General features: G+C 65.6%; 100 protein-coding genes, 2 tRNA genes, 1 rRNA gene, 1 pseudogene and 1 riboswitch (1 of these 105 running past the window's edge). Of the genes and pseudogenes, 48 read left to right on the top strand and 56 right to left on the bottom strand.

The features are described from left to right. From LRS53_RS18385 to LRS53_RS18360, 6 genes are all read right to left on the bottom strand, one after another. Positions 1 to 525: the 5' portion of a lipocalin family protein gene (locus LRS53_RS18385; RefSeq protein WP_231356884.1), read on the bottom strand. The gene continues 39 nt to the left of window position 1, outside the view; 525 of the gene's 564 nt are visible here — the first part of the coding sequence; its start codon is at positions 523 to 525; the stop codon falls past the left edge of the window. Then, complete coding sequence (locus tag LRS53_RS18380; RefSeq protein ID WP_064309282.1) at positions 522 to 776, bottom strand: hypothetical protein; 255 nt, start codon at positions 774 to 776, stop codon at positions 522 to 524. The genes LRS53_RS18385 and LRS53_RS18380 overlap by 4 nt, the downstream gene beginning before the upstream one ends. A 206-nt stretch (positions 777 to 982) precedes the next feature. After that, positions 983 to 2,896: an arginine decarboxylase gene (gene speA, locus LRS53_RS18375; protein WP_007161593.1), complete on the bottom strand. Its 1,914-nt coding sequence runs from the start codon at positions 2,894 to 2,896 to the stop codon at positions 983 to 985. 86 nt (positions 2,897 to 2,982) lie between these two features. Further along, complete coding sequence (locus tag LRS53_RS18370) at positions 2,983 to 3,327, bottom strand: translation initiation factor Sui1 (RefSeq protein WP_017641051.1); 345 nt, start codon at positions 3,325 to 3,327, stop codon at positions 2,983 to 2,985. 143 nt (positions 3,328 to 3,470) lie between these two features. Next, positions 3,471 to 4,022, bottom strand: coding sequence for an NUDIX hydrolase (locus tag LRS53_RS18365; protein ID WP_231356883.1), 552 nt, complete (start codon positions 4,020 to 4,022; stop codon positions 3,471 to 3,473). Further along, the gene (locus LRS53_RS18360) at positions 4,022 to 5,038 is read right to left on the bottom strand and encodes a DUF2333 family protein (RefSeq protein ID WP_064309283.1); all 1,017 of its coding nucleotides are present in this window, start codon (positions 5,036 to 5,038) and stop codon (positions 4,022 to 4,024) included. Before LRS53_RS18360 ends, LRS53_RS18365 begins: the two co-directional genes overlap by 1 nt. A 268-nt stretch (positions 5,039 to 5,306) precedes the next feature. Here LRS53_RS18360 and LRS53_RS18355 point away from each other — a divergent pair, with 268 nt between their 5' ends. The 12 genes from LRS53_RS18355 (at position 5,307) to LRS53_RS18300 (ending at position 21,170) form a co-directional block, all read left to right on the top strand. Next, positions 5,307 to 6,926, top strand: a complete 1,620-nt coding sequence (locus LRS53_RS18355) for a response regulator (RefSeq protein ID WP_068384974.1) — start codon at positions 5,307 to 5,309, stop codon at positions 6,924 to 6,926. Positions 6,927 to 6,982: 56 nt separating this feature from the next. Then, a complete protein-coding gene (gene dsbD / locus LRS53_RS18350) occupies positions 6,983 to 8,746 on the top strand; it encodes a protein-disulfide reductase DsbD (RefSeq protein WP_231356882.1) in 1,764 nt (587 codons plus the stop codon). A gap of 116 nt (positions 8,747 to 8,862) precedes the next feature. Then, entirely contained in the window at positions 8,863 to 9,309 is a 447-nt protein-coding gene (aroQ, locus tag LRS53_RS18345) for a type II 3-dehydroquinate dehydratase (protein WP_017641056.1), read from the top strand. 53 nt (positions 9,310 to 9,362) lie between these two features. Further along, positions 9,363 to 9,824, top strand: coding sequence for an acetyl-CoA carboxylase biotin carboxyl carrier protein (gene accB, locus LRS53_RS18340; RefSeq protein WP_017641057.1), 462 nt, complete (start codon positions 9,363 to 9,365; stop codon positions 9,822 to 9,824). Positions 9,825 to 9,840: 16 nt separating this feature from the next. Then, positions 9,841 to 11,187, top strand: a complete 1,347-nt coding sequence (accC, locus tag LRS53_RS18335; RefSeq protein ID WP_064309286.1) for an acetyl-CoA carboxylase biotin carboxylase subunit — start codon at positions 9,841 to 9,843, stop codon at positions 11,185 to 11,187. A 208-nt stretch (positions 11,188 to 11,395) separates the two neighbouring features. Continuing rightward, on the top strand, positions 11,396 to 12,271 hold the full coding sequence (gene prmA / locus LRS53_RS18330) for a 50S ribosomal protein L11 methyltransferase (RefSeq protein WP_017641059.1): 876 nt from the start codon (positions 11,396 to 11,398) through the stop codon (positions 12,269 to 12,271). Positions 12,272 to 12,381: 110 nt separating this feature from the next. Continuing rightward, on the top strand, positions 12,382 to 13,806 hold the full coding sequence (locus LRS53_RS18325) for a DUF3426 domain-containing protein (RefSeq protein ID WP_231356881.1): 1,425 nt from the start codon (positions 12,382 to 12,384) through the stop codon (positions 13,804 to 13,806). Positions 13,807 to 13,961: 155 nt separating this feature from the next. Beyond that, on the top strand, positions 13,962 to 14,954 hold the full coding sequence (gene dusB / locus LRS53_RS18320) for a tRNA dihydrouridine synthase DusB (protein ID WP_231356880.1): 993 nt from the start codon (positions 13,962 to 13,964) through the stop codon (positions 14,952 to 14,954). Continuing rightward, positions 14,951 to 15,268, top strand: a complete 318-nt coding sequence (gene fis, locus LRS53_RS18315) for a DNA-binding transcriptional regulator Fis (RefSeq protein WP_026083845.1) — start codon at positions 14,951 to 14,953, stop codon at positions 15,266 to 15,268. Before dusB ends, fis begins: the two co-directional genes overlap by 4 nt. A gap of 66 nt (positions 15,269 to 15,334) precedes the next feature. Then, a complete protein-coding gene (gene purH / locus LRS53_RS18310) occupies positions 15,335 to 16,927 on the top strand; it encodes a bifunctional phosphoribosylaminoimidazolecarboxamide formyltransferase/IMP cyclohydrolase (RefSeq protein ID WP_231356879.1) in 1,593 nt (530 codons plus the stop codon). A 90-nt stretch (positions 16,928 to 17,017) separates the two neighbouring features. Beyond that, positions 17,018 to 18,301, top strand: coding sequence for a phosphoribosylamine--glycine ligase (purD, locus tag LRS53_RS18305; RefSeq protein ID WP_231356878.1), 1,284 nt, complete (start codon positions 17,018 to 17,020; stop codon positions 18,299 to 18,301). Between the two features lie 94 nt (positions 18,302 to 18,395). Further along, on the top strand, positions 18,396 to 21,170 hold the full coding sequence (locus tag LRS53_RS18300; protein WP_231356877.1) for a hybrid sensor histidine kinase/response regulator: 2,775 nt from the start codon (positions 18,396 to 18,398) through the stop codon (positions 21,168 to 21,170). Here the strand turns inward: LRS53_RS18300 and LRS53_RS18295 are convergent. Next, positions 21,154 to 21,549, bottom strand: coding sequence for an acyl-CoA thioesterase (locus tag LRS53_RS18295; RefSeq protein WP_064309293.1), 396 nt, complete (start codon positions 21,547 to 21,549; stop codon positions 21,154 to 21,156). The two genes, LRS53_RS18300 and LRS53_RS18295, sit on opposite strands and share 17 nt — an antisense overlap. A gap of 151 nt (positions 21,550 to 21,700) precedes the next feature. Continuing rightward, a riboswitch (S-adenosyl-L-homocysteine riboswitch) is annotated at positions 21,701 to 21,842 on the top strand. 22 nt (positions 21,843 to 21,864) lie between these two features. On the opposite strand from LRS53_RS18295, the gene ahcY reads away from it, so the two are divergent. The 3 genes from ahcY to LRS53_RS18280 all read left to right on the top strand — a co-directional run bounded on the left by ahcY (position 21,865) and on the right by LRS53_RS18280 (position 26,222). Further along, entirely contained in the window at positions 21,865 to 23,271 is a 1,407-nt protein-coding gene (gene ahcY / locus LRS53_RS18290; RefSeq protein WP_017641066.1) for an adenosylhomocysteinase, read from the top strand. Positions 23,272 to 23,323: 52 nt separating this feature from the next. Next, positions 23,324 to 24,160 carry a methylenetetrahydrofolate reductase [NAD(P)H] gene (metF, locus tag LRS53_RS18285; protein ID WP_231356876.1) on the top strand — a complete coding sequence of 279 codons (837 nt, stop codon included), beginning with the start codon at positions 23,324 to 23,326 and terminating at the stop codon, positions 24,158 to 24,160. A gap of 184 nt (positions 24,161 to 24,344) precedes the next feature. Continuing rightward, the gene (locus tag LRS53_RS18280) at positions 24,345 to 26,222 is read left to right on the top strand and encodes a DEAD/DEAH box helicase (protein WP_017641068.1); all 1,878 of its coding nucleotides are present in this window, start codon (positions 24,345 to 24,347) and stop codon (positions 26,220 to 26,222) included. Positions 26,223 to 26,304: 82 nt separating this feature from the next. Here the strand turns inward: LRS53_RS18280 and LRS53_RS18275 are convergent, their stop codons facing one another. From LRS53_RS18275 to LRS53_RS18265, 3 genes are all read right to left on the bottom strand, one after another. Next, positions 26,305 to 26,592, bottom strand: a complete 288-nt coding sequence (locus LRS53_RS18275; protein WP_017641069.1) for a PA4642 family protein — start codon at positions 26,590 to 26,592, stop codon at positions 26,305 to 26,307. A 116-nt stretch (positions 26,593 to 26,708) separates the two neighbouring features. Then, positions 26,709 to 27,179 (bottom strand): WbuC family cupin fold metalloprotein, encoded by a 471-nt coding sequence (locus LRS53_RS18270; RefSeq protein ID WP_231356875.1) that lies wholly within the window; start codon positions 27,177 to 27,179, stop codon positions 26,709 to 26,711. Further along, positions 27,176 to 27,730 carry a hypoxanthine-guanine phosphoribosyltransferase gene (locus LRS53_RS18265; RefSeq protein WP_231356874.1) on the bottom strand — a complete coding sequence of 185 codons (555 nt, stop codon included), beginning with the start codon at positions 27,728 to 27,730 and terminating at the stop codon, positions 27,176 to 27,178. The genes LRS53_RS18270 and LRS53_RS18265 overlap by 4 nt, the downstream gene beginning before the upstream one ends. A 255-nt stretch (positions 27,731 to 27,985) precedes the next feature. On the opposite strand from LRS53_RS18265, the gene upp reads away from it, so the two are divergent. Beyond that, the gene (upp, locus tag LRS53_RS18260) at positions 27,986 to 28,624 is read left to right on the top strand and encodes a uracil phosphoribosyltransferase (protein WP_231356873.1); all 639 of its coding nucleotides are present in this window, start codon (positions 27,986 to 27,988) and stop codon (positions 28,622 to 28,624) included. A gap of 2 nt (positions 28,625 to 28,626) precedes the next feature. Next, positions 28,627 to 29,892: a uracil-xanthine permease family protein gene (locus LRS53_RS18255; protein WP_017641073.1), complete on the top strand. Its 1,266-nt coding sequence runs from the start codon at positions 28,627 to 28,629 to the stop codon at positions 29,890 to 29,892. Between the two features lie 19 nt (positions 29,893 to 29,911). Here the strand turns inward: LRS53_RS18255 and LRS53_RS18250 are convergent, their stop codons facing one another. After that, positions 29,912 to 30,967 carry a ferrochelatase gene (locus tag LRS53_RS18250; RefSeq protein WP_231356872.1) on the bottom strand — a complete coding sequence of 352 codons (1,056 nt, stop codon included), beginning with the start codon at positions 30,965 to 30,967 and terminating at the stop codon, positions 29,912 to 29,914. Further along, a complete protein-coding gene (locus tag LRS53_RS18245) occupies positions 30,964 to 31,872 on the bottom strand; it encodes a TIGR01777 family oxidoreductase (protein ID WP_064309296.1) in 909 nt (302 codons plus the stop codon). Before LRS53_RS18245 ends, LRS53_RS18250 begins: the two co-directional genes overlap by 4 nt. 65 nt (positions 31,873 to 31,937) lie before the next feature. On the opposite strand from LRS53_RS18245, the gene LRS53_RS18240 reads away from it, so the two are divergent. The 4 genes from LRS53_RS18240 to LRS53_RS18225 all read left to right on the top strand — a co-directional run bounded on the left by LRS53_RS18240 (position 31,938) and on the right by LRS53_RS18225 (position 36,484). Beyond that, positions 31,938 to 33,035 (top strand): NAD(P)/FAD-dependent oxidoreductase, encoded by a 1,098-nt coding sequence (locus tag LRS53_RS18240; protein WP_269216784.1) that lies wholly within the window; start codon positions 31,938 to 31,940, stop codon positions 33,033 to 33,035. 125 nt (positions 33,036 to 33,160) lie between these two features. Then, on the top strand, positions 33,161 to 34,132 hold the full coding sequence (locus tag LRS53_RS18235) for a YbgA family protein (RefSeq protein ID WP_231356870.1): 972 nt from the start codon (positions 33,161 to 33,163) through the stop codon (positions 34,130 to 34,132). Then, positions 34,122 to 35,066, top strand: coding sequence for a MerR family transcriptional regulator (locus LRS53_RS18230; protein WP_231356869.1), 945 nt, complete (start codon positions 34,122 to 34,124; stop codon positions 35,064 to 35,066). The genes LRS53_RS18235 and LRS53_RS18230 overlap by 11 nt, the downstream gene beginning before the upstream one ends. Next, positions 35,063 to 36,484 (top strand): cryptochrome/photolyase family protein, encoded by a 1,422-nt coding sequence (locus LRS53_RS18225; protein WP_231356868.1) that lies wholly within the window; start codon positions 35,063 to 35,065, stop codon positions 36,482 to 36,484. Before LRS53_RS18230 ends, LRS53_RS18225 begins: the two co-directional genes overlap by 4 nt. A 28-nt stretch (positions 36,485 to 36,512) precedes the next feature. On the opposite strand, the gene LRS53_RS18220 is transcribed toward LRS53_RS18225, so the two are convergent. The 6 genes from LRS53_RS18220 to hemA form a co-directional block, all read right to left on the bottom strand. Further along, positions 36,513 to 37,040, bottom strand: a complete 528-nt coding sequence (locus LRS53_RS18220) for an acyloxyacyl hydrolase (RefSeq protein ID WP_017641080.1) — start codon at positions 37,038 to 37,040, stop codon at positions 36,513 to 36,515. Positions 37,041 to 37,192: 152 nt separating this feature from the next. Next, on the bottom strand, positions 37,193 to 37,984 hold the full coding sequence (gene murI, locus LRS53_RS18215; RefSeq protein WP_231356867.1) for a glutamate racemase: 792 nt from the start codon (positions 37,982 to 37,984) through the stop codon (positions 37,193 to 37,195). Next, entirely contained in the window at positions 37,977 to 38,732 is a 756-nt protein-coding gene (locus LRS53_RS18210; protein WP_231356866.1) for a molybdopterin-synthase adenylyltransferase MoeB, read from the bottom strand. The genes murI and LRS53_RS18210 overlap by 8 nt, the downstream gene beginning before the upstream one ends. Beyond that, positions 38,726 to 39,556 carry a peptide chain release factor N(5)-glutamine methyltransferase gene (gene prmC, locus LRS53_RS18205; RefSeq protein ID WP_231356865.1) on the bottom strand — a complete coding sequence of 277 codons (831 nt, stop codon included), beginning with the start codon at positions 39,554 to 39,556 and terminating at the stop codon, positions 38,726 to 38,728. The genes LRS53_RS18210 and prmC overlap by 7 nt, the downstream gene beginning before the upstream one ends. A gap of 3 nt (positions 39,557 to 39,559) precedes the next feature. Beyond that, positions 39,560 to 40,642, bottom strand: a complete 1,083-nt coding sequence (prfA, locus tag LRS53_RS18200; protein WP_231356864.1) for a peptide chain release factor 1 — start codon at positions 40,640 to 40,642, stop codon at positions 39,560 to 39,562. Then, positions 40,639 to 41,907 (bottom strand): glutamyl-tRNA reductase, encoded by a 1,269-nt coding sequence (gene hemA, locus LRS53_RS18195; protein WP_017641085.1) that lies wholly within the window; start codon positions 41,905 to 41,907, stop codon positions 40,639 to 40,641. Before hemA ends, prfA begins: the two co-directional genes overlap by 4 nt. A gap of 244 nt (positions 41,908 to 42,151) precedes the next feature. Here hemA and LRS53_RS18190 point away from each other — a divergent pair, with 244 nt between their 5' ends. From LRS53_RS18190 to LRS53_RS18150, 9 genes are all read left to right on the top strand, one after another. Beyond that, complete coding sequence (locus LRS53_RS18190) at positions 42,152 to 43,876, top strand: tetratricopeptide repeat protein (protein WP_231356863.1); 1,725 nt, start codon at positions 42,152 to 42,154, stop codon at positions 43,874 to 43,876. Then, the gene (gene lolB / locus LRS53_RS18185; protein ID WP_231356862.1) at positions 43,873 to 44,493 is read left to right on the top strand and encodes a lipoprotein insertase outer membrane protein LolB; all 621 of its coding nucleotides are present in this window, start codon (positions 43,873 to 43,875) and stop codon (positions 44,491 to 44,493) included. Before LRS53_RS18190 ends, lolB begins: the two co-directional genes overlap by 4 nt. Then, positions 44,490 to 45,350: a 4-(cytidine 5'-diphospho)-2-C-methyl-D-erythritol kinase gene (gene ispE, locus LRS53_RS18180; protein WP_081594587.1), complete on the top strand. Its 861-nt coding sequence runs from the start codon at positions 44,490 to 44,492 to the stop codon at positions 45,348 to 45,350. Before lolB ends, ispE begins: the two co-directional genes overlap by 4 nt. 25 nt (positions 45,351 to 45,375) lie before the next feature. Next, positions 45,376 to 45,450: transfer RNA gene (locus LRS53_RS18175), tRNA-Gln, on the top strand. A gap of 41 nt (positions 45,451 to 45,491) precedes the next feature. Beyond that, complete coding sequence (locus tag LRS53_RS18170; RefSeq protein ID WP_017641089.1) at positions 45,492 to 46,433, top strand: ribose-phosphate pyrophosphokinase; 942 nt, start codon at positions 45,492 to 45,494, stop codon at positions 46,431 to 46,433. A 122-nt stretch (positions 46,434 to 46,555) separates the two neighbouring features. Then, positions 46,556 to 47,179 carry a 50S ribosomal protein L25/general stress protein Ctc gene (locus LRS53_RS18165; RefSeq protein WP_160924128.1) on the top strand — a complete coding sequence of 208 codons (624 nt, stop codon included), beginning with the start codon at positions 46,556 to 46,558 and terminating at the stop codon, positions 47,177 to 47,179. 34 nt (positions 47,180 to 47,213) lie between these two features. Beyond that, on the top strand, positions 47,214 to 47,798 hold the full coding sequence (gene pth, locus LRS53_RS18160) for an aminoacyl-tRNA hydrolase (protein WP_231356861.1): 585 nt from the start codon (positions 47,214 to 47,216) through the stop codon (positions 47,796 to 47,798). 42 nt (positions 47,799 to 47,840) lie between these two features. Further along, complete coding sequence (ychF, locus tag LRS53_RS18155; RefSeq protein ID WP_017641092.1) at positions 47,841 to 48,941, top strand: redox-regulated ATPase YchF; 1,101 nt, start codon at positions 47,841 to 47,843, stop codon at positions 48,939 to 48,941. A gap of 167 nt (positions 48,942 to 49,108) precedes the next feature. After that, positions 49,109 to 50,020, top strand: a complete 912-nt coding sequence (locus tag LRS53_RS18150; RefSeq protein ID WP_064309314.1) for a LysR family transcriptional regulator — start codon at positions 49,109 to 49,111, stop codon at positions 50,018 to 50,020. Here LRS53_RS18150 and LRS53_RS18145 read toward each other — a convergent pair. Beyond that, positions 49,993 to 50,352, bottom strand: a complete 360-nt coding sequence (locus LRS53_RS18145) for a hypothetical protein (RefSeq protein WP_231356860.1) — start codon at positions 50,350 to 50,352, stop codon at positions 49,993 to 49,995. The genes LRS53_RS18150 and LRS53_RS18145 overlap by 28 nt on opposite strands. 106 nt (positions 50,353 to 50,458) lie before the next feature. Beyond that, positions 50,459 to 51,646 (bottom strand): MFS transporter, encoded by a 1,188-nt coding sequence (locus LRS53_RS18140; RefSeq protein ID WP_173150320.1) that lies wholly within the window; start codon positions 51,644 to 51,646, stop codon positions 50,459 to 50,461. A gap of 102 nt (positions 51,647 to 51,748) precedes the next feature. On the opposite strand from LRS53_RS18140, the gene LRS53_RS18135 reads away from it, so the two are divergent. Then, positions 51,749 to 52,624, top strand: coding sequence for a LysR substrate-binding domain-containing protein (locus LRS53_RS18135; RefSeq protein WP_231356859.1), 876 nt, complete (start codon positions 51,749 to 51,751; stop codon positions 52,622 to 52,624). 497 nt (positions 52,625 to 53,121) lie between these two features. Here LRS53_RS18135 and LRS53_RS23660 read toward each other — a convergent pair whose 3' ends face one another. From LRS53_RS23660 to LRS53_RS18095, 8 genes are all read right to left on the bottom strand, one after another. Then, positions 53,122 to 53,511: a hypothetical protein gene (locus LRS53_RS23660; RefSeq protein WP_269216782.1), complete on the bottom strand. Its 390-nt coding sequence runs from the start codon at positions 53,509 to 53,511 to the stop codon at positions 53,122 to 53,124. Between the two features lie 84 nt (positions 53,512 to 53,595). Then, positions 53,596 to 54,504 carry a LysR family transcriptional regulator gene (locus tag LRS53_RS18125; RefSeq protein ID WP_160924133.1) on the bottom strand — a complete coding sequence of 303 codons (909 nt, stop codon included), beginning with the start codon at positions 54,502 to 54,504 and terminating at the stop codon, positions 53,596 to 53,598. A 68-nt stretch (positions 54,505 to 54,572) separates the two neighbouring features. Then, positions 54,573 to 55,196, bottom strand: a complete 624-nt coding sequence (gene ycaC / locus LRS53_RS18120; protein WP_017641105.1) for an isochorismate family cysteine hydrolase YcaC — start codon at positions 55,194 to 55,196, stop codon at positions 54,573 to 54,575. Between the two features lie 48 nt (positions 55,197 to 55,244). After that, positions 55,245 to 56,840, bottom strand: coding sequence for an MFS transporter (locus LRS53_RS18115; protein WP_231356858.1), 1,596 nt, complete (start codon positions 56,838 to 56,840; stop codon positions 55,245 to 55,247). Between the two features lie 11 nt (positions 56,841 to 56,851). Next, positions 56,852 to 58,693 (bottom strand): amidohydrolase, encoded by a 1,842-nt coding sequence (locus tag LRS53_RS18110; RefSeq protein ID WP_231357084.1) that lies wholly within the window; start codon positions 58,691 to 58,693, stop codon positions 56,852 to 56,854. 165 nt (positions 58,694 to 58,858) lie between these two features. Next, complete coding sequence (locus LRS53_RS18105) at positions 58,859 to 59,677, bottom strand: alpha/beta fold hydrolase (RefSeq protein WP_231356857.1); 819 nt, start codon at positions 59,675 to 59,677, stop codon at positions 58,859 to 58,861. After that, entirely contained in the window at positions 59,674 to 60,303 is a 630-nt protein-coding gene (locus tag LRS53_RS18100; protein ID WP_231356856.1) for an antibiotic biosynthesis monooxygenase, read from the bottom strand. Before LRS53_RS18100 ends, LRS53_RS18105 begins: the two co-directional genes overlap by 4 nt. Continuing rightward, on the bottom strand, positions 60,300 to 60,725 hold the full coding sequence (locus tag LRS53_RS18095) for a DoxX family protein (RefSeq protein WP_231356855.1): 426 nt from the start codon (positions 60,723 to 60,725) through the stop codon (positions 60,300 to 60,302). The genes LRS53_RS18100 and LRS53_RS18095 overlap by 4 nt, the downstream gene beginning before the upstream one ends. Positions 60,726 to 61,024: 299 nt before the next feature. Between LRS53_RS18095 and LRS53_RS18090 the strand changes: the two genes are divergently transcribed. Beyond that, positions 61,025 to 61,435: a DoxX family protein gene (locus LRS53_RS18090; RefSeq protein WP_231356854.1), complete on the top strand. Its 411-nt coding sequence runs from the start codon at positions 61,025 to 61,027 to the stop codon at positions 61,433 to 61,435. A gap of 38 nt (positions 61,436 to 61,473) precedes the next feature. Here LRS53_RS18090 and LRS53_RS18085 read toward each other — a convergent pair whose 3' ends face one another. Next, the gene (locus LRS53_RS18085) at positions 61,474 to 62,394 is read right to left on the bottom strand and encodes a LysR family transcriptional regulator (RefSeq protein WP_231356853.1); all 921 of its coding nucleotides are present in this window, start codon (positions 62,392 to 62,394) and stop codon (positions 61,474 to 61,476) included. A gap of 97 nt (positions 62,395 to 62,491) precedes the next feature. On the opposite strand from LRS53_RS18085, the gene LRS53_RS18080 reads away from it, so the two are divergent. From LRS53_RS18080 to LRS53_RS18065, 4 genes are all read left to right on the top strand, one after another. Then, a complete protein-coding gene (locus LRS53_RS18080; RefSeq protein WP_231356852.1) occupies positions 62,492 to 63,715 on the top strand; it encodes an MFS transporter in 1,224 nt (407 codons plus the stop codon). A 162-nt stretch (positions 63,716 to 63,877) separates the two neighbouring features. Next, positions 63,878 to 64,600: a pirin family protein gene (locus LRS53_RS18075; protein ID WP_017641114.1), complete on the top strand. Its 723-nt coding sequence runs from the start codon at positions 63,878 to 63,880 to the stop codon at positions 64,598 to 64,600. A 74-nt stretch (positions 64,601 to 64,674) separates the two neighbouring features. After that, positions 64,675 to 65,265, top strand: a complete 591-nt coding sequence (locus LRS53_RS18070; protein WP_017641115.1) for a DedA family protein — start codon at positions 64,675 to 64,677, stop codon at positions 65,263 to 65,265. 115 nt (positions 65,266 to 65,380) lie between these two features. Then, entirely contained in the window at positions 65,381 to 65,821 is a 441-nt protein-coding gene (locus tag LRS53_RS18065) for a helix-turn-helix domain-containing protein (RefSeq protein ID WP_026083850.1), read from the top strand. 621 nt (positions 65,822 to 66,442) lie between these two features. On the opposite strand, the pseudogene LRS53_RS23725 reads toward LRS53_RS18065, so the two are convergent. From LRS53_RS23725 to uvsE, 6 genes and pseudogenes are all read right to left on the bottom strand, one after another. Next, positions 66,443 to 67,135 (bottom strand): annotated as a pseudogene (locus LRS53_RS23725) (winged helix-turn-helix domain-containing protein); the annotation flags it as partial. 181 nt (positions 67,136 to 67,316) lie between these two features. Then, positions 67,317 to 68,270 carry a GlxA family transcriptional regulator gene (locus LRS53_RS18055; RefSeq protein ID WP_173150332.1) on the bottom strand — a complete coding sequence of 318 codons (954 nt, stop codon included), beginning with the start codon at positions 68,268 to 68,270 and terminating at the stop codon, positions 67,317 to 67,319. A 218-nt stretch (positions 68,271 to 68,488) separates the two neighbouring features. Next, on the bottom strand, positions 68,489 to 69,607 hold the full coding sequence (locus LRS53_RS18050) for a metallophosphoesterase (protein WP_231356850.1): 1,119 nt from the start codon (positions 69,605 to 69,607) through the stop codon (positions 68,489 to 68,491). A 98-nt stretch (positions 69,608 to 69,705) separates the two neighbouring features. Further along, positions 69,706 to 70,998, bottom strand: coding sequence for an NTP/NDP exchange transporter (locus LRS53_RS18045; RefSeq protein ID WP_231356849.1), 1,293 nt, complete (start codon positions 70,996 to 70,998; stop codon positions 69,706 to 69,708). Continuing rightward, positions 70,999 to 71,916: an aldo/keto reductase gene (locus tag LRS53_RS18040; protein ID WP_231356848.1), complete on the bottom strand. Its 918-nt coding sequence runs from the start codon at positions 71,914 to 71,916 to the stop codon at positions 70,999 to 71,001. 226 nt (positions 71,917 to 72,142) lie between these two features. Further along, a complete protein-coding gene (gene uvsE / locus LRS53_RS18035; protein ID WP_231356847.1) occupies positions 72,143 to 73,219 on the bottom strand; it encodes a UV DNA damage repair endonuclease UvsE in 1,077 nt (358 codons plus the stop codon). A gap of 219 nt (positions 73,220 to 73,438) precedes the next feature. On the opposite strand from uvsE, the gene LRS53_RS18030 reads away from it, so the two are divergent. Genes LRS53_RS18030 through LRS53_RS18015 form a run of 4 tightly spaced genes read left to right on the top strand, consistent with a single transcriptional unit; the run spans position 73,439 to position 80,151 of the window. Then, a complete protein-coding gene (locus LRS53_RS18030; RefSeq protein ID WP_231356846.1) occupies positions 73,439 to 74,938 on the top strand; it encodes a DUF3375 domain-containing protein in 1,500 nt (499 codons plus the stop codon). Positions 74,939 to 74,940: 2 nt separating this feature from the next. After that, the gene (locus tag LRS53_RS18025; protein WP_231356845.1) at positions 74,941 to 75,702 is read left to right on the top strand and encodes a DUF4194 domain-containing protein; all 762 of its coding nucleotides are present in this window, start codon (positions 74,941 to 74,943) and stop codon (positions 75,700 to 75,702) included. Continuing rightward, complete coding sequence (locus LRS53_RS18020) at positions 75,699 to 79,004, top strand: ATP-binding protein (RefSeq protein ID WP_231356844.1); 3,306 nt, start codon at positions 75,699 to 75,701, stop codon at positions 79,002 to 79,004. The genes LRS53_RS18025 and LRS53_RS18020 overlap by 4 nt, the downstream gene beginning before the upstream one ends. Further along, entirely contained in the window at positions 78,955 to 80,151 is a 1,197-nt protein-coding gene (locus LRS53_RS18015; RefSeq protein WP_231356843.1) for a Wadjet anti-phage system protein JetD domain-containing protein, read from the top strand. Before LRS53_RS18020 ends, LRS53_RS18015 begins: the two co-directional genes overlap by 50 nt. 9 nt (positions 80,152 to 80,160) lie before the next feature. Here the strand turns inward: LRS53_RS18015 and LRS53_RS18010 are convergent, their stop codons facing one another. From LRS53_RS18010 to LRS53_RS17935, 16 genes are all read right to left on the bottom strand, one after another. Continuing rightward, positions 80,161 to 81,429 carry a DUF445 domain-containing protein gene (locus LRS53_RS18010; protein ID WP_231356842.1) on the bottom strand — a complete coding sequence of 423 codons (1,269 nt, stop codon included), beginning with the start codon at positions 81,427 to 81,429 and terminating at the stop codon, positions 80,161 to 80,163. A 49-nt stretch (positions 81,430 to 81,478) separates the two neighbouring features. Next, positions 81,479 to 82,588, bottom strand: a complete 1,110-nt coding sequence (locus LRS53_RS18005; protein WP_231356841.1) for a Gfo/Idh/MocA family protein — start codon at positions 82,586 to 82,588, stop codon at positions 81,479 to 81,481. Between the two features lie 249 nt (positions 82,589 to 82,837). Continuing rightward, a complete protein-coding gene (locus LRS53_RS18000; protein WP_231356840.1) occupies positions 82,838 to 83,863 on the bottom strand; it encodes an ABC transporter permease in 1,026 nt (341 codons plus the stop codon). 61 nt (positions 83,864 to 83,924) lie between these two features. Continuing rightward, entirely contained in the window at positions 83,925 to 85,478 is a 1,554-nt protein-coding gene (locus tag LRS53_RS17995; protein ID WP_064309334.1) for a sugar ABC transporter ATP-binding protein, read from the bottom strand. A 47-nt stretch (positions 85,479 to 85,525) separates the two neighbouring features. Next, positions 85,526 to 86,470 (bottom strand): substrate-binding domain-containing protein, encoded by a 945-nt coding sequence (locus tag LRS53_RS17990; protein ID WP_231356839.1) that lies wholly within the window; start codon positions 86,468 to 86,470, stop codon positions 85,526 to 85,528. A gap of 148 nt (positions 86,471 to 86,618) precedes the next feature. Then, positions 86,619 to 87,845, bottom strand: coding sequence for a maltoporin (locus LRS53_RS17985; RefSeq protein WP_082731542.1), 1,227 nt, complete (start codon positions 87,843 to 87,845; stop codon positions 86,619 to 86,621). Between the two features lie 190 nt (positions 87,846 to 88,035). Next, complete coding sequence (locus LRS53_RS17980) at positions 88,036 to 88,971, bottom strand: sugar ABC transporter substrate-binding protein (RefSeq protein ID WP_231356838.1); 936 nt, start codon at positions 88,969 to 88,971, stop codon at positions 88,036 to 88,038. Positions 88,972 to 89,104: 133 nt separating this feature from the next. Next, complete coding sequence (locus LRS53_RS17975; protein WP_231356837.1) at positions 89,105 to 89,275, bottom strand: hypothetical protein; 171 nt, start codon at positions 89,273 to 89,275, stop codon at positions 89,105 to 89,107. Between the two features lie 169 nt (positions 89,276 to 89,444). Further along, a complete protein-coding gene (locus LRS53_RS17970) occupies positions 89,445 to 90,509 on the bottom strand; it encodes a Gfo/Idh/MocA family protein (RefSeq protein WP_231356836.1) in 1,065 nt (354 codons plus the stop codon). A 62-nt stretch (positions 90,510 to 90,571) separates the two neighbouring features. Beyond that, complete coding sequence (locus tag LRS53_RS17965; protein WP_231356835.1) at positions 90,572 to 91,582, bottom strand: Gfo/Idh/MocA family protein; 1,011 nt, start codon at positions 91,580 to 91,582, stop codon at positions 90,572 to 90,574. 57 nt (positions 91,583 to 91,639) lie between these two features. Beyond that, positions 91,640 to 93,577, bottom strand: a complete 1,938-nt coding sequence (gene iolD, locus LRS53_RS17960) for a 3D-(3,5/4)-trihydroxycyclohexane-1,2-dione acylhydrolase (decyclizing) (protein ID WP_184291906.1) — start codon at positions 93,575 to 93,577, stop codon at positions 91,640 to 91,642. A gap of 54 nt (positions 93,578 to 93,631) precedes the next feature. After that, positions 93,632 to 94,471, bottom strand: coding sequence for a TIM barrel protein (locus tag LRS53_RS17955; RefSeq protein WP_231356834.1), 840 nt, complete (start codon positions 94,469 to 94,471; stop codon positions 93,632 to 93,634). A 34-nt stretch (positions 94,472 to 94,505) separates the two neighbouring features. Beyond that, on the bottom strand, positions 94,506 to 96,005 hold the full coding sequence (locus tag LRS53_RS17950; RefSeq protein ID WP_231356833.1) for a CoA-acylating methylmalonate-semialdehyde dehydrogenase: 1,500 nt from the start codon (positions 96,003 to 96,005) through the stop codon (positions 94,506 to 94,508). A 47-nt stretch (positions 96,006 to 96,052) separates the two neighbouring features. Beyond that, entirely contained in the window at positions 96,053 to 96,868 is an 816-nt protein-coding gene (gene iolB / locus LRS53_RS17945) for a 5-deoxy-glucuronate isomerase (RefSeq protein WP_231356832.1), read from the bottom strand. A gap of 11 nt (positions 96,869 to 96,879) precedes the next feature. Next, positions 96,880 to 97,779 (bottom strand): myo-inosose-2 dehydratase, encoded by a 900-nt coding sequence (gene iolE / locus LRS53_RS17940; RefSeq protein WP_231356831.1) that lies wholly within the window; start codon positions 97,777 to 97,779, stop codon positions 96,880 to 96,882. Positions 97,780 to 97,804: 25 nt separating this feature from the next. Beyond that, positions 97,805 to 99,742: a bifunctional 5-dehydro-2-deoxygluconokinase/5-dehydro-2-deoxyphosphogluconate aldolase gene (locus LRS53_RS17935; RefSeq protein WP_231356830.1), complete on the bottom strand. Its 1,938-nt coding sequence runs from the start codon at positions 99,740 to 99,742 to the stop codon at positions 97,805 to 97,807. A gap of 232 nt (positions 99,743 to 99,974) precedes the next feature. On the opposite strand from LRS53_RS17935, the gene LRS53_RS17930 reads away from it, so the two are divergent. The 4 genes from LRS53_RS17930 to LRS53_RS17915 all read left to right on the top strand — a co-directional run bounded on the left by LRS53_RS17930 (position 99,975) and on the right by LRS53_RS17915 (position 103,731). After that, the gene (locus LRS53_RS17930) at positions 99,975 to 100,889 is read left to right on the top strand and encodes a MurR/RpiR family transcriptional regulator (RefSeq protein ID WP_007161507.1); all 915 of its coding nucleotides are present in this window, start codon (positions 99,975 to 99,977) and stop codon (positions 100,887 to 100,889) included. A gap of 302 nt (positions 100,890 to 101,191) precedes the next feature. Next, positions 101,192 to 102,601, top strand: coding sequence for a sugar porter family MFS transporter (locus LRS53_RS17925; protein WP_231356829.1), 1,410 nt, complete (start codon positions 101,192 to 101,194; stop codon positions 102,599 to 102,601). A 51-nt stretch (positions 102,602 to 102,652) separates the two neighbouring features. Then, positions 102,653 to 103,558 (top strand): sugar phosphate isomerase/epimerase family protein, encoded by a 906-nt coding sequence (locus tag LRS53_RS17920; RefSeq protein ID WP_064309345.1) that lies wholly within the window; start codon positions 102,653 to 102,655, stop codon positions 103,556 to 103,558. 96 nt (positions 103,559 to 103,654) lie between these two features. Beyond that, a tRNA-Met gene (locus LRS53_RS17915) sits at positions 103,655 to 103,731 on the top strand. A gap of 340 nt (positions 103,732 to 104,071) precedes the next feature. Here the strand turns inward: LRS53_RS17915 and otsA are convergent. Continuing rightward, positions 104,072 to 105,523: an alpha,alpha-trehalose-phosphate synthase (UDP-forming) gene (gene otsA, locus LRS53_RS17910; RefSeq protein ID WP_017641140.1), complete on the bottom strand. Its 1,452-nt coding sequence runs from the start codon at positions 105,521 to 105,523 to the stop codon at positions 104,072 to 104,074. A gap of 1 nt (position 105,524) precedes the next feature. After that, a complete protein-coding gene (gene otsB, locus LRS53_RS17905; protein ID WP_231356828.1) occupies positions 105,525 to 106,283 on the bottom strand; it encodes a trehalose-phosphatase in 759 nt (252 codons plus the stop codon). Between the two features lie 127 nt (positions 106,284 to 106,410). Here otsB and LRS53_RS17900 point away from each other — a divergent pair, with 127 nt between their 5' ends. Continuing rightward, positions 106,411 to 106,944 carry a hypothetical protein gene (locus LRS53_RS17900; protein WP_160924158.1) on the top strand — a complete coding sequence of 178 codons (534 nt, stop codon included), beginning with the start codon at positions 106,411 to 106,413 and terminating at the stop codon, positions 106,942 to 106,944. A gap of 13 nt (positions 106,945 to 106,957) precedes the next feature. Here LRS53_RS17900 and rimI read toward each other — a convergent pair whose 3' ends face one another. Both rimI and LRS53_RS17890 read right to left on the bottom strand, forming a co-directional pair. Beyond that, on the bottom strand, positions 106,958 to 107,410 hold the full coding sequence (gene rimI, locus LRS53_RS17895; protein WP_017641143.1) for a ribosomal protein S18-alanine N-acetyltransferase: 453 nt from the start codon (positions 107,408 to 107,410) through the stop codon (positions 106,958 to 106,960). Then, on the bottom strand, positions 107,407 to 108,237 hold the full coding sequence (locus LRS53_RS17890; protein WP_231356827.1) for an energy transducer TonB: 831 nt from the start codon (positions 108,235 to 108,237) through the stop codon (positions 107,407 to 107,409). The genes rimI and LRS53_RS17890 overlap by 4 nt, the downstream gene beginning before the upstream one ends. Before the next feature lie 161 nt (positions 108,238 to 108,398). On the opposite strand from LRS53_RS17890, the gene mksB reads away from it, so the two are divergent. The 3 genes from mksB to mksF are packed head-to-tail and all read left to right on the top strand — an operon-like array spanning position 108,399 to position 113,123. Next, positions 108,399 to 109,661, top strand: a complete 1,263-nt coding sequence (mksB, locus tag LRS53_RS17885; RefSeq protein ID WP_231356826.1) for an Mks condensin complex protein MksB — start codon at positions 108,399 to 108,401, stop codon at positions 109,659 to 109,661. Continuing rightward, positions 109,651 to 110,325, top strand: a complete 675-nt coding sequence (mksE, locus tag LRS53_RS17880) for an Mks condensin complex protein MksE (RefSeq protein WP_231356825.1) — start codon at positions 109,651 to 109,653, stop codon at positions 110,323 to 110,325. The genes mksB and mksE overlap by 11 nt, the downstream gene beginning before the upstream one ends. After that, the gene (gene mksF / locus LRS53_RS17875; protein ID WP_231356824.1) at positions 110,322 to 113,123 is read left to right on the top strand and encodes an Mks condensin complex protein MksF; all 2,802 of its coding nucleotides are present in this window, start codon (positions 110,322 to 110,324) and stop codon (positions 113,121 to 113,123) included. The genes mksE and mksF overlap by 4 nt, the downstream gene beginning before the upstream one ends. Before the next feature lie 487 nt (positions 113,124 to 113,610). Here the strand turns inward: mksF and rrf are convergent. Further along, positions 113,611 to 113,702 (bottom strand): 5S ribosomal RNA (gene rrf, locus LRS53_RS17870); the annotation flags it as partial.

The raw sequence follows: 113,702 nt of genomic DNA, 5'->3' as shown, positions 1-113,702 counted from the left end.
ATTGAGGTTGTAGCCCTTCTCACGGGCGATGCGCAGCAGCTTCTCGCTCTGCGCTGCGGAAATGTCGGGCTTGCGGGCCAGCAACCAGAGGTACTTGCGATCCGGACTGCCGACCAGGGCGGTCTTGTAGTCGTCGTCGACATAGAGGATCCAATAGGGTCCCTTGGCCACGTTGGGCAGGACGCCGCTGAACCAGGTGTCGAAGCGCACTTCGAGACGATCGGTCACGCCCGGCTTGATCGGGGTGGCAGTGCCCGTGGCTTCCTGCACCTTGCCGTCCAGGGTGCGGCAGCGGTTGAACACGGCGACCGAGCCATCGGCCATGACGTGATAGTTGGCTTCGGACTGGGCGCACTTGCGTTGGAAGAACATCGGCAGCCGCGCCACTTCGTACCAGTGCCCTTGGTAGCGCTGCAGATCGACATTGCCCGCGGTGAGCGGCGGGACCTCGCGCGGGCCACTGGCACAGGCCGCGAGCAGCCCGGCAGCACCCGCCAGCAGTAGAATCTTGGTAGAGGTTTTCATCGCAGACCCTGCCCGGCGAACATCGCCACCTTGTCGTTGAGATACTGCACGCTGATGAAGGAGCCGCGGTCGCCCCAGGTACAGGTGGTGACGCCCAGGGCGCCTGCGCATTCCGTGGGTGCGCCCAGGATCTGCTCCACCTCGGCCTTGGTCTGGCCAGCCTTGAGCCGGGAATAGTTTTCCTGATTGACCTTGCCGCAGCCGGCCAATACCAGGCTGCCCACCAGCAACAGCGCCAAGCGCCACTTCATACCTGCCTCCTCCATCCTGACGGCAAGGCTATAGAGCCCGCCTGGCCGCCAGGGTTCGCTTCGTCAGAAGCCGTTCACGATCTCGCGAGCTAGAGCCAAGCAAGACGACAATGCCTGAGAAAGCGGAATTTACAGATAGTAAATGAGCATTTCGAAGGCATTTTCAACGCCGCTTGGCCGACGCGCAGCAGATCGTGAGCGGCTTCTTAGCCGGCGAGGTAGGAGGAACGGGTAAGGCCCAGGCGCATGGCGTCGAGGAACTGGGTGCGCTCGCGCGCGGTGAGACGGGCGCTGGCGACCTTGTCGCGGTAGTAGGTCATCAGCTCCTCGGGCGAGAGGTGCACGTACCTGAGCATGTCCTCAATGGTGTCGTGGGTCTCGATGCCGCCATGGCGCACGCTGCCGTCGGCATCCTGGTAGACGTTCACCGAATCGGTGTCGCCGAACAGGTTGTGCATGTCGCCAAGGATCTCCTGGTAGGCGCCCACCAGGAACACCGCCAGCAGATAGTCCTCGCCCTCGCGCACCTCGTGCACCGGCAGGCTGGTCTCGATGCTCTGCTCGTCGACGTACTGCTTGATCTTGCCATCGGAATCACAGGTCAGGTCCTGCAGCACGGCGCGACGCACCGGCTCCTCGTCCAAGCGGGTCAGGGGCACGATCGGCAGGATCTGGTCGATGGCCCAGGTATCGGGCAGGCTCTGGAACACCGAGAAGTTGCAGATGTACTTGTCGGCCAGCTTGTCGTTGAGCTCGTCGAGCACCTGGCGGTGGGAGCGCTGGCGCGCCTTGAGCTGGTTGTACAGGCGGCGGCAGATGGCAAAGTAGCACTGCTCGGCCAGGGCCTTGTCGCTCAGGCTCAGGGTGCCGGCGGCATACTGGGCAGCGGCCTCGCTGACGTACTGGGTGGCGCGCCAATAGGTCTCGGTGACCATCTCCGGATCGGTGTCGCCGAGCAGCTCGGCCAGCCACTGCACCACCTCGGCCTTGCCTTCGAAGCGCTCGCTGGCCGGCACGCTGTCGTTGTGGCGCTCGACGTCGGTGACCTGCATCACCAGCATGGCGTGGTGGGCGGTCATGGCGCGGCCGCTTTCCGAGAAGATGTTGGGATGTGGCAATTCCTGCTGGTCGCAGAATTCCTTGAGCATGCCGACCACGGTACCGGCGTAGTCGTCCATGTCGTAGTTGATCGAGCTGGCGTTGCGCGAGTGGGTACCGTCGTAGTCCACGCCCAGGCCGCCGCCCACGTCGATGTGATCCAGCGGCAGGCCCAGGGCGCGCAACTCGGCGTAGTAGCGGATGGCTTCGCGGAAGCCCTGGCGATAGTCGGCCAGGTTGGCGATCTGCGAGCCCATGTGGAAGTGCAGCAGGCGCACGCCCTGCTCCAGGCCGGCGGCGCGGAAGCGTTCGATCACCGACAGCAGCTGGGCGGCGGAGAGGCCGAACTTGGACTTCTCGCCACCGGTATCGGCCCATTTGCTCGACGCCAGGGACGACAGCCGCACCCGCAGGCCGACCTGGGGCGTGACCTTGAGCTCGGCCGCCTCCTCGATCACCAGCGGGACCTCGGATTCCTTCTCGATGACGATGAAGACGCTGTGACCGAGCTTCTGGCCCATCAGCGCCAGGCGGATGAATTCGCGGTCCTTGTAGCCATTGCAGACGATGGTACCGCCCTTGGGCGCCAGCGCCAGCACCGCCATCAGCTCCGGCTTGGAGCCGGCCTCCAGGCCGATGGAGACGTCGCGGGTGGCGATGATGTTTTCCACCACCGCTTCCTGCTGGTTGACCTTGATCGGATAGAGGGCGGTGTAGCGACCCTGGTAGTCGAGGCGTTCGATGTTGCGATCGAAGGCGCCGGTCAGGTGCCGCACCTGGCCCTGGAGAATGTCGGGGAACCGCACCAGCAGTGGCAGCGACAGCCCCGCTTCGCGCAGCTGGCCGACCAGCACATGGAGGTCGATCGGCTGGCCGTCCGGGCCGTGGGGGCGGACTTCGACGTTGCCGGCATCGCTGATGGCGAAGTAGCCGGCACCCCAGTGGCGAATACCATAGACGCTGCGGCTGTCCGCCACGGTCCACTGGCTGCCGTCATCTTTGCGCGTGCGTCGTGGGGACATTCGCGGGAATCTCCTGTAGGGAATCTTGCTTTGGATGGACCGCCACCAGGGGCGGTAAGTTGTACGCGGGGGCTGGAAGGCCTGGCCTAGCCGCCCGACCGCTTGGTCTTGAAGCCGCGCTTTTCGAGTTCGCCGAGCAGCAAGTCGACATGATCGCCCTGGATCTCGATGACGCCATCCTTGAGCGCCCCGCCGGTCCCGCAGCGACGCTTGAGCGCGCTGGCCAGGTCCTTGAGCTCTTCCTCGCCCAGGGGGACGCCGCTGACCGTGGTCACCGTCTTGCCGCCGCGGCCCTTGGTCTCGCGCCGCACGCGGGCGATGCCGTCACCGGCCGGGGTCGGTGCCTGGGGTTCTTCCGGACGAATGCGGCCGACGTCGGTGGAATACACCAGCCGGCTGAGATCCGACAGCGAGGAGGTTTTCTTGCTCAAGGGACGGTTCTCCCAGTTCGATTCAGACGCCGGGCGCCTGGAGGAAACCTTGGATGCAGCGCCGGCCGGCACGGGCCGCGCTAGTCCGGGGCCGCGCAATGTAGCAGCATCGCCCACGGATGCTAAGGCGCGAATGCGAGAAATTAAGGCAGGGATGCGACATCCGACCGACTGACGGCCAGGCGCAGGGCCTCCAGCGAATCCGGGCAATAGGGCCGCTGGCGAGCCTCATCGAGAATGGCGGCCGGCGCCAGAAAGCGTGCCTCCAGTACCTCTTCCGGCTGCAGCCGCAGCGGGCCGTTCCAGCGCGTGCTGAACACGCCGCCCCAGAGGCGATTGCCGGGCTCTTCGAAATAGAAGGTGCCATGCTCGCGCAAGGCCACGCCGCTGACGCCCAGCTCCTCGGCCAGCTCGCGGGACGCCGATTGCGCATAGCTCTCGCCGGGCGCCACCATGCCGCCGGCAGCGACGTCCCAGTAGCCGGGATAAAGCGCCTTGCTCAGGGTGCGCCGGTGTACGCAGAGTTCGCCGGCGTCATTGAACAGCAGAATGAAGGTGCAGCGGCCGATCAGGCCACGGGCACGCAGTTCTGCCCGCGGCAATTCGCCCTGGATGCAGTCCTGGTGATCGACCCAGACCACTAGCTCCCGGTCGGAGGCGGCGCGATGCGCCGCCTCGCGTGCGTCCGGCGTCATCAGCCCTGTTCCAGCAACTGGCGCAGGTCGATGATGGCGGCGTTGGCGCGGGAGATGTAGTTGGCGATCACCAGCGAATGGTTGGCCAGGATGCCGAAGCCGCTGCCGTTGAGGATCATCGGACTCCAGACCGGCTGCTGCGCCGCTTCCAGTTCGCGGATGATCTCGCGCACGTTGACCGTAGCGTTCTTCTTGGCCAGGGTGTCGGCGAAGTCCACCTCGATGGCGCGCAGGATGTGCGACAGCGCCCAGGCCTGACCGCGGGCCTCGTAGAAGACGTTGTCGATCTGCAGCCAGGGCGTCTCGACGCGCTGTTCATGCACCTCCGGCACCTGGCCGGCAGGGATGTCCTGGTTCGGCCGCACCTCGGCATCGAGGCGTACGCGACCGACGCTGGCGGAGAGTCGCTGGGACAGCGAGCCCAGCCGGGTCTCGACATCGCCCAGCCAGTTGCGCAGGTTGTCCGAGCGCGAATAGAAGTAGGCGGCGGGCTGACCCTGGGCGTTCTGGCCACCCAGGCGCGCCAGGTAGCGATCCAGGGAGGCGATGCCGGCGCGGTACTCGGATTCCGACGAGGGCATGGCCCAGCTGTGGTTGTCGAAGTTGAAGCGCGGCTCGGCCTGGGCCAAATCGACGTCTTCGGTGGACTGCGACTGGGAACGGGCGAAGTCCTTGCGCAGGGCGCGCGCCAGGTCACGGGTCTGCACCAGCACGCCATATTCCCAGGACGGCATGTCGTCGAGCCAGAGGCCCGGCGGGAAGATGTCGTTGGAGAGATAGCCGCCCGGCTTGTCCAGCAGGGTGCCGGCCACCTGCTTGAGGGTCTCGACCGTGGTGTAGCCGAGCACCAGCTTGCGACCACTGGCCGTGGCCGCCTCCTGGGCATGCTGCTGCACCGGGAAGAAATCCGGCTCACGACTCCAGTACCAGCCTATCGCCAGGCTGACCAGCAGGTAGAGCGCGACGAGCGCTGCTACCAGCCGGAGCCATCCCGATCTCAAGTTCCACTCCCGCATGGGCAATTCCTTGCAATGATTTCAAAGGTGTCGGCGCTTGGACCCCTGCCCGCGGCGCCGGTTGCGCAGCCCTCGCAGGCCGCTCGGGCGCAATGCACCTGGGCAGCCGCCTCCGAGCCTAGGGTAACAGGCGACAAACGCTACTCCAGAAGCGACCGACAGTGTCCATGCGAGCGGCATCGCCGCCGCTAACCAGGGTACCGCCTCTCCCCTGCCAGCCAGCAATTGGTAGCATAGGGCCACCACCTCAAGAATGACGGAACAATTCGTGAGCGAACCAGATGATCCGAGCCGGGACCGCCTCAAGCTGCACTTCGCGCAACGGGTCATCCACCAGTCGCGTCAGGTGCTGGAGATCTGGCAGCGGCTGCAACGAGACGAATGGACGGCCGGCAGCCTGGCTGAACTGACCGACGCCAATGCGCGCCTGCTGCAATACGCGAAGCGCTTCGAGCAGCAGGGCCATGCCGAGCTCGCCGAGACCATCGGCGCTTCCCTGGCCCAGGTCGCCGCCAATCGCGGCCGCCTCAACAGCCAGGCCATCACCGAACTCAGCCAGGCCATGCAGAGCCTGTCGCGCACCGGGCTGCGCCAGGGCGACCAGCTGGAAACCACCAGCCTGCCGCCGCTGCGCAAGCCGATCTACATCGCCCTGCTCGACAGCGAGCGCGCCGAGCGCCTGGCGCAGCAGATGGAGTACTTCGGCGTCACCATCCAGATCGTCCACCATGCCGACGACTTCCGCGCGATGATGGACAGTCGCCATCCGGCGGTCATCGTCATGGACGTGGACTTCGGCGGTGCAGGCGCCGGCATACAGCTGGCGCTGGAGGCCCAGACCGGTCTCGAACGTAAGTTGCCGGTGCTGTTCTACAGCCACCAGGAGGCCGATACGCCCTTTCGCCTGGCGGCGGTGCGCGCCGGTGGCCAGGAGTTCTACACCGGCACCCTGGATTCGGCGCGGCTGCTGGAAAAGATCGAGACCCTCACCCGCACCGTCTACTACGATCCGATCCGCGCCCTGGTGGTGGACGATTCCCGCGCCCAGGCCATGGCCACGGAAATGGCGCTCAACAGCGCCGGCATCGTCACCCGCACCCTGATGCAACCCGGGGCGGTGATGGCGCACCTGGCGGAATTCGCCCCCGATCTGATCATCCTCGACATGTACATGCCCGAGTGCATCGGCACCGAGCTGGCCAAGGTCATCCGCCAGCACGAGCGCTATGTCAGCGTGCCCATCATCTATCTGTCGGCCGAGGACGATCTCGACAAGCAGCTGGATGCCATGAGCGAAGGCGGTGACGACTTCCTCACCAAGCCGATCAAGCCGCGCCACCTGATCGCCACGGTGCGCACCCGCGCCGCCCGGGCGCGCAGCCTGCAGGCACGCATCGTCCAGGACAGCCTCACCGGGCTGTACAACCACACCCATACCCTGCAATTGCTGGAAGACGCCTGCTTCCGCGCGCGGCGCAGCCAGCGACCGATCACCTTCGCCATGCTGGACATCGACCATTTCAAACAGGTCAACGACCACTACGGCCACCCCATGGGCGATCGGGTGATCAAGAGCCTGGCGCTGTTTCTCAAGCAGCGCCTGCGCAAGTCCGACCATATCGGCCGTTATGGCGGCGAGGAATTCGCCGTCGTGCTGCCCGACACCGACCTGGCCACCGCCACCCGCCTGATCGACGAGATCCGCCAGCGCTTCGCCGAGATCCACTATCCGGCACCGCCCAAGGAACTCAGCTGCACCTTCAGCGCCGGCGTAGCGCAGCTGCAGCCCGGCCAGGAGATGCCCGCGCTGGCCAAGCAGGCGGACGAAGCCCTCTATGCCGCCAAGCATGCGGGACGCAATTGCGTGCGTCAGTACGGCCAGGACTAGTCTGGCGGGCCGGGTGCCTCTGCTATGATCGGCCGCTGCCGATCGTCGAGAAGCCCATGCGTGTCCTGCTGTTCCTGCTCACCCTGCTGCTGACCCTGCCCGCCGCCGCCGGCCTGTTCGATGCACCGCGCCCGACCGCCACGCTGGGCCTGGACGGTCAGCGCGGGGGCCAGCAATTCCTGCCGGTGGATCAGGCCTTTCGCCTGGAGCAGCGCCGTGATGCCGAGGGCCGCCCCCTGGTGCGCTTCACCATCGCCGAGGGCTACTACCTCTATCGGCAGCGCTTCGCCTTCGACGCCGATCCCGGCCTGCTGAGCGCACCGGTGGTCCTGCCGCCCGGCGAGCCCAAGCACGATGAATGGTTCGGCGATGTCCAGGTCTATCACGCCGGCGTCGACATCCCCCTGCCCCTCGCGCCCGGCCGCGGCGGTCGGATCACGGTCACCTACCAGGGTTGCGCCGACCGAGGTCTCTGCTATCCACCGGAAACCCGCATCCTGGATATCGCCAGCTCCGCGGCCTTGCCCACGGTGAGCCCGGCGGCCAGCGCCCCTGCCCCCGATCAGGTCGGCTGGAACAGACTCCTGCTGGCCTTCCTCGCCGGGCTGGGGCTGACCTTCACCCCCTGCGTCCTGCCGATGCTGCCCATCGTCTCGGCGGTGGTGCTGGCCGGCAAGGCGCGTCCGGGTCGTGGCCTGCTGCTGGCGTTGGCCTACGTGGTGCCCATGGCCCTGAGCTTCGCGGCCCTGGGCGCGCTCATGGGCGTCTTTGGCGCCAGTCTCAATCTGCAGGCGCAACTGCAGTCGGCCTGGGTGCTGATTCCCTTCGCCGCGCTGTTCCTGCTGTTCGCCCTGGCCATGTTCGGCCTTTTCGAACTGCGCCTGCCGGCGGCCCTGCGCGAGCGCCTGGAACAGCTGGCCAGTGGCACCCGCGGCGGCTCCCTCGGCGGCGCGGCCGCCCTGGGCGTGCTCTCCAGCCTGATCGTCTCGCCCTGCGTCTCGGCGCCCCTGGCGGGCCTGTTGCTCTACATCAGCAGCACCGCCGATTGGCTTGGCGGCGGATTCGCCCTGTTCGCCCTGGGTCTGGGCATGGGTACCCCGCTGATCCTCATCGCCGCCGGTGGCGGTGCCCTGCTGCCACGCAGCGGCGCCTGGCTGGTGGGCATGCGCAACGCCTTTGGCGTGCTGCTGCTGGCGGTGGCCCTGTGGCTGCTCGAACGGCTGTTGCCGGGACCACTGGCCTTGGCCGCCTGGGGCCTGCTGGCCGCCGGCGTCGGGTTGTTTCTCGGGGCTCTGGAATTGGTGCCCAAGCCGCCCCGCCAGCGCCTGCTGCAACTGGTCGGACTGGCCCTGGTGGTCTATGGCGTGGCGGCGGGTATCGGCGCCCTGCGCGGCGCCAGCGATCCGCTACGACCGCTGGGCGACGCCGCGGCACCCGCCGTGGCTGCCCGCGCGGAGGTCATGCGCAGCCTGAGCGATCCCACCGCCCTGGCGAGCAGCCTCGGCAGCGGGCGACCCCTGCTGGTGGACGTCTATGCCGACTGGTGCATCAGCTGCAAGCTGATCGAGCGCGAGGTCTTCGGCAATCCCGAGATCCAGGCGCAATTGCGCGACTTCACGCTGATCCGTTTCGATATGACGCAAAGCACCCGGGAACAGCGCCAGTGGCTGGAGCAGCACGGCCTGTTCGGCCCGCCGGCGATCCTGTTCTATGATGCCAGCGGCCGGGAGCAGGCCAAGGCGCGCATCGTCGGCGAAATCGATGCCGCGGGCTTTCTCGCCCGACTCGACGAAGCAAAAAGGCTTATCACTAGCGATTAAAAGAATTTCGCCCAACGTGCGGGCATTTCCGGCAAACGTCTAGCGACTGGACAGTCACCTCCGGTTGCGGCATAGTCCGCGGCCAATCTGGTTGCGAAATCGCGAGGCAAGTGGCTATGGCGCATCTGCTGGTACTGCACGGGCCCAACCTGAATCTGCTGGGCACCCGCGAGCCGGGCGTCTACGGTGCTACCACCCTGGCCCAGATCAATGCCGATCTCGAAGCCCGTGCCACCGCGGCGGGGCATCGCCTGCAGTCTCTGCAAAGCAATGCCGAACACCTGCTGATCGAACGCATCCACGCCGCGCGCGACGAAGGGGTGGACTTCATCCTGATCAATCCGGCCGCCTTCACCCATACCAGCGTCGCGCTACGTGACGCCTTGCTCGCGGTGAGCATCCCATTCATCGAAGTGCACCTGTCGAATGTGCACAAGCGCGAAGCCTTCCGCCACCACTCCTATTTTTCCGACGTGGCGGTCGGTGTCATCTGCGGGCTCGGTGCCAGTGGCTATCGCCTGGCCCTGGAAGCCGCCTGCGAACAGCTCGCCGCCCGCGGCTGAGCGCGACTCAATATCCAGAACATCACCTGAACCCGAGGGGAGAGCCAACGCCAATGGACATCCGTAAAGTCAAGAAACTGATCGAGTTGCTGGAAGAGTCCGGTATCGACGAGCTGGAAATCCGCGAAGGCGAAGAGTCCGTCCGCATCAGCCGCAACACCGGCCGCAACCAAGGCATGCAGACCGTCTACGCCGCTGCCCCCGCGCCGGTCGCCGCTCCAGCTCCGGCCGCTGCGCCGGCCGCCGCCGCTCCTGCCGAAGCCGCCGCTCCGCAACTGACCGGTAACGTGGCTCGCTCGCCCATGGTCGGCACCTTCTACCGCGCGTCCTCGCCCACCACCCCGGCCTTCGTCGAAGTCGGCCAGCAGGTGAAGAAAGGCGACATCCTGTGCATCGTCGAAGCCATGAAGATGATGAACCACATCGAAGCCGAAGCCAGCGGTACCATCGGCCAGGTGCTGGTCGAGAACGGTCAGCCCGTCGAATTCGACCAGCCGCTGTTCACCATTGTCTAAGCCCGTGGAGCCCACGATGCTGGAAAAAGTCCTGATCGCCAACCGCGGGGAAATCGCCCTGCGCGTGGTGCGTGCCTGCAAGGAGCTGGGCATCAAGACGGTGGCGGTTCATTCCACCGCCGACCGCGAACTGATGCATCTGTCCCTCGCCGACGAATCGGTGTGCATCGGCCCGGCCCCCTCGCCCCTGTCCTACCTGAACATCCCGGCCATCATCAGCGCCGCGGAAGTCACCGGTGCCACCGCCATCCACCCCGGCTATGGCTTTCTCGCCGAGAACGCCGACTTCGCCGAGCAGGTCGAGCAGTCCGGTTTCGCCTTCGTCGGCCCCACCGCCAGCGTGATTCGCCTGATGGGCGACAAGGTCTCCGCCAAGAACGCCATGAAGCAGGCCGGCGTACCCACTGTACCGGGCTCCGATGGCGCCCTGCCGGATGACGAGGCCGAGTGCCTGCGCATCGGCCGCGAAGTCGGCTATCCGGTGATCATCAAGGCCGCCGGTGGCGGTGGTGGTCGCGGCATGCGCGTGGTGGAGGACGAGGCCGAGCTGATCAAATCGATCAAGCTGACCCAGACCGAAGCCGGCGCCGCCTTTGGCAACTCCATGGTCTACATGGAGAAGTTCCTCGGCAATCCGCGTCACGTGGAAGTCCAGGTGCTTTCCGATGGCCAGGGCAATGCCGTGCACCTCTACGATCGCGACTGCTCGCTGCAGCGCCGCCACCAGAAGGTCATCGAAGAGGCGCCTGCGCCCCAGATCGACGAAAAGGCCCGTGAAGAAGTCCTGGCGCGCTGCGTCAAGGCCTGCATCGACATCGGCTACCGGGGCGCCGGCACCTTCGAATTCCTTTACGAAGACGGCCGCTTCTACTTCATCGAGATGAACACCCGCGTGCAGGTAGAGCATCCGGTGACCGAGATGATCACTGGTGTCGACATCGTCAAGGAGATGCTCAGCATCGCCGCTGGCAACAAACTGTCGATCAAGCAGGAAGACATCAAGATCACCGGTCACGCCATCGAGTGCCGGATCAACGCCGAAGACCCCAAGACCTTCATGCCCTCCCCGGGCCTGGTCAAGCATTTCCATGCCCCGGGCGGCAACGGCGTGCGGGTCGATTCGCACCTGTACAGCGGCTACAAGGTTCCGCCGAACTACGATTCGCTGATCGCCAAGCTGATCACCTGGGGCAAGACCCGCGACGAGGCCATGGCCCGGATGCGCAACGCCCTGGACGAGCTGATCGTCGACGGCATCAAGACCAACGCCGATCTGCACCGGATGCTGACCCGCGACCAGGCCTTCGGGCAGGGCGCGGTGAACATCCACTACCTGGAGAAGAAGCTCGGCATGCGCCACTGAGGACGTGACGGCTGTGCGTCGGCCAGGCTGCGTTGGAAATCGCCTCGGAATGCTCATTTACGCTGTGTAAACTGCGCTTCCTCGGCGATTTCCGCCTTGCCTGACCTAGCTCGCTCGTCCCGCCGGCTTCTATCCAATAGACGGGCTGCCCTCGGGCAGCCCGTTTTCATTTACCCTCCCCGCTTTGACCCGATTCAGGTAGCCCACCATGTCCTGGCTGCAAGTCCGCCTCGCCCTCACCCCCGCCCAGGCGGAAACCTACGAAGACCTCATGCTCGAATTGGGCGCCGTCTCGGTGACCTTCATGGACGCCGAGGACCAGCCGATCTTCGAGCCGGATCTGGGCACCACCCCGCTGTGGTCCCAGACCCACCTGCTGGCGCTGTTCGAAGGCGACACCGACGCCGCGGCCCTGGAACAGCGCGTGCAGCTGCTGGCCAACGGCCTGACCTACGAGGTGGAGCGCCTGGAAGACCAGGAGTGGGAGCGCAGCTGGATGGACAACTTCCAGCCCATGCGCTTCGGCCAGCGGCTGTGGATCGTCCCCAGCTGGCACGAGGCCCCGGAACCCGAGGCGGTCAATCTGCTGCTGGATCCGGGCCTGGCCTTCGGTACCGGCACCCATCCCACCACCTCGCTGTGCCTGCAATGGCTGGACGGCGAACCGGTCGCAGGTCGGCAGGTGCTGGATTTCGGCTGCGGCTCAGGCATCCTCGCCATCGCCGCCCTGCTGCTGGGCGCCGAGCGCGCCGTGGGCACCGACATCGACGTCCAGGCCCTGGAAGCCTCGCGGGAGAACGCCAATCGCAACGGCATCGACCCGGCACGCTTTCCGCTCTATCTGCCCGCCGATCTGCCAGACGAGCCGGCCGACGTGGTGGTGGCCAACATCCTTGCCGGTCCGCTGGTCGGCCTGGCCGAGCAAATCACCCGTCTGACCCGCATCGGCGGGCGCCTGGCGCTTTCCGGCATCCTCGCCGAGCAGGCCGAGGACGTGCGCGCCGCCTACGCCGGCTGCTTCGACCTGGAGCCCACCGCCACCCTGGACGGCTGGGTGCGCATCAGCGGGACCCGCCGCCGCTGATCGGCCAAGGCTCCACCAGGCCGCTTACCCGGCGGCCCGGTGGAGCCCCTTCTTTCGCCTGGGCCTTCGGGTACACTAGCGCGCTTAAATTCCCTGGCTGTCGCCTCGCCATGACCGAATCCCTCGTCGCCCAGTGTCCGCATTGCCATACCCGCTTCCGCGTCACCCAGGAACACCTGGCCGCCGCGGATGGCGACGTACGCTGTGGCGTCTGCCTGGAAGTGTTCAACGCCAGCAATCAGGCCGCGCCTTTGACGGCACCGGAACCCGTGCCCGCGCCGCCCATGCCGGCGCCGACGCCCAGTGAAGCGGCCTGGCCCCATGACGAACTGGACCTGAGCCATCTGGAATTGGACGCCGAGGTTGCTCGCCTGGGCGCCCTGGAAGAACAGCGCCGCGCGCCGACTGCGCCTCCCGCCATCGCCGCGCCGCCTGCCGTCACCACGCCGCGGGAAGAACCGGCACCGGCCCAAGGCCTGGCTGCCCGCCGCCGCCAGGAAGACGAGGAGGCCTTCGCGCTGCCTTCGCTTGGCGCCCTATCCGCCGCACGCGAACCCGAGCCGGAATCCCTGCGCCTGCCGACCGAGCCCGAAGTGGCATTCGAGCCCGAACCGCTGTCTGCGCCCCTCACCGCCGCCGAACCGGAACCAGCGCTTGCGCCGGAACCCGCATTCGCATCGGAACCCGAGCCCGAGCCAGCCATCAGCCCCTTGCCTGCCGTCGCGCCGGCGGCCCCGCTCACGGCCCTGCGCGCCCCGCTGAAACCGGCCCCGGCCACGCCGCCCGCGCCCCTCACCGCCGCCCCGGCCGAGCGCCAGGAGCCGGCACTCGGCCGGGTCGAGGCCGACGAAGACGAACGCGCCGAACCCGGCCTGGGCCGCCTCGACGACTGGCAGGAGCCCGCAGCCGAACCTCTCAGCGCCGACCGCAACGACGAGGCGCCGCCGGCCAAGTCCGCAGGCGTCCTGCGCAGCGAGCCGGAATGGCAGGACGATCCGCTGCTGGACCTGCACGACGAACCGCTGCAACTGGACAGTCATCAGCTGCGCCCGCACTGGGGGCGCCGCCTGCTGTGGCTCCTGCTCTGCCTGCTGGCACTGCTCGGCCTGGCCGGCCAGTACGTCTATTACCACTTCGACGAACTGGCACGGCAGGACAGCTATCGCCCGCTGTTCGTCCAGGCCTGTGCCAGCCTGGGCTGCAAGGTGCCGTCCAAGGTCGATGTCCAGCAGATCCGCAGCAGCAACCTGGTGGTGCGCAGCCATCCGCAATTCTCCGGCGCCCTGCGTGTCGATGCCATCCTCTACAACCGGGCGCCCTTCTCGCAGCCCTTTCCGATGCTGGAATTGCGCTTCGCCGACCTCAACGGCCAGCTGCTCGCCAGCCGCCGTTTCAAGCCGGGCGAATACCTGAATGGCGAACTGAAAGGCCAGGACGAGATGCCGCCGCAGACGCCGATCCACATCGCGCTGGACATTCTCGACCCCGGCCCGCGGGCGGTGAACTACAGTCTGAGCTTCTTCTCGCCGGAGTAGCCCCAGGGTGAATTGCTCATAAACTAGCCAACTCGCGCTTTATCCCGAGGCGGCGAGCGGGTATCATTCCCAACCCTTTTCAAGCACAGCAGCCCCTGTCCGCGGCCGGTTTCCGGCGCAGGCGGAACAGGCGCCTATTCGCCAGGGAAAAAGATATGTCGATGGTACGCATCGGCCCTTATACCTTGCCCAATCCGCTGATTCTCGCGCCCATGGCCGGGGTCACCGACCTGCCCTTCCGGCGCCTGTGCCTGGCACTCGGCGCCGGCATGGCCGTGTCGGAAATGGTGACCAGTGACGTGCGGCTCTATGACAGCCGCAAGTCGCGGCTGCGCCTGATCCACGCCAGCGAGCAGGAACCGCGTTCGGTGCAGATCGCCGGCGGCGATCCGGCGATGCTGGCCGAAGCGGCCCAGCGCAATGTCGAACTGGGTGCCCAGATCATCGACATCAACATGGGCTGTCCGGCGAAAAAGGTCTGCAACAAGGCCGCCGGCTCCGCGCTGATGAAGGACGAGGCCCTGGTGGCCGAGATCCTCGCCGCCGTGGTGGCGGCAGTGGACGTGCCCGTGACCCTGAAGATCCGCACCGGCTGGAATCCCGACAATCGCAACGGCCTGCGCATCGCGCAGCTGGCCGAGGCGGCTGGCATCCAGGCCCTGGCCGTGCATGGCCGTACCCGCGACGACCGGTTCCTCGGCGCCGCCGAATACGACACCATCGCCGCCATCAAGCAGGCGGTCGACATCCCGGTGTTCGCCAACGGCGACATCGACAGCCCGGAAAAGGCCCGCAAGGTGTTCGAACACACCGGCTGCGACGGCCTGTTGATCGGCCGCGCCGCCCAGGGTCGGCCCTGGATCTTCCGCGAGATCGCCCACTACCTGGCGACCGGCGAACACCTGGCGGCGCCCAGCGCTGCCGAGGTGGAGGCCATCCTGCTGGAACACCTCGACGCCCTGCACGCCTTCTACGGCCCGGAAATGGGCGTGCGCATCGCCCGCAAGCACGTCGGCTGGTACCTGGCCGACCGGCCGGGCGCCGCGGAATCGCGCGCCCAGTTCAACCGACTGCAAGACACCCAAGCCCAGCACGCCAGCATTCGCGCGTTCTTCGCGCAGCCCCCGACCGGGAAGCAGGTGGCATGAATTCGATGACCGAGACTTTGACTGGAACAGCGCCCGTGAGTGACAACGGCGACCTCAAGCAGCACCTGACCGCTCCCCTGCAGGAAGGCCAGACGCTGCGCGACAGCGTGGAAAAGGCGCTGCGCAATTACTTCGCCCACCTCGATGGGCAGCCGGTGACCGACGTCTACAACATGGTGCTCTGCGAAGTGGAAGCACCCCTGCTCGAAAGCGTGATGAATTACGTCAAGGGCAACCAGACCAAGGCGTCGGAGATGCTCGGGCTCAATCGCGGCACCCTGCGCAAGAAGCTCAAGCAGTACGACCTGCTCTGATCCGCCTCCTCGCCGGCGGCCCAGGGGGCTTGACCGGCGGTCTTCTTCCTCCTGATGGACATGACCATGACCGACCAGACCTCTCGCCTCCCCGTCCGCCGTGCGCTGATCAGCGTGTCCGACAAGACGGGCGTCGTCGACTTCGCCCGTGAACTCGCGGCCATCGGCGTGGAAATCCTGTCCACCGGCGGCACCTACAAGCTCTTGCGCGACGAAGGCATCCCGGCGGTGGAAGTCGCCGACTACACCGGCTTCCCGGAGATGATGGACGGTCGCGTCAAGACCCTGCATCCCAAGATCCACGGCGGCATCCTCGGTCGTCGTGGCGTCGACCATGAGGTGATGAGCGAACACGGCATCCGTCCGATCGACCTGGTCGCAGTCAATCTCTACCCCTTCGCCGCCACCGTGGCCAAGCCCGGCTGCAGCCTGGCCGACGCCATCGAGAACATCGACATCGGCGGCCCGACCATGGTCCGCAGTGCCGCGAAGAACCACAAGGACGTCGCCATCGTGGTCAACGCCAGCGACTACGCGGCCATCCTCGACGATCTCAAGGCCGGCGGCCTGACCTATGCCCAGCGCTTCGACCTGGCGCTCAAGGCCTTCGAGCACACCGCCGCCTACGACGGCATGATCGCCAACTACCTGGGCAGCATCGACCAGCAGGCCGAGACCCTGTCCACCGCAGGCCGTGCCGCCTTCCCGCGCACCTTCAGCGCCCAGTTCATCAAGGCGCAGGACATGAGATACGGCGAGAACCCGCACCAACAGGCCGCCTTCTATGTCGAGCACGCCAGCGAAGCCTGCGTGGCCACCGCCACCCAGCTGCAGGGCAAGGAACTGTCCTTCAACAACGTCGCCGACACCGACGCCGCCCTGGAAACCGTGAAGAGCTACGACGCGCCGGCCTGCGTCATCGTCAAGCACGCCAACCCCTGCGGCGTGGCCGTGGCCGGCGACATCCGCCAGGCCTATGAACTGGCCTATGCCACCGACAGCGAGTCGGCCTTTGGCGGCATCATCGCCTTCAACCGCGAATTGGACGCCGAGACCGCCCGCGCCATCGTCGAACGTCAGTTCGTCGAGGTGATCATCGCCCCGCGCGTCAGCGCCGAGGCCCGCGAGGTGGTGGCGGCCAAGGCCAACGTCCGCCTGCTGGAATGCGGCGAATGGCCCGCCGAGCGCAAGCCCGGCCTGGACCTCAAGCGCGTCAACGGCGGTCTGCTGGTGCAGAGCCGCGACATCGCCATGATCACCGCCGACGACCTCAAGGTGGTGACCCAGCGCGCGCCCAGCGAGCAGGAGCTGCAAGACCTGATCTTCGCCTGGAAGGTGGCCAAATTCGTCAAATCCAATGCCATCGTCTACGCCAAGGGTCAGCAGACCGTGGGTATCGGTGCCGGCCAGATGAGCCGCGTCAACTCGGCACGCATCGCCGCCATCAAGGCCGAACACGCCGGTCTGGCCGTGGCCGGGGCGGTCATGGCCTCGGACGCCTTCTTCCCCTTCCGTGACGGCATCGACAACGCCGCGGCCAATGGCATCACCGCGGTGATCCAGCCGGGCGGCTCCATGCGCGACGCCGAGGTCATCGCCGCCGCCGACGAAGCCGGCATCGCCATGGTCTTCACCGGCATGCGCCACTTCCGTCACTAAGGCCCGCCCTGCCGAAGGCATCGGGCCTTCGGCGTCGACTCCATCGTCAACGGCGGATGGCCACGTGCGGTCCGCCCAGAGGAAAGCTTCATGAACGTACTCATCATCGGCAGCGGCGGTCGCGAACACGCCCTGGCCTGGAAGGTCGCCCAGGACACCCGGGTCACCAAGGTCTACGTCGCCCCCGGCAACGCCGGCACCGCCACCGAGGCCAAGTGCGAGAACGTCGCCCTCGACGTCCTGGCCCTGGACCAGTTGGCCGACTTCGCCGCCGCCAACGTCGAGCTGACCATCGTCGGTCCCGAGGCGCCGCTGGTGGCCGGGGTGGTCGATCTGTTCCGCCGCCGCGGCCTGCCCTGCTTCGGCCCCACCGCCGGCGCGGCCCAGCTGGAAGGCTCCAAGGCCTTCACCAAGGACTTCCTGGCCCGGCACCAGATCCCCACCGCCGCCTATGCCAACTTCACCGAGGTGGAGCCGGCCCTGGCCTATCTGCGCGAACAGGGTGCGCCCATCGTGATCAAGGCCGATGGCCTGGCCGCCGGCAAGGGCGTGATCGTCGCCATGACCCTGGCCGAAGCCGAGGACGCCGTGCGTGACATGCTTTCCGGCAACGCCTTCGGCGATGCCGGGGCGCGGGTGGTGATCGAGGAATTCCTCGACGGCGAGGAAGCCAGCTTCATCGTCATGGTCGACGGCAAGAACGTGCTGCCCATGGCCACCAGCCAGGACCACAAGCGCGTCGGCGACGGCGACAGCGGCCCCAACACCGGCGGCATGGGCGCCTACTCCCCGGCGCCGGTGGTGACCCCCGAGGTCCACGCCCGGGTCATGCGCGAAATCATCGAACCCACCGTGGCCGGCATGGCCCGCGAAGGCAATGTCTACACCGGCTTTCTCTACGCCGGTCTGATGATCGACCAGAGCGGTGCGCCCAAGGTCATCGAATTCAACTGCCGTTTCGGCGATCCCGAGACCCAACCGGTGATGCTGCGCCTGCAGTCCAGCCTGGTGCTGCTGGTGGAAGCCGCCCTGGCCGAGGCCCTCGACAAGATCGAAGCCTGCTGGGATCCGCGCTCGAGCCTGGGCATCGTCCTGGCCGCTGGCGGCTATCCAGGCGACTACGCCAAGGGTGATGCCATCGCCGGTCTCGAAGCTGCCGCGGCCCTGCCGGGCAAGGTGTTCCACGCCGGCACCAGCCTGCGCGACGGTCAGGTCGTGACGGCCGGCGGTCGGGTGCTGTGCGCCACGGCCCTGGGCGAAACGGTCTCCGCCGCCCAGCAGAACGCCTCAGTGCTAGCCCGGGAAATCTCCTGGAAGGGCTGCTTCTACCGCAGCGACATCGGCTACCGCGCCATCGCCCGCGAGCGACAGTGAAGCTCACCTAAGGGATCAGCCTGTTACACTGTTACGTCAACAGACGTGACGGGCTGATCTATACTCGACGTCCGCATTTGCGAAGGGAACTCTCGTGCACCGGCTCTGGATCGCCATAGGCTTCGTGATCAGCTGGCTGCTGTTGCTGCTGGTGGCCAATTCCGTGCAGGCCGAGAATTCGCCGGATGCGGGCTGGGCGCAATACGAGGACGTCACCGGCGAATTCTCGCTCGACGACGTCCGCGATCGCCTATCCGCCTTCAAGCCGCTGACCGCCGCCAAGACCCACCGCCCCGCCGGCCCTGGGGCGCTCTGGCTGCACACTCGCATCCAGCCCGATACCCAGCAGCGCCTGCTGCGCATCATCGCACCCAACGTCGGCTATCTGGACTTCTTCGCCTATCGTGACGAGCAGTTGCTTAGCGAGATCCGCGATGGTCTGGCGCGGCCGTTGCTCAATCCGCAGCAGCTCAGTCGCGACTTCGTCTTCCCGATTCCGCACAGCGACGAACCGCTCGACCTCTTCCTGAGATTCGAATCGCCCCAGCCGATGCGGATCGCCCTGACCTTGAGCGGCAGTGCCGAAGTCGAGGTGACCCACCGCCTGGTGATGTTCGGCGTACTGCTGGGTTGCCTGGCCATGTTGGCGTTGTACAACGGTGTCCAGCTGCTCTATCACCGCAGTCGTGCCACCAGCGCCCTGACGCTGCTGCTGGTGATGCTGGTGGGCGTGGCGCTGAACCTGTTCGGCTTGAGCAAGTTTCTGCTCGGCAGCTTCAAGGGCCAGGCGCCCTTGCTGACCGATCTGTCGGTGCTGGCCTGCAGCGCCGCCGGGCTGAATCTGATCGGCGCCTTCTTTGGCTGGCGGCGCCTGCCACCCTGGATGCGTCAGCTGGTCACAGTCCTGCTGGCCGTGGTCGGCCTGGCCGCGGTGGGTCGCATCGCCGCTGGCGATATCTACGTCGGCGACTGGTTGATGGCCGTCAACGGCCTGGCCCTGCTCGCCTGCCTGGGCATCGCCGTGGAGCGCTGGCATCAGGGCGCCCGCTATGCCCGCCTGCTGGTGGTGAGCTGCGCCCTGCTGGCCCTGGCCGGGCTGATCGCGCTGCCGATCCTGGCCGGCTATGCCAACCCCCCGGTGTGGATGGGCCGCGGCCTGATCGCCAGCTGCATGTTCAGCGGCATCCTGCTCACCCTGGCCCTGGAGGAGCGCCGCCGCTACCTGCGCGAAGAGCACTTCACCCGTACCCGCGATCGCGCGGCCAACCATGCGGAGCTCAAGGGCAAAGCCGAATTCCTCTCGCGCATCAGCCACGAGATCCGCACTCCCATGAACGGCGTGCTGGGCATGACCGAATTGCTGCAGGGCACCGCCCTGTCGGCCAAGCAGCGCGACTATGTGCAGACCATTCACAGCGCTGGCGCCGAGCTGCTCAATCTGATCAACGAGATCATCGACATCACCCGCCTGGAAAGCGGCCAGATCGAACTGGAAGAGGTCACCTTCGACCTCAATGCCCTGCTCGACGACTGCCTGGACATCTTCCGGCCCCGCGCCGAGGAACACCGCGTCGAATTGCTCAGCTTCATCCAGCCCCAGGTACCCCGGCGCTTCATCGGCGATCCCACCCGCCTGCGCCAGATCCTGCTCAACCTGCTGGAAAACGCCTTCCAGCGCACCGAAGAAGGCGAGATCCTGCTGGTGATCTCTCTGGAAGAGGCCACCGGCCAGGCGCCGCGCCTGCGCATCTCGGTGCAGGACAGCGGCACCCCGCTGGACGCGGCGCTGAGTCGCCAGCTGCTGTCCACCCACCTCAACAGCCGCGACTTCCTCACCAGCGATACCGACAGCCTGGATTTCGGCCTGATCATCGCTCGCCAGCTGGTGCTGTTGATGCAGGGCGACTTCGGCATCCAGAACAACGCCGAGGGGGGGTCGAGCTTCTGGATCAGCCTGCCCATCCCGGCCCAGGCCCTGGTGCTGTCGCGCGGCGACAGCGACTATCCGCTGCAGGACGTGCGGGTGCTGGTGGTCGACGACAACGAACTGTGCCGCAAGGTCCTGCAGCAGCAGTGCAGCGCCTGGGGCATGCAGGCGGTCACCGCCGCCTCCGGGCGCGAGGCCCTGGCCCTGCTGCGCACCCAGTCGCACCTGCGGGAATACTTCGACGTGGTGCTGCTCGATCAGCAGATGCCGGGCATGACCGGCATGCAGCTCGCCGCGCGCATCAACGAAGACGAGAATCTCAACCACGACCTACTGCTGATCATGCTCACCGGCCTGAGCAATGCGCCGAGCAAGGTCATCGCCCGCAACGCCGGCATCAAGCGGGTGCTGGCCAAGCCGGTGGCCGGCTATACCCTCAGGGCCACCCTGGCCGACGAGCTGTCGCGCCGCGGCCAGCGCGTCAGCGAACCCGAGCCCCAGGAACAGCCCAGCGGCATTCCCAGCGACTTCCGCGTGCTGGTGGCCGAGGACAACAGCATCTCGGTCAAGGTGATCCGCGGCATGCTCAAGAAACTCGGGGTCGAACCTGACACCGTGAGCAACGGCCTGGAGGCCTTCGAAAAGCTCCAGCAGAACACCTACGACCTCATCCTGATGGACTGCGAGATGCCCTTGCTGGACGGCTTCGGTGCCACCCGCCGGCTACGCGCCTGGGAACAGCAGAATCACCGCTCGCGCACCCCGGTGGTGGCCCTGACCGCCCATATCCTCGCCGAGCACAAGGATCGCGCCCAGGAGGCCGGCATGGACGGCCACATGGGCAAGCCGATCGAACTCTCCCAGCTGCGCGAACTGCTGCTCTACTGGGCCGAGCGGCGGCGCCTGGACGTGACCCGCGCCGGACTTAAGGCGACTCCTTGAACCTGTCCTCGACGTAGGTGATCCGGGTCTTGCCGTGGGGCACCGGATTGCCTTCCTCGTCCAGGTTGACGAAGACGATCTTGTCGATGGTGAGGATGCTCTTGCGGGTGATCTTGTTGCGCACCTCGCATCTCAGGGTGATGGAGGTACGACCGAACTCGGTGGCGGTGATGCCCAGTTCGATGATGTCGCCCTGACGCGAGGCGCTGATGAAATTGATTTCCGAGATGTACTTGGTCACCACCTTGGGATTTTCCAGCTGCACGATGGCGTAGATCGCCGCCTCCTCGTCGATCCACTTGAGCAGGCTGCCGCCGAACAGGGTGCCATTGGCGTTGAGGTCTTCGGGTTTCACCCACTTGCGGGTATGGAAGTTCATCAGGGCTCCTTGAATTTCCGGGGGATTTGAGCATCAGATCGGGGTGCGCGCGGTAGATTCCGCCGGACCTGAGGCAGAGCGCCACCCTTTGGGTTTATCGCGATCCTCGTTATACTGCCCGCGCATCGCGGCCACCAGGCCGCTCCGCCTTCCGTTCGAGGGGCGCTGCAGCACGCTGCGTTATCCCATCCTAGCCGAACCGCCGCTGGCGCGGACCCTCGGCGGGCATGACGCCAGACGTTGTCAGGCTCGAGCGGAGCGTTATCAGAACGCATCAACGGCGCCCATTCGCACCTAACGAATGGAGACTCTTCAATGAGCGCTGTCCTCACGCCTGCCGCTTTCAACGATTTCAAGGTCGCCGACATCTCCCTGGCCGACTGGGGTCGTCGCGAAGTCATCATCGCCGAATCGGAAATGCCCGCCCTGATGGGTCTGCGGCGCAAGTACGCCGGTGAACAACCCCTGGCCGGCGCCAAGATCCTCGGCTGCATCCACATGACCATCCAGACCGCCGTGCTCATCGAGACCCTGGTGGCCCTGGGCGCCGAAGTGCGCTGGTCCAGCTGCAACATCTTCTCCACCCAGGACCAGGCCGCCGCCGCCATCGCCGCCGCCGGCATCCCGGTGTTCGCCTGGAAGGGCGAGACCGAAGCCGAATACGAGTGGTGCATCGAGCAGACCATCCTCAAGGATGGCCAGCCCTGGGACGCCAACATGGTGCTGGACGACGGCGGTGACCTGACCCAGATCCTGCACGACAAGTACCCCCAGGTGCTGGAACGCGTGCACGGCATCACCGAAGAGACCACCACGGGCGTGCACCGCCTGCTGGACATGCTCAAGGACGGCTCCCTCAAGGTCCCGGCGATCAACGTCAACGACTCGGTCACCAAGAGCAAGAACGATAACAAGTACGGCTGCCGCCACAGCCTCAACGACGCCATCAAGCGTGCCACCGACCACCTGCTGTCCGGCAAGCAGGCGCTGGTGATCGGCTACGGCGACGTGGGCAAGGGTTCGGCTGCCTCGCTGCGCCAGGAAGGCATGATCGTCAAGGTCTCGGAAGTCGACCCGATCTGCGCCATGCAGGCCTGCATGGACGGCTACGAGCTGGTCTCGCCCTATGTCGACGGCCTGAACGACGGCACCGAAGCCTCCGTGGATCGCGCCCTGCTGGGCAAGATCGACCTGATCGTCACTACCACCGGCAACGTCAACGTCTGTGACGCCAACATGCTCAAGGCACTGAAGAAGCGTGCCCTGGTGTGCAACATCGGTCACTTCGACAACGAGATCGACACCGCCTTCATGCGCCAGCACTGGGGCTGGGAAGAGGTGAAGCCGCAGGTGCACAAGATCCACCGCACCGGCCTGACCGTCGATCCAACCAACGACGACTACCTGATCCTGCTGGCCGAAGGCCGTCTGGTGAACCTGGGCAATGCCACCGGCCATCCCAGCCGCATCATGGACGGTTCCTTCGCCAACCAGGTGCTGGCGCAGATCCACCTGTACCAGGAGAAGTTCGCCGACCTGCCGGTCGCCGAGAAGACCGCCAACGTCACCGTCATGGTCCTGCCCAAGAAGCTCGACGAAGAGGTGGCGCTGGAAATGGTCAAGGGCTTCGGTGGCGTGGTGACCCGCCTGACCGAGGCTCAGGCCAAGTACATCGGCGTGACCCAGGAAGGCCCCTTCAAGCCCGACAGCTACCGTTACTGATGGCCAAGCCTCCCGCTCCCCGGAGCGGGAGGCTGCTCACGAGAGAGACGCCGTGAAACCCAGTCTGAGTTTCGAATTCTTTCCCTGCAAGACCGAAGCGGGCCACGAGAAGCTGATCACCACGGCGCGGCAGCTGGCGGGCCACGGGCCGGAGTTCTTTTCCTGCACCTACGGCGCCGGCGGTTCCACCCGCGACGGCACCTATCGCACCGTGCGCCAGCTCAACGACGAGGTCGGGGTACCGACCGCGCCGCACCTGTCCTGCGTCGGCGACAGCAAGGCCAAGCTGCGCGAGTTGCTGCAGCAGTACCAGGAAGCCGGCATCAACCGCATCGTCGCCCTGCGCGGCGACCTGCCGTCCGGCATGGGCCTGTCCGGCGGTGGCGAATTGCGCTATGCCAGCGATCTGGTCGCCTTCATCCGCGAGGAGACCGGCGATCACTTCCATATCGAAGTCGCCGCCTATCCGGAAACCCATCCGCAGGCGCGCAGCTTTACGGACGACGTGCGCAATTTCGTGTACAAGATGGAGGCCGGTGCTGACCGCGCGGTCACCCAGTACTTCTTCAACGCCGACTGCTACTTCCATTTTGTGGAACGTGTCCGCAAACTGGGAGTCGAAGCACCGGTGATCCCTGGCATCATGCCGATCACCAACTACAGCAAGTTGGCACGCTTCTCCGATGCCTGTGGCGCTGAACTGCCACGCTGGCTGCGGAAGCAACTGGAAGCCTACGGTGACGATACCCAGAGCATCCAGGCCTTTGGCGAAGAAGTCATGACCGCCCTCTGCGAGCGACTGCTCGAAGGCGGGGCACCCGGTGTGCACTTCTACACCCTGAACCAAGCGGAGCCGTGTATCGCCATCTGGCGAAACCTCGGTTTTTGAAGTCGGCCAGGCGAACTGGCGGCGACTTCGCCCAATCGTGATTACCGCTACCGGTCATCGCCCGACTCTTCATCCAGCGCAGGATGATGAGGGTGGGCGAGACGTCCGAAACCTTTCGGACGTCAACCGGCAGCGCAACCGCGCCCCCACGTCGGCGGGACGCCGACAGAGACAGGAACCCCGCATGTCCTTCATTTCCCTCGGTCTCTCCGAGGCCCTTGCCCGCGCCGTGGAAGACGCTGGCTACACGAATCCCACGCCTGTTCAGCAACGCGCCATTCCGGCCGTCCTGCAGGGTCGCGATCTGATGGTGGCTGCCCAGACTGGCACCGGCAAGACCGGTGGCTTCGCGCTGCCGGTGCTCGAGCGCCTGTTTCCCAACGGTCATCCCGATGGTCACCACTATGTGGCCAAGCAGCCCCGCGTGCTGGTGCTTACCCCGACCCGCGAACTGGCGGCTCAGGTTCACGACAGCTTCAAGGTCTATGCCCGCGACCTGCCCATGCGCAGCGCCTGCGTCTTCGGTGGCGTCGGCCTCAAGCCGCAGGTCACCGCCCTGGCCAAGGGTGTCGATGTCCTCGTCGCCTGCCCGGGTCGGCTGCTGGACCTCGCCGGTCAGCAGAGCGTCGATCTGTCCGCCGTCGAGGTGTTGGTGCTGGACGAAGCTGACCGCATGCTCGACATGGGCTTCATCCATGACGTGAAGAAGGTCCTGGCCCGCCTGCCGGCGCAGCGCCAGAATCTGCTGTTCTCGGCCACCTTCTCCAAGGACATCACCGACCTCGCCGGCAAGTTGCTGCAGGATCCCGAGCGGATCGAGGTCACCCCGCCGAACACCACCGTCGAGCGCATCGAACAGCGGCTGTTCCGCATTCCGGCCAACCAGAAGCGCGCCCTGCTCGCCCACCTGATCACCCTGGGTGCCTGGGAACAGGTGCTGGTGTTCACCCGCACCAAGCACGGCGCCAACCGCCTCGCCGAGTACCTGAACAAGCATGGCCTGCCGGCCGCGCCGATCCACGGCAACAAGAGCCAGAATGCCCGCACCAAGGCCCTGGCCGACTTCAAGAGCAACGAGGTTCGCGTCCTCGTCGCCACCGACATCGCCGCCCGCGGCCTGGACATCGACCAGTTGCCCCACGTGGTCAACTTCGAGCTGCCCAATGTCGAGGAAGACTATGTGCACCGCATCGGCCGTACCGGCCGGGCCGGTCGCAGTGGCGAAGCCATCTCGCTGGTGGCGCCGGACGAAGAGAAGCTGCTCAAGGCCATCGAGCGCCTGACCAAGCAGAGCATTCCGGATGGCGACATGCAGGGCTTCGATCCGCAGTCCGTGCCGCCCGAGCAGCCGGAAGTGCGCGCCCCGCGCGAACCCCGTGGCAAGCCGCAGCAGAATCGCCAGAAGAAGGCCGACAAGCCGGCGCGCAGCGAAGGCAAAGGCCAGAATCAGGGCCAGAACCAGGGCAAGGCCGCCGGTAGCGAGCAGTCCGGCGCCCAGCCCCAGGGCGAGCGCAAGGGTCGTTCCCGCAATCGTCGCGACCGCCGCGATCGCGATGACGCCGGTCAGGCCAATGCGCAACCCGGCCAGGCCGTTGTGCAGCAGCCGCGCAATCGTGATCCGGAAGAATTTCTGGATGACGCCTACGACAACTTCGGCAACAGCGTCGACTACGTGAGCCCCTACCAGGGCAAGGGCCGCAAGGGTCCGCGCAGTGGCAACGGCGGCAACGCGCCGCGCGCCGCCACGACCGGCGGCCAGGGTCAGCCCCGTCAGGGTCAGGGCCAGGGCGCTGCCCGGGGTCCGCGCAGCCAGCAACAGCAGCAGCCCGGCAAGCGTCGCGGTCAGAACGGCCAGCCCCGTGCCGCCCGGCCCTATGAAGCCGCGCCCAGCGAGCCACGCGCCTATGCCACGGAAGAGCGGGCGTCGAACAAGCCGCAGCCGAAGATCGTGCACAAGCCGTCGCGTGCCGATCGCCTGCCGACCCTGGAGCAGCTGGAAGAGATGCCAAGCCGGCCGCGCAGCGAGAAGCCCGCGCTGCTGACCCGCAACCGCGACGCCTGATGGCCGACGGGCCGCTCAGGCGGCCCGTTCACCAGGCAAAAAGAAACCCCGCCATGGCGGGGTTTCTTTTTTATGCGGCCATTTAGGCGTGGGCGGCGCGCAGGGCGTCAATGTAGGGCTCGGCCTGACGATGGCTGCGGATCAGTTCGATGAAGTCCTCGCCCTGGTCGTTGCGGGCATCCAGGTCGTAGCCGGCCTCGACGAAGAAGCCGACGAAGCGCTCGAAATCGTCCGGACGCAGGCCGCGATAGGCCTTGACCAGCTTGTGCAGAGACGCGGGGGTATCGTCCGCCGGTTCGACATCGAGGAACAGCCTGATCTGCTCGTCGCTGATCGCTTCACCGATGACCTGCTTTTTATCCTTGCGCATCCTTTGGCTACCTGTGCTGGGGGATTCTTTGGAGAAAAGGAGGACCGATTCTAACCCTGCCCCTCGCCTGCCCGCCAGTGACAAATCGTGGTGATACCGCGACCCTGGTCGAAAGTTCAATCGAATTGAGCGCGCATCCAGCTGCGATAGCGCTCGGCGTCGGGTGCGCCCTCCAGCGGGGCCCAGGCCGGTCGTTCACCCTCGCCCAGCGGCACGAAGGGCCCGGCCTTGCATTCGAAGAACAGGCAGTCGCCGTCCAGGGCCACCAGCGCATGGTAGTGCCCGGGAGCGAGATCGACGCCCGGGCAACCGGCGCGCTGGGACAATTCGCGGCGCACCAGCACCTGCCCCTCGTCGCTGAAGGTCAACAGCCCCAGCCGGCCCTGCAGCACCAGCAAACTCTCGGCCTTGCGCGGATCCAGATGGCGGTGGGGCGGTATGTAGCTGTCTTCGCACATCCCCACCACCAGGCGATGGCAGGGCTCATCCATGCTGTGCAGGTTGTGATGGGCGCGCCGTCGCGGGCTGGCCGCCGCCTGCCGGAGCAGGTCGGCGAACAGCGCCTGATCGAACAGCCGCGCGGTCACAGCCCCTTCACGGCATAGATGCCGGGTGCGTTGCGCCAGTAGCCCTTGTAGTCCATGCCGTAGCCGAAGATGTAGCGATCGATGCAGGGCAGGCCGACGTAGGTGGCCTCCAGGCCCTTGACCTTGCGGTCGTGGGTCTTGTCGATCAACACGGCGGTATGGACCTCGCGGGCGCCGGCGTGGCGGCAGAAGTCGATGATGGCCTTGAGGGTGTGGCCCTCGTCGAAGATGTCGTCGACGATCAGCACGTCGCGATCGATGAAGGACACCTCGGGCTTGGCCTTCCAGAACAGCTCGCCGCCGGTGGTCTCGTTGCGATAGCGGGTAGCGTGCAGATAGGACATCTCCAGCGGGAAATTCAGCCGGGTGGCCAGCTTGCCGGTCAGGATCAAGCCGCCGTTCATGACGCAGAAGACTACCGGATTACACTCGGCGAGATCGGCGGTGATGGATGCGGCGAGCCGGTCGATGGCCGCTTCGACCTGGGCTTCGTCATACAGGCAATCGGCTTCCTGCATGACCTGGCGGATGTGGGCGAGATCGGCGGACATGGGGCTTCTCCGGGGGATGGGGCGCCGGCCTGATGGTTGGCGCGGATAAAAGGCGGCAAAGGTACAGACACCGCGGACCGATCTCAAGCGCCGCCAGGCGGCTACTATTGTCGCAGGGTACTGCCCACCTCGGGTCGGATGCTTTAATGTACCGCGGTTTTTTTGTGCGCCTGCCCTTCCTGCGGCAGGCCTTCGGGCCGCCGGTCGTACCGAAACCGTCCTCGATCCGCTGCCCTACCGTCTCTGGAGAATCCCATGCCCGTTCACGAAATCCGCCATCCGCTCATCCGTCACAAGCTCGGCCTGATGCGGCGCGCCGACATCAGCACCAAGAACTTTCGCGAACTGGCCCAGGAAGTCGGCGCCCTGCTCACCTACGAGGCGACCAAGGACCTGCCGGTGGAAGAGGTGGACATCGACGGCTGGTGCGGCACCGTCAAGGTGGAAAAGATCTCCGGCAAGAAGGTCACCGTGGTGCCCATCCTGCGCGCTGGCATCGGCATGCTCGACGGCGTGCTCAGCCTGATCCCCAGCGCCCGGGTCAGCGTGGTCGGCCTCGCCCGCAACGAATCCACCCTGCAGGCCCACACCTACCTGGAAAAGCTGGTGGGTGAACTGGACCAGCGGATGGCCATGATCATCGACCCCATGCTGGCCACCGGCGGCTCCATGATCGCCACCATCGACCTGCTGAAGAAGGCCGGGGCCAAGGAAATACGCGCCCTGGTGCTGGTGGCGGCGCCCGAAGGCATCGCCGCGGTCGAGGAAGCCCATCCGGACGTGCGCCTCTACACCGCCTCCATCGACGAGCGCCTCAACGAGCACGGCTACATCCTGCCGGGGCTGGGCGATGCCGGTGACAAGATCTTCGGCACCAAGCAGAAGGACGCCTGAGCGTGACCGCGCGGGAACCGCTCTGGCGGGAGATCGTGGTGGGCGCCCAGATGCTCTTCGTGGCCTTTGGCGCCCTGGTGCTGATGCCGCTGATCACCGGCATGGACCCCAATGTGGCCCTGTTCACCGCAGGCTTCGGCACCCTGCTGTTCCATCTGGTCACCGGCCGCCAGGTGCCGGTGTTCCTGGCGTCGAGCTTCGCCTTCATCGCCCCGATCATCGCCGCCAAGGCGGAATTCGGCCTGCCGGCGGTACTGGGCGGGGTGGTGGCGGCCGGCTTCGTCTACACCTTCCTCGGCCTGGCGGTGAAGGTGCGCGGCGTGGGCTTCATCGACCGCCTGCTGCCGCCGGTGGTGATCGCCCCGGTGATCATCTCCATCGGCCTGGGTCTGTCGCCGGTGGCGGCCAACATGGCCATGGGCAAGGCTGGTGACGGCAGCGCCCAGCTGGTGCCCTATGCCACGGCGATGCTGATCTCCATGCCGGCGCTGGTCACCACCCTGCTGGTGGCCATCTACGGCAAGGGCATGTTCCGCCTAGTGCCCATTCTGGCGGGCGTCTTCGTCGGCTACGCGCTGGCCTTCGTCTTCGGCATCGTCCATACCGAGGGGATAGCCGCCGCGCCCTGGCTGGCGATCCCGGCCTTCGTCGCGCCGGAATTCCACTGGGGCGCCATCCTGTTCATGGTGCCGGTGGCCCTGGCGCCGGCCATCGAGCACGTCGGCGGGGTGATCGCGGTGGGCGGAGTGACCGGCAAGAACTACCTCAAGCAGCCCGGTCTGCACCGCACCCTGCTGGGCGATGGCCTGGCCACCTCCTCCGCTGGGCTGTTCGGCGGGCCGCCCAATACCACCTACGCCGAGGTGACCGGCGCGGTGATGCTGACCAAGAACCACAATCCACGGGTCATGCTGTGGGCGGCGGGCTTCGCCATGGTGCTGGCCTTCGTCGGCAAGTTCGGCGCGGCGCTGCAGACCATTCCGGTGCCGGTCATGGGCGGCATCCTCTGCTTGCTGTTCGGCTCCATCGCGGTGGTGGGCCTGAACATCCTGATCCGCCACCAGGTGGATCTGTCCGAGGCGCGCAACCTGGTGATCGTGTCCGTGACCCTGGTGTTCGGCATCGGCGGCATCGTCTTCGGCAACGGCGAGATCGGCCTCAAGGGCATCTCCCTCTGCGGTCTGATCGCCATCGGCCTCAACCTGGTCCTACCCGGGCACAACGCCTGGAAGAAGGATGCCGAACCGCCAGAGCGTCCGCTGCTCTGACGGCCAGCCCAGGATGCCGTTACGCCGGCATCCTGGGTTGTTCGATGGGCTGTGGCGGCAGTTCCGCCACCTCTTCGCACAGTTCCACCAGCGCCCGGGCCCAGGCCGGGTCGTCGTTGACGCAGGGAATCAGCATCAGCTCCCGGCCACCGGCTTCGATGAACTGTTCGCGGCCGCGATCGCCGATCTCTTCCAGCGTCTCGATGCAGTCGGCGACGAAGGCCGGGCACATCACCAGCAGGCGCTTGATCCCGGCCTTGGCCAGCTCGTCCAGCCGCGCCTCGGTATAGGGCTCGATCCACTTGTCCTTGCCCAGCCGCGACTGGAAGGACACCGACCACTTGCCAGCGGGAATGCCCAGGCGCTTGGCCACCAGCTCGGCGGTGCGCTGGCATTGGCTGCGGTAGCAGACGGCCAGCGCCTTGGCGGTGACCTTGCTGCTGTCGGGCGCGCGCAGGTCGTGGCTGCGATCCTTGACCAGCTTGCGGATGTGCCGCTCGGGCAGGCCATGGAAGGACAGCAGCAGGTGGTCGTAGGGCTCCTCGAGATAGGGCTCGACGCTGGCCGCCAGCGCCGCCTGGTATTCCGGGCGGTCGTAGAACGGCGGCAGGATCTTCAGCGTCAGCGGCAGCTGATGGGCCTCGATCACCCGCCGCGCCTCGACGATAGCGGTGGTGGTGGTGCTGTCGGCGAATTGCGGATAGAGCGGCGCATAGGTCACCTCGCGGATGCCCTGGCTGGCCAGGCGCTTGAGCACCGACTCCACCGAGGGCTCGCCGTATCTCATGCACAACTCCACCGGACCATGGCGCCAGAGGGGCCGCACGGCCTCCTGCAGCCGGCGGCTGAGCACGATCAGCGGCGAGCCGTCGTCCCACCAGATCGACTCATAGGCCTCGGCCGAGGCGGCGGGCCGCTTGATCAGCACCAGGGACACCAGCAGCCGACGCAGTGGCCAGGGCAGATCGACCACATAGGGGTCCATCAGGAACTGGTTCAGATAGCGCTTCACGTCGGGGACATGGGGCGAATCGGGCGAACCCAAGTTGGCGAGCAGCAGAGCGTTGGTAGTCATCGTGAATCCTTGGCAGCGAGCAGATCGGCCAGGGCCGCATCCAGCTCGGGATAGCGAAAGACATAGCCGGCGGCGAGCAGGCGCTCGGGCCGGGCGCGCTGGCCACCCAGCAAGAGGATGGACAGCTCTCCCATCAGGCGCAGGGCGAAGGCGGGAATCAGCAATCGTGCCGGGCGCCGCAAGGCCCGTCCCAGCGCCTCGGTGAAGTCCCGGTTGCGCACTGGCTCGGGGGCACAGAGATTATAAGGACCCTGGGCGTCGCTTCGGTTGAGAAGAAAATCGATGGCCCCGATTTGATCCTGTAAATGAATCCAGGGCATCCATTGGCGTCCGTTGCCCAGGCGCGCGCCCAGGCCGAAGCGGAACGGCGGCAACAGCCGCAGCAGGAAGCCGTCGTCGGCGGCCAGCACCAGGCCGGTGCGCAGGTTGACCACGCGGATACCCAGTTGCTCGGCCTCGTTGGCGATCTGCTCCCAGGCCAGGCACAGCTCGCCGGCGAAGTCGGCACCGGCCAGGCTGTCCGCTTCGCTCACCGGCTTCTCGCCGCTGTCGCCATAGAAGCCGGTGGCCGAGCCCGACAGCAGCACCGCGGGCTTCTGGCTGCGCCCACGCAGCCATTCGATCAGCCGCTCGGTGGTGCCGATGCGGCTCTGCCAGAGCTCGGCCTTGCGACTGCGGGTCCAGGGCTTGTCGGCGATGGGCGCGCCGGCCAGATTGACCACCGCATCCAGGTGCTCGTCGCCCAGCGCCTCCAATTGAGCGATGCCGCGCACGCCGGGTCCGCACTCACGCGCCACCCGTGCCGGGTCGCGGCTGAGCACGGTGAGCTGGTGCCCGGCGGCCGCCCATTGGCGGCACAGCGCACGGCCGATCAATCCGGTGCCACCTGTCAGCAGGATATGCATGTCGTCACTTCCTTCTCGTATTGCCCTGCCGCCCGGATGCATCTGAACGAAGGGAAGAGGATTGTTTGGTATGGTCGTGGGTCGAAAGATCCAGAACGGTTGCCAGTCGTAGCCGTAGAGCCCTTGCACGCGCAAACGTTCGACAAGGGCGAATCGTCAGACAAGCGAGGTCCATCATGACTGCCCCCATCGCCATCGTTGGCGCAGGAATAGCCGGACTTGCCGCAGCCCAGACGCTGATTCGCGCCGGGCAGCAGGTCCAGATCTTCGACAAGAGCCGCGGCAGCGGCGGCCGCATGGCCAGCAAGAGAAGCGAAGCCGGTGCCCTGGACCTGGGCGCCCAGTATTTCACCGCCCGCGATCGCCGCTTCATCGACGCCCTCAACGAATGGCGGCGGGCCGGTTGCGCGGCCGAATGGAATCCGGTGCTCTACCAGTATCGCGACGGGCGCCTGAGTCCGTCCCAGGACGAGCAGCCACGCTGGGTCGGGGTACCGCGCATGAGCGCCATCACCCGCCATCTGCTGGGCGACCTGCCGGTCACCTTCGACTGCCGTATCACCGAGGTCTTTCGCGGGGCCCAGCACTGGCACCTGCTGGACGCCAGCGGCGAGACCCACGGCCCTTTCGCCCAGGTCGTCATCGCCATGCCGGCGCCTCAGGCCACGGCGCTGCTCTCCAGCGTACCCAAGCTGGCGGCCACCGTGGCCGGCGTCAGCATGGAACCGACCTGGTCGGTGGCCCTGGCCTTCGCCACGCCCCTGCAAACCCCGGTGGAAGGCTGCTTCGTGCAGGGCAGCGAACTGGACTGGCTGGCGCGCAATCGCTGCAAGCCCGAACGCGACACCACCCTGGACACCTGGGTACTGCACGCCACCAGCGCCTGGAGCAAGGCGCATCTCGACGCCTCCAAGGAAGAGGTGATCGAACGCCTGCATGGCGCCTTCGCCGAGTTGATCGGTTGCCCGCTGCCGGCGCCGAGCTTTACCCTGGCCCATCGCTGGCTCTATGCGCGACCCGCGCAACCCCACCAATGGGGCGCCTTGGCCGATCCCGACATGGGCGTTTTCGTCTGTGGCGACTGGTGCTCCAGCGGACGCGTGGAAGGTGCCTGGTTGAGTGGTCATGAGGCCGCGCAGCAGCTCCTGGATAGTCTGGACTAAGCGACGAAGCGCATACCGTCTGTAACCTGAGGCGAATCTTTTGCCGAAGCCCCCTGTCGAAAGTTTCACCAAACTTGTACAAAATAGAAATCCTTGTACAAGAAAACACACGACAGGGGATCTCCATGCTTGCCAACGCCTCTTCCAGCTTGCCCCGTCCACGCCTCGGCATCAGTGCCTGCCTGCTGGGTGACGAAGTCCGCTACAACGGTGGACACAAGGAATCCCGGCTCTGCAGCCAGACCTTCGCCGAGCATTTCGATTTCGTCCGGGTCTGCCCGGAGATGGCCATCGGCCTCGGTACGCCGCGCGAACCCATCCGCCTGGTGGGCGATTCCCAGGCGCCACGCGCCGTCGGCACCTTGAATCCCAGCCTGGACGTGACCGCCGCCCTGACCGCCTACGGGGAAAAGATGGCGGGCGAGCTCGCCGACCTGTCCGGCTTCATCTTCATGCAGAAGTCGCCCTCTTGCGGCATGGAAAGGGTCAAGGTCTATCACGCCAATGGCCAAGGCAGTGAAACCGACGGCCGCGGTCTGTTCGCCGCCGCTATCATGCGTCTACGCCCGGACCTGCCGGTCGAAGAGGCCGGTCGGCTGAACGATGCGGTGCTGCGGGAAAACTTCGTTACGCGGGTCTTTGCCCATGCCCATTGGCAGCAACTGCTGCAACAGGGTCTGACGGCGCGGGCGCTGCTGTCCTATCATTCGCGCTACAAGTACCAGCTCATGGCCCATGATGCCCATCGTGCACGGGCCCTTGGGCAGTTGGTCGGCAGCATCGGTCAGCGCAATCTGGACGAGCTGGGTCAGGAGTATTTCAGCGGCTTGATGATTGCACTGAAAAAGTGCGCTACCCGTGGTACTCACTGCAATGTGCTCTATCATCTCTTCGGTTATCTGCGCCGGGTCCTGAGCGACAGCGAGAAGCAGGAAATGCAGCAGCTGATCGAGCAGTACCACGAGGGCATCGTCCCCTTGGTCGTGCCCCTGACGCTGCTCAAGCACCACTTCCGCCAGCATCCGGATCGTTATGTGAACGAGCAGGCCTATCTCCAACCGCACCCCGAACGTCTGAGTCTGCGAAATGCCATCTAGCGTCATTCCCTTGCCCTCACCGTCGAATGGCGAGGAGCAGGATTATCAGTCCGCCTTGCACGAAGGCTGGCTGCCCATCCGGGAAATCGCCCGGCGTACTGGCGTCAACGCCGTGACCCTGAGGGCCTGGGAGCGGCGTTACGGCCTGCTGGTCCCCAAACGCACCCCAAAGGGACACCGGCTGTACAGCGAGGCCCATGTGGTTCGGGTGCAGCAGATCCTCGCCTGGATCGCCCGCGGTGTGGCGGTCAGCCAGGTCAAGGGCCTGCTCGACGACCAACGACCGGCAGCGGTGCCCAGCGATACGCCCTGGCAGGGCATCCACCAGGAGATGATGGACGCCATTGGCCGGCTCGCCTCGCGTGTTCTGGATGAGGCCTACAACCGCGCCGCCTCCCTTTATCCACCGCGGGTGCTGCTGGATCAGTTGCTGTGGCCGCTGATGCGGGAACTGGAGCGACTCAGCCAGGCCACCGACGACGGTCGCCTGCAACAGGTGTTTTTCCAGTCCTGGCTGCGCAGCAAGCTGGGCGCGCGGATCTACCACAGTCAGCACAGCCTGCGCGGTGCACCGCTGGTACTGCTCAATCTCGACCCTACACCCATGAACGTGTCGCTGTGGCTCTGCGCCTGGTTGATCAGTGCCGCGGACTGCCCCGTCGAAGTGGTGGAGTGGTCGGTTCCCGCAGGGAATCTGGATCGCCTGGTCGAGCAGTTGGAACCTCGGGCGCTGGTTCTCTGCCGCGACAGCCGGCCCGACATCGAGCTGCGTCGCCAGCTGCAGACCTTTGCCAATCGCCATGCCCGTCCCTGCCTGACCCTGGGCGCCCTGGGTGAATCCCTTACCGCCGACGCCGCCCCCGCGCGTAGTCCGGGCGAGGCCTTTGATCGCCTGCAAAGTGCCGGACTCCTGCGTCAGGATCGGCATGCATGAGTCAGCTCGTCTGGTTTCGTACCGACCTGCGCACCCTCGATCACCCCGCTCTCCACGCCGCCGCTGAACAGGGGCCGGTGACGGCCGTGTTCCTGCTGAGTCCTGCCCAGTGGCAGGCGCACGACGAGGCCGCGGTCAAGGTCGACTTCTGGCTGCGCAATCTCGCCGCCCTGGGCAAGACGCTCAAGTCCCTCGGCATTCCCTTGCTGATCCGCAACGCCGAGCGCTGGGCGCAGGCACCCCAGGTGTTGCTCGACCTGGCCAGGGAGTTGGGCATCGAACACCTGCACTTCAACGACGAATACGGCGTCAACGAAGCCGCCCGCGATGACGCCGTGGCAGAGGCCTTCGATGCGGCAGGGCTGGCCGCCCATCGCTATCTGGACCAGACGCTGTTCGCGCCGGGAACGGTACTGACCAAGAGCGGGGGTTATTTCAAGGTCTTCGGCCAATTCAAGAAGACCTGCCTGGCGCGCCTGGAAACCGGTCTGCCAGCGCCCCTGCCTGCTCCCGGCAAGCAGCGGAAGGGCCCGCTCCAGGCCGACGAGTCGCCCAGCTCGGTCGAGGGCTTCGCTACCCCCTCGCCCGAGGTGCAACGGCTGTGGCCGGCCGGCGAAGAGGCGGCGCTGCAGCGCCTGGAAGCCTTCATCCAGGAGGATCTGGGCGACTATCACCAGGCGCGGGACATCCCCTCAGAACCCGGTACCAGCCAGTTGTCGGCCTATCTCAATGCGGGAGTGCTGACGCCACGGCAGTGCCTGCAGGCAGCGGTTCGGGCCAACGACGGCCTGCTCAGCGGCGGTATGCAGGGCGCCGCCACCTGGATCACCGAGTTGCTCTGGCGCGAATTCTATCGCCACGTGCTGGTGGGCTATCCCTGGGTTTCGCGGCACCAGCCGTTCAACCGAGAACTGACCGCCCTGCCCTGGCGCGACGACCCCGAGGGCCTGGCGGCCTGGCAACAGGGGCGCACCGGCATCCCCCTCATCGACGCCGCCATGCGCCAGCTCTTGCAGACTGGCTGGATGCACAACCGCATGCGCATGCTGACCGCCATGTTCCTCTGCAAGAACCTGCTGATCGACTGGCGCGAAGGCGAGCGCTGGTTCATGCAGCATCTCATCGATGGCGACCTGGCTTCCAACAACGGTGGCTGGCAGTGGAGCGCCTCCACCGGTACCGACTCGGTGCCCTATTTTCGGGTGTTCAATCCCCACACCCAGGCGCTCAAGATCGATGCCCGCGGCGACTATGTGCGCACCTGGGTACCGGAACTGGCCGAGCTCAAGGGCAAGGCCGTGCACACCCCGGGGGGCCGTTACCTCACTCCCCTGGTGGACCTTGGCGAAAGTCGCCAGCGGGCGCTGGCCACCTACCGCGGCATGGCGCGCAAGACGGATACGAAAAAGCCGGACTAGGTCCGGCTTTTTTCATATCAGCCCTGGATCAGAGGGTGTGGCTGTAGAACAGCGCATAGGACTCGATGCCATCGTTGGGCTGCTTGATGCCGGCGTTGGAATAGTGGGTCGCGCGAATGCCGACGCGCTGGGTGTCGCCAATCTTCAGGCCCAGGCCGATGCGGTCTTCGAAGTTGAACGCCGAACCCAGGTCCTGCTCGCCGACCTTGGTGCTGGAGAAGACCGCGACGCCGATACCGGCTTCGACGAAGGGCTTCACATGACCCTGGCCGAATTCGTAGACGAACACCGGGGCGAAGGACAACGAATGCTGATCGGAAGAGCGCCCGTTGTCGCCTTCCCAATAGGTGTAGCCCGCATCCCAGTAACCGGTCAGGCGGCCGGTGGAGCTCTGCCACCAGCTCTTGTCCCAATTCCAACCGGCACCGATGCGATAGGTCATACCGCTCTGGCTGGTGGCTCCGACTGCCCCGGTGATTTCCACAGCCTGTGCCGACGCCATGCCACCCAGCGAAAGCGCGGCGGCCACTGCAAGGGAAAGCAATTTGTTGTTCATGAAAGTGCCCTTATGGATGTTTCTAGTTTTTACGAACTGCCAGCATTGACCATCAAGACGTGAAGGTGTTCACAGCCTTGGACATTTTTACCTACAGGGTCGGATGCTAGTCGCTGGACGACCGTTTGGCGAGCGAAACCCGGGCAGAAAAGTCAGACGAACGCCTTTACCTCGGCCCTTGCCGGCCAGAGCTGCGGCAACACCGCGCCTAGCTCGGTGGGTGGGCCAGACGTCCAGATGTGCGTCGGGCCGGCCGGCCCGCTGGCCAGGCGTCCAGCCAGCGCCAGCAGACTTTGCAAGCGCCGCGCCACGGCGGCGCCGGTATCCACCAGGATGACTTCCGGCGGCACCAGCTCAACCAGCAGGGGCCGCAGGAAGGGATAATGGGTGCAGCCCAGGATCAGGGTGTCGCACTCCGCCGCCAACAGCGGTTCGAGAAAGCCCTGCAGCAAACGCCGGGTCTCGGGGCCTTGCAGGTCGCCGCGCTCGACCTGCTCCACCAGCCCCGGGCAGGGCTGGGTCAGCACCTGGACGCCCAGGGCGAAGCGGTCCAGCAGGGCGGCGAACTTGGCGCTCTGCAGGGTACCAGTGGTGGCCAGCACCCCGACCCGGCCATTGCGGGTAGCCGCGGCCGCCGGCTTAACCGCCGGCTCCATGCCGACGATGGGCCACTGGGGATAGCGTTCGCGCAGATCAGCGACCGCCGCCACGGTGGCGGTGTTGCAGGCCACCACCAGCGCCTTGGCGCCCTGGGCGTACAGCCGCGCCGCGATCAGCTGGCAGCGCTCGCGGATGAAGGCAGGGGTTTTTTCGCCATAGGGGATATGGCCGCAGTCGGCGACGTAATGCAGGGTTTCCGCCGGCAACAGCTGCCGTATCTCGGCCAGCACCGACAAGCCGCCGACGCCTGAGTCGAAGACCCCGATCGGCGCCTCGTCAGCCATGGCGGGCGCCGCACACCGGGCAACCCGGATCGCGCTTGACCCGCAATTCACGGAAGCGGCTGCCTGCCGCATCCACCAGCAGCAGCCGACCCACCAGCGGCTCGCCGAAACCGGCCAGGAGCTTGAGCGCTTCCAGCGCCTGCAGACTGCCCACCAGGCCCACCACCGGACCCAGCACCCCGGCTTCGCTGCAACTGAGTTCGGCCTCGCTGCCCTCGCCATAGAGGCAGTGGTAGCAGGGACTGTCGGCGCGGCGCGGGTCGAAGACGCTGAGCTGGCCCTCCAGGCGAATGGCAGCGCCACTCACCAGCGGCCGCCCCTGGGCCACGCAGGCGGCATTCACCGCCGCCCGGGTGGTGAAGTTGTCCGAGCAGTCCAGCACCAGATCCACCGCGGCGACGCGCGCCGCCAGGCTGTCGGCGTCCAGCGCCTCGCGCCACGGCACCAGGCGTACCTCGGGATTGAGCGTCGCCAGCCGTTGCAGGGCGGAATCCACCTTGCCCTGGCCGATGCGACTCTCGTCGTGCAGCACCTGGCGCTGCAGATTGCTCAGGTCGACCTGGTCGAAATCGGCCAGGTGCAATTCGCCGACGCCGGCCGCGGCCAGATAGAGCGCCACCGGCGAACCCAGCCCACCGAGGCCGACGATGAGCACCTTGGCGTCCTTCAGCCGCAGCTGGCCGACGATATCCACCTGGGCCAGCAGGATCTGCCGGCTGTAGCGCAGCAGTTCGCCGTCGCTCAGCATGGCCTGCGGCCTCCACTGATGCGTTCGTGACCACCCAGGTCCTGGCGACTCTCGACCTCGGCGAAACCCTGGCGGACCAGCAGTTCGCGCACCGCGGCGGCCTGGTCGAAGCCGTGTTCCAGCCACAGCCAGCCCCCCGGCTGCAGGTGCGCGGGCGCCGCCCCGATCAGCTCGCGGATGTCGTCCAGGCCATCGGCACCGGCCACCAGGGCGCTACGGGGCTCGAAACGCACATCGCCTTCGTCGAGATGGCGATCGCTGCCGGCGATATAGGGGGGATTGCTGACGATCAGCTCGAAGCGCTGCCCGGCGAGGGCGGCGAACCAGTGACTGGGCTGAAAGGTGACGTTACTCAGGCGCAGGCGCTGGGCATTGCGCTGGGCCAGCGCCACCGCCGCCGGGATGCGATCCACGCCGCTGACCTGCCAGCGTGGCCGTTCATGGGCCAGGGCCAGGGCGATGGCGCCGGTACCCGTGCCCAGATCCAGTACCCGCACCTCGTCGGCCAGCGGCAGCGCCAGGGCGGTTTCCACCAGCACCTCGGTGTCGGGCCGCGGGATCAGGGTGTCGGCGCTCACTTCCAGGTCCAGCGACCAGAAGCCTTGCTGCCCAAGAATGTAGGCCACCGGCTCGCCCTGCCGGCGACGTTCGAGATCGGCCTGGAAACGTGCCAGGGCCTCGCGTGGCACCAGTTTTTCCGGCCAGGTGCGCAGGTAGCTGCGCGGCTTGTCCAGAGCGGCGGCCAGCAGCAGTTCCACGTCGAGACGAGCGCTGGGCGAATCCGGCAACTGGCTTTCGCGCAACAGGGCGCCGATGGTGGCCATGCTTCAGTCTCCCAGCGCTGCCAGCTGGTCAGCCTGGTATTCCTGCAGCAGCGGGTCGATGATCTGCTGGACGTCACCGTTGACCACCTCGCCTAGGGAATAGAGGGTCAGGTTGATGCGGTGATCGGTCACCCGGCCCTGGGGAAAGTTGTAAGTGCGGATGCGCTCGGAGCGATCACCCGAACCCACCAGCAGCCGGCGAGTGTCGGACATCTCCTTGTGCGCCGCCGCGTCCTGCTGGTCGTTGAGCTTGGCCGACAGCCAGGCCATGGCCTTGGCGCGGTTCTTGTGCTGGGAGCGCTCTTCCTGGCACTCCACCACGATGCCGGTGGGCAGGTGGGTGATGCGCACCGCGGAGTCGGTCTTGTTGACGTGCTGACCGCCCGCGCCCGAGGAGCGATAGGTGTCGACGCGCAGATCGGCCGGATTGATCTCGATGGCCTGCTGCTCGTCAGGCTCGGGCAGCACCGCCACGGTACAGGCCGAGGTGTGGATGCGGCCCTGGGACTCGGTCTCCGGGACCCGCTGCACCCGGTGCGCACCGGATTCGAACTTGAGCTTGGCGTAGACGCTGTCGCCTTCGACCCGGGCGATGACCTCCTTGAAGCCGCCGTGCTCGCCTTCGTTCTCCGAGAGCACCTCGAGTCGCCAGCCCTGGCGTTCGGCATAGCGCGAATACATGCGGAACAGGTCGCCGGCGAAGATCGCCGCCTCGTCGCCACCGGTACCGGCGCGGATTTCCAGGAAGACGTTGCGGCCGTCGTTGGGATCGCGTGGCAGCATCATGCGCTGCAGCTCGTCTTCCAGCTCCTGCAAACGCGCCTTGGCGCTGGCGACCTCTTCCTCGGCCATCTCGCGCAGGTCGGGATCGCTGTCCTTGAGCAGCGCCTGGGCTCCCTCCAGATCGGCCTGCACCTTGCGGTACTCGGTGAACGCCTGGCTGACCGGCTCGAGCTCGGCGTATTCCTTGGAATAGGCGCGGAACTGGGTCTGGTCGCTGATGACTTCGGCGTCGCCCAACAGCGCGGTCAGCTCCTCGAAGCGGTCCTGCAGACCGTCGAGCTTGTGCAACAGAGAGGTCTTCATGTCTTGTCCAAACCCTCGTCGAGGGCGAAGAGTTCCTGAGCCAGGGTCAGCGCATCGATGCGCCCCTCGGCGGATAGTTTCTTGAGCTGTACGCTCGGTGCGTGCATCAGCTTGTTGGTGAGGCTGCGCGCCAGGGCCGCCAGGGCTTCCTGGGGATCGGCGCCGTTGGCCAGCTGGCGCTGGGCGCGGGCCAGTTCGTCGTCGCGGATCTGCTCGCCCTGCTGGCGATAGGCGCGGACCACATCCACCGCAGCGCGCTCGCGCAGCCGCTGCATGAAGTCCTCGACCCCAGCCAGCACCAGCTTTTCGGCGGCCTGGGCGGCGCCCTGGCGACTCTTGAGATTTTCCGCCACCACCTCGTGCAGGTCGTCCACCGTATAGAGGTAGACGTCTTCCAGCTCGCTCACCTCCGGCTCGATGTCGCGCGGCACGGCGATATCGACCATGAAGATGGGCTTGTGGCGACGCTGCTTGAGCGCCCGCTCCACCGCGCCCTTGCCGAGGATCGGCAACTGGCTGGCAGTGGAGCTGATGACGATGTCACTGTTGACCAGTTCGTCGGGAATGTCGGCCAGCAGCACGGTATGGGCGCCGAATTCTTCCGCCAGGTGGCTGGCGCGTTCCAGGGTGCGGTTGGCGACAACGATGCGCCGCACGCCCTGCTCATGGAGATGGCGGGCGACCAGGGTGATGGTCTCGCCGGCGCCGATCAGCAGCGCCTGGCTGCGGCTGAGGTCGCTGAAGATCTGCTTGGCCAGGCTGACCGCGGCAAAGGCCACGGATACCGGGTTCTCGCCGATCGCCGTGTCGGTGCGCACCGCCTTGGCGGTATTGAAGGTGGCCTGAAACAGGCGGCCCAGCAGCGGACCGACGGTGCCGGCCTCACGGGCCACGGCATAGGCCGATTTGAGCTGACCGAGGATCTGCGGCTCGCCCAGCACCATGGAATCCAGCCCCGCAGCCACCCGCATCATGTGGCGGACCGCGGCCTCGTCCTGGTGCAGATAGATGCTGGCGCGCAGGTCTTCCAGGGGTACCCGGTGGTACTGGGCGAGCCAGGCCAGCACGGCTTCCGCCAGGCTGGGCTCCAGCTCCAGGTAGAGTTCGCTGCGATTGCAGGTGGACAGAATCGCCGCTTCGCGACTGTGGGTGGCCTGCTCCAGCTGGCGCAAGGCCTCGACCGTCTGCTCCGGAGTGAAAGCCACGCGTTCGCGCACCTCAACCGAGGCGGTCTTGTGATTGATGCCGAGCGCGAGAAAGGCCATGGACGCAAGCAGTCGAACGGATTGGGAAAGCCGAACATTGTCCTACGCGCGGGCGGTGGCGACAACCAGCAGCGACGAGACGTCGGACAATCGCCGTCATAGCCTGAGCGAATGAATCTTGCCGGGCAAAAGGCGTCAACAGCCTCGACCACCGCACTTTCGGCCGGCCGCTGCGCATGCGCAACGCGGCCACGGCGACTCTTGTGGCATGATGGACCGACTGTAAAAAGGCCGCCCCGACCCTATGACCAGATACCTTGCGCTGCTGACGACCGCCCTGCTGCTCGCCGGCTGCCAGAACCTCGGCCGCCAGCCGACGCCCGCTGCCGCCATCCCGCCGCCCACCGCCAAGACCAGCACGCCGCAACCGGCCGGCTCCTTTCGCGAAGACACCCTCTATGACCTGCTGGTCGGCGAGTTGGCCGGCCAGCGCAACCGATTCGACATCGCCCTGACCAACTATGTCGAACAGGCCAAGTCGACCCAGGATCCGGGCATCGCCGAGCGCGCCTTCCGCATCGCCGAATACCTGGGCGCCGATACCCCGGCGCTGGAAACCGCGCAGATCTGGGCGCGCAACGCCCCCGACAACCTGGATGCCCAGCGCGCCGCCGCCATCATGCTGGCCCGCGCCGGCCGCTATGACGAGTCCATGGCCTATATGGAGCGGGTGCTCCAGGGCCAGGGCGACACCCACTTCGACTTCCTCGCCCTGTCCGCGGCGGAAACCGACGAGACCACCCGCGCCGGGCTGCTCAAGAGCTTCGATCGGCTGCTGGCCAAGTATCCGCACAACGGTCAGTTGCTGTTCGGCAAGGCTCTGCTGCTGCAACAGGACGGCCGCGCCGACGAGGCGCTGAAATTGCTGGAGCGCAATCCGGCGGCCAAGCGCGAAGTCGCGCCCCTGCTCCTGCGTGCGCGCCTGCTGCAGAGCCAGGACCGCAGCGCCGAGGCCTTGCCGCTGCTCGAAGCCGGCGTCCGTCAGCATCCGGAAGACCGCCGCCTGCGCCTGGCCCATGCCCGGTTGCTGGTGGAGCTGGATCGCCTGGACCAGGCCAAGCGCGAGTTCGCCGAACTGGTCACTCAGTTCCCGGACGACGATGACCTGAGATTCTCCCTGGCGCTGGTCTGCCTGGAAGCCCAGGCCTGGCGCGAAGCCCAGATCTATCTCAAGGAACTGATCGACCGCGGCAGCCACGTGGACGCCGCGCACCTCAACCTGGGCCGCAGCTACGAAGAACTCGACCAGCCCGAACAGGCGCTGGCCGAATACGCCCAGGTCGGCCCGGGCACCGACTACCTGGCCGCCCAACAGCGTCAGGCGGAAATCCTGCTCGGCAGCGGCCGCATCGCCGAGGCCCGTCAACGCCTGGCCGAGGCGCGCAAGCGCCAGAGCGAATACGCCGTGCCGCTCTATCTGCTGGAAGTCGAAGGCCTGGCCAGTGCCGACCAGACCGCCCTCGCCGACCAGACCGTGCAGCAGGCCCTGCAGCAGTATCCCAACGACCTCAACCTGCTCTATGTCCGCTCCATGCTGGCGGAAAAGCGCGGCGACCTCGGGCAGCTGGAAAGAGATCTGCGCTACATCATCGCCCACGACCCCGACAACGCCATGGCGCTCAATGCCCTCGGCTACACCCTGGCCGATCGCACGCCGCGGCTGGACGAGGCGCGCCAGCTGATCGACAAGGCCCACCAGTTGAGCCCGGACGATCCGGCCATCCTCGACAGCATGGGCTGGATCCGCTATCGCCAGGGCCAGCTGGCCGACGCCGAGCGCTATCTGCGCCAGGCCTACGAGCGCTTCCCCGATGCCGAAGTGGCGGCCCACCTGGGCGAGGTGCTCTGGGCCCAGGGCAAGCGCAGCGAAGCGCGCAAGGTCTGGCGCGTGGGCCTCGACGCCGACGCCGATGACGCCATCCTGCGCAGTACCCTCAAACGCCTGACTGGAAGCGAAACCCTCCGATGATCCGCGTCCGTACCTTAGTCACCCTGTTGCTGCTCGCACTGCTGGCCGGTTGCGCCAGCACCTCTCGCCAGGAGGCCGTGGAAGGCCAGGGCAACGCTGCCCAATGGCAGGCTCATAAAAAACGTATCGCTGCCCTCGACGGCTGGCAGATCGACGGCAAGGTCGGCATCCGCGCCCCGCGCGATTCCGGCAGCGGCACCCTGTTCTGGCTGCAGCGCCAGGACTACTACGATATCCGTCTGGCCGGCCCCCTGGGCCGTGGCGCCACCCGTCTCACCGGGCGTCCGGGCGCCGTCACCCTCGACGTCTCCGGCCAGGGCAGCTATCAGGCCGATTCCCCGGAAGCCCTGCTGGAACAGCAACTCGGCTGGCGCCTGCCGGTCTCGCACCTGCTCTGGTGGGTGCGCGGCCTGCCGGCGCCGGACAGTCGCAGCCAGCTGACCCTGGACGCCGACAGCCACCTGGCACGTCTGGTACAGGACGGCTGGACCGTCGAGTACACCCGCTACACCGAGCAGAGCGGCTACACCCTGCCCGAGCGCCTCAAGCTCACCGGCAAGGACCTGGAAGTCATCCTGGTGGTGAAGACCTGGCAGCCGCGCGAGCTGGGCAAATGACCCCGGCGCCCGCCTTCACCCTGCCGGCGCCGGCCAAGCTCAATCTGTTCCTGCACATCCTTGGTCGCCGCCCGGACGGCTATCACGAACTGCAGACACTGTTTCAGTTTCTCGACTGGGGCGACGACCTGGGCTTCGCCGGGCGCGACGACGGCGAACTACACCTGCACGACGGCCTGCCGGGCGTCGCCCCCGAACAGAATCTCATCCTGCGCGCGGCTCGCCTGCTGCAGGAAGCAAGCGGTACCCGCCAGGGCGCCGACCTCTGGCTGACCAAGCGCCTGCCCATGGGTGGCGGCATCGGTGGCGGCAGTTCGGATGCCGCCACCACCCTGCTCGGCCTCAACCATCTCTGGGGCCTGGGCGCCAGCCTCGACGACCTGGCGGCGCTGGGGCTGCGCCTGGGCGCCGACGTGCCGGTATTCGTCCGCGGCCAGGCCGCCTTCGCCGAGGGCGTGGGGGAAAAGCTCACCCCCGTCGCGCCGCCAGAACCCTGGTATCTCGTGGCAGTGCCGCAAGTCTCTGTAAGTACAGCAGAAATTTTTTCAGATCCGCTGTTGACACGGGACACTCCCGCCATTAAAGTTTGCGCCGTTCTCAAGTGGTCAGGTCGAAACGACTGCCAGAGTACGGTTGAAAGGCGTTACCCAGAAATTCGTAACGCTTTGATCTTGCTAAACAAATTTGTTTCAGCTAGATTAACCGGCACTGGAGGTTGCATATTTGGAAGCTTTCCAAATAAGACCGAAGCTGATACAGTAGCTAGCCAGCTACCAGCATCACTTCCAGGCTTCGTAGCCAAAGGCAGCAACACTTCCATGTTGCACCGGGCGCTGGCAAGCCTGACCAGAGAATGAGTACAGCTAGTACTCTGCAAGATACAGGGGCGTCGCCAAGCGGTAAGGCAGCAGGTTTTGATCCTGCCATGCGTTGGTTCGAATCCAGCCGCCCCTGCCATTTTCCTTCCAAGACCCACCTCAAGCCGCAGGAACTGCAGCGTGTCCAAGATGATGGTCTTCACGGGGAACGCCAACCCCGATCTGGCACGGCGCATCGTGCGCCAGCTGCACATCCCTCTCGGTGACGTCTCCGTCGGAAAATTCTCCGATGGCGAGATCAGCGTCGAAATCAACGAGAACGTACGGGGCAAGGATGTCTTCATCATCCAGCCTACCTGCGAGCCGACCAACGACAACCTGATGGAACTGGTGGTGATGGCCGATGCCTTCCGCCGCTCCTCGGCGACTCGTATCACCGCAGTCATCCCCTATTTCGGCTATGCGCGCCAGGATCGCCGTCCGCGTTCCGCGCGGGTCGCCATCAGCGCCAAGGTCGTGGCCGACATGCTGACCGTGGTGGGCATCAATCGCGTGCTCACCGTCGACCTGCACGCCGACCAGATCCAGGGCTTCTTCGATATTCCCGTGGACAACATCTACGGCTCCCCCGCCCTGGTGGATGACATCGAAGACCAGCGTTTCGAAAATCTGATGATCGTCTCCCCGGACATCGGCGGCGTGGTGCGTGCGCGTGCCGTGGCCAAGAGCCTGGGTGTGGACCTGGCGATCATCGACAAGCGCCGGCCCAAGGCCAACCAGTCGGAAGTGATGCACATCATCGGTGACATCCAGGACCGCACCTGCGTGCTGGTCGACGACATGGTCGATACCGCCGGCACCCTGTGCCACGCGGCCAAGGCGCTGAAGGAACACGGCGCCGCCAAGGTCCTGGCCTACTGCACCCACCCGGTGCTGTCGGGTCGCGCCATCGAGAACATCGACAACTCCGTGCTGGACGAGCTGGTGGTGACCAACACCATCCCGCTGTCCGCCGCGGCTCAGGCCTGCAGCCGTATCCGCCAACTGGACATCGCGCCGGTGGTGGCCGAGGCGGTACGCCGGATCAGCAACGAAGAATCCATCAGCGCGATGTTCCGTTAAGGAACAGCCGCTCTGGAAGCGCCCCGGAAGGTCGAGGAGACCCCCCGGGGCTTTTTAGTCGGTAGGGCCGTAGAACTGGTCGCAAGTCTCGGCCTGCCGATTCCTTATCCTGGAGATTCACAATGGTAGATTTCACTCTGAATGCCGAAGTGCGTTCCGACCTGGGGAAAGGTGCGAGCCGCCGCCTGCGTCGTAATGCCGGTAACGTTCCTGCCGTGATCTACGGTGGCGACAAGGCCCCGACGTCCATCACCCTGGTCGGCAAAGACCTGGCCAAGATGCTGGAAAGCGAAGCCGCCTTCGCCAGCGTCATCACCCTGAAGGTCGATGGCAGCAACGAAAGCGTCCTGGTCAAGGCCCTGCAGCGTCATCCCTCCAAGGGCTACGTCATGCACGCCGACTTCCTGCGCGTCATCGCCGGTCAGAAGCTGACCGCTCACGTACCCCTGCACTTCATGAACCAGGAAACCTCCGTGGGCGTGAAGCAACAGGGTGGCGAGATCCTGCACACCATCAACGAAGTCGAAGTCTCCTGCCTGCCGAAAGACCTGCCGGAATTCATCGAAGTCGACATGGCCAAGGTCGAGCTGGACCAGATCGTGCACCTGAGCGACCTGAACGTCCCGGCTGGCGTCGAGCTGGTGTCCCTGGCCCACGGCAGCGATCTGCCGGTTGCCAGCATCCACCTGCCGCGCATCCGTGAAGAAGCTGCAGACGGCGCTGCCGAAGAAGGCGCTGCCGAGTAAGTTCGCGCACGCCTGAAAGAGAAGGGCTCCTGACATGACTGCCGTTCAACTGATCGTCGGCCTGGGTAATCCAGGTCCCGAATACGACCAGACCCGGCATAATGCAGGGGCCCTTTTCGTTGAGCGACTGGCAGCCGCCCAAGGCGCGAGCCTGGCTGCCGAGCGCAAGTATCATGGCCTCGTGGGGCGCTTTCGCCACGCGGGCAACGAGGTTCGTCTACTCATCCCCACCACCTATATGAACCGCAGCGGCCAGGCCGTGGCGGCACTCGCCGGCTTTTTTCGCATCCCGCCGGCGGCCATTTTGGTGGCCCATGACGAACTCGACCTGCCACCCGGCACCGCCCGCCTCAAGACCGGCGGCGGCCATGGGGGGCACAACGGACTGCGCGACATCATCGCCCAGCTCGGCAATCAGAACGGTTTCCAGCGTCTACGTCTGGGCATCGGCCATCCGGGGCATGCCAGCCTGGTCTCCAACTTCGTGCTGGGTCGCGCCCCGCGCAGCGAGCAGGAGCTGCTCGACACCAGCATCGACGCCGCCCTGGAAGTGGTACCGGAGCTGCTCTCCGGCGACCTGACCCGGGCCATGCAACGCCTGCACAGCCGCAAAGCCTGACCTACCCTACCCTCTTCCTTTTCTTCCGCGAGGACACACACCATGGGATTCAATTGCGGCATCGTCGGCCTGCCCAACGTCGGCAAGTCCACCCTGTTCAATGCCCTGACCCAATCCGGTATCGCGGCGGAAAACTTCCCCTTCTGCACCATCGAGCCCAACAGCGGCATCGTGCCCATGCCCGATGCGCGGCTGAACGCCCTGGCGGAGATCGTCAAGCCCGAGCGGGTGATCCCCACTACCATGGAGTTCGTCGACATCGCCGGCCTGGTGGCGGGTGCCTCCAAGGGTGAAGGCCTGGGCAACAAGTTTCTCGCCAACATTCGCGAGACCGATGCCATCGCCCATGTGGTGCGCTGCTTCGAAGACGAGAACGTCATCCACGTGTCGAACTCGGTGGATCCCAAGCGGGACATCGAGGTGATCGACCTGGAGCTGATCTTCGCCGACCTCGACAGCTGCGAGAAGCAGCTGCAGCGCGTCACCCGCAACGCCAAGGGCGGCGACAAGGAAGCCCTGGCGCAAAAGGCCTTGTTGGAACAGCTGATCCCCCACTTCGAGGCCGGCAAGCCTGCTCGTAGCCTGATGAAGGGGCTGGACGAGGAGCAGAAGCGCCTGGTGCGCAGCTTCCACCTGCTGACCAGCAAGCCGGTGATGTACATCGCCAACGTCGCCGAAGACGGCTTCGAGAATAACCCGCACCTGGACGTGGTCCGCGCCATCGCCGAGGAAGAAGGCGCCGTGGTGGTGCCGGTGTGCAACAAGATCGAGGCGGAAATCGCCGAACTGGACGACGACGAGGAAAAGCAGATGTTCCTCGAGTCCATGGGCATGGAAGAGCCGGGCCTGAACCGGGTGATCCGCGCCGGCTACGAACTGCTCAACCTGCAGACCTACTTCACCGCCGGGGTGAAGGAAGTCCGTGCCTGGACCGTCCGCGTCGGCGCCACCGCGCCCCAGTCGGCCGCGGCCATCCACACCGATTTCGAGAAGGGCTTCATCCGCGCCGAAGTGGTGGCCTATGACGACTTCATCGCCTTCAAGGGCGAGAACGGCGCCAAGGAAGCCGGCAAGTGGCGCCTGGAAGGCAAGGACTACATCGTCAAGGACGGCGATGTCATGCACTTCCGCTTCAACGTCTAAGCGACGGCGAACGCCAGAACCCCCTCCTCACGGCAAGGTGGCGAGGGGGTTTTCTTTTGCGCGGAGATTAACTGTCGCAGCGCAAAGGCACGGCTCATAGATCGTCGATTTGGCACAATGACGGTCGTCCGATCGCCTATAGCTCGACCCGCTGCCTGGATGCCGCCATGAATTTCGATGACCTGCGCCTGTTCGTCACCACCCTGAACGAGGGCAGCTTCACCGCCGCCGCCGACAAGCTGGGGCTGTCCAAGCAGTTCGTCAGCCGGCGGACCATGGCATTGGAGGAAAGTCTGGGGGTGCGGCTGCTCAATCGCACCACGCGACGCCTGCAGGCGACGGAATTGGGGATGCTGCTCTATGAGCGGGCGGTGAAGATCCTCGAGGACGTCAACGACACCGAGGAATTGCTCTCCAGCCGGCGGACGGTGCCCCAGGGGGTGCTGAGAGTCAGTGCGCCCATGACCTTCGGCACCCTGCACCTGAGTCCCCTGCTGCCGGATTTTCTCTCGGCCTATCCGCAGATCCGCCTGGAGCTGGATCTCAATGACCGGGCGGTGGATCTGCTGGCGGAGGGCTATGACATGTCGATCCGTATCGGCACCCTGGCCGATTCCAGCCTGATCGCCAAGCGGCTGACCGAGATGCAACTGGTGACCTGTGCCAGTCCGGATTATCTACAGAAGGCGCCGCCGCTGCTGCAGCCGGAGGATCTGGCCGAGCACAGCTGTCTGCTCTATGGCCATGGTCGCCAGGTGGAATGGCGCTTTCAGCGTGGAGGCAAGCCGCTGGTGCTGCCCATGCAGGGTCAGCTCAGGGCCAACAACGGAGAGGTGGTGCGGGATGCGGCCATCGCCGGTCAGGGCATCGCGGTACTGCCGACCTTCATCATCGGCGCGGCGCTGGCCTCAGGGGCGCTGGTGCAGGTGCTGGAAGACTTCGCCCTGCCCAGCGCGGCGGTCTATGCGGTCTATCCCCAGCATCGTCAGTCGGCGCGCATCGTCCAACTGTTCTCGGACTATCTGCGCGACCGCCTGACGGTTCAGCCGACTCACGCCACGGCGCCGCGGGTCGGTTGACGCTGGGGCCACTGCTGGAGGGTTCGCTCGGCGCCGTCGGCAGCCAGGCGTTGGCCATCCAGACGCTGCTGCTGACGCTGGATCGCCGGCTGCAGACTGCGCTCGGCGCCGTTTTCAGCCAGGGCACGACGCGGGTCGAGACGCTGCTGCTGGCGCTGGATCGACGGCTGCAGGCTGCGATCAGTGCCGTTCTCGGCCAGGGTGCGATCCTGCTGCTGGTGCTTTTCGATCAGCGAACCCAGGGGGCGCAGGGCGCTTTCCTCAGCCTGGGCGGATTGGGCCATGGCGGTGGTGAGCAGGGTGGCGGCGAAGAGAGCGGTGAGGGCTTTCATGGCGAGTACCTGTGTCGGGTGGGTGTGGACTCATTGTCACCAGCCCACCCCGCGCCTAGAAATCGTCCCGCGGGATAGCGATCATCGACCGCGCTGATGATGGCGTTCAGGCCCGCGCCTGACGCTGGCGCAGCAGGAACAGGCACCAGACAGCCAGCGCCGTGGCGGCCAGCAGGCATCCGGCCAGACTGACGCCGGTCCAGCCGAAGTGCTCGTACAGCCGCGCCGACAGCAGCGAACCCAGGGAGCCGCCGAGGAAGTAGCCGGTCATGTAGCCGGCGTTGAGGCGGCTGCGGGCCTCCGGGCGCAGGCGGTAGACCACGTTCTGGTTGCTGACGTGGCTGAGCTGCACGGCGAGATCCAGCACCAGGATGCCGACCAGCAGCGCCGCCAGCGATTGCTGGGCGAAGGCCAATGGCAGCCAAGCGAGGGTCAGGGAGGCCAGGCCGATGCTGGTGGCGAGACCACCCTTGCCCTGGTCGGCCATGCGCCCGGCCAGGTTGGCGGCCAGCGCCCCCACTGCCCCGGCGAGACCGAACAGGCCAATGGTGCCATCGCTGAAGCCATAGGGCTCGGCGGCCAGCAGAAAGGCCAGGGGCGTCCAGAACACCGCGAAGACAGCGAAGCCCAGGCAGCCCAGCAGGGTGCGTAGCCGGTGCAGAGGTTCGTCGCGCAAGAGCACGAACACCGAACCCAGCAGCCGCGGATAGCTCAGGCCCGCCGACTGCTGATAGCGCGGCAGTGCCAGACGCAGGGCCAGGGCGGTGGCCAGCATCAGCCCAGCCGCCACGGCGTAGACGGTACGCCAGTCGCCCAGGGACGACAGCGCCCCGGCCACGGTGCGGGCCAGCAGGATACCGAGGATGAGTCCGCTCATGACGGTGCCCACCGCCCTGCCCCGCTGCTCCGGCGCGGCCAGGGTCGCGGCGAAGGGCACCAGCACCTGGGCCACCACCGAGAAGAGTCCGGTCATGGCGGTGCCCACTAGCAGCCAGGTCAGGCTGGTGGCGGTGGCACTCAGGGCCAGGCCGGCGGCGGCGATCACGCTCATGGTGACGATCAGCCGGCGGCGCTCCAGGAGATCCCCCAGGGGCACCAGCAGCAGGAGACCGGCGGCATAGCTGAGCTGGGCGGTGGTGACGATGCTGCCGGCCTGGGTATAACTGAGGTCGAAGCGCTGGGCGATGGTGTGCAGCAACGGCTGGTTGTAGTAGTTGCTGGCCACGGCGATGCCGGTGGCGACGGCCATGAGCAGGGTCAGCCAGCGGCTGAGAGGAGGCGTGGGAGTCGACATCCGCAGGTTCCGGCAAGAGAGAGGCTGATCAGTATCGAACAACGGCAGCTATCGGTTAAATGAATCGTTAAGATGACCTTGATCTCATTTCAAGATAGCGCCGTGAATCTCAAGCAGCTGGAATTCGCCGTCGCCCTGGCTGAAGAGTGCCACTTCACCCGCGCCGCCGAGCGTTGCCATGTGGTGCAGTCGGCGCTCAGCCATCAGATCGCCCGGCTGGAAGCCGAGCTGGGCGCCACCCTGTTCGAGCGCCTGCCGCGTCAGGTACGCATCACCCCCGCCGGCGAGGCGCTGTTGGTCCAGGCGCGCCAGGCGCTGGCGGCGGTGGAAAGAGCGCGGCAGGACGTGGCTGCGGCGGTCGGCGCCATTCGCGGTAGTCTGACAGTGGGCCTGATCTCCTCGGTGCCGCGGCTGGACATCGTCGAGCTACTGGCCACCTTCCATACCCGCCATCCCCAGGTGGACATCGAGCTGCGCCAGGACAAGAGCGAGACGCTGCTGGCGGCGGTGCGCGAGCGGCAACTGGATTTCGCCCTGATCGGGGTGTCGCGCCAGGTGCGACTGGAGGGGGTCGACAATCGGCTGCTGCTCAGCGAAGAGCTGGTGGCGGTACTGCCGGCGGCGCACGCCCTGGCGAGCCGGGAAAGGTTGTCGCTGCACGAGCTGGTGGATCTGCCGCTGGTGGACCTGCCGGCCGGCAGCGGCGCGCGGCGGCAGACCGACGAGGCCTTCGCCGCCCTGGGCCTACCCCATCGGGTGCGTTTCGAGACGGGCAACATGCAGTTGCTGGAACGCTTCGTCCGGCGTGGGCTGGCGATCGGTCTGGTGCCTGACAGTATCGCCAGCACCTTCGCCGGCCTCGCCCGGGTGCCGGTCAGCGATGCGCCCCAGCGTAACGTCCATGCCATCTGGTCGCCGCTGCCGACACCGGCGACGCGGGAATTCCTCAAGGTGCTGGAAGAGGCCCTGGCGGAGTAGCCCTCGCCGCTGCGGCCGCGCCCACGGCGCCCTCGTAGGTTGGGTTGAGCGCAGCGACGCCCAACATCGCCCAAGGCTGAACATCCCTGTTGGGCTTCGACGATAGAGCCGTCTCAACCCAACCTACGGTCTGACCGCCGTCCGCTCGCATGGTGGTCCGCCGATGCGGCCACGGCTAAGAGCCCGCGCAGGTGGGGTTGAGCGCAGCGAAGCCCAACATCGCCCAAGGCTGAACATCCCTGTTGGGCTTCGACGCTGGAGCCATCTCAATCCAACCTACGGTCTGAGTGCCGTCCGCGCGCTTTATAGCGGCGCTGGTGGTCCGCCGATGCGCCGCGCCTACGGACACTCGTAGGTTGGGTTGAGCGCAGCAAAGCCCAACATTGCCCAAGGCTGAGCATCCCTGTTGGGCTTCGACGATAGAGCCGTCTCAACCCAACCTACGGTCTGACTACAGCGCCACAGCCTGGAAAACGCGGCAGTCCGCTGAGCTACCCTCACCCCTCGCTCACCGGCAGCCGGCGCACGAAGTTGCCCACTCGCCAGGCCAGTTGTTCGCCCTGACACTGCACCAGCAGGTTGCGCACCGGATAGGACTGGCCGGCGACGCTGGCCTCGGCCTGGGCTTCGCTGGCGCCGTCCAGGTGGTTGCGGGCAAGGACCTGGTAGCTGCCGGTGGGGCAGCGTGCGGCCGCCTCGCCGGCGCAGCCGGACCAGCTGCCGAAGACTCCGTTGCACTGCACCAGGTAGGCAGTACTGCCATCCTTGAGGTAGGCGTTGTGGGAGTTGGCGCAGCCGCCCAGCAGGGCGAGGAAGCCGGCGCAGGCCAGCAGGCGAAGGGCGTTGCGGAAGGTGGCGAGGTTCATGGGCGTGGCTCCGGAAGACATGCAGCCATCCTAGAAAGCCAACCCCCTCGCCAATAAATCGTACCGGCGGATAGCGCTTATCGACGGGGCTGATAGCCCGGATCGCTAGGACGTCTCGCCCATGAATCTGACGATCTCGCCGCGCAACCAGCGCTCGCCGGGATCCTGGTCCTGGGCGGCGCGCCAGACCAGCGACAGCTTGGCCGGGACGATGGGAAACGGCGGCTCCTCGATGCGCAGGACGCCACTGGCGGCCAGGGCTTGGGCGGCGTAATCGGGCACCGTGGCGAGCAGGTCGCTGCCCGCCAGCAAGGCGCCGAGGCCATTGAAGTGGGGCACGCCCAGGGCCACCTTGCGGCTGCGCCCGAGGCGCGCCAGGTCGTCGTCGATGTTGCCGCAGAGATCGCCGGACATGGACACCAGTACATGGGGCCGCGCGCAATAGTCGTCTAGGGTCAGGGGAGCGGGATCGGCGTCGGCGCGAACCACCAGGGCGCGGATGTGCCTCAGGGTGCGGCACTTGGCGTTGGCCGGCAGCTGGGTGGTGTAGCTGATACCCAGGGAGACCTCGCCACTGGCCAGCAGGCCGGGCAAGAGCAGGAAGTTGGCGTTGCGCACGACCAGCACGCAGTGCGGCGCCACCTCGCGCAGATGGGCCAGCAGCGGCGGCAGCAGACCGCATTCGACATCGTCGGACATGCCCAGGCGAAAGACCGCACGGCTGGCGCCGGGATCGAAGTCGTCGACCTCGCTGAGGGCATTGGACAGACCGTCCAGGGCCGGTTGCAGGCGTGCGAGGATGGCCAGGGCGCGCGGCGTGGGTTCCATGGTGCGGCCACTGCGCACCAGCAGCGGATCGTCGAAGAATTGCCGCAGGCGCACCAGGGCGGCGCTGATGGCCGGCTGGCCGAGAAAGAGTTTTTCCGCGGTGCGGGTGAGATTGCGCTCGTGCATCAGGCTTTCGAACACCACCAAGAGGTGCAGGTCGATGCGGCGCAGGTCGTTGCGGTTCACGGCGTCCCTCCGCGAAGGTCTGGCAGGGATGGTCCGGCGCCGAGGGAGGCGCCGGACCATCGTTCCCCTTACTTGGCGGACAGCTTGGCGTAGCTGGTCATCAGGTTGCGGTAGTTGGGGATGTGGTTGGACAGCAGGGCACCCAGGCCCTCGATGTCGTTGCGCCAGTCGCGGTGCAGTTCGCAGGCGACGCTGAACCAGTTCATCAGCTGCACGCCGGCGGCGCTCATGCGCGCCCAGGCGGCCTGTTGCACGGTCTTGTCGAAGGTGCCGGAGGCATCGGTCACCACGAAGACGTCGAAGCCTTCGGCGATGGCCGCCAGGGCCGGGAAGGTCACGCAGACATCGGTCACCACGCCGGCGATGATCAGCTGCTTGCGGCCGGTGGCCTTGATGGCGGCGACGAAGTCTTCGTTGTCCCAGGCGTTGATCTGGCCGGGCCGGGCGATGTACGGCGCCTCGGGGAACAGCTCGACCAGCTCGGGCACCAGCGGGCCGTTGGGGCCCTGCTCGAAGCTGGTGGTGAGGATGGTGGGCAGGCCGAAGAACTTGGCGCTGTTGGCCAGGGCCAGGACGTTGTTCTTGAAGTCGCTGGGGGTGAAATCCTGGACCAGCGAGATCAGACCGGCCTGGTGGTCGATCAGCAGGACGACGGCATCGTTCTTGTCGAGACGGTTGTAGGGCTTGCTCATGGTGGAGTCCTCAGGGAGTGGTTTGGGGGTTGCGGGTGAAGGGCGGCATCAGGCGCCGCCCAGGAGATGGCGAATGGTGATGGGTACGCCGGGGGTCTGGTACTGGCGCGCCGCCGCTTCCAGGCGCTGTTCGCCCTGGGTGACGCGGTGGTGGTGGCGCAGGTGTTCCAGCCAGGATTCGTCGCAGAAGAATTCCTGCCAGCGGCGCGGCTCGGCGCTGTCCTGCAGCAGGGCCCAGGAGAAGGCGCCGTTGCGTCGGCGCATGGCGCCGACCGCCTGCATGGCCTGACGAAAGGCCGGACCGTGTTCGGGGGCGATGTCGTATTCCAGGGTGACCATCACCGGGCCGCGCTCGCGATCCAGGGAGTCGTCGAGGATCGGTGTCGGCCAGTGCAGTGCGGGGGCGATATCGGCCGCCGGGGTGACCGGCAGGCGCAGGCGCCAGGTCAGCCCGATGCCGGCCAGCAGCACCCCGGCCGCCGCGCTCAGGGCCACGCTCAGGGAGAAGTGGCTGGCCAGGGCGCCCCAGAGGAAACCGCCCAGGGCGCTGGTGCCAAAGAACACCAGGATGTAGACGGCCAGAGCACGGGCGCGCACCCAGCCGGGTACGGCAGTCTGGGCCGCCACCTGCAGACTGGAGAGCACGGCGATCCAGGCCAGGCCGCTGGCCAGCATCACCGGCAGCAGCCAGGCGAAGTCACGAATCCAGGCGAGGCCGAGCAGGACCAGGGCATAGAGCGCACTGGCACCCGCCACCAGCAGGTCGCTGGACAGCCGTTCGCGCAGCCGCGGCAGGAGCATGGCGCCGGCGATGGCACCCAGGCCGACGCACCCGAGCAGGATGCCGAAATCCAGGGCGGTGCCCTGCAGGGCGTGGCGCACCAGCAGCGGCAGCAGGGCCATACCGGCGCTGGCGCCGAGGAAAAACGCGGCGGTCCGGGCCAGCACCACCTGCAGCTGGAGCGAGCTGCGGGCATAGCGGAAACCGACCCGGACGGCGCCCAAGAGGCGCTCCGCGGGCAGCACGGCGGCTGCAGGTTGGCGCCGCCAGGTCAGGAGTGCGACGATGACGGCAAGAAAGGAAACGGCGTTAAGGGCGAAGGTCAGCCAGGGACCGGCCAGGCTGACCAGCACCCCGGCCAGGGCCGGCCCCAGGGCACGGGCTACGTTCATACCCAGGCTGGACAGGGCGATGGCCGCCGGCAGCTCGCTCTTGTCCACCAGTTCGGGCGTCAGCGCCGACCAGGCCGGCAGCATCAGCGCCGTGCCCACGCCCATGGCCAGGGTCAGCCCCAGGAGCAGCGGTACGGTCATCCAGCCGGCCAGGGTCAGCCCGGCCAGAGCCAGGGCCACCGTGGCCATCCATAGCTGTACGCCGAGCAGGTAGCGGCGGCGGTCGACGATGTCGGCCAGGGCGCCGGCTGGCAGCGCCAGCAGGAACATCGGCAACGCCCCCGCCACCTGGACCAGGGCCACCGCCAGGGGACTGGCCGACAGCGAGGTCATCAGCCAGCCGGCGCCCACCTCGTGCATCCAGGTACCGATGTTGGACGCGATGCTGGCCAGCCACAGCCAGCGGAAGGTGCGCTGACGCAGGGGCTGCCAGGGCGAGGCGGCGTTGGGGTTCAAGGCGGCGGCGGTCATGGTGGCGGTCCTCAGAAGCTGAAGCAGGAGCAGCCGAAGGCGCCCCAGAAGCCACTGAAGTCGCTGACCGGCACCTGGCTCTGGCGCGCCCGCTCATGGCCGTGGCCATGCACGGAACAGGCGCCGGCGCACTGGTGCACGGCGGCCTGCAGGGGCGCACCGGGCTTCCAGTGGCCGGGTACCTTGACCACCGGCGACCAGTCCGGTGTGACCGGCAAGGGCGCCGGGCCGAGGCGATCGAATTCCTCGGCGCCATGGACGATGCGGCCGCCGACCACGGTCAGCACCGACTCCAGGTGCTTGATGGCCTCCTCCTCGACGGTGAAGAAGTCCGCCGAGAGCACTGCCACGTCGGCCAACTGGCCCACCCGCAACTGGCCCTTCTTGCCCTGTTCCGAGGAGAACCAGGCGCTGCCCTGGGTGAACAGCTGCAGGGCGGTGGCCCGCGGCAGGCCCTCCTGATAGAGCGCCAGGCCGCCGACGGTACGGCCGCTGACCATCCAGTACAGTGAGGTCCAGGGGTTGTAGCTGGAGACGCGGGTGGCATCGGTCCCCGCCCCTACCGGTACGCCTTCGGCGAGCATCCGCTGGATCGGCGGGGTCTGCTCGGCGGCCTTGGCACCATAGCGGTCGACGAAGTATTCGCCCTGGAAGGCCATGCGGTCCTGGATGGCGATGCCGCCGCCGAGGGCCTTGACCCGCTCGATGTTGCGCGGACTGATGGTCTCGGCGTGGTCGAAGAACCAGGGCAGCCCGTTGAAGGGCACGTCGCGATTGACCCGCTCGAAGACGTCGAGCATGCGCGAGATGGATTCATCGTAGGTGGCGTGCAGGCGGAACGGCCAGCGCTGCTCCACCAGGTGGCGCACCACCGGCTCCAGATCGGCCTCCATGCTGGACGGCAGGTCCGGGCGCGGTTCGAGGAAGTCCTCGAAGTCGGCCGCCGAGAAGGCCAGCATCTCGCCGGCGCCGTTGTGGCGGAGGAAGTCGGTGCCCTGGTGCAGGGTGACGCTGCTGGTCCAGTTCTTGAAGTCGGCCAGCTCTTCCTTGGGCCGCTGGGTGAAGAGGTTGTAGGCGATGCGTACGGTGAGCTGGTCGGCATCGGCCAGCTCCTGGATGACCTGGTAGTCGTCCGGGTAGTTCTGGAAACCGCCGCCGGCGTCGATGGCGCTGGTCAGGCCCAGGCGATTGAGTTCACGCATGAACTGGCGCGTGGAGTTGACCTGGTATTCCAGCGGCAGCTTGGGCCCCTTGGCCAGGGTGGCGTAGAGGATCATGGCGTTGGGCCGGGCGATGAGCATGCCGGTGGGCTCGCCCCGGGCGTCGCGCTGGATCTCGCCGCCTGGCGGATTGGGCGTGTCCTTGGTGTAGCCCACGACACGCAGGGCGGCGCGGTTGAGCAGGGCCCGGTCATAAAGGTGCAGGATGAACACCGGGGTGTCCGGCGCGGCCTGGTTGAGCTCCTCCAGGGTCGGCAGCCGGCGCTCGGCGAACTGGAATTCGTTCCAGCCGCCCACTACCCGCACCCACTGGGGCGCCGGGGTACGCTCGGCCTGGTCCTTGAGCATGCGCAGGGCATCGGCCAGCGAGGGCACGCCCTCCCAGCGCAGTTCCAGGTTGTAGTTCAGGCCACCGCGGATCAGGTGCAGGTGGGAGTCGTTGAGGCCCGGGATGGCGCGGCGACCGCGCAGGTCGACCACCTGGGTGCCCGGGCCGCGATGGGCCATGACGTCGCTATCGCTACCCACGGCAAGAAAGACGCCGTCCTTGATGGCGACCGCGGTCGTCGCGGGGCGCTCGGGATCGACGGTGTGGAGCTTGCCGTTGTGCAGGATCAGATCGGCGTGTTGCATGGTGCCTCCAGAGGCAGTGTCGGCGCGTCCGGCCAGGGGCAGGACGGACCAGAGCGCGCCGGCGGCGCCCAACAGGAGGGCGCGGCGGCGTTGAGGGTCCAGGGGTTCTTGGCTCATAACCGTGCTCGCGACCCGGGCAGCGTCTGCTGCTGACCGGGCGGGTGGTCAGCGGGCGACGAAGGCCAGCAGGTCCTGGTTCAGCTGCGCGGCGTGGGTCACCGCGAAGCCGTGGGGGGCGCCGGCGTACACCTTGAGCTCGGCGCCACGGATCAGCTCGGCCGCCAGCTTGCCGGTGGTCGCGAAGGGCACCACCTGGTCGGCGTCGCCGTGGATCACCAGGGTCGGCACGTCGATCTTGGCCATGTCCGGACGGAAGTCGGTTTCCGAGAAGGCGGTGACGCAGTCGACCGTGCCCTTGAGCGAAGCCAGCAGGGCGATGTTGAGGGTCTGGGTGAAGACGCCCGCGGAGACCTGCTGGCCCTGGTTGGTGCCATAGAACACTGGCGCGAAGTCGGCGAGGAACTGGGCGCGGTCCTTCAGCAGACCGCCGCGGATGCCGTCGAAGACGCCCTGGTCGACGCCCTGGGGGAAGTCCGGCTTCTGCCCGAACAGCGGGGTGACGGCGCCGAGCAGCGCCAGCTTGGCGACCCGCGCCGAGCCGTGGCGCGCCAGGTAGCGGCTGACGTCGCCACCGCCCATGGAGAAGCCCACCAGGGTGACGTCGCGCAGATCCAGGTGCTCGATCAGCTCCTTGATGTCGTCGGCGAAGGTGTCGTAGTCATAGCCATTCCACGGCTGGCCGGAGCGCCCGAAGCCGCGGCGGTCGAAGGCGATGGCGCGATAGCCGTGGCTGGCCAGATGATGCATCTGGTAATCCCACATGTCGGCGTCCAGCGGCCAGCCGTGGCTGAACAGCACGGGCTTACCGCTGCCCCAGTCCTTGAAATAGATCTCGACGCCATCGCGGGTGGTGAAGGTGCTCATGGTTGTTCGCCTCTAAGGGTGGAAGGAGTGGAAAAGGCGCCCGAGCGGGCGTTGAGCCAGGGCGCGCACAGGCGGCTCACCCTCGGCATGATCAGGAACACCACCAGCGGCACGATGCACAGGGTAATCAGCAGGTTGCTCGGCACCGGGCCGGCCAGCAGCGGATAGCGCGCGAACAGCGGCTGCCACAGCGGTGGGATCAGCATGGTCAGGGGCGCGATGACCAGGTAGGTCAGCACCGCCTGCTTCCAGGCCGGTGGCTGGCGCACGCCGGGGCGCGGCGGGTTGAACCAGAACTCGGCGTCGGCATGCACCTCGGGCGCATCGGCCTCGCGCAGCAGCGGTGCCACCTCGGCGATCAGCGCCTGGCGTTCCGGCGAGGCCAGCCAGGCCTGCAGCCGCTCGACGTCGGCGAAACGCACCAGGGTGGTGAAGGCGGTGCCTGCCTCGGCCGGCGGGATGACATCCACACCGAGATGGCCACAGGCTTCACGGGCAGCGGTGACCGCGCGCTGCAGCCAGCGCTGATAGGCGTCCTGCTGACCGGCCAGAGGCTGGTGGCGGATCACCAGGGTGACGATGCGACTGTGCGCCTGATGCAGGTCCTGCCCGCGTGCGGCGCTCATGACAGGGCCCTCGCGAAACCACCCTGGGCGGCGTGACGCCTGACCAGCCGGGCTTCCAGCGAATAGCGACCGGGCCCGGTGAGCGCCAGGGTGCCGAACAGCACCAGCAGCAGCCAGCCGAACTGACCCTGCTCCAGAGACCACTCGGGGTGCACCACCAGCAGGGCGATCAGCAGCAACCCGAGGATCGGCAGGCAGGCCAAGCGGGTCAGCCAACCCAGGGCGATTAGCAGCGGGCAGAGAACCTCGGCGAAGACGGCGAAGCCCAGCGTCGGCCAGGCCCCCAGGTGCAGCGGGTCCTCGATCAAGCCAAGCTGCTCGCGAAAGTGCAGCGCCTTGGGCAGGCCGTGCACCGTCAGCAGCATTCCGGCGCCCCCAAGGCGCAGGAACAAGAGTCCCAGATCCAGCCGTACATTACCCATGGCCCATCCTCCTGATGCCAGCGTCGGCAGCGGGAGATACCTATGCCGAGCCGTCGATGGGGTGGACTTTCGCCCGAGCGACGGTGAATGGCCTTGGACGTCTGTGCTGGTTTTTGTACGTCTGTGCTGTGGCGTATTGCTGAATGGATTCAGGTCACAGAAGGTGACGGCACACCTTAACCAGTCAACTCCAGGGAGACTATTAAACGCAAGTAAGCTACTTAATCGACTGCTGAGTGGACAGTAATCTAGCTCCATCGCATCCATGACGGATGCCGGATCTGGAAAGGACAGTCATCATGAACACCACCCAAGCCTTTACCGCCACTACCGGCCGCCTGCTGCTCGCCAGCCTTTTCCTGTTCAGCGGCGTGGGCAAGCTGCTTGCCCCGGCGGCGACCAAGGGCTACATCGCCACCATGGGTCTGCCCTTCGTCGAGCTGGCCTACCTTGGCGCCCTGGCGGTGGAGCTGGGCCTCGCCAGCCTCCTGCTGATCGGCTATCGCACTCGCCCCGTAGCGATCGCCATGGCTGGCTTCACCCTGGTGACCGCCGCGGTGTTCCACAGCCAGTTCGCCGATCAGAACCAGCTGATCCATTTCCTCAAGAACATCGCCATCGCCGGTGGTCTGCTGCAGGTAGCGGCCTTTGGTGCGGGGGCTCTGAGCTTGGATGGCCGGCGACCAAAACGTCTGGCCCATCTGGCCTGATCGCCGCTGGCTGCGAAGCGCCCGCCTGATCGTTGCGGTCAGGCGGGCGCTGTCACGTCCAGCATCTGCGCACAGGCTTCGCGCACCAAGTCGAGGAACAGCCGCAGCCGCGCCGGATAGACCCGCGCGTAGGGATAGATGAGATAGATCGGCAGGGGCGCCGCCTGCCATTCGGGTAGCAGGTGTACCAGGCGACCGGCGGCGACGTCCTCGCGCACCATCCAGTGAGACAGTGCCGCACACCCCAGACCACGTACCGCGGCATGACGGGCGACGAAGAGGCTTTCCGTGGCCAGCCGCGGACGTAGCGGGATGAGCCGGCTTTCGCCGGAGGCGCGGAGCTGCAGGCGCAGTTCGGTCTGGTAGAACTGGGTCATGGCGATCCAGGGCAGTGCCGCCAGCTCCTCGGGTGCTTGCAGCGTGCTCGCCAGCTCCGGCGCCGCCACCAGGATGCGCTGCACATCACCCAGGCGCACCGCCACGGTATCCGGATCCTCCACCACCCCCACCCGGATGGCGCAGTCGACGCCATCGGCGACGAAATTGGGCGCCCGGTCGCTGAGCACCCAATCCACCTGCATGCCGGGATAGCGCCGCAGATAGGTCTCCAGCGGATCGAGCAACTGCTCCTGGCCGAAGGCATGGGGCATCACCACCCGCAGCCGTCCCTCGGGCTCGGCATGGGCACCGTGCAAGGCTGCGGCGAAGGCCTGCCAGTCGCCGAGCAGTTGCTGGGCCTGGCGATAGCAGCGCTGGCCGTCCTCGGTCAGGCGCAGGGCGTGGGTCGAGCGCTGTACCAGGCGCACCTGCAGCGCCCCCTCCAACGCTTGCAGACGTCGGCTGACGGTGGGCTGGGTGGTGCCAAGCTGGCGCGCGGCCGCCGACAGGCTGCCGGCCTCGACGATACGCACGAAGGTTTCCAGCAGGTCGAGACGGTCATGGGTAAAGGTGGTGTTCATACGGCCTACGTATACCCCCTGTACCCCGCGTTCGGCTACAGGCAGCGACCACTCTGGCGAAGAATGCGCTCATCGTCTTCCCACCCGGAGAATCGCCATGACCGACATTCCACTCTCGCATAGCCAGATCTCGCCTCACAGCGGCAGTCTATCCCCTGCCCTGCTTGGCCTGCTGGCCACCGGCGCCGGCCTCAGCGTCGCCAACCTCTATTACAGCCAGCCCCTGCTGGGCACCCTGGCCAGTGCCCTGCCCGCGCCCGCTGCCGACGTGGGGCTGATCCCCACCCTCACCCAACTCGGCTATGCCCTGGGGCTGCTGCTGCTCGCGCCCCTGGGTGATCGCTTCGATCGCCGCCGCATCATCCTGGCCAAGCTGGCCGTGCTGCTGCTGGCGCTGCTCGGCGCCAGTCTGGCGCCGGGGTTGCACGGGCTGCTGGTGGCCAGTCTGGTCACCGGCCTGGCCGCCACCGTGGCCCAGGACCTGGTGCCCGCCGCCGCGACCCTGGCGCCGCCGGCCGAGCGCGGGCGCATCGTCGGCACGGTGATGACGGGGCTGCTGCTGGGCATCCTGCTGTCGCGGGTGGTGAGCGGCCTGGTGGGCGAGTGGCTGGGCTGGCGCGCGGTCTATCTGTTCGCCGCCCTCAGCATCGCCGCCATCGCCGTGGCGGTCTGGCGTGGTCTGCCGGCCTTCGCCGCCACCACTCGGCTCAGCTATCCGGCCCTGCTCGGCTCCCTGGGTGCCCTCTGGCGCCAGCATGCCGCCCTGCGCCGGGCGACCCTGGCGCAAGGGCTGCTGTCCGTGGGCTTCAGTGCCTTCTGGTCGACCCTCGCCCTCTATCTGCATGCCGGGCCCTTCCAGTTGGGCAGCGCCGCCGCCGGCGCCTTCGGCCTGGCCGGTGCCGCCGGTGCCCTGGCCGCGCCCTGGGCCGGGCGCCTGGCGGATCGCCATGGCTCGGAATGGGTGACGCGCCTGGGCATCGGCCTGGCGGCCACGGCCTTTGCCAGCCTGCTCCTGCTGCCTTGGCTGCCGGGCGTGGCCGGTCTGGTGCTGCTGGCGCTGGCAACGGTGGTCTTCGATCTCGGCGTCCAGGCCACTCTGATCGCCCACCAGGCCCAGGTCTACGGCCTGGAACCCGAGGCGCGCAGCCGGCTCAACGCGGTGCTCTTCACCGGCATGTTCATCGGCATGGCCAGCGGCGCGGCGCTGGGCAGTCTGCTGCTGGCCCACCTGGGCTGGAATGGCGTCGCCGGCCTGGCGCTGGCGACCGCCCTGCTGGCCCTGGCGGTACGGCTCTGGCCTGCCCGTCCGCGCCTGGAGTAACGATCACGGTAAACAGCACGGCGCCCTTTGGCTGAAGGCATCGTCAACCAGAACAGGACGACCATTCTCCTTCCAGCTCGTTAATCAAACCGGGGCGCCACAGTAGGATGACTTCCATGGCGTCGGAACAGACCGCGCCCCACTCAGACAAGGAGCCTCATCATGCTGGCCATTCGTAAAGCTTCCGATCGCGGCGCCGCCAACCACGGCTGGCTGAAGTCCTTCCACACCTTCTCCTTCGCCAGCTACCGCAATCCGGCGGAACAGGGCTTCTCCGACCTGCTGGTGATCAACGACGACACCGTGACCGGGGGCCAGGGCTTCGGCGAGCACCCGCACCGCGACATGGAGATCTTCTCCTATGTGCTCGAAGGCGCACTGGAGCACCAGGACAGCCTGGGCACCGGTTCGGTGATCCGCCCGGGCGACGTCCAGCTGATGAGCGCCGGCAGTGGCGTCAGCCACAGCGAGTTCAACCACTCCGAGCGCGAGAGTGTGCATTTCCTGCAGATCTGGATCGTGCCCAACGTGCGCCGCGCCGAACCGCGCTACCAGCAGCAGCACTTCAGCGCCGAGGCCAAGCGTGGTCGTCTGGCCCTGATCATCTCGCCGGACGGCGCCGAGGGCTCGCTGGAAGTACGCCAGGACGCCCGGGTCTACGCCGGTCTGTTCGACGGCAGCGAAAGCGCCGCGCTGCAACTGGCCCCCGAGCGCCATGCCTATGTGCACGTCGCCCGCGGCAGCCTGGAGCTGAACGGCGTCCTGCTGCAGGCTGGTGACGGCGCAAGGCTGCGCGGCGAGCGCGAGCTGCAGCTGGCCCACGGGACCGATGCCGAGGTGCTGGTGTTCGATCTGCGGCCCAACGAACTGCCGCAAATGCCCTGAGCCTGCCTGCGCCCGCGTAGCAGGCGCCAAGCCCGGAGGCCGCTCCCACGGCCTCCCCTTGCCGAGAACGCGCCATGAGCACCCAAGCCCTGACTTCCCTGGTGGCCGGTAACGCCACCCTCTGGCTGACGCTGAACGTCTTTGGCGAACAGCTGGGCCTGCCGGTACCGGCCTATCCGTCTTTGCTGGTGATGGGCGCCGCGGCCGATGAAGCCGAGTTGCTCCTGGCGCTGCTGGCCAGCGTGGCGGTCACCGGCGTGGCCGATCTGCTCTGGTACTGGGCCGGTCGGCGCCATGGCGCCTGGCTGCTGCGCCATCTGCCTGGCCAGCATGTCCCGGCCGCCACCCGCCTGCCCAGCCTGCTGCTGGTGGCCAAGTTCATCCCCGGCGCCGCGGCCCTGGCCACCCTGAGCGCGGGCGCCAGCGCCATGCCCCTGCGGCGCTTCCTGGCCTATGACCTGGGCGGCGCCACTCTGTGGATCGGCTCCGGCCTGGCCCTGGGGCGGTTGTTCGAGGCGCACATCCTGGCCCTGCTCGACGCACTCCAGGCCTATGGCCCGGCGCCCCTGCTGCTCGCCGGACTGCTCGGCCTCGCCCTGCTGGGCTGGCACCTGCTGGCTCGCCGCCACGGTCGGCCAAGCCCGGCGCGACAATACTGCGCCTAGGCCGTTGCCGGCTTAACGCTAATTAACGATAGACAACTCGCACGTCAGACAACTGCAAGGAATCATTCTCAGCCAGGCTAGCGCGCCACACGGCTGGTTTGACAGGGAGAGCGCCATGTCCATGACCGTCGATAGCACCCTGGCTCTATCCAATACCCGACTGGTCGGCTTGGCCGCCTGGCAGGAACGTCTGGCCAAGGAAGTCCTGCTGCAGCATCTGGAGCGCGGCATCAGCGTCAGCCAGGTCGCCTCCGTCTGCGGCCTGTCGCGCAGTCACTTCACCCGCCAGTTCAAGCTCAGCGCCGGACTCGCCCCACTGGAATGGCTGCGCCAGCAGCGCATCGACCGTGCCCGGCAATTGCTCGCCGAGCGCCGGCTACCCCTGGCGGCGATCGCCCTGGAATGCGGCTTCTTCGACCAGGCGCATCTGAGCCGGGTATTCACCCGCGCCGTGGGGATTCCGCCGCTGGCCTGGCAGCAGCAGGCCTTGGAGCGGCGGTTGCTGGCGGAACTGGCGCAGGTGCAGGCGCAACATGGCCAGCAGGCGGTAGCTTAAGGCCGCCCCGCTGCCTTCCACCAGGATCAGCGACTTGTCCACCAATTGTCCCAGGAGGGGGATGAACAGCGCCTCCTCCAGCCCGCGCTGCGCCGCCAGTCGCAGGGCCTCCTGCCGACTGAAATGCTCCCCGGCCTCGGCCAGGGTCGCCAGCACGGCGAATTCCGACTCGCTCAGGCTGTGCAGACTCCAGTCGAGCATGGCGCGGAGGCTGCGCTGGCGTTGCGCCGCCGTGCGCCGCCCGGCCACGCTCAGGTAATAGCCGCCATCGAGTTGCGCCAAGACCCCCGCCAGCCCCAGTGCCGCCACCTGCTCGGCCAGGATCTCCAGCGCCAGGGGGACGCCTTCGCTGCGGCGGCAGATCTCGCCCACCAGCTGCACGTCGGCTGGCCGCAACTGCAGCCCCGGCAGGCGCGCCCGGGCACGCCGGACGAACAGCCGAAAGGCCGGCTGGCGCATGGCCTCGCGCAGCCGCCGTGTGGGTGGATTCACGACCGGCAGCGGCGCCAGGCGCAACACGGCCTCCCCTTCCACCCGCAGGGCCTCGCGACTGGTGACCAGCACCCTGAGCTGCGGACAGCCTTGCAGCAGGTTTTCCACCAGCCAGGCCGCGGGCTCGATCAGCCGCTCGGCATTGTCCAGCACCAGCAGTAGGCGCCGCGTGGCCAGGGCTTCCTGCAGCGCCGGCAAACCACTGCCACTGGCGAGCCCCAGGTCGCTGGCGAGCCGATCCACCAGCGCCATCATGTGGCCCAGTGCCGCGAGATCGAGACTCTGTATCCCGTCGGCAACGTCTTCCGCCAGCGCGGGCAGCAGATGCTGGACCAGCAGCGACTTGCCGACACCGCCGGTACCCACCACCGACACCAGACGGCGTTGCGCGAGCAAGCGGCGTAGTTCGACCAGGCTGGTCTCGCGCCCCTCCAGGGGCGTCAGGGGCAGTGGCGTCTCGGCCAGCGGCGCGAGGTCTTCCTCGCTCAGGCGCTCCACCGCCAGGGCGAAGCCGTAGCCGCGATGCCGGGCGCTGAGGATGGGATCCCGACCGCTGTAGGGGCGCAGTACCCGGCGCAGGGCAGAGATGTGCACCCGCAGATTGATGTCCTCGACGACCGCGCCAGGCCAGACCCGGGCCATCAGGGTCTGCTTGCCGACCAGTTCGCCGGGGTGTTGCAGCAGCACCCGCAGGATGTCCAGGGCCCGTCCGCCGAGGGGCAGCACACGCTCGCCATCCAGCAGCAGGCGCCGACGTGCATCCAGGACCAGGCCGCAGAAGCGGAAGGCACTGGCGTCTTCCAGGGACTTGAGCTCTTGCATGACCGTGTCGCGCCACCTTGCCTCGGGTTCTGCGGGCACCAGGCTCCGCAGTCCCTCGACGGTGTGCGCCTCTCCTTGCCGATAGGTACGACCATTCTGGCTGCTACCCAGGCAAGCCGTATGACGATATACGGCCAGAAGCTGCCATCGATGGGCGTGATACCGCCATCAGAGGCCGATTTCAGCTGAATTGGTAACGGTATTGCGCCGGAGTCAGCCCCAGATGGCTCTGGAAGGCGGCGCGCATGCAGCGGTCGCTGGCGAAGCCGCTGCGAAAGGCCACGGTTTTCAGCGGCAGTTCACTGGTCTCCAGCAATTCACGTGCATGATCGATGCGCGCCCTGAGCACGAACTCCAGGGGCGTCATGCCGGTGTCGCGCTTGAACACCCGGGCGAAGTTGCGGGTGCCCATGGTCGCCAGCTCGGCGAGCCGGCTGATCGAATAGGCCTGGTCGATATTGGCCAGCACATGGTGCTGCACCCGGTTGATCGCGGTGGTGGCTTCCGGCTCGTCGAGCAACGGGCTGAACTGCGCCTGCTTGCCCTGCCGCTGGGTCACCACCACCAGCACCTTGGCCACCTCCCGGGCGATGAGCTTGCCATGGTCCTCGGCCACCAGGGCCAACGCCAGGTCGATACCGGCGGTGACCCCAGCCGAGCTCAGCAGCGGGCCATCGCTCAGGTAGATGTCATCGGCGGTCACCTGGGCGCGGGGAAAGCGTCGCGCCAGTCGCTCGCGATAATTCCAGTGGGTGGTGACCCGTCGGCCGTCGAGCAGACCGGCGCTGCCGAGCAGGAAGGTGCCGGTGCAGACCGCTCCGTAGCGGGTGCACTGCGCGGGCACCTGCCGCAGCCAGGCCGCGACGTCCGGATGGGGCTCCAGGTAGGCCCCCGGCCCACCGGGCACCAGCAGCAGGTCATAGCTCCCCGGCGGCTGTTGGGTGGTGAGCTCCGTGCGTATCGTCATGCCATTGGAACAACGCAGGGTCCGCCGCCGCCCCGCGGCGATGGTCACGATGCGATAGTGGTCGGCCGTGGGCAGATAGCGATTGGCGATGGAAAACACCTCCACCGGCCCGGCGAAATCCAGCATCAGCACCTCGGGGACCAGCAAGAAAGCCACTGTCCTCGTCATGGCGATACATCCTTATCCGTGTTGCAGTTTGTCCTTGGATGCCGGGGCGTCCGGGTCAAGGTAGGGACGAGGATAGAGAACTGTCTCGAAGGGACAAGCACTGGCAAAATGCCATCTATCTGTCTTTTTATGGTTTCCACTGAGGCTTGGCCGAACGCAGGGCCTCTGGTGCGGGATTCTTGGCGAACTCAATGCCGTTGCTGACGTTTCTCCTGCCGCTACCCCTTTCGCAACCTGATCAGGGTGATCTCGCTTGGCGCGCCGAAGCGCAGCGGCGGGCCCCAGTAGCCGGTGCCGCGGCTGATGTAGACGGTCAGCCGACCCAGGCGGTGAATGCCGGCCACCCAGGGTTGCTGCAGGCGCACGAAGTGCATCCAGGGCCAGAACTGGCCGCCGTGGGTGTGGCCGGAGAGCTGCACATCGGCACCGGCCGCTTCGGCCTTGGGCGCCGAGCGCGGCTGGTGGGCCAGCAGCAGGCGAAACAGCCCTTCCGGGGCACCGGCGAAGGCAGCCGCGGCGTCGCTGCGGTGGCTGGGCACATAGAGCGGCGCCGAGTAGTCGGTGATGCCGGCCAGCACGAAGGGCGTGCCCTGGTGCTGCAGTACCACATGCTCGTCGAGCAGCAGGGTCAGGCCCTGCTCGCGCCAGGCGCGCACCCAGGCCTCGGCGCCGGAATAGTATTCGTGGTTGCCGGTGATGGCGTAGGTGCCCAGGCGCGCCTTGAGCCCTTGCAGCGGCAAGAATTCGTGCTGCAACTCGGCCACGCTGCCATCCACCAGGTCGCCGGTGATGGCCACCAGATCGGCGTCCAGGCCGTTGACCCGGTCGACGATGCGCTGCAGGTAGCCGGCCTTGATGGTGGGGCCGATGTGCAGGTCACTGAGCTGGACGATACGCAGCCCGTCCAGGCCGGCAGGCAGCGTCGGCAGGGCCAGTTCCACCTCTTTGACCCTGGCCGTGCGGCGGGCATTGTAGACGCTGCGCAGGGCCACCAGCAGCACCAGACTCAGCACCGCCCAGGCACTGCCGGCACGCCAGGCGGCGTCCAGCGGTTGACCGACGAGGCTGGCGAGCGCCACCACCAGCCCGCGCAGCAGACTGAACACCGCCAGGCTGGAGAACACGCCCATGGCGATCAGCGCGGCCCAGGCCAGCAAGCGCGAGTTCATGTCCCGTGAGCGAAAGCCCAGGGGTACCAGGACGAAGGACAGCAGCAGCAAGATCCAGAACGGCAGCTGCGCAGCGGGCGACAGCCCGAGATCGCCGATGACGCTGAGGCCGATGAACAGATGCAGGGCGAAGAGAACCAGATACATCATGGCGCGGGAGCGGAACATGGAGGGCCCAGAGGCAAGGAGAAGGGCCTACCTTAGCACCCCGTCGGTCGCCCCTCGGAGCCCCTGGTTGTTTCCGGCTACAACGATTCAGCCGGCATTCAGCGCCGCTCCGCTTCGTTCGCCTGGGCGGCCTGATCTGCGCGGCGGCCCAGATAGAAACCCAGGCAGGCCCAGAGCGCCGCGCAACCGGCACCCACCAGCGCCGGCAGCCAGGCGCCGTGGCCGAGCAGGTCCAGCAGACTCTTGGCCCAGCCACTGGCGGCGTCACCGGCGCGATAGACCACGGTGTCGATGAAGCTCTTGGCCTTGTACTGGGTCTCGGCGTCCAGCGGCGCGAAGAGCATCTCGCGCCCCGGGCGGATGAAGGCGTATTCACCGATCCGCCTGACGATCATCAGTCCGGCCAGCATGGCGAAGGTGGGCAGCAGCGCCAGTCCGAGGAAGCCGATACACATCAGCAGCGGCACCCCGGCCAACAGCACCCGTACCCCGAGCCGCTGGGCCAGGCGACCGGTGATCAGCACCTGGCTGACCAGGGCGCCGGCCTGGACCACAAAATCCAGCAGGCCGAACACCTGCACCTGGCGGGCGCGATCGGGAAACAGCTCGGCCACCAGCCGCGCCTGCTCGAAGTAGAGAAAGGTGCTGACCGTGGCCAGCAGGATGACGAAGGCGCTCACCGCCAGCAGATAGGGTGACGCCAGCACCCGGGTCAGACCGCTGAAGGGATTGCCGGCCACCGGGCGCCGAGGGCTTTCGGTCGGTGGCGCCCCCGGGCGTCCGGCGCCCCGGGTCTCGCGCCAGCCCATCAGATAGGCCTTGAGCGTCAGCGCCAAGAGCAGCAACGCCGCGGCCAGCAGCGCCAGGCCCGCCTCGCCGATCAGCGGGGCCAGGACGGCGGCCAATACCGGGCCGAGCAGCCCACCCACACTGGCCCCAGCGGCGATGAAGGCGAACAGCCGCCGCGCCTGAGCGCCGTCGAAGACATCGGCCATCAGACTCCAGGTCACCGAGACCACGAAGAGGTTGTAGACCGAGATCCAGACATAGAAGGTACGCGCCAGCCAGACGCTATCACCTAAGCTGGCGATGCAGGCGGCGAAAGCCAGCAGGTTGAGGGCGAAGAAGCCGTAGACCCAGTCGACGAAGCGAATCCGCGCCACCCGCGAATTGAGCCAGGCGAACAGTGGCACGGCGAGCAGCATCACCAGGAAGGTGGCGGTGAACAGCCATTGCAGATTCTCCACGCCACCGGCGATGCCCATGGCCTCGCGGATCGGCCGCAGCATGAAGTAGCCGGCGAACAGGCAGAGAAACAGCGCGAAGCCCGCCAGGGCCGCGGGCGACTCACCGGCGCGGGCGTCGAGGACGCGACCGAGCCAGTCCTTCATCTAGGCGAACAGCCCGGCGATGGCCTCACGCTGGCGCGCATCCGGCAGACGACCGCGACCGGCCTGGAGGTTGTCGATCATGTAGCGCGGATTGCTGGTGGCGGGAATCACCGCGGTCACCGCCGGGTCGGCGAGGATGAACTTGAGCAGCAGCTGTGCCCAACTGGTCGCGCCCAGTTCGGTAGCCAGCGGCGGCAAGGGTTTACCGCGGGTGCCGGAGAGCAGATTGCCGCGTTGGAAGGGCCGATTGATCAGCACGGCGATGCCCCGATCGCGGCAATAGGGCAGCAGGCGCTTTTCCGCCTCGCGCTCCCCCACAGAATAGTTGAACTGCACGAAGTCGACCTTTTCCTGCTTCAGCGTGGCCAGCAGATCGTCCAGCGCCGCCTCGCGATAGTGGGTGACGCCGACATAGCGCATCCTGCCGGCCTGCTGCTGTTCGCGCAGTAGGGCCAGCTGGTTGGCGGTGTCCTGCAGGTTGTGCACCTGGACCAGGTCCAGGCGATCGGTCTGCAGGGCCTTGAAGCTGGCGGCCAGTTGCGCCGCGCCGCGCTCGCGGCCGGTAGCCGATACCTTGGTGGCGAGAAAGACCCGCTCCCGGGCCTGGGCCCGCTTCACCAGCTCGCCGGCCACCCGTTCGGAGTTGCCATAGCTGGGCGCGGTGTCGATGAGGCTGCCACCGCCGTCGAGCAGCGCCTTGAGCACCTCCTGCAGCGGCGCCAGGGCGGCGTCGTTCAGCTCGACATCGAGATTGCCCGAGGTGCCCAGGCCGATGACGGGCAGGGCTTCGCCACTGTTGGGGATCTTGCGGGTCAGCAGCGGCTCGGCGGCCTGGACGCTCTGCCATAGCCAGGGTGCGGCGGTCACGGCGGCCGTCAGGGCGGTGGTGGTCTGCAGGAAATGGCGACGGGTCGGCATGGCGGGCCTCGCGACGATCGTTTCGAAAGGATGACCCTTGAGTTAAGCGGCTCTTCCAGCCTGTCGCCCACCGGGCTCATTGCGGCATGTTGCGAATGAAGCCCCGCCCGTAGGTTGGCGCTGAGCGCAGCGAAGCCCAACAGCGCCCAAGGTTGAACCTCTCCGTTGGGCTTCGACGATGGGGCTGTCTCAGCGCCAACCTACGTACTAGCTCCCGTTGTCCACGCTACGGGTTGGCGGCATCCTGGCCCGCAAGAATTCCATGATTCGCCGGCGGCAGACTGCCGTCGCCGCCCAGGTAGCGGTCGTAGAAATCCCGCACCGTGACGTTCTTGTGCTTGGCTTCGAACATGATGTCGAAGCGGTCAAGGAACTGGCAGGCGTAGCGGTTGCACCAGTCGTTCCACATCATGTCGCTGTGGGCATAGAGCACCCGCTTGCTGATCTGCTGCAGCAGGAACTTGATGTCGATCCGCTTGGTGGGCGACACGCCCATTTCCATCAAGGCCTCCGGCGGCTGGGAGTAGTGCATGGCCGGACGCACCCCGCGCCAGCTGTCGATGATTCTCGCCACCCGTGGCTCCCAGGGATCGATGTAGGCCTCTTCATGGATCCAGCAGTGGTGGATGTCCAGCACCACAGGGGCGAGATCGGCCAGTTGCAGACAGTCGTCGACGCCGTAGGTCTTTTCATCGTTCTCGAAGGTGATGCAGTTGCGCGCCTCGGTGGAGAGTCGCGGCCAGATCGCGCGAATGCCGGGCACGCCCAGGCGGCCGGCGATGTGCACATTGCACTTGAAGTCCTGGAATTTTTGGCCGTAGCCCATCAGGCGGATCATGTCGGCGTGGTACTCGAATTCCTTCAGGCTGTTCTCCACCACCTCGGGGCGATCCGAGCCCAACACGCAGAATTGCCCGGGATGCAGCGACAGCCGCACATCGCGGCGGCGGGCCAGCTCGCCCAGCCGACCGAAGCGATCGGCCAGCAGCGCCTGCAACTCCTGGGAACGATAGAAGTAGGCGAATTCGGCGTGGCTGTAGAAGGGCAGCAGATCGCTGCTCAGGCGCAGCATGCGCAGATTGTCCGGCAGGTCGGCGACGTGCTCGACGAATCTCAGCTGGGCATCCAGGTTGTGAGTGACCACGTCCAGCAACTTGGCCTCGGCGGCCGCGCGCTCGACGCTGCCTAGCCAGCGCAGGGTGGTGGTACGGGTATTGAAGGCCCGCTCGACCTGCTCCAGTGCCTTGAGCGACAGACTGCGCTCGGGATGACGGTACATGCAGGCAAAGCCGATTCGATACATAGGGCGCTCGGGACAGGGACTATAGGGATTAGTCCGCGCGGCGCCGCTTGGGTGCGGGTGGAGTGATGGGTGGAGCTACATATCCATGAAACGGCTGTTTCTAAACGGATTAACTCTGTCATCACTAGCAGGTCGTTTCTGCTCCCAGAATAAGTTAGTTTCATAAGGCGCGTAGTAACTACGCCTTGGTACTTGCTTCTCTCGAACTAAGTGGCCGTCATGGAAGAAAGCGCACAACAGCATTCAGAACGCTATGTATCTGCACGCAGCCAACATCCGGCTTGGCTTTTGCTTGCCTCGCGGCGTGCTCCGCTCGTATTGGGTTGCCTGCGGACACTTTTCGAACGAGCGCACGACGGAATTCTCGTTGAAGACGCGTTGCAAGCCCTGTCCGACATGCTGGCGGCCTATGCCCACCAGGAGCTTTACGAGATTGATGTGGATGCGACGTCTCTCCAGGCGGGTAAGGAATTGCGCAAATGGATCAAGCGGCGCCTGGTCGTAGAGCGAGAGGGCCGGATCTATGCAACCGACGCGTTGGAGTCCGCCATCCAGTTCGTCGATTCGCTGGACAGTCGGATCATGACCTCCACAGCCTCGCGCCTTTCGGTGGTCCAGCGTGAGATCGAAAACCTTGAAACGGCTCTGAATCCCAGCCCAATTGGCCGTATTGCCAGCCTGCGCCGCCGAATCCAGGATTTGGAGCAGGAACTGGCACAGGTAGAAGCTGGCCATGTCGTCGTGCTGGATGAAGCTCAAGCGATAGAGGGCATGCGCGAGGTCTATAACCTGGCCACCAGCCTGCGCGCAGACTTTCGACGGGTTGAAGACTCTTGGCGCGAGGCGGATCGAGCGCTTCGACACTCCATCATCAGCGAGCAATCTCACCGTGGAGAGATCGTCGATCGGTTGTTGGATGGGCAAGATGCGCTACTCAACACCCCGGAGGGGCGTGTCTTCGAAAGCTTCCAGCAGCAACTGAGGCAGTCCGCTGAGCTGGAAACCATGCGTGAGCGCTTGCGCACCATTCTGCGCCATCCTGCGACTCCAAAGGCGCTGAATCGTCCCCAACAGCGTGAGCTGCGTTGGCTGGCGTTACGCCTGGTTCGGGAGTCGCAGGCTGTGCTCCAGGCACGAGCCCGAAGCGAGCGCGATGTTCGCGGCTTTATGAAGACGGGGTTGGCCGCCGAGCATCATCGCGTCGGACAGTTACTCAACGATTTCTTCAATCAAGCACTCAGCCTCGACTGGCAACGTCAGTCAGAGCGCCGCAGGCCTGTCCGTTTACCACCGATTGGCGTAGCCATTACTGGTGTCCCGGCAATCGAGCGTCTCCGTTTCAAGGCGCTGGATGACGATGATACGGGCGAGCTGGATCTGAGTCTGAAGTCTGCGAGGTTGGAGCAGATTGACGATGACTTCTGGGATGCCTTCGACGGGCTGGATCGTGAAGCTTTGATTCAGGACACCCTGGCCGTGCTGGTGGAACAGGGTCGCCCTGTGAGTCTCGGGGAACTTGCGTCTTTGCTGCCACCTGCGCACGACCTGGAGACCTTTGCGCTCTGGTTGGCGATGGCGCGCGAGGCAGGTATCGAGGTGCTGACAGAGGAGCGTCAGCTCGTGGAGCTGGTTGACGAGGATGAGCAACGCTGGCGCTTCGATCTGCCTTATGTCGGACTCGACCACGAGGCACTCAAGGACATCGATTGGGAGTTGTGAGCATGGCCGGTATCTTCGATCGAATTGCAGGCACCTTTGGCGCCGACGAAACGGAACTGACAGTGGAGCCCATGGCGCTGGATGACGGCATGGATGACGGCATGGATGATGAACGGTCGCTCATGAGCACCGCGCTCCCGGCCGAGGAGCGCCGGACACCGCAACGGGTACGGGAGGCTGTACAGGAAATGCTCAAGTACGGGCTGCTGGAAGAAAGTCACAAGCCCAACCTGTATCGATCTGCACTTTCCAATCTCGAACCGGTCGACAGAACCCTGGAACCCCTCGACCTGGCCATGGGGGTCGACGAGGTTCGGGGACTGGTGTTCGTCACCGTTCGCCAGGGCGAGGTATCCGAGCAGGATGACTGGTCGCACCCCCTCGTGCGGCGGCAAAGACTGAATCTGGAGCAGTCCCTGCTGATAGCCATTCTGCGCCAGCATTTCATCGTGTATGAACAGGAAAGCGGTACAGGCGCGAGCCAGGCGCTGGTAGCGGTCGATGAGCTGATTCCGCAATTGCAGGTTTACCTGGGCGAGCTAGGCAGTGAGGCGAAGGAGCGCAATCGCATCATCACACTGTTGGATCAGCTCAAGGGGCATGGTCTGGTGTCGGCTCCGGACGCCCATGATCGCGTCATCATCCGCCCCATCATCACCCACCTGGCCAACCCGGAGAATCTGCAGGCACTCGTGGCCTGGCTGCGAGAGCAGGTGAAGGGTTCAGCGACGCCGGCTGCTGACGGCCAGGAGGATATGGCATGAAGCAGGAGCTTCTCTGGCGCGACAGCGAGACGTTCATTCTCAGCCACATCGAACTCTATAACTGGGGTGGTTTTCAGGGCTATCACCGTGCCGAGATCGATCCCTCCGGCACCGCCGTGATCGGCCCGACGGGGAGCGGTAAAACGACGCTGGTGGACGCGTTGATGACCTTGCTGTGCGCCAATCCGCGCTACAACCTGGCCTCCACGGGTGGCCATGAAAGTGACCGGGATCTGGTGTCCTATGTACGGGGAGTGACCGGCCCAGGGGACGGAGGTATAGAGCAAGCCCATATCGCTCGTCAGGGCAAGACGATAACCGCCATTGCCGCCACGCTCGAGCGTGACGGTGCACAGGTACGCCTGGGCGCCGTGCTCTGGTTCGAGGGCACGAGCTCCTCGGCAACGGATCTGAAAAAACTTTGGCTGCTGAGCGAGGCGCCCGAACAGACGTTGGAGCTTTGGCTCAACCAGTATCACGCAGGCGGTATGCGGGCGCTGCGTCAGCTGGAAAAAGAGGGGACGGGTATCTGGCCCTATCCCAGTAAGAAGGCCTACCTGGCCAGGCTGAGGGACTACTTCGAAGTCGGTGAAAATGCCTTCACCTTGCTCAATCGCGCGGCCGGCCTGAAGCAGCTCAATAGCATCGACGAGATCTTTCGCGAGTTGGTGCTGGATGATCGCTCCGCCTTCGAGCGGGCTGCCGAGGTCGCCAGCAGCTTCGATGACCTGACAGACATCCGTCGAGAGCTGGAAACCGCGCGAAAGCAGCAGCGTTCACTGCAACCGGTTGCCGATGGCTGGGAGCGTTATCGGCTATTGCAAGCACAATTTCAGGATAAACAGGCTCTCGAAAGCATCCTTCCAGTCTGGTTCGCTGAGCAGGGGCATCGCCTATGGTTGGCTGAAATCAAGAGGCTCGAGCAGGCGCACAAACAGGCCGAACAGGATCAGGAGCAATGCAGGCGTCAGCTCGAAACCCAGAAGGGCGTGGTCGATCAACATCGTCAGAGTTACCTGCGCGTAGGTGGCGCAGGGATAGAGCTGTTACGCGAACGCATCGCTGATTGGGTCAGGGAATGCGATAAGCGGAGTCTGAAAGCCGAGCAGTACCAACGCTTGGCGAAGGGGCTGGGACTGACGGATGAGTTATCGGCCGCTGCGCTCGAGGAAAATCAGCAGCAGATCGCGGCACGCCTGGAAATACTGGCCCAGCAAATCTCAGACGCTCGCCAGAAAGCGTTCGATGCAGGTATCGCCCACAAAGAACTCAATGGCCACCTGCAAACTTTGCAGCAGGAGCGTGCTGAGGTCGAGAGACGGCCAAGCTCGAACCTGCCTGGAAATTTTCATGCTTTTCGAGGCGATCTGGCTCAGGCGCTTGGCGTCGATGAGTCGGCTCTGCCTTTCGTTGCCGAGCTGGTGCAGGTCAAGCCTGAGGAGCTCGCCTGGCGGGGTACCATCGAGCGGGCAATCGGCAGCCATCGGCTCCGCATCCTGGTGCCGCAAACCTCATCCCAGGCGGCACTGCATTGGGTGAACCAACGGCACAACCGCCTGCATGTGCGCTTGTTGGAGGTCAAGGAGCCATCTTCGCGCCCTATCTTCTTCGACGATGGGTTCACCCGCAAACTGACCTTCAAGGAACATCCCTACCGAGAAGCCGTGAAGGCACTACTGGCGGACAATGACCGCCACTGCGTCGAAAGCACGGAGCAATTGCGTCATACCCCGCACGCCATGACGGCCCAGGGGCTGATGTCAGGTAAAGAACGCTTCTTCGACAAGCAGGATCAGAAGCGCCTGGATGAAGACTGGCTGACCGGCTTCGATAACCGCGACCGCCTGGCCTTCTTGGCTGAGCAGCTTCGCGAGGTCAATGCACGGCTCGCGTCTGCCAAGCTGGCCCTGGATGCTGCCCAAGGCGACGCCAGTCAGTTGGAAAGTCAAGCTACGCTACTGCACCGCGTCGAAGAACTGCAGTTCGAGGATATTGATCTGCCGGGCGCTGAGAGCCAACTGGCGTCGCTGCGTGCCCAGTTGGACACCCTGACACGCCCCGATTCTGACCTGGCCCTGATCAAGGCCGAACTGGATGAAGCCGAGGCCCTGCGGAAATCTCTGGATCAACAGCTGCAACGACTGATCGAGCAGTGCGTTCAGTTGAAAACGCAGTTTGACCAGGCCGCATCTGCTACCCGTAAGGCCTATCACGGTGCCGAAAAGGGGCTAAGCGATACGCAGCGTGAACTGGCGCAAGCGAATTTCCCGACCCTAACGGCAGATGACCTCAGCGATATTGTCGAACTGGAGCGCCAACATACGCGTGAGCTTCAGGGGCAACTCAACACGCTCGGCGGACAACTGGGCGACCAGAAATCGGAGCTTGCCAAACGTATGTCCGACGCCCTCAAGGAAGACAAGGGGGCGCTTACAGAGGTCGGGCGAGAGCTGGTGGACGTGCCGAGGTATCTGGAACGTCTACGGGTGCTGACCGAGGAAGCCCTGCCCGAGAAACTCAAGCGCTTCCTGGAATACCTCAATCGTTCTTCGGATGACGGCGTTACTCAGCTACTCAGCTATATAGACCATGAGGTCTCGGTGATCGAGGAGCGACTGGATGATCTGAACAGTACGATGCAGCGTGTCGACTTTCAGCCCGGACGCTATCTGCGCCTGGTGGCGAAAAAGGTCATCCATGAACGCTTGCGCACCCTGCAGCAGGCTCAGCGCCAACTGAACTCGGCACGCTTCATCGATGATGAAGGCGAGAGCCATTACAAGGCATTGCACGCGCTCGTTGGGCTGCTCAAAGACGCCTGCGAGCACAGCAGAAATCAGGGGTCCAAGGCACTGCTGGATCCGCGCTTCCGCCTGGAGTTCGCGGTATCGGTGATTGATCGCGAAAACAGGCATGTCATCGAGACTCGAACAGGCTCTCAGGGCGGTAGTGGTGGCGAGAAGGAGATCATCGCCTCCTATGTGCTGACCGCTTCCCTGAGCTATGCACTCTGTCCCGACGGCAGCAGCCGGCCGTTGTTCGGCACCATCGTGCTCGACGAAGCATTCTCGCGCAGCTCCCATGCGGTTGCTAGTCGGATCATCGCCGCCCTGAGGGAGTTCGGCCTGCACGCGGTCTTCATCACGCCCAATAAGGAAATGCGCCTGTTGCGCCACCACACGCGCTCGGCTGTCGTCGTTCATCGACGCGGCCTGGCATCCAGTCTGGTTTCCCTGAGCTGGGAAGCCTTGGATGAGCATCATCAACAGCGTCTCAAGGCCATGCATGAAGTCACCGACTGACATCGGTTGTAGCCTGGCCAGGCAATGGCAGCGCTCCAGCGTGCGCTTGGAGCGCTTGCTCGATCCCACTAGCTGGCCGCAACGTCTCAACATCGGCAAGCCTGCGGCACGCCTCTTCACTGACAACATCCAGGCAGTGCTCCGGCATGTGGAGAACTGGCGGAGCGTGAACGTGGGTAAGGTCGACTGGGAACCTGTCAGCTACCGAGCGGGGCTGGCCCCCATTTCCTTGCCGATGCGCTGGCACTTGCGCAGTCCTTCCGAATGGATTGCCGCTATCCACGATCCAGCGGTCAGCCAGGAATACGCTCAACTCGAGTATCTGGTCGAGCAGGTAGATAGTGCCTTTCACGCGCTGCTAGTGGCGCAACGGAGCTTATGGTTGACGAAGACGCCTGAGGAAGTCGTCGCCACGGCGCGACTCGCCACCCGGTTGTCGCCGGGCTGTGCTCGAGGCCGTCCACTGCGCCTGCTTGCCGAACATGGAGTAGACACCAAGTTTTTCGAGCGCAACGCTACGTTGCTGACCAAACTGCTCGACGAGCGCTTCGAAGGCGCGGCATCCGAGCAAGGCCTGACGACTTTTCTGGATGCTTTTGAAGAAAGCGGTCACTGGGTTCTCGTCATTCCCCTTCAACCTGAACTACTGCCCTTCAAACGGCTCAGGCTCACCACGGGAGAACTGGCCGACACCCCGCTTCCCGGCTCGCGGTTGCTGGTGGTGGAAAATGAGCAATGCATTCACCTGCTGCCCAAAATCTTGCCGGACACCCTGACGGTACTGGGCTCAGGGCTCGACTTGCAGTGGCTGGCGTCTGCCCACCTGGCCAGGAAACAGATCGCCTACTGGGGTGACATGGATACCTGGGGCTTGCTGATGCTGGCGCGAGCGAGACTCCATCGACCCGCGGTCGCAGCCCTGCTGATGGAGCGGGCATTGTTTGAACAGCATTCATCGAAAAGCGCAGTCATCGAGCCGACCAAAGCACTGGCGTCGGCTCCACCTGGTTTGCTGGCTGACGAGGTGGCATTTTATCAGTATCTGCTGGCACAAGAACGAGGTCGCCTGGAGCAGGAATACCTGCCCAAGGAGCAAGTCGAGCAAGCCATCTGCAGATGGGCCCACGAAACGGGAGCTCTACCTTAAGGCTTCCCCCTACCCCGCCCCCAACCACACCGTCAGGGCATGCAACACCAGCCCCACCAAGCCGCCCACCAGGGTACCGTTGATGCGGATGAATTGCAGGTCCTTGCCGACGCTCTGCTCCAGTTGCTGGACCAGCTCGCCGGTATCCCAGGCCGCCACGCGGGCGGCAATGTAGTCGCCGATGCGCTGGCGGTTGCGGTCGATGAAGGGCGGTGCCACCGCCATCAGCTGCTCGTTGATCCAGCGCCGCATGGCTTCGTCGCGACTCAGGGTCTCGCCCAGTTCGGCCAGCAGCCGGCCCAGGCGGCGGCGGATGCGCGAATCCGGAGCGGCGAGATCGGCCTGCAGCCAGTTCACCAGTTCGTCCCACAGCTCCTGCAGATAGCCGGCCAGCGCCGGGTGCGCAAGCAGCCGATCACGTAGTTGCTCGCCGCGCAGGCGAAAGGCCGGGTCCTCTTTGAGGCGCTCGATGAAGCCGACCAGATAGCCATCGAAGTGCCGGCGTAACTCGTGTTCGCGGTCGTGGCTGATCTCGCCGATCAGGCGCGACACCGCCTGCACCACCTTGATCGCCGACCAGCGCCCGACCCGCTCGTCCAGCCCCAGGTACTTGAGGGTGCGCAACTCGCCGCCGATGGTGCGGGCGATCAGCGCCTGGGTATCCTCGTCCTGCAACAGGCGATCGATCTCCTGCAGCACCTCGTCGAGCACCGCCTGGTGACGGTCGTCGGCGGTCAGCATGTCGAGCAGTTCGCCGGACAGCGCCGCCACGTCCAGGCGTTGCAGCCGCTCCACCGCCACCCGGCGGATGAAGGCCTGCACCCGCACCTCGCGCAGGGCTTCCAGGGAGTAGCGGGCGACACCAGTGGCCTGGCTGGCCACCGCGGCGGCGTTGTCCGGCTGGCGCAACCAGCCGGCCAGGCGTCCGGCCGCGTCCAGTTCTTCCAGCTTGGCCAGCACCTGGGGCGTGGCGAGGAAGTGCAGGCAGATAAAGTCCGACAGCTTGCGCCCGACCCCGGCCTTGTTGCGCGGGATGATGGCGGTATGGGGAATCGGCAGGCCCAGCGGATGGCGGAACAGCGCGGTCACCGCGAACCAGTCGGCGATGGCCCCGACCATGGCCGCCTCGGCGAAGGCGGCGGCATAGCCCCAGGCCGGATGGCGGGCCTCCAGGACGGTGGCCAGGCAGTAGAGTGCCGCAGCCAGGAACAGCAGCAGCAGTGCGATGAGTTTCATGCGGCGGACCGGGGTGAGGCCGTCGCCGGAGAGTGTGGTCATGGAAAAGGGACAATCCTCACGCGGGATGATCCCAGCATCCTACCCCAGACTAGAGTCTGACCCAGCGCTCCTCCTGGGCCGATTGCCGCGCGGCCTGGGCCAGGCGCTCCACTTCCCAGGCCTCCTGGAAGTCGACACCGGTATGCCCGGGGTTGCCGCCCAGGGCCTCCAGCAGCGAGCGGACCTCCAGGGTCTTGAGTTCGTTGTAGCCGAGCTGGTGGCCGGGCGCCGGGCAGAAGGCGGCGTAGTCCGGCAGGTGCGGACCGGCCAGCAGGGTACGGAAACCGGCCAGGCCCGGACGGTCTCCGACCTGGTAGAGGCGCAGTTCGTTGAGGCGCTCCTGGTCGAAGCTGAGGGTGCCGCGGGTGCCGCAGACCTCGAAGGCCAGGCGATTCTTGCGCCCGTGCTTGAGCCAACTAGTGGTCAGGGTGCCGCGGGCGCCATTGGCGAAACGCAGCAGCAGATGGGCCTGGTCGTCGATCTCCACCGCCCGGGTGCCACCCTGATGGGGCCGCTGGCCATGGGCGGTGTGCAGATCGGCGCAGAGCGCCGCCACCGGGCCGAGCAGGAAGCGCGCCAGTGACAGGATATGGCTGCCCAGATCGGCCAGGGCGCCGCCGGCCTGGCGGGTCTCGCAGCGCCAGGTGAAGGGCCCCTGGGGATCGCCCATGAAGTCTTCGCTGAATTCGCCGCTGAAGCTGACGATCTCGCCCAGTTCTCCGCTTTCGATCAGCTCGCGCGCCTGCTTGAGCATGGGATTCTGCAGGTAGTTGTAGCCGACCCGATTGACCACCCCGGCCTGGCGCGCGGCGTCGCGCATCTGCGCCGCCTCCTCCAGGCTCACCGCCAGGGGCTTTTCGCAGTAGACCGCCTTGCCAGCCGCAAGGGCGGCCAGGGCCATGGGTGCGTGCAGCAGATTGGGGGTGGTGATGGCCACCAGCTCGACCTGGGGATCGGCGATCAGGCGCTCCCAGTCGCAACTGCGGGTGAAGCCCCAGGCGTCGGCGCAGCGAGCGGCGCGCTCCGGATCGGCATCGGCCAGGGCCACCAGCCGCGGGCGGACCGGGAGCGCGAAGCTGCTGGCCGCGTGATGGAAGGCCTGGGCGTGGGCATGCCCCATGAAGCCGGTGCCGATCAGACCGATGCCGATGTCGCGCATGTCGTTCTCCGTCAGGGGTGTAGAAAGACCCGGCCGGCCAAGCCAGTAGCCGACCGGGTAAAAGGGATGCCTTAGGGGGTGGGGGCGCCCTCACCCCGGCCCTCTTCCAAGGGGAGAAGGGAAAAGCGGTCAGGTGTGACTCGGCCTCTCACCCCGGCCCTCTCCCAGCGGGAGAGGGGGAAGAGCAATCGGGTGCTGGCTCGACCCTCACCTCCGGCCCTCTCCCAGGGAGAGGGGAAGGTGCAAACCCTAGCGCTTGGCCTTGCGCTTGTTGCGGTACTGGTCGATGACCACGGCGACCACGATGATCAGGCCCTTGATGATGTCCTGGACGTAGGCGTCCACCCCAAGAAAGGTGAAGCCGCTGGCCATGGTGCCGAGGATCAGGGCGCCGATCACGGTGCCGGTGATGCGCCCTACCCCGCCCGCCAGGCTGGTGCCGCCGATCACCGCCGCGGCGATGGCGTCCAGTTCGTAGGACATGCCCATGCCCGCCTGGCCGGTGGCAGCGCGGGCCGAGGCCACGACGCCGGCCAGGCCCGCCAGCAGGCCGGCGATGCTGTAGACGATGATCAGGTGCTTCTTGACGTTGATGCCGGAGATGCGCGCGGCCTGCATGTTGCCGCCGATGGCATAGGTGTACTTGCCGTACTTGGTGTAGCGCAGGGCGATGTGGAAGATCACCGCCACCACCAGGAAGATGATCACCGGCATGGCCCCGGCGCCGATGGCGGTGTAGTCGTCGGACAGCATGCTGATCGGCTGGCCTTCGGTGTAGTAGCGCGCCAGGCCGCGGGCCGAGACCATCATGCCGAGGGTGGCGATGAAGGGCGGAATACCGGTGACGGCGATGATGCTGCCGTTGATGGCGCCGGCCAGCAGCCCCACTCCGAGGCCGGCCATGACCGGCACCCAGACCGGCAGGTCGGTCAGCGAGGGAAACACCGCGCGGCCGAAGTCCGAGGTCTGGGCCAGACTCGCCGCCACCATGGCCGACAGCGCCAGCACCGAGCCGGAGGAGAGGTCGATGCCGGTGGTGATGATCACCTGGGTCACGGCGATGGCCAGCAGGCCGATGATCGAGACCTGCAGGATCATCAGCACCAGGCGCTGGGAATTCATCAGGAAGCTCTGGTCGCGCAGGACCCAGCCGAAGGCCTCGAAGGCCAGGCCGATGCCCAGCAGCACCAGCAGGATGCCCAGTTCGGTGGGGATGCGGCGCCGCGGGCGCGTGGTGGGTAGCTCGGCGGTTTTCTTGTCCAGGAGGGCACTCATCTTGTTCTACCTCGTTATAGGCCGGAGGCGGCGGGCAGGCACCCGCCGCGCATGACGCGCGCTAGTGCAGTACGGGATTACCCGAGGCCAGGTGCATGACCCGCTCCTGGGTGGCTTCGCCGCGATCGAGAAAGCCGGTGACGGTGCCTTCGTGCATCACCATCACCCGATCGCTCATGCCCAGTACCTCGGGCAGTTCGGAAGAAATCATGATCACCGCCAGGCCCTCGGCGGCCAGCTTGGCGATCAGCCGGTAGATCTCGGCCTTGGCGCCGACGTCGATGCCGCGGGTGGGCTCGTCGAGGATGAGGATGCGCGGGCGGGTCATCAGCCAGCGGGCGATCAGCGCCTTCTGCTGGTTGCCGCCGGAGAGGTTGGCGATGCACTGGTCCAGCGAGGGCGTCTTCACCCGCAGCTGCTGGCGCATCTCCTCGCAGAGCTGGTCGAGGCGCTGCTGCTGCACGAAGCCGCCGCTGGCGAAACCCTTCAGCACCGCCACCTCCATGTTTTCCCCCACCGACAGACAGGGAAAGATGCCGGTGTCCTTACGGTCTTCGGTCAGCAGCGCCAGCCCTTTCTGGATGGCGAGGCAGGGATCGTTCATACGCACCGACTGACCGTCGATGCGGATCTCGCCAGCGGTGGCCGGGGTCACGCCGAACAGCGTCTCGGCGACGTTGGTGCGCCCCGAGCCCATCAGCCCGGCGATGCCCAGCACCTCGCCGGCGCGCAGGTCGAAGGAGACCCCGGAAAACACCCCATCCAGCGCCAGGTCGCGCACCGACAGCAGCACCTCGGCGCGCGGCGCGGTCCGCTCCGGGAACAGCTGGGTCAGTTCGCGCCCCACCATCATGGCGATCAGGCCGTCGCCGTTCATGCTGTCGGCGCGCTGCAGGCCGATGTACTGGCCATCGCGGAACACCGCGACCTCGTCGGCGATCTGGAACACCTCGTCCATCTTGTGAGTGATGTAGACGATGCCCTTACCCTGGGCCTTGAGGTCGGCGATGATGGAAAACAGGTGCGCCACTTCGGTCTCGGTGATGGCCGAGGTGGGTTCGTCCATGATCAGCACATCGCTGTCGTAGGACACCGCCTTGGCGATCTCCACCATCTGCCGTCCGGCGATGGACAGGCTGCCCACGCTGTCTTCCGGATCCAGGGCGATGCGCAGCCGGTCCAGCAATGCCTGGGTCTGGTGACGCATCTTGCCGTGGTCCACCAGGTGCAGGGCATTGAGTGGTTCGCGACCCAGCCAGATGTTCTCGGCAACGGTCATGAAGGGCATCAGGTTGAGTTCCTGGTGGATCATGGCGATCCCCGACTGCAGCGCCTGCAACGGTGTCTCGAAGCGCACCGGCACTCCGCGCAACCGCACCTCGCCGGCATCGGGCTGGTAGATGCCGGCAATGATCTTCATCAGCGTCGACTTGCCCGCGCCGTTCTCGCCCATCAGCGCCAGTACGGTGCCGGGACGCACCCGCAGCTGCACGTGGGACAGCGCCTTGACGCCGGGAAACTCCTTGGTGACGTCGACGATTTCTAGCAGGTATTCGCTGGGCGCGGCCGTGGCCGATAGCGGAATTACAGCCGCGGGGGTGGCAGGACTGAGCATGATCACGATCTCCTCGCCGGCCGTGCTGAGCCGGCCGGCGGTTTAGGTCATTGACGCTGGAACTGCTGATAGTTGTCCGGGGTGACGAGATGCACCGGGATCCAGAGATCACCCTGCAGCGCCTGGTGCTGGGCAAGCTTGACGGCAGCGTCCACGGCGCCGTTGCCCATGGCCACCGGATCACGCAGCACCGTCACGGCCAGCTGCTTGCGCGCGATGGCGGCGAGGCCATCGGGAGTGCCGTCGATACCGCCCACGGGAATGTCCCGGCGACCGGCGCGCTGCAGGGCCATGGCCGCGCCAATGCCCATCTCGTCGTTGTTGGCCGCCACGGCGTCGATCTCGCGTCCGCCCAGCAGCCAGTTGTTCATCAGGTCCAGCCCCTTCTCGCGCTGCCAGTCGCCGGACTGCTCCTCCACCACCTTGATATCCGGGTACTTGGCCAGTACGTCCTTGACGCCGGCCGTACGCTTGCGGGTGTCGTCATGGGCCAGGCGGCCGAGAAGTATGGCGAGGTGGCCCTTGCCGCCCATCTGCTTGGCCAGATACTCCATCTGCAGCTGGCCGATGGCGCGCTCGTCGGTGCCCACGAACACCACCCCGGCCGGGAAGCTCTCCACTTCCGGGCGGCTGTTGAGGTAGACCAAGGGGATGCCGGCGGCAGTGGCACGCTGGGTGATCTTGCGGGTAGCCGCGGTATCGGCTGGATTGACGATGAGCACATCGACCTTCTGGGCGATGAAGTTCTCGACATGGCCAAGTTGACGGACCACATCGCTAGCAGAGTCTTCCACCTGCAAGGTGGCGCCGCCCTCTACCTGTTTGGCACGGTCCTGCATGGCGCGGACCAGGTAGGCGATGTAATTGTCGAGATTGCCGACGGTAACGCCGATGCGCAGCTCCGCCAGGGATAGACCTGGCAGCGAGGCCAGGACTAAGACAAGTAGCAGACGACGGAAAATGGACGGACGGGCAGCGTGGCTCTGAAACATCGACATCACCTACTTATTGTTGGAGCGGCGGTACACGGCGATCCGTGCCCGCCTTGGCGGTCAATGACTCGCAATCTATTAGAAAAAAAATTCTATATCAATAGAGTTTGGAATTTTAATAGCTGGCATCGACCGGTCGTACCCTGGTCTACCAGGAATGCTCGAGTTGTACGCCGAGATTGGCGCCATCCAGCGAAGAACCGAAGCTGCCGGTATCGGAAAGCGCCGACCCCGCCGCCAGCAGGTTGGCCGCGTCCTGGGCTGCGCGATTCCACTTGGCATAGGTCACGTAGAAGCGAACCTCGGGATGGGCGTTCTTGAAGGTCAACCCGCGCGGCGACCAGGTCGGCGCGAGGGTCAGCTTGGTCAGCTTGCGGGTACCACCGGGCGCCTGGACCTGGTCGTAGCCAAGCTCGGTCGCCAGCTTCCACTGCTCGGCGAAGCCATAGACGGTCCGGCCGCCGGTGGACAACCAGTGCTGGTCACCCGTATCGCGCTTGTCGGTCTGGTAGACGAATTGCAACTGGCCACCCCAGCGCGGACCGATCTGCCAGTCGAAGAACTCCACCAGGCGATAGCTGGCTGAGTCGCGTCGGGTGCCGATGTCACCGGTGGAACCCAGCGCTACCCCGGGCCCCTCGCCGTATTGCAGGGCCAGCGTATTCACCCCACCCCAATTCAGGAAGTTCTGCTGCTTGTGCTGGGCCGTCACCGACCAGCCACTGTGCGCGTCCTGCATGTTCGATGGCTTGTCGATGTAGCTGGCGCCCAGTTCCAGCAGGCCGTTGGGGTTGGTCTGGAAACCGGCCACGTTGAAATCGTAGCGGCTGATGTAACGTGTCTGGTCGAAGTTGTCCTTGCGGGAGAAGGCCAGGCTGTATTTGAGATCCCCAATGGGGATGTCTTCCAGGCCGCCACCGGTAGCACTCTGATTCCAGTAGAAGAAGTCGGAGATATCGATGGAGTTGCGCTTGTAGTAACGGCGCCCCGCCCAGACCGCGCCGCCGTTGAGGGCCTGTACGCCGTTCCAGTAGGCATAGCCCTGGACCAGACGGGTCCTGCCGAAGTCGCCGTCGAAGCGCGGCGTATGGTCATAGGCGTTGTATAGCTGGACCATGCCATAGAGCCCGAGGCGCGAGCCGTCGTCGAGCCTGAGCAGATCGTGGGACAAGGCGAGTTCGGCCAACTGCTCGCATTCGTTGCCCAGACGAAACTTGGAAGACGCTCCTGGCAGTTGAAAACACTGCTGGGACTGCGACCCCGTGGACGTCCCCAGACCGCCCCTCAGGTAGCCGGAGAAATCCAGGCCGTGCGCCAGCGGCAGGGTGCCACCCAACAAGCCCGTCAACATGACCCTGGTGATAGCTCTGTTCATCATGCTCTCTCTATTTTTTATTTATGAGGCGAAACGTACCGGCGCACTGCAGGGCGCCTGTCTTGAGCGAGCCATTGCCGGCCCGGAAGCCAAACGCCGCCCAGCCGCTCGCGGAGCACGGGTCCAGGACTCGTGCTCGCGGCGGTGGCTAAGGCGTAAGGGTTTGGAGCGACTGGAGCGAGGCGAGCTATCAGTCCTTCAGACGTTGCTGAAAACTGTCGACGTTCTCAGGGGTGATCAGCTGGTAAGGCACCCAGACGTTCTGCTCGACCTTCTCCTTTTTCGCCAGCTTGATCGCTGCCTCGACCGCGCCATTGGCCTGGCCCTTGGCATCCTGGAACACCGAGACCGCGAGCAGGCCACGCTTGATCGCCGAGAGGCCATCCGGGGTACCGTCGACGCCGCCGATAAGTACCGAGCCCTTGGCCTTGCCGGCCTGCTGCAATGCCATGGCCGCGCCGATCGCCATCTCGTCGTTGTTGGCGGCCACGGCATTGAATTCCTTGCCGCCCAGCAGCCAGTTGCTCATCAGGTCCATGGCCTTGTCGCGCAGGTAGACTGCGGACTGCTCTTCCACCACCTTGATGTCCGGATACTTGGCAAGGACCTCTTTCACGCCCTTGGTGCGGTTGTGCGTGGAGTTGTTGGCCAGATCCCCCAGCATGATGACAACGTTGCCCCTGCCACCCATCTTCTCTGCTAGGTACTGCATCTGCAGGGTGCCCGCCTCCAGATCGTTGGAGGCTACGGTGACCACACCTTCAGGCAGCTTGAGTTCATCCGGTCGGCGGTTGACGTAGACCAGCGGAATGCCCGCCTTGACCGCGGCCTCGGTGATGTTGCGGGTAGCAGCGGTGTCGACCGGATTGACGATGATGGCGTCCACCTTCTGGCTGATGAAGCTCTGCACCTGATTCAACTGCTTGACGACATCGGCGCGGGCGTCCTCGAACTGCAATTGGACGCGCTCGCTCTTGGCTTTCTTGGCCATGGACTCACGCAAGTAGGTCAGCCAATTGTCGTCGAATTGCGACATGCTCACGCCGACCTTGAGATCGGCCAAGGCGGACGTGCTGGCTACGAGCAGGGAAAGCGCCAGGGTGGCAAAACGGATTTTCATGCGCATCGAGATAGCTCCAGTCGTTATTGTTTTATTGCGGTGGTAAGGCTTTTTGCTGGCGATCGGATGCCCACGCGCCTGTAGCCAGGCGCGCGGCTATCGAGATAAGGCATTGGGAGGCGGCCGCAGGCCGCCCAGGTCAGCTCGCGCGGAAGAGCACGGCTGCTCCAGGCGAGGCGCAAAGCACCACGCCCTGGCGCTCGTGGCAGAACAGCCGACCCAGCAAGGCGAGCAGCCGTGAATCCCGCCGAATGCGCAGGCGGTGAACGGCGAAGAGCGGAAGATGGGTGGAGTGTGCGGAGGAGTTCATGTCGCGGCACCTGTCATTATTGTTGTCGGGACGCACCTGACGTGCGCAGTACCCTGGTGACTCGTTACAGCAACTGCACCTGACTTTATTGGAAATTTATTTCCATATCAACGTGAAAATAGAACGAAACATCCACAGAAACTCAGCTATCCAAGTCTTGTTGCGAGTGTCAACACGCTCGCTCGAACGTCTGATCGTCAGGCAGCGAATGGGCGGTATTTACCTTTACTAGCTGCCCACTTAGAGCACTTTGGCGCGCAGCATCCAGCACAACCTGACAGGCCAGTGCCTCACCGGTCGAGACAGGCGGCGCACTTTCCTGGGTCAGGGTTGCCATCCATTGGGCATAAAAGAGATCCCAGCGCCCCCGCTCACTGGGCACCCGTTCGCGTTCTTCGCCCCGACTGACCCAGCCCCAGCGCTGATGCTCTTCAGCGCCCCAGTTGCCTTTCTCGCTACGCGGCGAAAGGCCCTGCAACAGCGCCTGAGTCTGTCCATCCAGCCCCTCGACCGTGTAGACACCTCCTTCGCCTACCACCCGCAGACGCCAGGGACAGCCTTGCAAGCAACTGCCTGAAAGATGTGAGACCACGCCGTTCTGGTGCTTCAGGGAGATGAAGAATTCATCGTCCCGCTCAGGATCGCCTTGATGGAATAGCACCTCAGCGTATACCTGGGTTACCGGCCCGAACAGCGTCAGCGCCTGATCCACAAGATGACTGCCGAGATCGCGCAGCAGTCCACCACCGCTGGTGGCACCGGCTTTGTGCGGCTCAGCTACCTGAATGCGCGATTCGAAGATCCGCACGGTGCCCAGGGTGCCTTCGCGCAGCAGTTTGGCGACTGTAAGCACATCCGAATCCCAACGGCGGTTCTGGTAGACGGTCAGGGCTACGCCGGCACGCTCGGCCGCCTGCACCATATCCAGGGCATCTGGAAGATTGAGCGCAAATGGCTTGTCGCTCACCACTGGAATGCCATGCCGGATCGCCTCCAAAACCAAGGCTTTGCGCTCAGCTACTGGCGCCGATATCACCAGTGTGTCCACACCGGCGGCGACCAGGCTGGCCAGGTCATCGTGGCAGGCTACCCCGGGATGATCCTGAGCCACCTCGGCACGCCGCTGCGGGGAACGGGTGACGACGCCGACCAGCCGCGCGCCTGCGGTACTGGCGATCAGGGGGGCATGAAAGAAACGGCCACCCAGGCCATAGCCAACCAATCCGACACGCATAGTTCGATTCTCCTCGTGCAGCAAAGAACCCCCGGCAGGCGGTGCACCGCCGGGGGTCAGGGTCAGCCGTAGAAGGCCGGCCGGGTTGGCAGGGTGATGGGCACGATGGTGCCGCTGCGCTGTGCATTGACGCAGGCATCACCGGTCACCGCAGCGATGTAGCCGTCCCAGGAGGACGGGCCGGTCAGCTGGCCGGCCTTGAGATCGTCGATGAAGGCCTGCAGCTCCACGTCGTAGGCCAGCAGGAAGCGCTGCTTCCAGTCCACCAGAATCTCGTTGGACAGCTTGGCGTCGCTGCGCAGCTGCACCGAGGAGGGCTCCGGCAGGCGGGCAATGCCATGCTCGCCAACCACCTCGCACTGGATGTCGTAACCGTACTGGCAATTGACGAAGATCTCGACGTCGATACGTACCCCCTTGGCCGTCTCCAGCAGGACCACCTGGGGATCCTTGAGGTGCGCCAGGGCCTGTGAGGTCTTGCGTGGGAAGACCACCTGGGCCGACACATACTGATCGTCCAGCAGCCAGGCCAGCACATTGATCTCGTGGATCAGGGTATCGGTGATGGCCATGTCGGTGGTATAGCCTTCGCCCACGCTGGGATTGCGGTGTGCGGCATGGATCATCAACGGCTCGCCGATCCGCTGGCCATCGATCACCGCCTTGAGCTGGCGATAACCGGCGTCGTAGGGACGCATGAAGCCCACCTGGACCAGACGCTTGCCATGAGCCTGCTCGGCTTCGACGATGCGCTTGCAACCTTCCGCGGTCACCGCCAATGGCTTTTCGCAGAACACCGGCTTGCCGGCGGCGATGGCGGCCAGCACGTACTCTTCATGGGTCGGGCCCCAAGAGGTGACCACTACCGCCTGGACGTCCGCTGCGCCGACCAGAGCGTGGCCATCCGGATAGACCTCGGCGGTAATGCCTTCCTCCTGGACAATCCGGGCGGCCTGTTCGAGGTTGATGTCGGTTACCGCCACCACACGGCTGCCCAGCAGCTTGTGGCTGAGACGACGGATGTGTTCGCGGCCGATGGCGCCCGTACCGATAACACCGATGTTCAAGGTCATGACTTCTGTTCTCCGATTGAAATTGTTGTTACGTGAGAAAGCCGGGGACGAAAGCGATCAGTACTGGCGAGCCTGGGCGGTCTTCTCCTTGAGCATCTGCGAGACGGCAGCGATCTTCTCGCTGGTGGAAACCTCGGCGCCGCCGACGCGCCACCAGGACAGGTACTTGTGGATCATGGTCTTGGGCAGCACCTTGATGTCGATCAGGGTAGAGACCTGTTGCTGGCGGGCATCGGCCAGGGCGGCATCGAGCTCTTCCAGCGTCTTCACGCGATAGGTCTTGCAGCCGTAGGCGGCGGCGCTCATGGCGAAGTCCACCGGCACGAAGTCACCGTCGAGCTTGCCGGTCTCCGGATTGCGGAAGCGGAACTCGGTGCCGAAGCTGCCCATGCCGTGTTCCATCTGCAGGTTGTTGATGCAGCCGAAGGTCATGTTGTCGAGCAGCACCACATTGATCTTGCGGCGCTCCTGGATGGAGGTGGCCAGTTCCGAGTGCAGCATCTGGTAGGAGCCGTCACCGACCAAGGCGTAGACCTCACGCTCGGGTTCAGCCAGCTTCACGCCCAGGGCGGCGTTGATCTCGTAGCCCATGCAGGAATAGCCGTATTCCAGGTGATAGGTATTGACCCCCTTGCTGCGCCAGGCGCGCTGCAGGTCACCGGGCAGGCTGCCGGCGGCGGCGACGATGACGGCGTCGTCGTCCAGCCGTTCGTTGAGACGGCCGAGCACCTGACTCTGGGTAAGCGAAGAACCTGTCAGCTGGACGAAATCCTCCAGCACCGCTCGCGGCAAGTCGTCGTCGATCTCCGGTACGAAGTCGGGCGCGTCGTAGCGTGCGGCGTAGACCCGATCGATTTCCTGCCGGTATTGCTCACGGGCCTCGCCCACTTGAGCCCCCCAGTCGGCGCGATAACCGACAGCGTCCAGGGCCTCGGTCAGGGCGCTGAGGGCTTCGCGGGCATCGGCCACCACGGCCAGGCCGTCGAGCTTGCCAGCATCGAAGGCGGCCACGTTGAGGTTGAGGAACTCCACCTCGGGATGCTGGTAGAGCCACTTCGAGGAGGTGGTGAAATCGGTGTAGCGCGTACCCACGCCGATGATCAGATCCGCGTCCTTGGCCAGCAGGTTGGCGGCCAGGCAGCCGGTCTCGCCGATGCCACCGACATTGAGTTCGTGGCTGGAGACGATGGCGCTCTTGCCGGCCTGGGTCTCGGCGAAGGGAATCTCGAAGCGCTCGGCGAAACGCTGCAGGGCCTCGGCGGCGCCGGAATACTTCACCCCACCGCCGCAGATCAGCAGCGGCTTGCGCTTGCGCTTGAGCAGCTGCACCGCCTCCTCGATGGCGGCGGCCACCGGCGGCCGCCGATCCAGACGGTGCACCCGCTTGGCGAAGAAGTAGTCGGGATAGTCGTAGGCCTCGCCCTGGACATCCTGGGGCAGCGCCAGGGTCACGGCGCCGGTCTCGGCCGGATCGGTCAGCACGCGCATGGCGTTGATCGCCGCGCTCATCAGCTGCTCGGGCCGGTTGATGCGATCCCAGTACTTGCTCACCGCGCGGAAGGCATCGTTGGTGCTGATCGACAGGTCGTGGAATTGCTCGATCTGCTGCAGCACCGGATCGGGCTGGCGACTGGCATAGACGTCACCGGGCAACAGCAGCAGCGGAATGCGGTTGGCAGTAGCGGTGGCCGCGGCGGTCAGCATGTTGGCCGCGCCCGGACCCACCGAGGAGCTGCAGGCATAGATCTGCCGACGCAGCTTCTGCTTGGCGAAACCGGTGGCGGCATGGGCCATGCCCTGCTCGTTGCGCCCCTGGTGCACCACCAGGTCACCGGCATCCTGCTCCAGCGCCTGGCCCAGGCCCAGTACGTTGCCGTGACCGAAGATGGTGAAGACGCCGGCGACGAACTTGGTTTCCACGCCGTCGACGCTGAGGTACTGGTTATCGAGGAACTTCACCAGGGCCTGGGCCATGGTCAAACGTTGGGTGCTCATGGATTCACCTCTTCGATCTAGAGACTCCCGGGAGTTACCCACCCGGGAGGCGCGTCACCCAGCGACAGCTTCGCCAGCCACCTGTTTTTCCAACAGGGCTACGCTCTGCGCTAGGGCTGATTGCGGATCAGCGAGTGCATGGACGCTGGCAGCGAAGGGCTCGAACGAGAGATAGCCGCGGTAACCGTCGTCGAGGAGGTGCTTGATCTGCTCTGCGTTGCCGAGAATATCCGCCTCACCTACCAGTACCCGGTGCGCATCGCGAATCTGATTAAGAGGCAAGTCCGCATCTTCAACGCCGGAGATGTGCACCAGGCCAGTCAGCTCGGCGAAGAACTCGGTCTCGCCCGCCAGATGATGGTGGAAGGTGTCGTGCACCAGACGGAACACGTCCAGTCCGCCAACCGCCTTGATGGCCTCCACCGCCTGCCGCTTGAGGCGCAGTGAGCACTCTTCGAAACCCAACGGTTCGACGAAGCCGAGGATGCCGTGGTCGCGCAGAATGGGGGCCAACTCGCTCAGGGCCGTGCGCAGGTCACGGGCACGCTGAGCGGCGTCGCGGCTGTCGGTACGGTCATTGAGCGGGCACATCACCAGCCCCTCGGCGCCACAGGCCTTGGCATAGGCAGCCAGTTTCAGCGTCTGGGCGCGGCGTTCGTCGTTCCAGACGTCGAAGGGATAGAGGGCGTTGATGGACAGCAGGCGGATACTTTCGCCTTGGCAAAGGTCACGAACCCGCTCTGGTGGAGTGCCATCATCTATTTCCACATCATTGAGATCGTTACGGATTTCAATGGCGTCACTGCCCATGGCCTTGGTCAAGCGAATGAACGCCGAAAGGTCTAGAGAGGGGGCAACGATTCGATTGAAGGCAAAACGCAGCGGCTGACTCATTTGTTCTTGTACTCCAGGGGCGTTGAGGTTGGGGTCACTTGGCGGTGGGCATGCTGAATTCGGCGCCCTTGGCGATGCTGTCGGGCCAGCGCTGCATCACGCTCTTGTAGCGGGTGTAGAAGCGCAGGCCTTCCTCGCCATAGGCGTGGTGATCGCCGAACAGCGATCGCTTCCAGCCACCGAAGGAATGCCAGGCCATGGGCACCGGGATGGGTACGTTGATGCCGACCATGCCCACCTTGATGGTGCGGGCGAAGGCGCGAGCGATGCCGCCGTCGCGGGTGAAGCAGGAGACGCCGTTGCCGAATTCGTGGGCGTTGATCAGCGCCACCGCGCTGGCGAAATCCGGCACCCGCACGATGCCCAGTACCGGACCGAAGATCTCTTCCTTGTAAATGGTCATTTCCGGAGTCACGCCATCGAACAGGGTGGCGCCAACGAAGAAACCGTTTTCGGCGCCGGGCACCTTGAAGTTGCGGCCATCGACCAGCAGCTTGGCACCCTCCTCCACACCTTTCGTGATATAGCCCTCCACCTTGGCCTTGTGCTGCCCGGTTACCAGCGGCCCCATGTCGGCATCGGCTTCCACGCCGTTGCGCACCCGCAGGGCATCGATGCGCGGCAAGAGTTTCTCGATCAGGGCATCGCCCACCTCACCCACCGCCACGGCGATGGAGATGGCCATGCAGCGCTCGCCGGCCGAGCCGAAACCGGCGCCGATCAGGGCGTCGGCGGCCTGGTCCAGGTCGGCGTCGGGCATCACGATCATGTGGTTCTTGGCACCGCCCAGGGCCTGGACGCGCTTGCCGCGGCGGGTGCCTTCCTGGTGGATGTATTCGGCGATAGGTGTGGAACCGACAAAGGAGATGGCCTCCACGTCCGGATGCTGCAAGAGCGCATCCACCGCCACCTTGTCACCCTGGACCACGTTGAACACGCCATCGGGTAGGCCGGCCTGCTTGAGCAGCTCGGCCAGCAGCAGGCTGGCGGACGGATCGCGCTCGGAGGGCTTCAGGATGAAGGTATTGCCGGTGGCCAGCGCCATGGGAATCATCCACAGCGGCACCATCACCGGGAAATTGAAGGGGGTGATGCCGGCGCACACGCCCAGCGGCTGGCGCAGGTTCCAGTTGTCGATGCCGCCACCGATGTTGTCGCTGTAGCTGGTCTTGGCCAGGTGCGGCGCGCCGCAGGCAAATTCCACCACCTCGATGCCGCGGGTCACCTCGCCCATGGCGTCGGACAGCACCTTGCCGTGCTCGCGGGTGATCAGCGCCGCCAGTTCCTCGTGGTGCTGGTCGAGCAGCTCCTTGAAGCGGAACAGGATGCGCGAACGGCGCAAGGCTGATTGCTCGGACCAGGCAGGAAAGGCCGCCTTGGCCGCCGCGACGGCCTGCTCGACGGTCTGCGCCGTAGCCTGGGCGACCTGCGCCTGAACGACGCCTTCGGCCGGATTGAAGACGTCGCTGAAACGCTCGGCCTGGGCCACGATCTCGCCGTTGATGTAATGCCCGATGACGGGGGTCTCGCTCATGTGCTGCATCCTTGTGTCTGAGCCGCCGTGCGGCTGATGAAGGGGGCTTACCGCTCCAGCAGCCACTCGTGCTGCGGATCGTTGTGGAATTTCCAGACGCGCTTGGGGCCGGCCATCACGTTGAGGTAATAGGACTCATAGCCATAGGGCACGCTGACCGGGTGATAGCCGCGCGGTACCAGCACTACGTCGTGGTCTTCCACCGCCATGGCCTGATCCAGGTCGCGCTCGTCGGTGTAGACGCGCTGGAAGATGAACCCCTGCCCCGGATCGATGCGGTGGTAGTAGGACTCCTCCAGCAGACTCTCCGAAGGCAGGTTGTCGCGGTCATGGCGATGGGGCGGATAGCTGGAGGAATGCCCGGATGGAGTGCGCACCTCCACCACCAGCAGCGAATAGGCCGCCGCCGTGTCCGGCAGGATGTCGCAGACATAACGGGTATTGGCGCCCTTGCCACGGGTGGATCTCTGCATGCTCGCCGGCTCGATCAGCCGCGGTGGCAGCCGGTCCGCCACCACCGGATTGCCGGGCGAGGTGCAGACGGCCACTTCAGCGGCGCTGTCGGCGGTCACCCGCGCCGCGCTGCCGGGCGGCAGGTAGGCGGCATAGGGCGAGACGTCCTCGAAGACACTCTGGCGACCGGCCAGTCCGCGCCAGGCGAAGTCGCCCAGTTGCGGATGCCCGCCTTCGATACTGGCGCCGCCGCTGAGCAGCACGATGCAGACTTCCAGATCACCCGCCACCACCGGCAGGGATTCCCCCGGTTGCAGGCGGTGGGCGGCGAAGCCGACATAGTCCAGGGCACCGGCCGGGACGCTGACGATGTCGCGGGCGCTCCGGTCGGCTTTGACGAGCAGATTCATCGCGGGTCTCCTCAGGCAGTGGCCTGCGCCACCAGTTGGCGCAGATGGTCGTAGCCTTTCTTGGCGTATTCGTAGGCCGGCGCCACGGCCGGGTCCTGCTCGGCTTCCACCACCAGCCAGCCTGAATAGCCGGCGGCCACCAACACCTTGAGCAGCGCCGAGAAGTCGATGTCGCCATCCCCCGGCACGGTGAAGGTGCCGTTGAGGATGCAATCCGGAAAGCTCCACTGGTTGTTGCGCGCCAGCTGTACCACGTCCTTGCGCACGTCCTTGAAGTGCACATGGCAGACCCGGTCGATGTGTTGCTGCAGCACGCTCAGCGGATCGCCACCCCCCATGTAGCAGTGACCGGCATCGAACAGCAGGCCGACGTCCGGGGAGGTCAGCGCCAGCAACCGGGCGGTGTCCTCGGGCGATTCCACGTAGGCGCCCATGTGGTGGTGATAGGCCAGGCGCACACCCTGGCTCAGGGTGAAGGCGGCCAGCCGATCGAGCTTCTCGGCATAGGCCTGCCAGGCGGCGTCGTTGTGGAAGCGCGGCCGTTCAATCAGCGGCACCCGCTGACTCTGAATCGACCCGGCCACCTCGCCATAGACCAGCACCCTGGCGCCGTTCTCGGCCAGCAGCCGGCAGTGTGGCCGGATCGCCTCGATCTCGGCCTCGACATCACGGTGCGCCAGGCCGCTGGAATACCAGCCGGACACCAGCTCCAATCCGTGCTGACCCAGCACCTCGCCCAGGGCCTTGGGCTCGCTGGGAAACTTGCCGCCCAGCTCGAAGCCCTGGAAGCCAATTTCCTTGCCCTCGCGCAGGATGGTCTCCAGCGGGGTGTCACCGCCCAGGGCCGGCAGGTCGTCGTTGGCCCAGGAGATGGGGTTGATGCCGATCTTGAGTTTTTCTTGTGCAGTCATGTCAGCCCTACTCATTGGATAGCGATCAGGCGCGAGCGGCGCGCCAGGCCTGGATCAGGAATTCGAAGGTGGCGCGCACCTGGGCGATCAGCCCGGCATCGTCGATCTCACCGGCGAGCCAAGCCCGACTCGGTTGGCCGAAGATGGTCCGGCCCACGGCAAAGCCGCGGCAGCGGGTACTGGCACTGGCCTGACGAAAGCCTTCGGCCAGTTCCTCGGCCGGGGCATTGAGGCCCAGCAGCACTACGCCTTGGCAATGGGGATCGCGTTCGGCGATCAGGGTGTCGAGTTGCTGCCAGACACCGGCCGGCTGGGCCTCGATCTTCCACCAGTCGGGGTAGATGCCTAGGTTGTACAGCCGCTTGATGGCGCGGTAGAGCACGTCGGGCCGGGTGGACGCATGGTTCTTCGGCGGGATGACCTCCAGCAGGAGTTCGTGACCGCTGGCCTGGGCCGCCTGGTACAGCCCCCTGAGCTGGGCCTCCTGCTCCAGCCGCAGCAGCGGCTCGTCATCGGGGTGGAATTGCACCAGGCACTTGATGATCTGCTCGTCCGGCCAGCTCAGCAGGGTGCTGCCCACCGAGCGGCCGTGCTCGAAGGCCAGCGGCCGCGAATTCTGCAATTCCACCGGCCGGGCCACCCACCAGCCACGGCCGGTGGCGGCATTCAGCGCATCCTGACCGAAGCGCTCGTCGGCCAGCAGCCCGACATCCGCCGCCACGCCCTGGCACGCCAGCGCCTGCTCGACCTCGGCGATGGCCTGGACGAACAACTGCTTGAGTTGCGGAATGCGCGCCGGATCGGCCCCCGCCTGCTGGGCGCTTTCCACCAGCTGGTAGCGGTGATCGAAGGCGAAGATGAACAGCGGCTGCCAAACGCGGCGGCGGACGCTGACCCGGTGCAGGCGAGTGAGCACGGGATCGAGGTCCGGCCGGGTGATGGGCACCGGGCTGTGGTGGAGGTAGTCCAGTTCGGCCAGAGTCGGCATGGCCGGGGCGCAGCCATGGCGCGATACCACCAGTCCACCGCAGGCATTGGCCAGCCGGCAGCATTCGGCATCATCGCCACCGGTCAGCCAGCCACGCAGGAAGCCGGACATGAAGGCATCGCCCGCCCCCAGCACATTGAGCACCTCGACGCGGATGCCGCGATGGATCTCGCCCTCCTCGAGACGCGCCGGGATGGCGCCGTGGAGCACCGTGCAGCCCTGGGCGCCGAGCTTGACCACCAGGGTCGCCGCGGTCACCTCGCGCACCCGGCGCAGGGCGGTGAGCAGGTCTTCGCTGCCCCCGGCGATCTGGAATTCCTCTTCGGTGCCCACCACCAGGTCGAAGCGCGGCAGGATGCGCTGCACATGGGCGCTGACCTCGGCGCTGGCGATGAAGCGGGTCTCGCCATCGGCCTTGCCGGTCAGCCCCCAGAGCACGGGGCGGTAATCGATGTCCAGCACCCGCTTCACGCCATTGCGCTCGGCGTAGTCCAGGGCCCGGCTGCTGGCCTGGAACACGCCCTCGGTGGAGAAGTGGGTACCGGTGATCAACAGCGCCTTGCTGCTGGCGATGAAGGCCTCGTCGATGTCGTCCACGCCCAGCGCCATATCGGCGCAATTCTCGCGATAGAACACCAGGGGAAAGGTCTCGCGGTCCTTGATGCCCAGCAGCACCATGGCGGTCAGGCGCTCGCGATCCACCCGAACGCCGCGAGTGTCGCAGCCTTCGCGCGCCAGGGTCTGGGTCAGGAAACGGCCCATATGGTCATCGCCGACCCGGGTCAGCATCGCCGACTTCAGCCCCAGGCGCGCAGTGCCGAAGGCGATGTTGGCGGAGGACCCGCCCAGGTACTTGGCGAAGCTGCTGACGTCTTCCAGTGGCGCGCCGATCTGCTGCGCATAGAGGTCGACGCCCAGCCGCCCGAGGCAGATCACGTCGAACTGGCGTCCACTGGCGAAGAAATTGTCACCCATTGGTGGCTCCTGCTTATTGTTATCGGCCGACCGTTCGTACCCGAGGGCCGAATACGTTTTGAAGTGAGCTCAGGCTAGAACGCCGCCACCAACAAATCAACAAAAATTCCACATGAGTATTTATGGAATTTAATTTCCATATCCGGAAGACGCCTGGACCGGTACCCGACTTCGACGCCACCCGCCGAATGGGTTAAGTTGCCGACATAAGAATCCCACCGTGAGATTGCCCATGCCCTCTGATTCCCTGGCCGACGACGTTACCAGCAGCGCTCCGCTGGCCGATCCGCCTGGCAATGTCGAGCAACTGCTGGCCTGTATCACCCGCGATTACGACGCCCTGCCACGCCAGCTCAAGCGCGTTGCGGCCTATGTCAGCCAGCAGAGCGACAGGGTCATGGTCGATCGCATCAGCGACATTGCCAGCCAGTGCGAAGTCCATCCTTCAGCCATCGTGCGCTTCTCCCAGCGCTTCGGTTTCAAGGGCTTCAGCGAAATGCAGGCACTGTTTCGCGAGGCCTATACCCACAAGACCACGCCGGTGCAGAACTACCAGCAGCGCATCCGCAACATGATCGCCAACAAGAGCCAGCGGGCCAGCAGCGGCGATCTGGCTCGCGAGTGCATCAACGCCACCCGCTCAGGCCTGGATCGACTGGCCGAAGAACTGGACGACGCCGCCTTCGCCAAGGCTGTCGACCTGCTGGTGAACGCCGAGAACATCTATGTGGTGGGGGTGCGTCGCTCCTTCGCCGTAGCCGATTACCTGGTCTACAACCTGCAGCACACCAACAAGCGCATCCACCTCATCACCGGTCTGGGCGGCGGCTATCGCGAGCAGATGCGCAGCATCGCCCAGGGCGACCTGCTGATCGCCATCAGCTTCAGCCCCTATGGCAAGGAAAGTCAGCAATGCGTGCGCATTGCCCAGCACCACAAGGCCAAGACGCTGATCATCACCGACAGCAACCTCTCGCCCCTGGCCAAGCGCGCCAGCGCGCTGCTACTGGTCAACGAAGGTAGCGCCTTCGCCTTCCGATCGTTGAGTGCCACCCTGTGCCTCTGTCAGGCACTGTTCCTGGCCCTTGGCTATCGCCTGGAATTGAAGATGGATGAGATTCAGCTGACTCAGGAAGAAGACGACTAGCTTGATAAGGGCGGGCCAGAGCAGACCTTCCGCTCTCAAAGAAGCCTCGCCCATTTTTTAGAAAATATTTTCTAAAAGGATATAAACGATATTTTAATTGCATGAGCGAAGACCTGTGCCTAGGATGAGGCCAAGCCTTTCGATGGCCGATCACTCCCGCGCCTCGGTCGACAAGAACAACAAGGAGTCCTCATGCCCATGCCCCCTCACCGCACGCTGTCAGTCCAAGCCCTTCCGCTCGGTCGGCCGCCCTCAGCTCTCGCCTAGTCCCCCTCTTTTCACGACTCGTCGAGGCTCTTTCCATGGAAACCAGCAAGATCGCTCTGGCCGGCACCGCATCGCCCGCCGGTGCCACCCCCAGTAGTCGCAAACTCCAGGTCATCACCACCATCGCCACCTTTGGCGGCCTGCTGTTCGGCTACGATACCGGCGTCATCAACGGCGCCCTGCCCTTCATCAAGAACGACCTGCAACTGACCCCGCTCACCGAAAGCCTAGTGGTCTCCTCACTGGTATTCGGCGCAGCCCTGGGCTCGATCGTCAGCGGACGTTTTTCCGACGCCCATGGCCGCCGGCGCATCATTCTGCTGCTCTCGTTCATCTTCATGCTGGGCACCCTGGGCTGCACCTTCGCGCCCAATACCGCCACGATGGTGCTCGCCCGCTTCGTGCTTGGTCTTGCCGTGGGCGGCGCCTCGGTCACCGTGCCGGTCTACCTGGCCGAGATGGCTCCCAAGCATTTACGCGGGCAGCTGGTTACCCGTCAGGAGCTGATGATCGTCACCGGTCAGTTGCTGGCCTTCACCAACAACGCGCTGATCGCCAATTTCTACGACGGCGACCACACCTGGCGCTGGATGCTGGTGATCGCCACCCTTCCCGCCATCGTGTTGTGGATCGGCATGCTCAGCGTGCCGGAGAGCCCACGCTGGCTGGCCTCCAAGGGACGCTTCGGCGAGATGTTGCGCACCCTGCGCCAGATTCGCGAGGAGCACCACGCTCAAGCTGAAGCTCGTGAAGTTCGCCAGCAGGCCGAAGACGACGCTCGCCAGGGTGAAGGTGGCTGGGCCGACCTCAAGACCCCCTGGATCCGCCGCGTCTTTCTCATCGGCCTGGGCATCGCCGTCACCCAGCAGATCACCGGGGTCAACTCCATCATGTACTACGGCACCCAGATCCTCACCGATTCCGGATTCGCAACGAAGGGCGCTCTGATCGCCAACGTCGCCAATGGCGCCATCTCGGTGGTGGCCACCTTCGTTGGCATCTGGTTATTAGGCCGGGTCAACCGCCGCCCCATGCTGCTGATCGGTCTGCTCGGTACCACCACCTCGCTGCTGCTGATCGGGGTGCTGTCCCTGATCCTCGAGCCGGGCCTTACCCGCGGCTTCGCCATTCTCTCCCTGACCGTGGCTTTTCTGGCTTTCCAGCAAGGCGCCATCTCGCCAGTGACCTGGCTGATGCTGGCGGAGATCTTCCCCATGCGCATCCGCGGCTTCGCCTTGGGCATGTCCGGCTTCGTACTGTGGCTGGTCAACTTCCTGGTGGGTTTCTTCTTCCTGCAACTGGTGGCCTGGTTCAGCATCTCCACCACCTTCTTCCTGTTCTTCGCGCTAGGACTGGTGGCCTTGACCTTCGTGTTCCGCTACCTGCCAGAGACCCGCGGCCACTCGTTGGAATCCCTCGAACGCTACTTCCGCAAGCTGGGCTGATGCCACTGCTCGCCATTCACCTTCAAGATCATCGTATCCAGGAGTCATGCCATGAAAATCGCCATTGATCCCTACATGTATCGCAACCTGAGCCTCGCGGAGACCTGTCGGCGGGTAGCGGAGTCCGGCTTCGAATATCTGGAGCTTTCGCCGAGGGAAGACTTCCTACCCTGGTGGAAGCGTCCTCGAGCACATTCGGAGCGCATCGCCGAACTCAAAAAAGCGCTCAAGGACCATGGTCTGCAGGTCGCCTCGCTACTGCCCATGTACCGCTGGGCCAGTCCCCACGAGGACGAACGCCAGGCCGCAGTCAATTACTGGAAGGAAGCCATCCAGGTAGCGGTGGAGCTAGGCTGCGACACCATGAATTCCGAATTCGGTCGTGGTCCCTCGCCCGAGCGCGGTCACAAGATCAGTTGCTGTGGCGGCAGCCATAGTCATGAGTCCAGTGAAGCGGCCTGGTGGCGCTCGATGGAAGAGCTGGTCCCGATCTTCGAGCGCGAAGGCATCACCCTGAACATGGAGCCGCATCCGGAAGACTGGTGCGAGACGTTGCATCCGGCCATCGACATGCTCAAAAGCATCGGGTCCGCCAACGTCAAATTTCTTTATTGCGCGCCCCACACCTTCTACTTCGGCGACGACATGGCCCAGATGATCGCAGATGCCGGCTCGCTGATCGGCCACGTGCACATTGCCGATACCTGGAACCACAAGGCTTCCTCAGGCCTGCGCTATATCGTCAATCCGCCAGGTGCCCAGGTAAGCGTGCATCAGCATATGAACATGTACCAGGGCGAGATCGACTGGGACCTGTTCTTCTCCTCGCTGGCCAAGGTGGGTTTCGACGGCATCGTCACGTCCTGTGTGTTCGGCTGGGAAGAACGCGCCGATGAGTCGGGGCGTTTCATGCGTCAGGAGATTCAAAAGTACGTAGACAAGCATTGGCTACGCTGAGACAGCGCCGCGCAAACGCTTGATCGACAAACAGAAATTTCTTGAGCAGAAGGCTTGACAGCCACCGGCGCCTTGCCAATAATGCGCGCCTCGGATGGCTACGTAGCTCAGCTGGTTAGAGCATAGCATTCATAATGCTGGGGTCCGGGGTTCAAGTCCCTGCGTAGCCACCACCTATTTCCAAGGGTCAGCGTAAGCTGGCCCTTTTTTATTGCCCGGATTTTTCCTTTCCTGGAGATCACGGCTACAGCCCGTACCGCTCTGGGTCTCGTCTTCCTCCGAGTGAGGACCCCGCTCCGCTCCCCTCCTGGACAGCCTTCCCGCCACACGAAGAAGTCCAGCATAAGCAGACCCGATCTATGGGTGGCACCGCTCTTCGTCCCCTCTCCCTTTGGGAGAGGGCTAGGGTGAGGGGCCGACCGCCCGGCCGCTCCCCAGCCGCAGCGTAAGAAAGCCTTTCCCGCCCCATGAAAAAGCCCGGCCTAAGCCGGGCTCCATCACCGCGCAACACCCTTACAGCGCGACCTTCTGCTTGCTCTCCAGCTCTTCCGCAGCAGCCGCGTCCTGAGTATCGATGGACTGCACCAGCGCCTTGGAGCTGAAGGCTCGCAGGTCACGCAAGAAGTTGTCGCGCCAGGAGGCCAGGTCCGCCTGGCGGATCACCCGCATCATGTCCTCGTAGCGCGACTTGCGCTCTTCCAGCGACATGCGCAGCGCCCGGTCCAACGCCTCCGCCATGCCAACGTGGTCATAGGGATTCACGATCAACGCCGAATTGAGTTCGCGCGCCGCACCGGCAAAGCGCGACAGCACCAGCACGCCGGGATTCTCCGGATCCTGGGCCGCCACGTACTCTTTGGCCACCAGGTTCATGCCATCTCGCAGCGGGGTCACCAGACCCACGTCGGAAGAGCGGAACAACCCCATCACCGTGCGCCGGTCATAGCTCTTGTTCAGGTAGCGGATCGGTGTCCAGTCCAGCTCGGAGAAGTGGCCGTTGATATGGCCGGCATGGCTCTCCAGCTGGCGGCGAATGTTCTGGTAAGAGACCACGTCTGCCCGCGACGAGGGCGCGATCTGCACGAACTGCACCGCCCGATGATGCTCGGGGAAATGCTCCAGCAGCTTCTCGAACGCCTGGAAGCGCTCCACCAGACCTTTGGAATAGTCGAGCCGGTCGACGCTGACGATGGTCTTGTAGGGCACGCCCTCGATGCTGCGCGAGATGAACTGGCGCCGCGTACGATAGGACTCGGCCTGCTTCTGGATGACGTCCGGCATCACGCCAATGGGATAGACGCCCACGCGGAAGTTGTGACCATAGGCGGTCAAACTGCCATCCTTTTCCAGCACGCCGCGTACTTCGCGGGTGATGTAGTCCTGGAAGGCCAGCTGGTCTGTATCGGTCTGGAAGCCGATCAGGTCATAGAAGCACAGGGTCTTGAGCAATTCGTTGTGCGGCGGAATCGCGGTGAGGATTTCCGGCGCCGGGAAAGGAATGTGCAGGAAGAACCCGATACGGTTGCGAATGCCCAGCATGCGGCAGGCTTCGGCGAAGGGAATCAGGTGGTAATCGTGCACCCAGATGATGTCATCGGGCTTGAGCAGGGGCTTGAGGCGCTCGGCCATGGCCATGTTGACGCGTCGATAGCCGTCGTACTCTTCGCGGTTGTAGCGCGCCAGATCGATCCGGTAATGGAAGATCGGCCAGAGGGTGGCGTTGGAAAAGCCGCGGTAGTAGTGGTCGTAGTCGCGCTTGGTCAGGCCGAAGGTTACGTAGTCGATGTTGTCCTTGGTCTGGGTCTTGGCCGGCCCGTTTTCCTTGACCGTCTCGCCGTTCCAGCCGAACCAGATGCCACCCGACTTGCGCAGGGCGTCCAGCACGCCCACCGCCAGACCACCCGCGGTCGCCTTGCCTTCTTCGATCGGGGCTACCCGATTCGATACCACCACTAAACGGCTCATCCTAATCTCCTTGCTTATAATGTGGCGCGAGGTCGCGGCTCAGCTGTTGCAGCCAGAGGGCTACCGCTTGGACCGAAGGCAGGCGGGTCTTGGCGACCGTCTCCCCCTCCCCCACCTTGACGGTCAGACCGCCTCGCGCATTGACGACAGCGAACCCCTCTTCATCGGTGCGATCATCACCGAGAAACACCGGCAGGCAGCCGGCAAAGGGTTCCAGTTCGAGAAAACGGGCGATGGCTTCGCCCTTGCTCGCCGCAGCGGGCTTGAGTTCGAAGACGCACTTGCCCGGCTGCAACTTGAATTCGGAATGGTCGGCCGCGATGCCTTCGGCCAGTTCGCGTACCAGGGCTTCCTTGTCCGGCGCCTGGCGATAGTGCAGGGCGAAGGCCACGCTCTTGCGTTCGAGCAGCAGGTCCGGATGTTCGGCCAGGGCCGCTTCTAGACGGGCACCGACTTGCGCCAGCATCTCAGCGTCCAGGGTCACCCGATGGGTCTTGCCCTGGGGATCGCGCCATTCGGCGCCATGCACTCCAGCCGCGGCCAGCCGCAGCGGCGCCGTGAAGCCATCAATCTCGGCTAGCGGGCGCCCGGAAACCACGGCGACGCCATGGTGGCGCGCCAGCTGTTCGAGGGCGGCGAGGGTTTCGGCGGGAATGAAAACCTGTTCCGGACGTGGCTGCAATTCTGCCAGGGTGCCATCCAGATCGAAGAAGAAGGCCAGCGGTTGGCCCGATGAGGTGAGGCTGTCGAGGTCGATCATGGAAGGTACGACTGCCGGGTCACCGTATGGTTCGTTCACACCTTCCGGCGGTGCCGAGGAATTCCCCTTGCCGACGCGTAGTCGGATTCAGGGAGATGCTCTAGCAGCCCTGCCTTTGGAGACCACCATGAACAAGCCCGACATCACCAAGACCCCCGAAGAGATCGATGACATCCAGGACCGCATGGGCGACATGCGCGAACTCGACTTCAGCGAGCGTAAGGACGAGCGCGGTGGTCGCATCGGCGACGAAATGGACGAGCGCGACTATGCAGGCCAATTCCCCGAGGAGCGCGTGCGCCAGGCCGGCATGACCGGTGGCGAAACCCTGGATCATCAACCGACCATGGACGACGCCAGTCCGGAAACCCTGCTGGACGAGACCGGCGCCCGTTCGCCGACCGACTACGGCGATGCCTGGCCCAATGACAAGGAGCTGAGCGTGGTCGAAGACACGGACATCGGCGGCGGCTCTGGCCAGGACGAAGCCGAATTGGGTCGCAGCCATCCCCTGGACGGCCAGGCGTGGGATGGCGAGGCCGACGAGCCCAACGAAGCCGAAACCCAACGGGACGCCCGCTACGCCGATCTGGACGCCAACGACGAAGACCTCGCCGGTGATACCGGTCTGGATCTGGACGAAAAGCGCGCCGACCACTGAAACTGCTGAGGGCCTAGTCGAGCAGCGTACAGGCCATCACCAGCGCATCTTCCCGGCCGCCGACCGCGGGATAATAGTCCCGCCGGCGGCCGATCTCGTTGAAGCCATAGCGCTCATACAGCCGGTAGGCCGACTGATTGCTGGCGCGCACCTCCAGAAAGCACTCGTTGGCCTTGGCCTTGCGCGCTTCCTGCAGCAAATGCTCCAGCAGGCGCAGACCGAGACCGCGCCCCTGGCTTTCCGGCTTGATGGTGATATTGAGCAGATGGGCTTCGTCGAGAATGACGTTGATCACTCCATGCCCCACCTGCTGCTCGCCGGCCGTCATCACCCAGCAGTCGTAGGACTTGAGCGCATCCAGGAAGATGCCGCGGGTCCAGGGGTGGCTGAAGGCCTGATATTCGATCTTCAATACCGTGTTCAGATCGGCTTCGGTCATCCGCCGAAAGCTCACCGCATCGTTCATTGCTGTTCCATCCAGCGGCGCCGCTGCGGGCGCATGGCTTGCCAGAGCCTGGCCTTGGCAGCCGGCTCTTCCATCAAGATATCCAGCCCTGGCACCAGCCAGGCCGGTCCCAGGGCGGTGTCCTGTTCCACACCGGTGAGCTGCGCATCCTCGACGCCACCGCAGCGCCGCGCCGCGCCGCCGATCAGCCAGAGCCCCAGGCCCTCGCCCAGGCGCTCCTGGTGCCCCGAGACGAAGCTCTGCACGAATTCGCAGGCCGCGGCCGGCCCCTGGTCGAGTTGACCGCTGTTGAGCAGCGGCCAGCGAATGGGTTCTTCGCTGACGATCCGTGGCGTATCCGGCAGGCCAGCAGCGCGCAGCAGATCCCTCAGCAACAGATAGGCAGGATCGCGCGAACCCAGAGTATCGCCAGTGGGCAATTCCAGCAGCAACAGGCAACGCCCGGCCTGCAACAGCTGCAAGGCGAAGCGCGGCGCCGGCTCGCGCGACGGTGACGGCGCGCGCTCCGGTTCCGGCTCGGCTGCAGGAGTCGCAGCCGGCTTGACCGCAGTGGGTCGCGGGATCTCGATGCGCGGCCGATGCGCCGCCGGTGCCTCGGCTACCGCAGCGGCCGGCGCAGCCTTGGCCACCGGTTCCGGGCGTACCACCCGGGCGGTGACGGGCGCCTCCTCCGGTTCCTCGACCCACAGGGCCTCCGGCCGCGAAGGCGCCGCGAAGGGCAATACCGTACGCGGCACCCAGACATCCAGCTGCAGCGCCTGCAGATAGGCGCGACGACGTGCCTCGGCGGCAAGCGAGGGGCTGGTGGAAGGGGCGGGGTCGGACATGGGCGGATCCTTCGGACACGCGGCGGGATTATGCGGGGCGGCATTGTCGCCCGGATCGTCCCGGATCGAAAGGCCGCCCTGCCCATCGGTCCCACCGCAGTCACATCGAAGGCTCTGGCGTCTGGAGTACAATGGCGCTTTTGTCTGGTGCGGTCCCCGCCATGATCGACCCCAAACGCGTCCTGCGTACCCTCGCCGAACACTGGCACCTCATCGACCCGCTGTGCACCCACTTCGACAGCGGTACCCTGGGCCTGGCCGAACTGCGCGCCCGCCTCGCCGAGCAGTTGCCCGAACGCACGCCGGCCGACCTGACGGCCCTGCTGGACACCTGGATCCGCCTCGACATCCTGGTGCCGGTGGCCAAGAGCCCCAACCGCTTCGAACTCAATGGCCAGATCCACGACTTCCTCGGCTACCTCAGGCGCGAACACCGCCTGGGCCTGTGCCTGGAGATCGAGGCCTACCTGCGCCACCTGGAACGCCTCGCCGGCCACATCCGCGAAGCCTTCGACAACCGCGACGGCCCCGATCTCGTTCGCCAGCTGCGCCTGCTGGACATGCGCGTGCGCGACGTCCTCAAGAAGCTCGCCAACGATGGCCATGCCCTGGAAGGCGTCGCCGAACGCGCCAAGACCAGCGACCGCCAGATTCCCCTGCGCCAACGCTATGCCGAGGTGCTGGCCACCTGGGACGAATACGTCGAGCCGATGATCCAGCTGGTGGCCGCCGATGGCGCCTTCGAGCGTGGGGTGCATCGCGTCGAGCAGGTCCTCCTGCACCTGCTGGGCGAACAGCAGCGCTTAGGCCACCTGGTCGACGACGACCTGCTGCTGCGCACCCAGGCCCGTATCCTGGAAATGCACAATGCCGCCCAACTGGCCCTGAGACGTGCGCGCGAACTGCTCTTGCCGTTGCGCGAAGAAGCACGCCGGCACAACGCCGTGACCCGCGGCGCCGCCCTGGCCCTGGCCACCATTCGCCGCAAGGGTCTCGACGCCGTGCCCCAGGCCGCTTTGCCGCTGTTCAGCCGGCCGCAGAGCGTCTTCCTCGGCACCACCGCCCAGGTGGAAAGCTATGTCTACGCCCTGGCCCGCTTCGAACCCAAGCCGGCACGCTTCCCCAGCCAGTCCACACGCCAGCGCGATACCGAGCGCCCGGCGGCGCCCCGTACCGCACGCGAAATGCTCGATCTCTGCCAGGACGCCCTGCCGCTGCCCGACCTCATGGCCTGGCTGCTGGAACAGGAGCCAGCCGGCGACACCGACGAGTTGCTCTACTGGTTCTCGCGCCTGTCTCGGGATACGCGCTTCCAGCGCCAGCGGCTGGATCGGCGCCACTACGACACCCTCGAACACCGCGTCAGCCTATGCTCCTACGCCCTGACCGCCCGATCTCTCGCGAGCGACGCCCATGCAACTTGATCTCAATGAAATGACCCAGCTCGCGCCTATCTTCCGCGAACTGTTCAAGGGCTATCACCTGTCCCGTAGCGAGCCCGAGAGCTACGCCCAGCTCAGCCAGCAACAGGACCAGTACCGCGCCCTGTTCCGCGCCCTCGGCTTCGAACTGGTCTGCGATCCGCGCGGCTTCTACTACTTCGTTCCCGAGCAGATGGGTGCCCAGGTCAACAAGACCGCCCAGCGTCTGGCGCTGTTCACCTTCATCCTGGTCGAGCACCTGGCCGACCAGGGCCGCGACCCCCTGGCCGTGCTCGACGGCGGCACCCTGGGTCGGCACGAATTGCCGGCGCTGCTGGACAAGTACCGTGACCTCTTCCTGCAGGCCGAGGTGACCACCCAGGAAGAACTGGAGGAAAAGATCCTGCGCCGCCTGACCCAGCTCGGCTTCGCCCTGGACAGCAACGGTACCTACCGCTTCCTGCCGCCCATGCACCGCTTCCTCGACGTCTGCCTGACCGTACAGCAGGACCGCGACCTGGCCGCCGGCCTGCATGCCAGCGACCTGCCGCTGCCGGCTCCGACCCTGGCCAGCGACGAGGACAGCACCGAGGAGAGCGCCGACGAGGATGACGAAGAGGCCGCCCTGGCCCGCGCCATCGCCGCAGAACGGGAGTTCGACCTATGATCCGCTACGGCATCAGCCGCTTTGCCCTGCTCAACACCGCCGGCTACAGCCTCGGCCTCTTCCCGCTGGAACAGCCGCTGTCGGTCTATGGCGCCAACAACCTCGGCAAGAGCGCCTCGATCAACGCCCTGCAATTCCCCATCCTGGCGCGGCTCTCCGACATGAGCTTCGGTAAGTACAGCAACGAGCAGTCGCGCAAGTTCTACTTCGCCACCGACACCAGCTACATCCTCATCGAGCTGCGCCTGGCCCACGGCCCCCACGTCATCGGCGTGGCCGGTCGCGGTCCGGGGGGCGGCTTCGGTCACCAGTTCTTCGCCTATGCCGGCGAACTTGATCTGGCCCATTATCAACGTGACGGCGCCTGCCTGCGCCAGCGCGAGCTCTTCGCCAGCCTGGAGCGTGCCGGCCTCAAGGCCTACGAGGTCAAACCCGAGGAGTTACGTCGCCTGCTGGTCGGCGGCCACACCAGCATTCCGCTGGATTTGACCCTGATTCCGCTCAGATCCACCAGTGAACAGAGCCTCAAGACCTTCCGCGCCCTGTTCATCAATCTGCTGCACATGCGCGAGATCACCGCCGCCAAGCTCAAGCAGCTGTTTCTCGACGCCTTCGAGCACAGCCTGAGATCCGGCAGCGTCGACTACATCGCCGCCTGCGAGGAAGCCTTCCGCGACGTGCGCCGCATGGAGCAGGACTACCAGTCCCTGGTGGCCGCCGGCCCCCTGGTGGAAGCCCTGGCCAAGGGCGTCGAACAGCGCGATCACCTGAGAGGCAAGCTGCATCGCCTTTCGCCCCTGCTCGACAGCCTGCTCGGCACCTGGCAGCACTACCTGGGCGACCGTCGCGACGAACTCCTGGCCCAGACCGAACACTACCGCCAGGAACAGGACGGCCTGCAGCAGAGCCAGCGCGACGGCACCAGTGAGCTGATGCGCCGCGAGCGCGAGATCAGCAGCCTGCAGCGCTGGCTCGCCGACCTGGCCCAGCTCAAGCACCGCTTCGCCCTGGTGGACTCCACCGCGCCTCTGGAGGCTCAGCTACTGGCCGCCAAGGATGCCCACGACGAACTGGCCGGCGCCCTTTCCCAGGCGCGTCAGTTCAGCAGCGAAGACCTCGACCAGCGCGTCCGCGAACTGGAACAGCGCCTCAAGGGTATTCGCCAGCAACTGGATCACGCCGACAACAACAGCTACGCCCGGTTGCGTGAGGAATTCAGCCAGGCCGACGTCGACCGCCTGATGCGACTGTTCAACGGTCAGCTGTTCAGTCTGCCGCTCGGCCCCAAGGGCGTTGAACTGGCCGAAGACGGCAGTTGGGTTAAGACCTTCGAAGGCATCCTGGCACGTTTTCAGGGCGATCACCTCGAACTGCCAGGCCTGTCCCTCAACCTTTCGGGGATCGAGCCGCCCACCCTGCAGGCCCTGGCTGACCGTGCCGCCTTGCGCGACCAGAAGGACCGCCTGGAGCGCGAACTCAAGCAACTCAAGGCCCAGCAGGGCGTCAGCCTTGACCGCCAGGCCAGCAAGGCCCAGGCCGAAGTCCTCTACCAGCAGGTCCTGGATGCCCAGAAGGCCCTGGAAGATTTCCGCCGCTGCCAGACCCTCGGCACCGAAGAAAACGAAAAACTCGAACAGCTGGCCCAGCTGGAAGCCGCCCAGGACGAACTGAGGCGCGCTGGTGACGCCTTCACCGAACGCGTCCAGCAACTCTCTGCCAAGCTGCAGCTGATCGGCCGCCAGCTGGCCGACCTGGAAGCCAAGGACCGCACCCTGGCCGACGCCCTGCGCCGCCGCCAGCTGCTGCCCACCGACCTGCCCCAGGGCACGCCCTTCATGGAAGCGGTGGACGATTCCCTGGAGAACCTGCTGCCGCTGCTCAACGACTACCAGGACACCTGGCAGGCCCTGCAGCGCGCCGACACCCAGATCGAGGCGCTCTATGCCCAGGTCCGCCTCAAGGGTGTCGCCAAGTTCGATAACGAGGAAGACCCCGAGCGTCGCCTGCAGCTGCTGGTCAATGCCTATGCCCATCGCCAGGACGAAGCCCTGACCCTGGCCAAGGCCCGCCGCGCCGCCGTCACCGATATCGCCCGCACCCTGAGAAACATCCGCAGCGACTACGACAACCTGGAACACCAGCTGCAGCTGTTCAACCGCGAGATCAACCGCAAGCAGGTCTCCAACCTGGAAAGCTTCCGCATTGTCCTGGCGCCCAACAAGGAAGCGCTCAAGCACATCGACCAGATCATCCACAGCGCGGGTCAGTACGAGGAAGGCGAAACCCTTTCGGTCTTCGACCTCACCCAGGACAGCAGCCAGGACCAGAAGAACGAGGACGCCAAGGAATACCTGGCCCGCCTGGTAGCCGCCAATGGCAACCAGCTCGGCCTCAAGGACCTCTTCGAACTGGCCTTCGAGATCACCAAGCAGGGTGGTCAGCCAATCCTGCATACCGACATCGACGGCGCCGCGTCCAATGGCACCACCATGACCATCAAGGCGCTCACCAACATGTACCTGTTGCTGCACCTGATGGACCGGGAGCAGGCCGCCAAGATCCGTCTGCCCTACTACCTGGACGAAGCCGCCGACATCGACGAACGCAACCAGCAGGCCCTGATCGAGACCAGCCAGCAACTGGGCTTCGTGCCCATCCTGGCCAGCGTCAAACCCCAGGTCAGCGCCCAGGTCGCCATCGACCTCGAAGGTGGCAGCGGCCCCGGCGGTATCTACATCGACGAAGCCGACTGGAAGTACATCGCCAAACGCGACCTGGCCCTGCCCGACCCCGCCTGAGTCCTTCCAGAACGCAAAAAGCCCGGCACATGCCGGGCTTTTTGTTGCTCTGTCTTTGTAGGTTGGGCGGAGCACAGCGAAGCCCAACATCCGGAAGCCAACCTCGCCCCGTCAACGCTCCGCCGCCGCTCGCTCGATCCCTGCAGCAGACCTGATCGTTGGGCTTCGCTGCGCTCAGCACCAACCTACACCGGCCCCTTGCCGCGCTTCAAACACGACAGCCCGGCGCAGCCGGGCTGTCGGTGCTCTTGCAGCCCTCAAGCCGCACCTTGGCTGTCAGGTAGCCCTCAAGCACCCAGGCACACCGCTCCTGGTCCCCTCTCCCCTCGGGAGAGGGCTAGGGTGAGGGAAACCTCAGGCACCTTAGACTACCAGCCTGCGCTGCTCCCCCATCCGTCCAAATGCCTTGGCGTCCGATTAAACTTTTCCGACCCCAAAGACAACACCCCCGCCAGAGTGAACTGAGCGGGGGTGCTGGGTGTTAGGCGCTTGACGATGACCTACTCTCACATGGGGAAACCCCACACTACCATCGGCGATGCATCGTTTCACTTCTGAGTTCGGGAAGGGATCAGGTGG

Origin of the sequence: Pseudomonas sp. PLB05 (assembly GCF_021106615.1) — a bacterium.
Classification (GTDB): Bacteria; Pseudomonadota; Gammaproteobacteria; order Pseudomonadales; family Pseudomonadaceae; genus Chryseomonas; species Chryseomonas benzopyrenica.
This window is presented reverse-complemented; position numbering and strand designations above follow the sequence as displayed.

Bases quoted from the DNA above. Each gene is read 5' to 3' on its own strand.
- LRS53_RS18045 (WP_231356849.1), bottom strand. From the start codon at position 70,998: ATGAAGGACTGGCTCGGTCGCGTCCTCGACGCCCGCGCCGGTGAGTCG.
- upp (WP_231356873.1), top strand. From the start codon at position 27,986: ATGCCCGTTCACGAAATCCGCCATCCGCTCATCCGTCACAAGCTCGGC.
- mksB (WP_231356826.1), top strand. From the start codon at position 108,399: ATGATCGACCCCAAACGCGTCCTGCGTACCCTCGCCGAACACTGGCAC.
- LRS53_RS18025 (WP_231356845.1), top strand. From the start codon at position 74,941: ATGGCCGGTATCTTCGATCGAATTGCAGGCACCTTTGGCGCCGACGAA.
- iolB (WP_231356832.1), bottom strand. From the start codon at position 96,868: ATGAATCTGCTCGTCAAAGCCGACCGGAGCGCCCGCGACATCGTCAGC.
- hemA (WP_017641085.1), bottom strand. From the start codon at position 41,907: ATGGCCTTTCTCGCGCTCGGCATCAATCACAAGACCGCCTCGGTTGAG.
- LRS53_RS18005 (WP_231356841.1), bottom strand. From the start codon at position 82,588: ATGCGCGACATCGGCATCGGTCTGATCGGCACCGGCTTCATGGGGCAT.
- LRS53_RS18230 (WP_231356869.1), top strand. From the start codon at position 34,122: ATGCCATCTAGCGTCATTCCCTTGCCCTCACCGTCGAATGGCGAGGAG.
- mksF (WP_231356824.1), top strand. From the start codon at position 110,322: ATGATCCGCTACGGCATCAGCCGCTTTGCCCTGCTCAACACCGCCGGC.
- LRS53_RS18075 (WP_017641114.1), top strand. From the start codon at position 63,878: ATGCTGGCCATTCGTAAAGCTTCCGATCGCGGCGCCGCCAACCACGGC.
- LRS53_RS18115 (WP_231356858.1), bottom strand. From the start codon at position 56,840: ATGACCGCCGCCGCCTTGAACCCCAACGCCGCCTCGCCCTGGCAGCCC.
- LRS53_RS18015 (WP_231356843.1), top strand. From the start codon at position 78,955: ATGAGCATCATCAACAGCGTCTCAAGGCCATGCATGAAGTCACCGACT.
- ycaC (WP_017641105.1), bottom strand. From the start codon at position 55,196: ATGAGCAAGCCCTACAACCGTCTCGACAAGAACGATGCCGTCGTCCTG.
- LRS53_RS18100 (WP_231356856.1), bottom strand. From the start codon at position 60,303: ATGAGCGCCGCACGCGGGCAGGACCTGCATCAGGCGCACAGTCGCATC.
- prmC (WP_231356865.1), bottom strand. From the start codon at position 39,556: ATGGCCACCATCGGCGCCCTGTTGCGCGAAAGCCAGTTGCCGGATTCG.
- LRS53_RS18000 (WP_231356840.1), bottom strand. From the start codon at position 83,863: ATGAGTGCCCTCCTGGACAAGAAAACCGCCGAGCTACCCACCACGCGC.
- LRS53_RS17955 (WP_231356834.1), bottom strand. From the start codon at position 94,471: ATGAGTCAGCCGCTGCGTTTTGCCTTCAATCGAATCGTTGCCCCCTCT.
- LRS53_RS18280 (WP_017641068.1), top strand. From the start codon at position 24,345: ATGTCCTTCATTTCCCTCGGTCTCTCCGAGGCCCTTGCCCGCGCCGTG.
- aroQ (WP_017641056.1), top strand. From the start codon at position 8,863: ATGGCGCATCTGCTGGTACTGCACGGGCCCAACCTGAATCTGCTGGGC.
- LRS53_RS17890 (WP_231356827.1), bottom strand. From the start codon at position 108,237: ATGTCCGACCCCGCCCCTTCCACCAGCCCCTCGCTTGCCGCCGAGGCA.
- LRS53_RS18165 (WP_160924128.1), top strand. From the start codon at position 46,556: ATGGTAGATTTCACTCTGAATGCCGAAGTGCGTTCCGACCTGGGGAAA.
- LRS53_RS18365 (WP_231356883.1), bottom strand. From the start codon at position 4,022: ATGACGCCGGACGCACGCGAGGCGGCGCATCGCGCCGCCTCCGACCGG.
- LRS53_RS18010 (WP_231356842.1), bottom strand. From the start codon at position 81,429: ATGACCACACTCTCCGGCGACGGCCTCACCCCGGTCCGCCGCATGAAA.
- pth (WP_231356861.1), top strand. From the start codon at position 47,214: ATGACTGCCGTTCAACTGATCGTCGGCCTGGGTAATCCAGGTCCCGAA.
- LRS53_RS18235 (WP_231356870.1), top strand. From the start codon at position 33,161: ATGCTTGCCAACGCCTCTTCCAGCTTGCCCCGTCCACGCCTCGGCATC.
- fis (WP_026083845.1), top strand. From the start codon at position 14,951: ATGAATTCGATGACCGAGACTTTGACTGGAACAGCGCCCGTGAGTGAC.
- LRS53_RS18110 (WP_231357084.1), bottom strand. From the start codon at position 58,693: ATGCAACACGCCGATCTGATCCTGCACAACGGCAAGCTCCACACCGTC.
- LRS53_RS18080 (WP_231356852.1), top strand. From the start codon at position 62,492: ATGACCGACATTCCACTCTCGCATAGCCAGATCTCGCCTCACAGCGGC.
- LRS53_RS18140 (WP_173150320.1), bottom strand. From the start codon at position 51,646: ATGTCGACTCCCACGCCTCCTCTCAGCCGCTGGCTGACCCTGCTCATG.
- LRS53_RS17925 (WP_231356829.1), top strand. From the start codon at position 101,192: ATGGAAACCAGCAAGATCGCTCTGGCCGGCACCGCATCGCCCGCCGGT.
- iolE (WP_231356831.1), bottom strand. From the start codon at position 97,779: ATGACTGCACAAGAAAAACTCAAGATCGGCATCAACCCCATCTCCTGG.
- rimI (WP_017641143.1), bottom strand. From the start codon at position 107,410: ATGAACGATGCGGTGAGCTTTCGGCGGATGACCGAAGCCGATCTGAAC.
- LRS53_RS18275 (WP_017641069.1), bottom strand. From the start codon at position 26,592: ATGCGCAAGGATAAAAAGCAGGTCATCGGTGAAGCGATCAGCGACGAG.
- LRS53_RS17930 (WP_007161507.1), top strand. From the start codon at position 99,975: ATGCCCTCTGATTCCCTGGCCGACGACGTTACCAGCAGCGCTCCGCTG.
- LRS53_RS18095 (WP_231356855.1), bottom strand. From the start codon at position 60,725: ATGGGTAATGTACGGCTGGATCTGGGACTCTTGTTCCTGCGCCTTGGG.
- LRS53_RS18295 (WP_064309293.1), bottom strand. From the start codon at position 21,549: ATGAACTTCCATACCCGCAAGTGGGTGAAACCCGAAGACCTCAACGCC.
- LRS53_RS18380 (WP_064309282.1), bottom strand. From the start codon at position 776: ATGAAGTGGCGCTTGGCGCTGTTGCTGGTGGGCAGCCTGGTATTGGCC.
- LRS53_RS18055 (WP_173150332.1), bottom strand. From the start codon at position 68,270: ATGACGAGGACAGTGGCTTTCTTGCTGGTCCCCGAGGTGCTGATGCTG.
- LRS53_RS18020 (WP_231356844.1), top strand. From the start codon at position 75,699: ATGAAGCAGGAGCTTCTCTGGCGCGACAGCGAGACGTTCATTCTCAGC.
- LRS53_RS17985 (WP_082731542.1), bottom strand. From the start codon at position 87,845: ATGAACAGAGCTATCACCAGGGTCATGTTGACGGGCTTGTTGGGTGGC.
- otsA (WP_017641140.1), bottom strand. From the start codon at position 105,523: ATGAGCCGTTTAGTGGTGGTATCGAATCGGGTAGCCCCGATCGAAGAA.
- accC (WP_064309286.1), top strand. From the start codon at position 9,841: ATGCTGGAAAAAGTCCTGATCGCCAACCGCGGGGAAATCGCCCTGCGC.
- purH (WP_231356879.1), top strand. From the start codon at position 15,335: ATGACCGACCAGACCTCTCGCCTCCCCGTCCGCCGTGCGCTGATCAGC.
- LRS53_RS18190 (WP_231356863.1), top strand. From the start codon at position 42,152: ATGACCAGATACCTTGCGCTGCTGACGACCGCCCTGCTGCTCGCCGGC.
- LRS53_RS17935 (WP_231356830.1), bottom strand. From the start codon at position 99,742: ATGGGTGACAATTTCTTCGCCAGTGGACGCCAGTTCGACGTGATCTGC.
- LRS53_RS18040 (WP_231356848.1), bottom strand. From the start codon at position 71,916: ATGCCGACCCGTCGCCATTTCCTGCAGACCACCACCGCCCTGACGGCC.
- LRS53_RS17920 (WP_064309345.1), top strand. From the start codon at position 102,653: ATGAAAATCGCCATTGATCCCTACATGTATCGCAACCTGAGCCTCGCG.
- dsbD (WP_231356882.1), top strand. From the start codon at position 6,983: ATGCGTGTCCTGCTGTTCCTGCTCACCCTGCTGCTGACCCTGCCCGCC.
- LRS53_RS17970 (WP_231356836.1), bottom strand. From the start codon at position 90,509: ATGCGTGTCGGATTGGTTGGCTATGGCCTGGGTGGCCGTTTCTTTCAT.
- lolB (WP_231356862.1), top strand. From the start codon at position 43,873: ATGATCCGCGTCCGTACCTTAGTCACCCTGTTGCTGCTCGCACTGCTG.
- LRS53_RS17965 (WP_231356835.1), bottom strand. From the start codon at position 91,582: ATGACCTTGAACATCGGTGTTATCGGTACGGGCGCCATCGGCCGCGAA.
- ahcY (WP_017641066.1), top strand. From the start codon at position 21,865: ATGAGCGCTGTCCTCACGCCTGCCGCTTTCAACGATTTCAAGGTCGCC.
- LRS53_RS18070 (WP_017641115.1), top strand. From the start codon at position 64,675: ATGAGCACCCAAGCCCTGACTTCCCTGGTGGCCGGTAACGCCACCCTC.
- LRS53_RS23660 (WP_269216782.1), bottom strand. From the start codon at position 53,511: ATGTCTTCCGGAGCCACGCCCATGAACCTCGCCACCTTCCGCAACGCC.
- LRS53_RS17975 (WP_231356837.1), bottom strand. From the start codon at position 89,275: ATGAACTCCTCCGCACACTCCACCCATCTTCCGCTCTTCGCCGTTCAC.
- LRS53_RS18090 (WP_231356854.1), top strand. From the start codon at position 61,025: ATGAACACCACCCAAGCCTTTACCGCCACTACCGGCCGCCTGCTGCTC.
- speA (WP_007161593.1), bottom strand. From the start codon at position 2,896: ATGTCCCCACGACGCACGCGCAAAGATGACGGCAGCCAGTGGACCGTG.
- prfA (WP_231356864.1), bottom strand. From the start codon at position 40,642: ATGAAGACCTCTCTGTTGCACAAGCTCGACGGTCTGCAGGACCGCTTC.
- LRS53_RS18150 (WP_064309314.1), top strand. From the start codon at position 49,109: ATGAATTTCGATGACCTGCGCCTGTTCGTCACCACCCTGAACGAGGGC.
- ychF (WP_017641092.1), top strand. From the start codon at position 47,841: ATGGGATTCAATTGCGGCATCGTCGGCCTGCCCAACGTCGGCAAGTCC.
- prmA (WP_017641059.1), top strand. From the start codon at position 11,396: ATGTCCTGGCTGCAAGTCCGCCTCGCCCTCACCCCCGCCCAGGCGGAA.
- LRS53_RS18145 (WP_231356860.1), bottom strand. From the start codon at position 50,352: ATGAAAGCCCTCACCGCTCTCTTCGCCGCCACCCTGCTCACCACCGCC.
- accB (WP_017641057.1), top strand. From the start codon at position 9,363: ATGGACATCCGTAAAGTCAAGAAACTGATCGAGTTGCTGGAAGAGTCC.
- LRS53_RS17950 (WP_231356833.1), bottom strand. From the start codon at position 96,005: ATGAGCGAGACCCCCGTCATCGGGCATTACATCAACGGCGAGATCGTG.
- purD (WP_231356878.1), top strand. From the start codon at position 17,018: ATGAACGTACTCATCATCGGCAGCGGCGGTCGCGAACACGCCCTGGCC.
- LRS53_RS18325 (WP_231356881.1), top strand. From the start codon at position 12,382: ATGACCGAATCCCTCGTCGCCCAGTGTCCGCATTGCCATACCCGCTTC.
- otsB (WP_231356828.1), bottom strand. From the start codon at position 106,283: ATGATCGACCTCGACAGCCTCACCTCATCGGGCCAACCGCTGGCCTTC.
- LRS53_RS18030 (WP_231356846.1), top strand. From the start codon at position 73,439: ATGGAAGAAAGCGCACAACAGCATTCAGAACGCTATGTATCTGCACGC.
- LRS53_RS18085 (WP_231356853.1), bottom strand. From the start codon at position 62,394: ATGAACACCACCTTTACCCATGACCGTCTCGACCTGCTGGAAACCTTC.
- mksE (WP_231356825.1), top strand. From the start codon at position 109,651: ATGCAACTTGATCTCAATGAAATGACCCAGCTCGCGCCTATCTTCCGC.
- LRS53_RS17995 (WP_064309334.1), bottom strand. From the start codon at position 85,478: ATGCTCAGTCCTGCCACCCCCGCGGCTGTAATTCCGCTATCGGCCACG.
- LRS53_RS18065 (WP_026083850.1), top strand. From the start codon at position 65,381: ATGTCCATGACCGTCGATAGCACCCTGGCTCTATCCAATACCCGACTG.
- LRS53_RS18225 (WP_231356868.1), top strand. From the start codon at position 35,063: ATGAGTCAGCTCGTCTGGTTTCGTACCGACCTGCGCACCCTCGATCAC.
- iolD (WP_184291906.1), bottom strand. From the start codon at position 93,577: ATGAGCACCCAACGTTTGACCATGGCCCAGGCCCTGGTGAAGTTCCTC.
- LRS53_RS18360 (WP_064309283.1), bottom strand. From the start codon at position 5,038: ATGCGGGAGTGGAACTTGAGATCGGGATGGCTCCGGCTGGTAGCAGCG.
- uvsE (WP_231356847.1), bottom strand. From the start codon at position 73,219: ATGTATCGAATCGGCTTTGCCTGCATGTACCGTCATCCCGAGCGCAGT.
- murI (WP_231356867.1), bottom strand. From the start codon at position 37,984: ATGGCTGACGAGGCGCCGATCGGGGTCTTCGACTCAGGCGTCGGCGGC.
- LRS53_RS18220 (WP_017641080.1), bottom strand. From the start codon at position 37,040: ATGAACAACAAATTGCTTTCCCTTGCAGTGGCCGCCGCGCTTTCGCTG.
- ispE (WP_081594587.1), top strand. From the start codon at position 44,490: ATGACCCCGGCGCCCGCCTTCACCCTGCCGGCGCCGGCCAAGCTCAAT.
- LRS53_RS17900 (WP_160924158.1), top strand. From the start codon at position 106,411: ATGAACAAGCCCGACATCACCAAGACCCCCGAAGAGATCGATGACATC.
- LRS53_RS18050 (WP_231356850.1), bottom strand. From the start codon at position 69,607: ATGTTCCGCTCCCGCGCCATGATGTATCTGGTTCTCTTCGCCCTGCAT.
- LRS53_RS18245 (WP_064309296.1), bottom strand. From the start codon at position 31,872: ATGCATATCCTGCTGACAGGTGGCACCGGATTGATCGGCCGTGCGCTG.
- LRS53_RS18105 (WP_231356857.1), bottom strand. From the start codon at position 59,677: ATGAGCACCTTCACCACCCGCGATGGCGTCGAGATCTATTTCAAGGAC.
- LRS53_RS18210 (WP_231356866.1), bottom strand. From the start codon at position 38,732: ATGCTGAGCGACGGCGAACTGCTGCGCTACAGCCGGCAGATCCTGCTG.
- LRS53_RS17980 (WP_231356838.1), bottom strand. From the start codon at position 88,971: ATGCGCATGAAAATCCGTTTTGCCACCCTGGCGCTTTCCCTGCTCGTA.
- LRS53_RS17990 (WP_231356839.1), bottom strand. From the start codon at position 86,470: ATGTTTCAGAGCCACGCTGCCCGTCCGTCCATTTTCCGTCGTCTGCTA.
- dusB (WP_231356880.1), top strand. From the start codon at position 13,962: ATGTCGATGGTACGCATCGGCCCTTATACCTTGCCCAATCCGCTGATT.
- LRS53_RS18250 (WP_231356872.1), bottom strand. From the start codon at position 30,967: ATGACTACCAACGCTCTGCTGCTCGCCAACTTGGGTTCGCCCGATTCG.
- LRS53_RS18265 (WP_231356874.1), bottom strand. From the start codon at position 27,730: ATGTCCGCCGATCTCGCCCACATCCGCCAGGTCATGCAGGAAGCCGAT.